General features: G+C 65.7%; 101 protein-coding genes (1 of these 101 cut by a window edge). 37 read left to right on the top strand and 64 right to left on the bottom strand.

Features of this window, described 5'->3' with window-relative positions:
• From J2Y55_RS19925 to J2Y55_RS19915, 3 genes are all read right to left on the bottom strand, one after another.
• Positions 1-751, bottom strand: the 5' end (the start) of a protein-coding gene (locus J2Y55_RS19925; RefSeq protein ID WP_310157134.1) for a DUF2339 domain-containing protein. 2,678 nt of this gene lie to the left of the window's left edge; only the first 751 of its 3,429 coding nucleotides appear in the window; it begins with the start codon at positions 749-751; its stop codon lies beyond the left edge, outside the window.
• Between the two features lie 817 nt (positions 752-1,568).
• Positions 1,569-2,531 carry a Bug family tripartite tricarboxylate transporter substrate binding protein gene (locus J2Y55_RS19920; RefSeq protein ID WP_310157131.1) on the bottom strand — a complete coding sequence of 321 codons (963 nt, stop codon included), beginning with the start codon at positions 2,529-2,531 and terminating at the stop codon, positions 1,569-1,571.
• A gap of 249 nt (positions 2,532-2,780) precedes the next feature.
• Positions 2,781-3,263: a MarR family winged helix-turn-helix transcriptional regulator gene (locus tag J2Y55_RS19915; protein ID WP_310157129.1), complete on the bottom strand. Its 483-nt coding sequence runs from the start codon at positions 3,261-3,263 to the stop codon at positions 2,781-2,783.
• Positions 3,264-4,081: 818 nt separating this feature from the next.
• Between J2Y55_RS19915 and J2Y55_RS19910 the strand changes: the two genes are divergently transcribed.
• The 8 genes from J2Y55_RS19910 (at position 4,082) to J2Y55_RS19875 (ending at position 13,385) form a co-directional block, all read left to right on the top strand.
• Positions 4,082-4,864 carry a class II aldolase/adducin family protein gene (locus J2Y55_RS19910; RefSeq protein ID WP_310157125.1) on the top strand — a complete coding sequence of 261 codons (783 nt, stop codon included), beginning with the start codon at positions 4,082-4,084 and terminating at the stop codon, positions 4,862-4,864.
• A 57-nt stretch (positions 4,865-4,921) separates the two neighbouring features.
• Positions 4,922-6,874 (top strand): FAD-binding monooxygenase, encoded by a 1,953-nt coding sequence (locus tag J2Y55_RS19905; RefSeq protein ID WP_310157123.1) that lies wholly within the window; start codon positions 4,922-4,924, stop codon positions 6,872-6,874.
• 294 nt (positions 6,875-7,168) lie between these two features.
• Positions 7,169-7,867 (top strand): GntR family transcriptional regulator, encoded by a 699-nt coding sequence (locus J2Y55_RS19900; protein ID WP_310157120.1) that lies wholly within the window; start codon positions 7,169-7,171, stop codon positions 7,865-7,867.
• Between the two features lie 268 nt (positions 7,868-8,135).
• Positions 8,136-9,332 carry an extracellular solute-binding protein gene (locus J2Y55_RS19895; RefSeq protein ID WP_310157118.1) on the top strand — a complete coding sequence of 399 codons (1,197 nt, stop codon included), beginning with the start codon at positions 8,136-8,138 and terminating at the stop codon, positions 9,330-9,332.
• A 240-nt stretch (positions 9,333-9,572) separates the two neighbouring features.
• Positions 9,573-10,778, top strand: a complete 1,206-nt coding sequence (locus tag J2Y55_RS19890; RefSeq protein ID WP_310157115.1) for a mandelate racemase/muconate lactonizing enzyme family protein — start codon at positions 9,573-9,575, stop codon at positions 10,776-10,778.
• The gene (locus J2Y55_RS19885; RefSeq protein WP_310157112.1) at positions 10,775-11,635 is read left to right on the top strand and encodes an SMP-30/gluconolactonase/LRE family protein; all 861 of its coding nucleotides are present in this window, start codon (positions 10,775-10,777) and stop codon (positions 11,633-11,635) included. The genes J2Y55_RS19890 and J2Y55_RS19885 overlap by 4 nt, the downstream gene beginning before the upstream one ends.
• Positions 11,636-11,637: 2 nt before the next feature.
• Positions 11,638-12,462: an NAD-dependent epimerase/dehydratase family protein gene (locus J2Y55_RS19880; protein ID WP_310157110.1), complete on the top strand. Its 825-nt coding sequence runs from the start codon at positions 11,638-11,640 to the stop codon at positions 12,460-12,462.
• Positions 12,463-12,470: 8 nt separating this feature from the next.
• Positions 12,471-13,385, top strand: coding sequence for an aldose epimerase family protein (locus tag J2Y55_RS19875; RefSeq protein ID WP_310157108.1), 915 nt, complete (start codon positions 12,471-12,473; stop codon positions 13,383-13,385).
• Positions 13,386-13,597: 212 nt separating this feature from the next.
• Here the strand turns inward: J2Y55_RS19875 and J2Y55_RS19870 are convergent, their stop codons facing one another.
• The 3 genes from J2Y55_RS19870 to J2Y55_RS19860 form a co-directional block, all read right to left on the bottom strand.
• Complete coding sequence (locus tag J2Y55_RS19870) at positions 13,598-14,503, bottom strand: S1C family serine protease (protein ID WP_310157107.1); 906 nt, start codon at positions 14,501-14,503, stop codon at positions 13,598-13,600.
• A gap of 244 nt (positions 14,504-14,747) precedes the next feature.
• Positions 14,748-16,247 carry an ABC transporter substrate-binding protein gene (locus tag J2Y55_RS19865; RefSeq protein WP_310157105.1) on the bottom strand — a complete coding sequence of 500 codons (1,500 nt, stop codon included), beginning with the start codon at positions 16,245-16,247 and terminating at the stop codon, positions 14,748-14,750.
• Positions 16,248-16,757: 510 nt separating this feature from the next.
• Entirely contained in the window at positions 16,758-17,021 is a 264-nt protein-coding gene (locus J2Y55_RS19860; protein ID WP_069690505.1) for a hypothetical protein, read from the bottom strand.
• A gap of 343 nt (positions 17,022-17,364) precedes the next feature.
• Here J2Y55_RS19860 and J2Y55_RS19855 point away from each other — a divergent pair, with 343 nt between their 5' ends.
• On the top strand, positions 17,365-18,177 hold the full coding sequence (locus tag J2Y55_RS19855) for a class I SAM-dependent methyltransferase (RefSeq protein ID WP_310157502.1): 813 nt from the start codon (positions 17,365-17,367) through the stop codon (positions 18,175-18,177).
• An 83-nt stretch (positions 18,178-18,260) separates the two neighbouring features.
• On the opposite strand, the gene J2Y55_RS19850 is transcribed toward J2Y55_RS19855, so the two are convergent.
• Positions 18,261-19,211, bottom strand: a complete 951-nt coding sequence (locus tag J2Y55_RS19850; protein ID WP_310157101.1) for a LysR family transcriptional regulator — start codon at positions 19,209-19,211, stop codon at positions 18,261-18,263.
• 33 nt (positions 19,212-19,244) lie between these two features.
• Between J2Y55_RS19850 and J2Y55_RS19845 the strand changes: the two genes are divergently transcribed.
• Entirely contained in the window at positions 19,245-20,411 is a 1,167-nt protein-coding gene (locus J2Y55_RS19845) for a serine hydrolase domain-containing protein (RefSeq protein WP_310157100.1), read from the top strand.
• A gap of 137 nt (positions 20,412-20,548) precedes the next feature.
• On the opposite strand, the gene J2Y55_RS19840 is transcribed toward J2Y55_RS19845, so the two are convergent.
• The 4 genes from J2Y55_RS19840 to J2Y55_RS19825 all read right to left on the bottom strand — a co-directional run bounded on the left by J2Y55_RS19840 (position 20,549) and on the right by J2Y55_RS19825 (position 25,075).
• A complete protein-coding gene (locus J2Y55_RS19840; protein WP_310157097.1) occupies positions 20,549-21,427 on the bottom strand; it encodes a metallophosphoesterase family protein in 879 nt (292 codons plus the stop codon).
• 147 nt (positions 21,428-21,574) lie between these two features.
• Positions 21,575-23,143: an ABC transporter substrate-binding protein gene (locus J2Y55_RS19835; protein WP_310157095.1), complete on the bottom strand. Its 1,569-nt coding sequence runs from the start codon at positions 23,141-23,143 to the stop codon at positions 21,575-21,577.
• Positions 23,144-23,209: 66 nt separating this feature from the next.
• Positions 23,210-24,145 (bottom strand): ABC transporter permease, encoded by a 936-nt coding sequence (locus tag J2Y55_RS19830; protein WP_310157091.1) that lies wholly within the window; start codon positions 24,143-24,145, stop codon positions 23,210-23,212.
• Positions 24,146-24,151: 6 nt separating this feature from the next.
• A complete protein-coding gene (locus J2Y55_RS19825; RefSeq protein WP_310157087.1) occupies positions 24,152-25,075 on the bottom strand; it encodes an ABC transporter permease in 924 nt (307 codons plus the stop codon).
• Between the two features lie 200 nt (positions 25,076-25,275).
• Here J2Y55_RS19825 and J2Y55_RS19820 point away from each other — a divergent pair, with 200 nt between their 5' ends.
• The gene (locus tag J2Y55_RS19820; protein WP_310157085.1) at positions 25,276-26,034 is read left to right on the top strand and encodes an HAD-IIA family hydrolase; all 759 of its coding nucleotides are present in this window, start codon (positions 25,276-25,278) and stop codon (positions 26,032-26,034) included.
• A complete protein-coding gene (locus J2Y55_RS19815; protein ID WP_310157083.1) occupies positions 26,031-26,936 on the top strand; it encodes a MurR/RpiR family transcriptional regulator in 906 nt (301 codons plus the stop codon). The genes J2Y55_RS19820 and J2Y55_RS19815 overlap by 4 nt, the downstream gene beginning before the upstream one ends.
• A gap of 504 nt (positions 26,937-27,440) precedes the next feature.
• Here J2Y55_RS19815 and J2Y55_RS19810 read toward each other — a convergent pair.
• The 17 genes from J2Y55_RS19810 to J2Y55_RS19730 form a co-directional block, all read right to left on the bottom strand.
• Positions 27,441-27,773 carry a hypothetical protein gene (locus J2Y55_RS19810; RefSeq protein ID WP_310157080.1) on the bottom strand — a complete coding sequence of 111 codons (333 nt, stop codon included), beginning with the start codon at positions 27,771-27,773 and terminating at the stop codon, positions 27,441-27,443.
• A 210-nt stretch (positions 27,774-27,983) separates the two neighbouring features.
• A complete protein-coding gene (locus tag J2Y55_RS19805; RefSeq protein WP_310157078.1) occupies positions 27,984-28,964 on the bottom strand; it encodes a PAS domain-containing protein in 981 nt (326 codons plus the stop codon).
• A 616-nt stretch (positions 28,965-29,580) separates the two neighbouring features.
• Positions 29,581-31,164, bottom strand: coding sequence for a sulfite reductase subunit alpha (locus J2Y55_RS19800; protein ID WP_310157076.1), 1,584 nt, complete (start codon positions 31,162-31,164; stop codon positions 29,581-29,583).
• Positions 31,161-32,957 carry a NirA family protein gene (locus tag J2Y55_RS19795; protein WP_310157074.1) on the bottom strand — a complete coding sequence of 599 codons (1,797 nt, stop codon included), beginning with the start codon at positions 32,955-32,957 and terminating at the stop codon, positions 31,161-31,163. The genes J2Y55_RS19800 and J2Y55_RS19795 overlap by 4 nt, the downstream gene beginning before the upstream one ends.
• A gap of 181 nt (positions 32,958-33,138) precedes the next feature.
• The gene (locus J2Y55_RS19790) at positions 33,139-33,930 is read right to left on the bottom strand and encodes an ABC transporter ATP-binding protein (RefSeq protein WP_310157071.1); all 792 of its coding nucleotides are present in this window, start codon (positions 33,928-33,930) and stop codon (positions 33,139-33,141) included.
• 10 nt (positions 33,931-33,940) lie between these two features.
• Positions 33,941-34,849 (bottom strand): nitrate ABC transporter permease, encoded by a 909-nt coding sequence (gene ntrB / locus J2Y55_RS19785; protein WP_310157068.1) that lies wholly within the window; start codon positions 34,847-34,849, stop codon positions 33,941-33,943.
• Positions 34,850-34,887: 38 nt separating this feature from the next.
• Complete coding sequence (locus J2Y55_RS19780) at positions 34,888-37,596, bottom strand: molybdopterin-dependent oxidoreductase (RefSeq protein ID WP_310157066.1); 2,709 nt, start codon at positions 37,594-37,596, stop codon at positions 34,888-34,890.
• Position 37,597: 1 nt separating this feature from the next.
• Positions 37,598-38,839 carry an NAD(P)/FAD-dependent oxidoreductase gene (locus J2Y55_RS19775; protein ID WP_310157063.1) on the bottom strand — a complete coding sequence of 414 codons (1,242 nt, stop codon included), beginning with the start codon at positions 38,837-38,839 and terminating at the stop codon, positions 37,598-37,600.
• Positions 38,840-38,843: 4 nt separating this feature from the next.
• Complete coding sequence (locus tag J2Y55_RS19770; protein WP_310157060.1) at positions 38,844-40,163, bottom strand: CmpA/NrtA family ABC transporter substrate-binding protein; 1,320 nt, start codon at positions 40,161-40,163, stop codon at positions 38,844-38,846.
• 320 nt (positions 40,164-40,483) lie between these two features.
• Entirely contained in the window at positions 40,484-41,536 is a 1,053-nt protein-coding gene (locus J2Y55_RS19765) for a CmpA/NrtA family ABC transporter substrate-binding protein (RefSeq protein WP_310157058.1), read from the bottom strand.
• Positions 41,533-42,117, bottom strand: a complete 585-nt coding sequence (locus tag J2Y55_RS19760) for an ANTAR domain-containing response regulator (protein WP_069690482.1) — start codon at positions 42,115-42,117, stop codon at positions 41,533-41,535. Before J2Y55_RS19760 ends, J2Y55_RS19765 begins: the two co-directional genes overlap by 4 nt.
• Before the next feature lie 96 nt (positions 42,118-42,213).
• Entirely contained in the window at positions 42,214-42,846 is a 633-nt protein-coding gene (ureG, locus tag J2Y55_RS19755; RefSeq protein ID WP_310157053.1) for an urease accessory protein UreG, read from the bottom strand.
• Positions 42,847-42,849: 3 nt separating this feature from the next.
• A complete protein-coding gene (locus J2Y55_RS19750) occupies positions 42,850-43,281 on the bottom strand; it encodes a DUF3995 domain-containing protein (RefSeq protein WP_310157501.1) in 432 nt (143 codons plus the stop codon).
• Between the two features lie 2 nt (positions 43,282-43,283).
• The gene (locus J2Y55_RS19745) at positions 43,284-43,961 is read right to left on the bottom strand and encodes an urease accessory protein UreF (protein WP_310157052.1); all 678 of its coding nucleotides are present in this window, start codon (positions 43,959-43,961) and stop codon (positions 43,284-43,286) included.
• Between the two features lie 9 nt (positions 43,962-43,970).
• Positions 43,971-44,690: an urease accessory protein UreE gene (locus tag J2Y55_RS19740; RefSeq protein WP_310157051.1), complete on the bottom strand. Its 720-nt coding sequence runs from the start codon at positions 44,688-44,690 to the stop codon at positions 43,971-43,973.
• Positions 44,691-44,716: 26 nt separating this feature from the next.
• Positions 44,717-45,025 carry a putative quinol monooxygenase gene (locus J2Y55_RS19735; protein WP_310157049.1) on the bottom strand — a complete coding sequence of 103 codons (309 nt, stop codon included), beginning with the start codon at positions 45,023-45,025 and terminating at the stop codon, positions 44,717-44,719.
• A gap of 205 nt (positions 45,026-45,230) precedes the next feature.
• Positions 45,231-45,650 (bottom strand): winged helix-turn-helix transcriptional regulator, encoded by a 420-nt coding sequence (locus J2Y55_RS19730; protein WP_404978980.1) that lies wholly within the window; start codon positions 45,648-45,650, stop codon positions 45,231-45,233.
• A gap of 76 nt (positions 45,651-45,726) precedes the next feature.
• Between J2Y55_RS19730 and J2Y55_RS19725 the strand changes: the two genes are divergently transcribed.
• On the top strand, positions 45,727-46,350 hold the full coding sequence (locus J2Y55_RS19725; RefSeq protein ID WP_310157044.1) for an FMN-dependent NADH-azoreductase: 624 nt from the start codon (positions 45,727-45,729) through the stop codon (positions 46,348-46,350).
• A gap of 236 nt (positions 46,351-46,586) precedes the next feature.
• On the opposite strand, the gene ureC is transcribed toward J2Y55_RS19725, so the two are convergent.
• The 9 genes from ureC to J2Y55_RS19680 form a co-directional block, all read right to left on the bottom strand.
• The gene (gene ureC / locus J2Y55_RS19720) at positions 46,587-48,323 is read right to left on the bottom strand and encodes an urease subunit alpha (protein WP_310157042.1); all 1,737 of its coding nucleotides are present in this window, start codon (positions 48,321-48,323) and stop codon (positions 46,587-46,589) included.
• A gap of 45 nt (positions 48,324-48,368) precedes the next feature.
• The gene (locus tag J2Y55_RS19715; RefSeq protein WP_404978979.1) at positions 48,369-49,211 is read right to left on the bottom strand and encodes a DUF1003 domain-containing protein; all 843 of its coding nucleotides are present in this window, start codon (positions 49,209-49,211) and stop codon (positions 48,369-48,371) included.
• A 9-nt stretch (positions 49,212-49,220) separates the two neighbouring features.
• Positions 49,221-49,841, bottom strand: a complete 621-nt coding sequence (locus J2Y55_RS19710) for an urease subunit gamma (RefSeq protein ID WP_083269318.1) — start codon at positions 49,839-49,841, stop codon at positions 49,221-49,223.
• Positions 49,838-50,179, bottom strand: coding sequence for a hypothetical protein (locus J2Y55_RS19705; RefSeq protein WP_310157036.1), 342 nt, complete (start codon positions 50,177-50,179; stop codon positions 49,838-49,840). Before J2Y55_RS19705 ends, J2Y55_RS19710 begins: the two co-directional genes overlap by 4 nt.
• Before the next feature lie 10 nt (positions 50,180-50,189).
• Positions 50,190-51,041, bottom strand: a complete 852-nt coding sequence (locus J2Y55_RS19700) for an urease accessory protein UreD (protein ID WP_310157034.1) — start codon at positions 51,039-51,041, stop codon at positions 50,190-50,192.
• Positions 51,042-51,157: 116 nt separating this feature from the next.
• A complete protein-coding gene (locus tag J2Y55_RS19695) occupies positions 51,158-52,051 on the bottom strand; it encodes a PfkB family carbohydrate kinase (RefSeq protein WP_310157032.1) in 894 nt (297 codons plus the stop codon).
• Positions 52,048-52,476, bottom strand: coding sequence for a type II toxin-antitoxin system VapC family toxin (locus tag J2Y55_RS19690; protein WP_310157030.1), 429 nt, complete (start codon positions 52,474-52,476; stop codon positions 52,048-52,050). The genes J2Y55_RS19695 and J2Y55_RS19690 overlap by 4 nt, the downstream gene beginning before the upstream one ends.
• Entirely contained in the window at positions 52,476-52,721 is a 246-nt protein-coding gene (locus J2Y55_RS19685; RefSeq protein ID WP_310157028.1) for a type II toxin-antitoxin system VapB family antitoxin, read from the bottom strand. The genes J2Y55_RS19690 and J2Y55_RS19685 overlap by 1 nt, the downstream gene beginning before the upstream one ends.
• Before the next feature lie 62 nt (positions 52,722-52,783).
• The gene (locus J2Y55_RS19680; RefSeq protein WP_310157026.1) at positions 52,784-53,233 is read right to left on the bottom strand and encodes a VOC family protein; all 450 of its coding nucleotides are present in this window, start codon (positions 53,231-53,233) and stop codon (positions 52,784-52,786) included.
• Between the two features lie 177 nt (positions 53,234-53,410).
• Between J2Y55_RS19680 and J2Y55_RS19675 the strand changes: the two genes are divergently transcribed.
• The 7 genes from J2Y55_RS19675 (at position 53,411) to J2Y55_RS19645 (ending at position 64,731) form a co-directional block, all read left to right on the top strand.
• Positions 53,411-54,868 carry a cation-efflux pump gene (locus J2Y55_RS19675; RefSeq protein WP_310157024.1) on the top strand — a complete coding sequence of 486 codons (1,458 nt, stop codon included), beginning with the start codon at positions 53,411-53,413 and terminating at the stop codon, positions 54,866-54,868.
• A gap of 105 nt (positions 54,869-54,973) precedes the next feature.
• Complete coding sequence (locus J2Y55_RS19670) at positions 54,974-55,240, top strand: hypothetical protein (protein ID WP_310157023.1); 267 nt, start codon at positions 54,974-54,976, stop codon at positions 55,238-55,240.
• A 340-nt stretch (positions 55,241-55,580) separates the two neighbouring features.
• Complete coding sequence (gene mddA, locus J2Y55_RS19665) at positions 55,581-56,363, top strand: methanethiol S-methyltransferase (protein ID WP_310157021.1); 783 nt, start codon at positions 55,581-55,583, stop codon at positions 56,361-56,363.
• Positions 56,364-56,372: 9 nt separating this feature from the next.
• Positions 56,373-57,041 (top strand): TetR/AcrR family transcriptional regulator, encoded by a 669-nt coding sequence (locus J2Y55_RS19660; protein WP_310157019.1) that lies wholly within the window; start codon positions 56,373-56,375, stop codon positions 57,039-57,041.
• 4 nt (positions 57,042-57,045) lie between these two features.
• Positions 57,046-59,151, top strand: coding sequence for an alpha/beta hydrolase (locus tag J2Y55_RS19655; RefSeq protein ID WP_310157017.1), 2,106 nt, complete (start codon positions 57,046-57,048; stop codon positions 59,149-59,151).
• 146 nt (positions 59,152-59,297) lie between these two features.
• Positions 59,298-61,943 (top strand): aminopeptidase N, encoded by a 2,646-nt coding sequence (gene pepN / locus J2Y55_RS19650; RefSeq protein WP_310157015.1) that lies wholly within the window; start codon positions 59,298-59,300, stop codon positions 61,941-61,943.
• Positions 61,944-62,430: 487 nt separating this feature from the next.
• Complete coding sequence (locus J2Y55_RS19645; RefSeq protein ID WP_310157012.1) at positions 62,431-64,731, top strand: PAS domain-containing sensor histidine kinase; 2,301 nt, start codon at positions 62,431-62,433, stop codon at positions 64,729-64,731.
• Between the two features lie 4 nt (positions 64,732-64,735).
• Here the strand turns inward: J2Y55_RS19645 and J2Y55_RS19640 are convergent, their stop codons facing one another.
• The 4 genes from J2Y55_RS19640 to J2Y55_RS19625 all read right to left on the bottom strand — a co-directional run bounded on the left by J2Y55_RS19640 (position 64,736) and on the right by J2Y55_RS19625 (position 71,384).
• Positions 64,736-67,690, bottom strand: coding sequence for a bifunctional [glutamine synthetase] adenylyltransferase/[glutamine synthetase]-adenylyl-L-tyrosine phosphorylase (locus tag J2Y55_RS19640; protein WP_310157010.1), 2,955 nt, complete (start codon positions 67,688-67,690; stop codon positions 64,736-64,738).
• Positions 67,691-67,873: 183 nt separating this feature from the next.
• Entirely contained in the window at positions 67,874-69,358 is a 1,485-nt protein-coding gene (locus J2Y55_RS19635; protein ID WP_310157499.1) for a HAMP domain-containing sensor histidine kinase, read from the bottom strand.
• 31 nt (positions 69,359-69,389) lie between these two features.
• The gene (locus J2Y55_RS19630; RefSeq protein WP_069690458.1) at positions 69,390-70,073 is read right to left on the bottom strand and encodes a response regulator transcription factor; all 684 of its coding nucleotides are present in this window, start codon (positions 70,071-70,073) and stop codon (positions 69,390-69,392) included.
• A gap of 123 nt (positions 70,074-70,196) precedes the next feature.
• Positions 70,197-71,384 carry a trypsin-like peptidase domain-containing protein gene (locus J2Y55_RS19625; RefSeq protein ID WP_404978977.1) on the bottom strand — a complete coding sequence of 396 codons (1,188 nt, stop codon included), beginning with the start codon at positions 71,382-71,384 and terminating at the stop codon, positions 70,197-70,199.
• A gap of 226 nt (positions 71,385-71,610) precedes the next feature.
• On the opposite strand from J2Y55_RS19625, the gene J2Y55_RS19620 reads away from it, so the two are divergent.
• The gene (locus J2Y55_RS19620) at positions 71,611-72,108 is read left to right on the top strand and encodes a hypothetical protein (RefSeq protein WP_310157007.1); all 498 of its coding nucleotides are present in this window, start codon (positions 71,611-71,613) and stop codon (positions 72,106-72,108) included.
• Positions 72,109-72,245: 137 nt separating this feature from the next.
• Here the strand turns inward: J2Y55_RS19620 and J2Y55_RS19615 are convergent, their stop codons facing one another.
• The 7 genes from J2Y55_RS19615 to J2Y55_RS19585 all read right to left on the bottom strand — a co-directional run bounded on the left by J2Y55_RS19615 (position 72,246) and on the right by J2Y55_RS19585 (position 78,968).
• On the bottom strand, positions 72,246-72,722 hold the full coding sequence (locus J2Y55_RS19615; protein WP_310157005.1) for a cytochrome c-type biogenesis protein: 477 nt from the start codon (positions 72,720-72,722) through the stop codon (positions 72,246-72,248).
• Positions 72,719-74,746, bottom strand: coding sequence for a heme lyase CcmF/NrfE family subunit (locus tag J2Y55_RS19610; protein WP_310157004.1), 2,028 nt, complete (start codon positions 74,744-74,746; stop codon positions 72,719-72,721). The genes J2Y55_RS19615 and J2Y55_RS19610 overlap by 4 nt, the downstream gene beginning before the upstream one ends.
• A 7-nt stretch (positions 74,747-74,753) precedes the next feature.
• Complete coding sequence (gene ccmE, locus J2Y55_RS19605) at positions 74,754-75,278, bottom strand: cytochrome c maturation protein CcmE (protein WP_310157001.1); 525 nt, start codon at positions 75,276-75,278, stop codon at positions 74,754-74,756.
• The gene (gene ccmI / locus J2Y55_RS19600; RefSeq protein WP_310156999.1) at positions 75,275-76,393 is read right to left on the bottom strand and encodes a c-type cytochrome biogenesis protein CcmI; all 1,119 of its coding nucleotides are present in this window, start codon (positions 76,391-76,393) and stop codon (positions 75,275-75,277) included. Before ccmI ends, ccmE begins: the two co-directional genes overlap by 4 nt.
• A gap of 92 nt (positions 76,394-76,485) precedes the next feature.
• Positions 76,486-77,862 (bottom strand): sensor histidine kinase, encoded by a 1,377-nt coding sequence (locus J2Y55_RS19595; RefSeq protein WP_310156997.1) that lies wholly within the window; start codon positions 77,860-77,862, stop codon positions 76,486-76,488.
• A 9-nt stretch (positions 77,863-77,871) separates the two neighbouring features.
• Positions 77,872-78,540: a response regulator transcription factor gene (locus tag J2Y55_RS19590; protein WP_310156996.1), complete on the bottom strand. Its 669-nt coding sequence runs from the start codon at positions 78,538-78,540 to the stop codon at positions 77,872-77,874.
• Positions 78,541-78,647: 107 nt separating this feature from the next.
• Entirely contained in the window at positions 78,648-78,968 is a 321-nt protein-coding gene (locus tag J2Y55_RS19585; protein WP_310156994.1) for a PepSY domain-containing protein, read from the bottom strand.
• Between the two features lie 384 nt (positions 78,969-79,352).
• Here J2Y55_RS19585 and J2Y55_RS19580 point away from each other — a divergent pair, with 384 nt between their 5' ends.
• From J2Y55_RS19580 to J2Y55_RS19570, 3 genes are all read left to right on the top strand, one after another.
• Complete coding sequence (locus J2Y55_RS19580) at positions 79,353-80,135, top strand: S1 family peptidase (RefSeq protein WP_310156992.1); 783 nt, start codon at positions 79,353-79,355, stop codon at positions 80,133-80,135.
• 76 nt (positions 80,136-80,211) lie between these two features.
• Positions 80,212-81,048, top strand: coding sequence for a S1 family peptidase (locus J2Y55_RS19575; RefSeq protein WP_310156990.1), 837 nt, complete (start codon positions 80,212-80,214; stop codon positions 81,046-81,048).
• A 694-nt stretch (positions 81,049-81,742) separates the two neighbouring features.
• Entirely contained in the window at positions 81,743-82,561 is an 819-nt protein-coding gene (locus tag J2Y55_RS19570) for a hypothetical protein (protein ID WP_310156988.1), read from the top strand.
• A 70-nt stretch (positions 82,562-82,631) separates the two neighbouring features.
• On the opposite strand, the gene J2Y55_RS19565 is transcribed toward J2Y55_RS19570, so the two are convergent.
• The 4 genes from J2Y55_RS19565 to J2Y55_RS19550 all read right to left on the bottom strand — a co-directional run bounded on the left by J2Y55_RS19565 (position 82,632) and on the right by J2Y55_RS19550 (position 87,522).
• Positions 82,632-83,627, bottom strand: coding sequence for a DUF3829 domain-containing protein (locus J2Y55_RS19565; RefSeq protein ID WP_310156986.1), 996 nt, complete (start codon positions 83,625-83,627; stop codon positions 82,632-82,634).
• Between the two features lie 67 nt (positions 83,628-83,694).
• Positions 83,695-84,276 carry an LOG family protein gene (locus J2Y55_RS19560; RefSeq protein ID WP_310156985.1) on the bottom strand — a complete coding sequence of 194 codons (582 nt, stop codon included), beginning with the start codon at positions 84,274-84,276 and terminating at the stop codon, positions 83,695-83,697.
• Positions 84,273-85,655 (bottom strand): dipeptidase, encoded by a 1,383-nt coding sequence (locus J2Y55_RS19555; RefSeq protein ID WP_310156984.1) that lies wholly within the window; start codon positions 85,653-85,655, stop codon positions 84,273-84,275. The genes J2Y55_RS19560 and J2Y55_RS19555 overlap by 4 nt, the downstream gene beginning before the upstream one ends.
• 307 nt (positions 85,656-85,962) lie before the next feature.
• Entirely contained in the window at positions 85,963-87,522 is a 1,560-nt protein-coding gene (locus J2Y55_RS19550; RefSeq protein ID WP_310156983.1) for a helicase HerA-like domain-containing protein, read from the bottom strand.
• A 349-nt stretch (positions 87,523-87,871) separates the two neighbouring features.
• Between J2Y55_RS19550 and J2Y55_RS19545 the strand changes: the two genes are divergently transcribed.
• The 3 genes from J2Y55_RS19545 to J2Y55_RS19535 all read left to right on the top strand — a co-directional run bounded on the left by J2Y55_RS19545 (position 87,872) and on the right by J2Y55_RS19535 (position 91,374).
• Complete coding sequence (locus J2Y55_RS19545) at positions 87,872-88,258, top strand: DUF2267 domain-containing protein (RefSeq protein ID WP_310156981.1); 387 nt, start codon at positions 87,872-87,874, stop codon at positions 88,256-88,258.
• 434 nt (positions 88,259-88,692) lie between these two features.
• Positions 88,693-89,910, top strand: coding sequence for a putative DNA modification/repair radical SAM protein (locus J2Y55_RS19540; RefSeq protein ID WP_310157496.1), 1,218 nt, complete (start codon positions 88,693-88,695; stop codon positions 89,908-89,910).
• A complete protein-coding gene (locus tag J2Y55_RS19535; RefSeq protein WP_310156979.1) occupies positions 89,911-91,374 on the top strand; it encodes a UdgX family uracil-DNA binding protein in 1,464 nt (487 codons plus the stop codon).
• Between the two features lie 351 nt (positions 91,375-91,725).
• Here J2Y55_RS19535 and J2Y55_RS19530 read toward each other — a convergent pair whose 3' ends face one another.
• From J2Y55_RS19530 to J2Y55_RS19510, 5 genes are all read right to left on the bottom strand, one after another.
• Positions 91,726-92,937, bottom strand: coding sequence for a beta-ketoacyl-[acyl-carrier-protein] synthase family protein (locus J2Y55_RS19530; RefSeq protein WP_310156977.1), 1,212 nt, complete (start codon positions 92,935-92,937; stop codon positions 91,726-91,728).
• The gene (locus tag J2Y55_RS19525) at positions 92,934-93,233 is read right to left on the bottom strand and encodes an acyl carrier protein (RefSeq protein WP_310156975.1); all 300 of its coding nucleotides are present in this window, start codon (positions 93,231-93,233) and stop codon (positions 92,934-92,936) included. Before J2Y55_RS19525 ends, J2Y55_RS19530 begins: the two co-directional genes overlap by 4 nt.
• Positions 93,234-93,690: 457 nt before the next feature.
• Complete coding sequence (locus tag J2Y55_RS19520; RefSeq protein WP_310156973.1) at positions 93,691-94,539, bottom strand: lysophospholipid acyltransferase family protein; 849 nt, start codon at positions 94,537-94,539, stop codon at positions 93,691-93,693.
• A gap of 333 nt (positions 94,540-94,872) precedes the next feature.
• Positions 94,873-95,964, bottom strand: a complete 1,092-nt coding sequence (locus J2Y55_RS19515; RefSeq protein WP_310156971.1) for a formylglycine-generating enzyme family protein — start codon at positions 95,962-95,964, stop codon at positions 94,873-94,875.
• A gap of 143 nt (positions 95,965-96,107) precedes the next feature.
• On the bottom strand, positions 96,108-97,127 hold the full coding sequence (locus tag J2Y55_RS19510) for a DUF4399 domain-containing protein (protein WP_310156969.1): 1,020 nt from the start codon (positions 97,125-97,127) through the stop codon (positions 96,108-96,110).
• A gap of 180 nt (positions 97,128-97,307) precedes the next feature.
• Here J2Y55_RS19510 and J2Y55_RS19505 point away from each other — a divergent pair, with 180 nt between their 5' ends.
• The 6 genes from J2Y55_RS19505 to scpA all read left to right on the top strand — a co-directional run bounded on the left by J2Y55_RS19505 (position 97,308) and on the right by scpA (position 103,762).
• Positions 97,308-97,934 (top strand): hypothetical protein, encoded by a 627-nt coding sequence (locus J2Y55_RS19505; RefSeq protein ID WP_310156967.1) that lies wholly within the window; start codon positions 97,308-97,310, stop codon positions 97,932-97,934.
• 242 nt (positions 97,935-98,176) lie between these two features.
• Positions 98,177-100,144, top strand: coding sequence for a methylmalonyl-CoA mutase family protein (locus J2Y55_RS19500; protein ID WP_310156965.1), 1,968 nt, complete (start codon positions 98,177-98,179; stop codon positions 100,142-100,144).
• A 54-nt stretch (positions 100,145-100,198) separates the two neighbouring features.
• A complete protein-coding gene (locus J2Y55_RS19495) occupies positions 100,199-100,492 on the top strand; it encodes a type II toxin-antitoxin system RelE/ParE family toxin (protein WP_310156963.1) in 294 nt (97 codons plus the stop codon).
• Positions 100,489-100,770, top strand: a complete 282-nt coding sequence (locus J2Y55_RS19490; RefSeq protein ID WP_310156960.1) for a helix-turn-helix domain-containing protein — start codon at positions 100,489-100,491, stop codon at positions 100,768-100,770. Before J2Y55_RS19495 ends, J2Y55_RS19490 begins: the two co-directional genes overlap by 4 nt.
• Positions 100,767-101,600, top strand: coding sequence for a bifunctional hydroxymethylpyrimidine kinase/phosphomethylpyrimidine kinase (thiD, locus tag J2Y55_RS19485; protein ID WP_310156958.1), 834 nt, complete (start codon positions 100,767-100,769; stop codon positions 101,598-101,600). The genes J2Y55_RS19490 and thiD overlap by 4 nt, the downstream gene beginning before the upstream one ends.
• Positions 101,597-103,762 (top strand): methylmalonyl-CoA mutase, encoded by a 2,166-nt coding sequence (gene scpA, locus J2Y55_RS19480; protein WP_310156957.1) that lies wholly within the window; start codon positions 101,597-101,599, stop codon positions 103,760-103,762. The genes thiD and scpA overlap by 4 nt, the downstream gene beginning before the upstream one ends.
• A 40-nt stretch (positions 103,763-103,802) precedes the next feature.
• Here scpA and J2Y55_RS19475 read toward each other — a convergent pair whose 3' ends face one another.
• The 6 genes from J2Y55_RS19475 to J2Y55_RS19450 form a co-directional block, all read right to left on the bottom strand.
• Entirely contained in the window at positions 103,803-104,165 is a 363-nt protein-coding gene (locus J2Y55_RS19475; RefSeq protein WP_310156955.1) for a hypothetical protein, read from the bottom strand.
• Positions 104,166-104,303: 138 nt separating this feature from the next.
• Complete coding sequence (locus J2Y55_RS19470) at positions 104,304-104,561, bottom strand: hypothetical protein (RefSeq protein WP_310156953.1); 258 nt, start codon at positions 104,559-104,561, stop codon at positions 104,304-104,306.
• A gap of 117 nt (positions 104,562-104,678) precedes the next feature.
• Positions 104,679-105,467, bottom strand: a complete 789-nt coding sequence (locus J2Y55_RS19465; RefSeq protein WP_310156951.1) for an ABC transporter permease — start codon at positions 105,465-105,467, stop codon at positions 104,679-104,681.
• On the bottom strand, positions 105,464-106,363 hold the full coding sequence (locus J2Y55_RS19460) for an ABC transporter permease (protein WP_310156949.1): 900 nt from the start codon (positions 106,361-106,363) through the stop codon (positions 105,464-105,466). Before J2Y55_RS19460 ends, J2Y55_RS19465 begins: the two co-directional genes overlap by 4 nt.
• Before the next feature lie 243 nt (positions 106,364-106,606).
• Complete coding sequence (locus J2Y55_RS19455) at positions 106,607-107,761, bottom strand: ABC transporter ATP-binding protein (RefSeq protein WP_310156947.1); 1,155 nt, start codon at positions 107,759-107,761, stop codon at positions 106,607-106,609.
• A 57-nt stretch (positions 107,762-107,818) separates the two neighbouring features.
• Positions 107,819-108,931, bottom strand: coding sequence for a polyamine ABC transporter substrate-binding protein (locus J2Y55_RS19450; protein WP_310156945.1), 1,113 nt, complete (start codon positions 108,929-108,931; stop codon positions 107,819-107,821).
• Between the two features lie 143 nt (positions 108,932-109,074).
• On the opposite strand from J2Y55_RS19450, the gene J2Y55_RS19445 reads away from it, so the two are divergent.
• The 3 genes from J2Y55_RS19445 to J2Y55_RS19435 all read left to right on the top strand — a co-directional run bounded on the left by J2Y55_RS19445 (position 109,075) and on the right by J2Y55_RS19435 (position 111,896).
• Positions 109,075-109,812, top strand: coding sequence for a DUF3750 domain-containing protein (locus tag J2Y55_RS19445; protein WP_310156943.1), 738 nt, complete (start codon positions 109,075-109,077; stop codon positions 109,810-109,812).
• A 274-nt stretch (positions 109,813-110,086) separates the two neighbouring features.
• Positions 110,087-111,184, top strand: a complete 1,098-nt coding sequence (locus tag J2Y55_RS19440; RefSeq protein WP_310156941.1) for a hypothetical protein — start codon at positions 110,087-110,089, stop codon at positions 111,182-111,184.
• A gap of 25 nt (positions 111,185-111,209) precedes the next feature.
• Positions 111,210-111,896: an SH3 domain-containing protein gene (locus tag J2Y55_RS19435; protein WP_310156939.1), complete on the top strand. Its 687-nt coding sequence runs from the start codon at positions 111,210-111,212 to the stop codon at positions 111,894-111,896.
• A 145-nt stretch (positions 111,897-112,041) separates the two neighbouring features.
• Here the strand turns inward: J2Y55_RS19435 and J2Y55_RS19430 are convergent, their stop codons facing one another.
• The gene (locus tag J2Y55_RS19430; protein ID WP_310156937.1) at positions 112,042-113,325 is read right to left on the bottom strand and encodes a cystathionine gamma-synthase family protein; all 1,284 of its coding nucleotides are present in this window, start codon (positions 113,323-113,325) and stop codon (positions 112,042-112,044) included.
• A gap of 149 nt (positions 113,326-113,474) precedes the next feature.
• Between J2Y55_RS19430 and J2Y55_RS19425 the strand changes: the two genes are divergently transcribed.
• Entirely contained in the window at positions 113,475-113,933 is a 459-nt protein-coding gene (locus J2Y55_RS19425; protein WP_069690413.1) for an Lrp/AsnC family transcriptional regulator, read from the top strand.
• Positions 113,934-114,025: the final 92 nt, after the last annotated feature.

The following is a 114,025-nucleotide window of genomic DNA, read 5'->3' as shown; positions in this document are numbered from 1 at the left end:
GACCCGCCAGTGCGATCAGCAGGGTCCAGATGCCATGTCCGGCAACGGCGCCCAGCGTGACCACCCGGCTCGGCCGCCGCGCATGCAGAAGGAAGGCGATCGTCGTGACGAAGGCGATGAAGATGGCCAGCGACGCGTAGCTCGGCGCGGTGCTGGCGACCAGCATGGGCGTGGCATAGGAGCCGACGAGGCCGAACAATCCAAGGACTGGGCCATGGACGAGAGATGCCGCAAGCGCGGCCAGGCCGATCAGCCCCATCAACGCGAAGGCGACACCAGGCCCGATGAAGCCATAGATCGCATGCGCCGCAAAGACGACGCCGAAGCCGCTGAGCACGCTGACGCCGGCGAGAACGCCGGGGATGTTGGCGCCGCCCAAACGTCCGAATGCCGCGGAAACTGGGCCGAGATCGTGGACCCGATCGGAGCGCCTCAGATATTCACTGGCGGCTGCGGCGAGAAGCGAAAAACCCGCGCCCATCAACAGGCGCACGCCAGGGCCAAAGACTCCGGCCTCGATTGAGTATCGAACCAGGAAGAGCCCGCCAAAGGCGAGTGCGATACCGCCCACCCAAACCGCCCAACGCGAGCCGATCGCCTCTTCGAAATCGCGGCGTGGAGCAACTGGCGCAGGCACCGGCACTTCCGCGATTACAGCCGCAGGCGGTGATGCCGAGGGTTCGACCTGTGCCTCGAAGGTCTGGGGCGAGAGCTCCGGCTCGAGCTCGGCATCGCGGGCCGCCTCGGCCAACGGCGCGATCTCGTCCACAGGGGGCGACGGCGCCTCAAATGCGTCGAGCGGCGGCGGGGGAGCGGTGACGGGTTCCGGTGGACTATCCGGCGTCGCTGGCAGGGTGGTCTCAGCCTGAACGACAGCATCCGCGGGCGAAGCGGCATCGTGAGCGGACCACTGTGTGGCAGCGCGTTCGCTGTCGGCTTCCGGCTGGCTATGTTCCACAAGGGCTCTGCGAAGCGCCGCTACCGCCGATCGCAGATCGTCGATTTCAGCCTGCTGCCTGGCAATAAGTGCGAGGGCGTTGTTGGCTCGCCCGCTTGCAGAGAAGGCCGCCCACGGGACGGCGATGAGGAAGCCAATGATTACGAAGCCGAGGAGGGTCAGAGCTTCCAAAACATATCCTCAACCGCAGCCAGACCACGGTTGATGGCATAACGTATCGTCACAGGCTGTGTCCAATGGAGCGGGTCTCATGATCTCTTAGAGGCCATTTGGAAACTCCAGCCCTCATCCTGAGGAGCCGCGGCACGCGGCGTCTCGAAGGATGCTCCAGATGGTTCCGGAGCCTCCTGGAGCACCCTTCGAGACGCCATTCCTACCGGAATGCCTCCTCAGGATGAGGGCTCGCGGAGTTTCCAAACGAGCTCTTAGCCCCGCCGAGTGCTGGGCTGGCGAGGAGTGGATAGTCCGAGAGGCAACAAAGGCCACTTGTGCCCGCTGGCCGGAGCGCAAGAAGCCGGTCGTCGAGACCGTTGCCGCGAAACCGCAACGGCGCAGCTTAGAGGCAGTTGTGAACCATGAGGTCGACCGAACCGCTGCGACCGCAGCTCTGTCAGCCGCCCGCCTTGATCCCCGCCTCTTCGACGACGCGGTTGGCACGCAGGGTCTCGGCTTCGATGAAGCGCGCGAAGCTCGCCGCGTCCTCCGTCACGGCTTCGGCACCGAGTGCGGTCAGCTTGTCGACGATCTCGCGATCCTTTGACGCCGCCTGCACCGTTGCGTTGACGCGCTGCACCGTCGCGGCCGGCAGGCCCTTCGGCCCCCATAGGCCGTACCAGAGCGTGAAGTCGAAATCCGCCAGCCCGAGCTCGCCAGCGGTCGGCACGTTCGGCAGGAGCTTGCTGCGTTGCGCACCCATGATCGCGAAGGCGCGCACCTTGCCATCGCTGATGAACGGCAGGGCCGAGCCGAGCGGAGCGACCATCAGCTGCACCTGGGCGGCGACCACATCGGTGATCGCCGGAGCCGTGCCGCGATAATTGACCAGCTCCGCGCTGGTGCCGGTGCGGCGCTTGAAGCTCTCGGTGGCGAGGTGGCCCATGCTGCCCAGCGCCGAATTGGCGAAGGAGTACTCGGTGGGCCTGGCCTTCATATCGGCGATCAGCGCCGGCATGGTCTGCGGCGTCTTGCTCGAGCCGATCAGCACCATCGGCGAGGTCGCGAAGCGCGAGATCGGCGTGAAATCCGTCAGTGGATCATAGGACACGTTGCGCATCACGTGTTTCGCCATGATGTGGATATCGGCATTGGTCAGATAGGTCGCGCCGTCGGGCGCCGACCGCGCAACGTCGGCCGCACCGAGCGTATTGCTGGCGCCGGCCTTGTTCTCGACCACCCAGGATTCGTCGAGCGCAGGCGCGATGCGCTGGGCGTAGAGCCGCCCGATGACGTCGATGGCGCCGCCCGCGGCGGCGGGCACGACGAGCCGTACGATCTTGCGTTGAGCAAAGCTGGTCCGGGGCGCGAGCGCGCTGCCGGCGAGCCCCATCAGGGCCGCACGTCGTGTGATGATCACCAGGGCTTCCTCCAGATACGGCCGCCTTGCTGGCGGTTCTCGCTTCAGGTCGAAAAGGCGGTCTGCGATCAGGATCCCGTCGTGAAGCGGGCCCGGCAGCGCCAGGGACTGCGGGCTCAGGTCACCTCGCGATATAAGAACGCATACTCATTATCAGTATGCACCGCATCTTGGCTCTGTCAAACCGCAAGCTCACGAACGCAGATTCGTGAAACCGCCTCGACCGCAATCTCGGGAAAGGCCGGGCCGTCAGGCCGCGTCGGGAGGACGCACCGCAGCAAGCCGCAGCGGCACGCGCGAAGCGTCATTGTTGAGCTCGACGAGCTGCGCCAGCATCCGCATGAAGACCTCGCGATCCTCGGCCACGAGCGGCGCGAGGATGCGCTCCTGGGCACGTTGCGCCAGCGGCTCGGCATCCCTCAGGACGCGCTCGCCCTTTGGCGAGAGATGCAGCACCTTGATGCGCTTGTCGTCCTTGCTGCCCGAGCGGAGGATAAGCTCCTTCGCCTCCATCCGCTCCAGCACATTGCCGAGCGTCGAACGGTCGAAGGCGACGAGCGCCGACAGGCGGGTCGCGTCGATGCCGGGGTTCTCGCGCACCGTGACCAAAGCTGCGTACTGGACGGGCGTCAGATCGACCGGCGCGCATTCCTCAAGAAAGATCGAGACGGCAATCTGCTGCGCACGCCGAATGAGATGGCCAGGCTTGAGATAGATATCATCCATCGACATCGTCGCTTTGCCCTAGTGAGACAGCAGCAGGTCTCGCCGCTCGAATGTCCGCGATCTCAGCCCGTACAAGCGAATATTGCCCGGCCGGATCGCCCGTTTCCGCTATAGATCGTATGCTTTCATTCCGTAAGCGGTCAAACTGCTCTCAGAGCCCTGTTTGGAACCTCCAGCCCTCATCCTGAGGAGCCGCGAAGCGGCGTCTCGAAGGATGCTCCAGCTCGCAGAGGAGCCTCCTGGAGCATGCCGTTTGCCCTCAGAACCACGCCGTCATCCCGGACAAGCGGCGAAGCCGCGCCGATCTGGGATGACGCGGCGTGGGTGGCCAGGACAGAGCCATCACCGAAGCCTGCTGGAGCATCCTTCGAGACGCCATTCCCAAGGGAATGGCTCCTCAGGATGAGGGCTCGCGGAGCTGCCAAATTGACGTCGGCGCTCCCGCCGCTTCGCCTCCGCAGGCACTGCCAAGGCGACGTCCGACATCGATGCGCGCGCGACAGTCTGAAGCGACGCCGTATCCCGATCATCCAATCGCGTCCCCCTGCCCTGCCCGGACCGAACGGCGCTATGCCGGTGCCGCCGGCCGATTGACAGCGGAAAATCCGCGCGTATCCTGTTAATCAGTATACGGACGATCCGTCAGAGATCGAGCAGATGGGGAGGATGGCGCTGCGATTTCCGGCTTCGGGAATCCGCGGTGCCGCATGCAGCTTCGCATCCTCATCGATCCCTTCCGATCGTCTGTGCTGGCACGGCGGAGCGACCGCTATCCAATGGCTGGCCTGTAGAACGCTGCGATCAAGGCGAGGAGAGACCGACCTATGTGCACCTCGGACCATGGCAACCACCCCATCGCCGTCGATCTGGCCGATACGGCCACAGCCTCGGTCGCGCCCTCCCCGGAGATCGTCGAGGACCTCGTCGCAGCCAACCACATCCTGTTCGATCAGGGCGTCGTCGATGCGTTCGGCCATATCAGCGTGCGCCATGATGGCCGGCCCGATCGCTTCCTGCTCGCCCGCAACATGGCGCCGAGCCGGGTCGCGGCCGAAGACATCGTCGAATTCACGCTCGATGGCGAGGCGGTGAACGCGGCTGGCCGCAAGGTCTATCTCGAACGCTTCATCCACGCCGAGATCTTCCGCAGGCGTCCCGACGTGATGGCCGTGGTTCACAGCCACTCGCATTCGATCGTGCCGCTCAGCGTCGTCAAGGGCACGAGGCTCAAGGCGATGTTCCATATGGCCGGCTTCGTCGGCCAGGGCGCGCCCGTCTTCGAGATCCGCGAGGCCGGGGGCGACGCGACCGATCTGCTGATCAGCAGCAATCATCTCGGCCGCGCCCTCGCCGAGCATTTCGACGGCCACGACATCGTCTTGATGCGCGGCCATGGTTCGACCGTGGTCGGCGGCTCGATCAAGCAGGCGGTCTACCGGGCCGTCTATGCCGAGCTCAACGCACGCTATCAGCTCCAGGCGATGCAGCTCGGCGAGGTCACCTATCTCACCGAAGGCGAAAGCCGCGCCTGCGTCGCGAGCATCGAGGCACAGGTCCATCGCCCCTGGGAGATGTGGCTCGAACAGGCCCGCGCCCGCCGGCGCTGACAGCGCCCGGCCTGACGCAGCGCCTCAATCATCCCGCCTCGTTTGAAGGGGGCCTCCATGCAATTTCATCTCAACGGTTTTCGAACCGGTGATCCCACCATCTGCGAGCCCGCCGCCGATCTTGCGGCTTCCTCGACCAGCGCGTCCTTGCCGGGTGAGGTCGACGTCCTCATCGTCGGCTGCGGCCCGGCAGGCTTGACGCTGGCTGCGCAATTGGCGGCCTTTCCCGAGATCACGACGCGCATCGTCGAGCAGAAGCCCGGACCGCTGGAACTGGGCCAGGCCGACGGCATCGCCTGCCGCACGATCGAGATGTTCGACGCCTTCGGCTTCTCCGAGCGTGTCCTCAAGGAGAGCTACTGGGTCAACGAAACGGTGTTCTGGAAACCCGACGCGACGCGGCCGGAGCGCATCATCCGCAGCGGCAGGATCCAGGATGTCGAGGATGGGCTCTCCGAATTCCCGCATGTGATCCTGAACCAGGCGCGGGTGCATGATTTCTTCCTCGACGTCATCAGGCGCTCGCCTGGCCGGCTGGAGCCGGATTATTCCAGGCGCCTGCTCGATCTGCAGATCGACTCAAGTCCCACGGCCGATGGCGGCGTTCCATCGCACCGCGTGACCGTGCAGCTGGAGCGGCTCGATCCCGCCCATGAGGGCGAGATCGAGACGGTCAAGGCGCGCTATGTCGTCGGCTGCGACGGCGCGCGCAGCGCCGTGCGCAAGTCGATCGGGCGCAGGCTGGATGGCGATTCCGCCCAGCAGGCCTGGGGCGTCATGGACGTGCTCGCGGTCACCGATTTCCCGGATGTCCGGCTGAAGGCGCTGATTCAGTCCGCCAGTGAAGGCACGATCCTGATCATCCCCCGCGAGGGCGGCTATCTGATCCGGATCTATGTCGAGCTCGACAAGCTCAGCGAGAACGAGCGGGTCGCGAGCCGCAATATCGGGGTGGAGCATCTCATCGCCGCGGCACAGCGGATCCTGCGGCCCTACACATTCGAGGTGAAAGAGGTCGCCTGGTGGTCGGTCTACGAGATCGGCCAGCGTCTTTGCGACAAGTTCGACGATGTGCCGGAGGGTGAGGTGGAGCAGCGCCTGCCCGCCGTCTTCATCGCCGGCGATGCCTGCCATACCCACAGCCCGAAAGCCGGCCAGGGCATGAACGTCTCGATGCAGGACAGCTTCAACCTGGGCTGGAAGCTGGCCGCGGTCCTGCGCGGGCAATGCGCGCCGGAACTCCTGCACAGCTACTCGGCTGAACGCCAGGCGATCGCCAGGGAGCTGATCGATTTCGACCGCGAATGGGCGAAGATGCTGAGCGCGCCGCTGAAAACCTCGCAAACCGGGGACGGCGTCGATCCCAAGGCGGTCGAAGCGTATTTCGTCCGGCATGGCCGCTACACGGCAGGAACCGCGACCCGCTACGCTGCCTCGGTGCTGACTGGTAAGCCGAGCCATGCCGGGCTGGCGACAGGGTTTCCGATCGGCGCGCGCTTCCATTCCGCGCCGGTGCTGCGCCTTGCCGACGCCAAGCCGGTCCAGCTCGGCCATGTCGCTGAGGCCGATGGTCGCTGGCGCCTCTATGCCTTCGCCGACAGGGCCGATCCGGCCTCGGCAACCTCACGGCTCCGGGCGCTTTGCGATGTCCTGGCGACCTCGCCTTCATCGCCCATCCGCCGGCATAGGCGGCCAGGCGACGATATCGACGCGGTCATCGACCTTCGCGCGATCCTCCAGCAGGCGCATCGCGACGTCTCGATGGAGACGCTGCCTGGCCTGCTCCTGCCCCGCAAGGGCCGCCTCGGCCTGGTCGACTACGAGAAGGTGTTCTGCCCCGATTTTCGCGGCGGTCACGACATCTTCGACTTGCGCGGCATCGATCGCGAGCAGGGTTGCCTGGTGGTTGTCAGGCCGGACCAATATGTCGCGCATGTCATCCCGCTGGACGGTTTCCGAGCGCTCGAGGATTTCTTCGCCGGCGTCCTGCTCGGCCAGCCGGATTCTTAGAGCCCGTTTGAGCCCACCTCAGCCCTCATCCTGAGGAGCCATTCCCTTGGGAATGGCGTCTCGAAGGATGCTCCAAGGGGCTGCCGAACCATCTGGAGCATCCTTCGAGACGCTGCTTCGCAGCTCCTCAGGATGAGGGCTCAATTTTCAAACGATGCCTCAGAGTAAAACCGCGATCGGCGAATACAGGCTTTCCCAGCTATCGCGAGCAGGAAGCGGCTTGTCTTTGGCTGTTGCTGAAATATCAGATATCTCATATTAGGAACCATCGGCGGCACGATCGCGGAGGCCAGCATGGATCACGGCGAGCGCGTCACCCCGGTCCAGCCGATCTTCCTGATCAATCTGCGCGACCATGTTCACGAGAATCTGCGCAAGGCGATCATTGCCGGCCGGCTCGTCGATGAGGAGCGCTTGAACGAGCGCGATCTTGCGCGCGATCTCGGTGTCAGCACCACGCCGCTGAAGGAGGCCTTGCGGCAGCTCGAGACTGAGGGCCTGGTGCGGACAGAACCGCGGCGCGGCGTTTTCGTGACCTATGGCCCACAGCAGGCCGAGGAGATGTCGCTCGCCCGCGCCGCGCTTGAAAGCATGATCGCGCGCATGGCGGCCAAACGCGCCTCGCCGGCGGATATCGACGTCTTGCGGGCCCAGGTCGCCGATATGGAGACCGCGACGCGAAAAGGCGATGTCGAAAGGCTGATCGAGCTCAACGAGCTCTTCCATGGCCAGATCCATGAGGCCTCGGGCTGCGAATATTTGCGCCGTCTCCAGAGCCGGCAGCAGATCTACGATCATACGACGCGCGTCGGCCTGCTCCAGGACGCCGATGAGCGCGGTCGCGCCTTCGCCGAGCACCGGGCCATTCTCGAGGCGATCGCGCTGGCAGACCCCGATTCCGCCGAACGGATCATGCGGGACCACATCGTCCGATCCGGACAGCGCCATATCGAGACGGTTTTCGGTCGTGCCCGGCTGGACGACAGACAATGAACCTGGGCCGGGTCGGAAGAACGCTTGCCGGAACTTCGGCCTCATCGGCACCCGGCGACGGCGTCAGCCGGCACGGACGGAAAAGCCATTCGCCGCGAACGGAAAGGCAGACGGCATAGAGACGTGAGAGCAGGATCAATGCGAAAAACCGGTTCCCACTTTTTCGCATCCTGCTCTGGCAACGAAAACGAGAAGCCCATCACGGGCCCCCGACGGACGAGCCAACGCCCGCGGACCAATCTTCCAATGTTCCAGAAAGGGTGGAAACATGACGCATGACATTTCCAGACGGCATCTGATCGGCGGCGCGCTTGGCGTATCAGGGCTTGGCGTGGCCGGGCTCGGCGGGCTCGCTATACATCCCGCTGCAGCTCAGGTGGCCAAGCCCAAATCCCCGCTGCTGCTGAACGTGGTCGATGCTGCCGGCAACCTTGCCCTCACGCAGCCGGCCTTCGACAATTACCGCAAGGCCAATCCGGAGCTCGTCTCGCGCATCGCCTTCACCAAGGCTCCCGCGCCCGAGCTCCCGAGCAAGATCAAGGCCCAGCAGGGCGCAAACCGCGTCGACATCGATCTTGTGATCATCGGCCCAGACGCGCTCTCCGCCGGCCTCGCCGACGACATCTACTACGATCTTATCGGCGAGCAGGCGAAGAACCTGCCCGATCTCCAATCGATCTATCTCGACCCCGCCTGGCGCATGCAGGCCCTGGCCAAGGGCCGCGGCGTCGTCATCAGCTACTATCCGTCCGGTCCGCTGCTGGAATATGCGCCGGCACGCGTTAAGACGCCGCCGACCACGGCCGAGGAACTGCTCGACTGGGCCAAGCAGAACCCCAAGAAGTTCATCTATGCGCGCCCCGCCAATTCCGGGCCCGGGCGCACCTTCCTGATGGGGCTGCCCTATCTGCTTGGAGACACCGACCCGAAGGATCCGGTCAAAGGCTGGGACAAGACCTGGACCTATCTGAAGGAGCTGCACAAGCAGATCGAGTATTACCCGACCGGGACCGGGGCCGTGATGAAGGAGTTCGGCGACGGCACGCGCGACATGATGGTCACCACGACAGGATGGGACATCAATCCGCGTGCGCTCGGCATCGTGCCGAAGGACGCCAAGATCCAGACCCTGAAGGGGTTCCGCTGGGTGGTGGACGCCCATTATCTCAGCATCCCGAAGGGTCTCCCGGCGGAGCGCATTCCCATCCTGGTCGACCTGATCTCGCACATGCTCAGGAAAGATCAGCAGGCCTATGCCTATGACGAAGGCTATTTCTATCCCGGCCCGGCGGTGAAGGACGTGCCGCTCTCGATGGCGCCCAAGGCAAGCCAGGACACGCTCGCCGAATACGGCCGGCCGGAATACGAGAAGCTGATCGCCGATAATCCCAAGGAACTGCCACTCGAGCCCGTGCAACTCGTCCAGGCCTTCCGGCGCTGGGACGAAGAAATCGGCTCCAAATAACGGCTGCCCCCCGCATGATGGCCATGTCTTGCTTGACCCATCTTGCCTGGCCGCCTTGCCTCGCCATGGAGCGTCCGCCGTCGCGGCGGGCGCCTCTCCGCCATCGCATCCCGCGCGTGCGATCATGCCCGTCACGGCTGCCGGTCATCCTGAACGGCGCCTTGGGAGGCACGCGCCCCGGCACCATCGCGAGGTCTGCCTCCGCGCCGACCTCGCCCGCATTCTCACGGATACCGGCCCATGAAAATCACCGCGCTCGAAACCATTCAGCTCCCCTACCTCAAGAATATCCTGTGGCTGCAGATCCATACCGATGAGGGGTTGATCGGCCTCGGCGAGACCTTCCGCGGCGCGGATGCGGTCGCCCGCTATCTGCACTCGGACGTCGCGCCGCTCCTCATCGGCCGCGATCCGCTGGAAATCGACGCGATCTCGAAGCTGCTGATCGAGACCTATGTCGGGTTCCGCTCCTCGGGTGTCGAGATGCGCGCGGCATCCGCCGTCGACATCGCGCTCTGGGATCTCTTCGGCAAGGCGACGAACCAGCCGATCCACCAGTTGCTCGGCGGTCTCTCGCGGCAGCGCATCCGCACCTACAACACCTGCGCCGGATACACCTACAACAAGAGCGGAGCGCGCCGTTACATCGGTGCCGGCGACCAGGGGGCGGAAGGTCCCTATGAGGACCAGATCGCCTTCCATCGCGATGCCGGCGCATTGGCGCAAAGCCTGCTGGAGGAAGGCATCACGGCGATGAAGATCTGGCCCTTCGACCCTTACGCGGTCGAAAGCGGCGGCAACTTCATCCACCGGGCCGATCTCGACAAGGCGCTTCTGCCCTTCCGCCAGATCCGCGACGCCGTCGGCGACAGGATGGAGGTGATGGTCGAGCTGCATTCGATGTGGGACCTGCCATCGGCGCTGGCGATCGCTCGCGGCCTGCAGGAATTCCGGCCGTTCTGGGCCGAGGATCCGATCAAGATGCAGGACCCGGACGCGCTTGCCATCTATGCGCAGCGTTCCGGCCTGCCGGTCTGCGCCAGCGAAACCGTCGCAACCCGGTCGCAGTTTCTCGAACTGCTGCGCAAGGGGGCAGCCGACTACGTCATGCTGGATGTGTCATGGTGCGGCGGCTTGAGCGAGGCGAAGAAGATCGGCACGATGGCCGAAGCCTTCCAGCGCCCAGTCGCGCCCCATGACTGCACCGGCCCGGTCGTCTTCGCCGCCTCGATCCATCTCGCGATGAACCTGCCCAATGCCATCTTCCAGGAATCCGTCAGGGCCTATTACACCTCCTGGTATCGTGACCTCGTTACGGTGATGCCGCGCATCGAGGACGGGCATGTCTACCCCTTCGCAGGCGCCGGGCTAGGCCTCGAGCTCAGCCCCTATGTGCTCGAACATCCCGACGCGATCATCCAGAAGACGAGGCGGGCCGATTTGTGATCGCCTTCCGCACGCTTTCCGTCCTCGGCTGCCGCGTCGGCGAATGTCCGCTTTGGGACGAGCGGCGCGACATCCTCTTCATCTGCGACGTGCTGGCGCCAGCAATCCATGGCATCGCGCTCGACGGCACCCGCAAGGCGAGCTGGAGCTTCGCGCAACCGGTCGGCTCCTTCGGCCTCACCGAGAGCGGCCGATTGATCCTGGCTCTTGGGCGCGAGATCGCGCTGTTCGACCCCGATAGCGGCAGCCTCAGCCCCTTTGCCGGGACGCCCGAGTCCGAGACCAACCGCCTCAATGACGGCAAGGTCGGGCCTGACGGCCGCTTCTATCTCGGCAGCATGGACGACCGCCCGGAGAAGGAGCCGCTCGGCGCCCTCTACCAGATCTCGGCCGATGGCGCGGTCAAGGCGCTTTTCGGAGGGATCACGGTCTCGAACGGCCTCGCCTGGTCGCCGGATGGCCGCGTCCTCTATCACAGCGATTCACGCGGGCCCACCATCGACGCCTATGATTTCGACCCGCAGACCGGAGAATTATCCGGCAAACGCCGCTTCGCGACGCTGGACGACGCAACCGGGAGGCCCGATGGCGGCGCCTGCGATGTGCAGGCGCATTACTGGAGCGCCGGGGTCTCGGCCGGCATGCTCAACCGCTTCGCCCCGGATGGCACGCTGGTCTCGCGCCACCGCGTGCCCTGCAAGGCGCCGACCATGCCGGGCTTCTGTGGACCGGGATTGCGGCAGTTGGCGGTGACATCGCTCAGCATCGGCCCCCTGCCCGGCCCCGGCGATGGCGACCTGTTCATCGCGGAGGCTCCTGTCGCTGGCGTGCCGATCGCGCGCATGAAAGGGCTTTGACGATGGCCCCAGCAACACAACATCGCCCGGCGGAGGCCAGCCATGTGCTGCTGACGGGGGCGTCGGGCACGCTCGGGCGCGTGCTCGCGCCGGGCCTCGCTGCCGCCGGTCATCGCTTACGCCTCAACGACCTCCTGCCCTTTCCCGATCCGATGCCTGATGGAGCGCGTTTTGCGGCCGCCGACATCACCGACAGGGCAGCTCTTGCGGCCGCCTGCCCCGACGACGTGACCGACATCGTGCATTTCGGCGGCATCAACACGGAAAAGGACCCCGAGGCGATCCTGCGGATCAACATCTGGGGCACGCTGAATATCTTCGAACTGGCGCGCGAGCGCCGTGCGCGCGTGATCTTCGCCAGTTCAAACCATGCAATCGGCTTTTATCCGCGCACGCAGCAACCGCTGACCATCGCCGACCCCTACCGGCCGGATGGGCATTACGGGGTCTCCAAGGTCTATGCCGAGGCGCTGGGCCGGCTCTACCATGACAAGCACGCCGTCGAGAGCGTCCAGCTGCGCATCGGCTCCTGCCTGCCCAAGCCGCTGGAAACGCGAAACCTCGCAACCTGGCTGTCCTATCCCGATCTCGTCCGCCTCGTGCTTGCCGCGCTGGCCGCGCCGGATGTCGGCTACGCCGTCGTATGGGGCATCTCGGCCAATACGCGCCGCTGGTGGACAGGCGACGACGCGCATCGGATCGGTTTCGTGCCGCAGGACAATGCCGAGGATTTTGTCGACCAGGTCGCGCCGGAGGAAGGCGACGAGGTCACCCGCCGCTTCCAGGGCGGCTCTCATTGCGGCATCGGCTATAGCCGGCGCGGCTGAGGGGCGACATGTCGCGGATCACGCTTTCGGCCCATGGCTATGAACTCGCCGTCAATCCGGATTACGGCGCCAACCTCACGGCTCTGAGCTGGCGGCATCCCGACGGCCGGCTGATCGATATTCTGCGCGGCTGCGACGACACGGCGCTCATCCCAAGCGAACCCTCGCCCGTCGGCTGCTTTCCGATGGCGCCCTTCGCCAATCGCATCGATGGCGGCAGCTTCAGCCATGCCGGCCGCGACTACGCGCTGCCGATCAATCGGCCGCAGGACAGATGTGCGATCCACGGGTTCTCGCGCTTCGCAGCCTTTGAAATCCTGTCCCAGGGGGAAGGTGCGATCAGCCTGTTGCATCGCCATCGCGGCGATGTTTTCGCCTATGATCTGGTGCAGGACGTCATCATCGACGCCGCGGGCCTGGCGCTGCGGCTTGCCGTAACCAATCGCGGCGCGACGATGCCCTTCGGCATCGGCCTGCATCCCTATTTTCGGCTGGAGGCTGGCGCGAGGCTGCGTTTCAACGCCGCCCAACGCTCGCAATCCGACGAGCGATACCTGCCCTTGCGCTTCGTGCCCGCGCAAACCGCGCCTGATCTCGGCGGCGGCATCGCGCTCGCCGATGTCGCCGGCTTCGATGCTCACTATTCCGGTTGGGAGCCGCGGCTGGTCGAGCTGGACCGGCCGGGCGCGGGCCTCTCGATCAAGGTCCGTGGCGAGGAGGCCTTTTCAAACCTGCATCTCTATGTCGGGCCGGATCGCGATTTCGTCTGCATCGAGCCGGTCAGCCATATGCCGGACGCCCATAATCGCTGCGAGCTCGCGCAACACGGCAAACTCGCCATGCTTGGACATGGCGAGGTCCTTGCCGGGACAATGCGGATCTCCGCGTCCGAGATGAAGGGTCTGAATGCCAACGGCTTTTGACACCGACTTATGGTCGAGGCTCCGCCGTCATTCCGGGGCGATCCGAGGGATCGAGCCCGGAACCCAGAACCAATGCGTGGAAACCTTGCCGTCATTGCGAGCGCAGCGAAGCAATCCAGGAGGGCTCGCTCTACGTCCCCTGGATTGCTTCGCTGCGCTCGCAATGACGATGGAGCCGTGCTGAGGCCATAGCCACAGCGCCACCCTGCAGGCTACTGAAGATGCGGCTTTCTCAGAAAGCTGCCGCGGTCGGCCGATTTCACGCGAAGCCAGGTTTCGCGGCCATTGCGGACGATCCTGATGGGAACCTCCGATCCTGCCGGCCCGCTCGCCCATAGCTTCCGGTAGAAATCGGCCAGACCATCGATCTCGCCATCGCGAACGTCCGAGATGATGTCGCCAGGACGCATGCCGGCCTCGGCCGCTGGGCCTCCCTCAGTCACGCTCATCACCACGACCTCGCCGTTGCTCTCCGCCGAGAACGCACCGAGCCAGGGGCGCGGCGGCTTGTCGACGCCGCCCCGGGCGAGCAGATCGTTCAGGATCGGCGGAAGCAGATCGATCGGCACGATCATGTTGACCTCGGATATCTCCTCGCCCCGGCCCATTTGCAGGTGCAGCGAGCCGATGCCCAGAAGCTTGCCGTCCTCTCCGATCAGCGCGGCGCCGCCCCATGACGGGTGCGCAGGGGCGGTAAAGATCGCCTCATCCAGCAGATACTCCCAGTAGCCGGCGAATTCCTGCTTGGCCACGATGTTCGCCCGCACCACCTGGCCGATTCCATCGGCAAGGACGACGGGGTCGCCGATTTCGGCCTGGGTTGCGGCGCCGAACTCCATGGCGGGCAGGTCGAGCCGATCAAGCGCCTGCACCAGGCCGAATCCGGTTTCCTGGTCATAGGCAAGCGCATGGGCGGGAACCACGCGGCCGGTCTGGGTCGTCAGCCAGACGTCCTCAGCCTCGGTGATCAGGTAGCCGATGGTGAGCACCAGCCCGTTGTCCCGAATGACCACGCCACTGCCCTCCCTCCGGGTGCCCAGGGTGGCAGCCGTGAAGGCGTCTTCCGGGATCGAGGTGCGAACGCCCACGATCGATTGCAAAGCCGGGCCGAAACTCATCATTCCATCCTGAAAGGACGCAGTGCCATGCGCAAGCCGGGCGCGGCTGCAGAAGCAGGATACGTCTGTTGAAAGGTATGAAGCGGCCCGATCATCGCAAGGGCTTTGGGGGAAACAAGAGCCCGTTTGGGAGTTCCCCCAGCCCTCATCCTTCGAGACGCCGCTACGCGGCTCCTCAGGATGAGGGCTGGAGTTTCCAAACGGGCTCTCAGAGGAGAAGACCCGGTCGAACTCGAAGCCTCGCTCAGTCCGCCCAGCGCATGCGGTTGAGGAACAGGCTTTCGTTCGGCGTCGGGGTGAACTGCAGCGGCTTGGCGGCGCCATAACCCGCGACGGTCTGGTAGAGCGGGACGACCGGCAGCGTTGCGGCAACCGTTTCGTGAATTGTCCGGTAGTCGGCGAGCCGCGCCGCCGGATCGAGCGTCGCACGGGCGCGGTCGAGCAACCCGTCGACTTGCCTGTTCTCGACGATCGTCCAGCCATTGCCGGAATGGAACAGCTGATAGAGCGCGCCGTCGGCATCCTGGCAGGCACAGGACGAACGGCTGATCGCCAGCACGGGCGAGTCGACGGGGCCACGCTGGGTACGCTGCAGGAAGCTCGGCGTGTCCACCATCTCGATCGTCACGTCGAGCCCGACATCCCGCAATTGCTGCTGGATCGCCTGGACGACACGCTGATCGAAGAACGGCGCGGTGGTGAGCGGAATCGAGACCTTGGCGCCGGCCCCGGCCTCGGCGACAAGCGCCTTGGCGCGCGCCGTGTCGTAGGCGGGGCCGGTGATGCCCTCGGCCCAGCCGAAATGCGCCGGCGTCAGCATCTGGGCGATCGGCTTCTCCTGCCCGCTGAGAATGCCGTCGATGATGCCCTGCTTGTCGACAGCGCGCGCCACGGCTTCGCGGAGCTTCGGATTGTCGAAGGGCGGCCGGTTCGGGTTGAGGCGCAGATAGGCGAGGCGCTCGGTCAACGCCGTCAGAGGCTTGACCCGCTGCGAGGCAGAAAATTGGGCAAGCTGGTCGCTGTCGAGCCCCACGGCAAGGTCGGAGCTGCCGGCCTGGAGGTTGGCGACGCGTGTCGCACCATCCGGCACGGCCCGGAAGAGCACGGTCGGAAACGGCCCCTTTCTGCCCCAATAGCCATCATTGCGCTTCACCGTGACCGCGACGCCGCGTTGCCAGCTCTCAAAACGATAGGGACCGCTACCGACCGGCTTCAGATTGAAGGCGTCGTTGCCGATCTGCTCGACGACTTTCTTCGGCACGATCGAGAGCTTCACGAGCTGGGCAAGCAGAGCGGGATAGGGACCGTCGGTGACGAGCTTGACCTCAGTCACTGAGAGCGGAACCGCCTCGATGATCTTGTCGAATTGCCCGCGCTGCGGGCTGGCAAAGGCCTTGTCGGTGATGCGCTTGATGCTGAAGGCGACATCCTCGGCGGTGAGTTTCGAACCGTCATGGAAGGTCACATCCCCACGCAGCGTGAACAGAATCTCCGTGTCGGACAGGTTGCGCCAGGCGGTCGCGATCTCCGGCACAATCTGCCCCGCATCGTCGCGCGTGACGAGATTGTCGAAGATGTTGCGGTAGACGTAGTAGCTGTCGGGATTCCACTGAACCTGTGGATCAAGCGTCGAAGGTTCGGCTGCGAGGTCCACCACGAAGCGGTCTGCCCCCGCAAGCGCGGGCATCGCGGTCGCGGCGAGCGCCAGGCCGGCTGCGACGAGCCATTTGCAAACCTTCGTCATCGATCGGTCCTTTTCGAAGCCGGAGCCTGCCGGGGCGTGCAAGTCGAGCATGCCGCTATTGTGGCGCTGGACCCAAGTGATCACAATTCCATTGTGAGATGCCATCATGGGATGATGTCCCGGCCACGTCGTCTCTCCGAGATGGTTCACCTCCGCCCGGATCCGATCGTGATGCGGCGGTTGTGATCTCGATCACGATCAATGCGGCCGCCATCGACCGTCTTCCGCTGACTTGACGCTGCAATCGCGCGCTTCCGCAGGAGCGCGCGCCTCGCTCCATGCTGGGCGCACAACGAAAACGGCCCCGCATCACTGCGGAGCCGCCTTCCATCGGGAGCTAAGGGTAGCTCAACCTAGGATGCCGCAAGTCTGGCCAGAGCAGGCCAGCAGCGAGCGACATGACTGCCTTACGGCATTGAGATGGCCTGGGCCACTGTCAATCACGCGGCAGATGGTTGCACGGGGCAAATGGTTCGCCCTCATGCAATGAGGCGGCCAGCAAAGCGACAATCAGTCGATCATCGCCACCAAGGTGCACGACACATAGCCGCTCAGAACCTTGTTCATCTTGGCGTCCGTGACGCCGCCGCCGCGCTTGATGCACATCAGGCGCGCAATCAAGGTGTCCGACATACCTGTCGACTGGCCAATCTTCGTGCCGCCTTTCAGGAAGCGGACCGACGTAAATTTTGCCCCAGCTGGAATTCCTGCCTCGACGAGGACGGCTTTTGTCCATGTCGCGATGTCGGGCAGCGTGATCGTTATCTCGGCCATTGTGTCTCCGTTTCAGGACTGCCTATGACACAACAGGCTCAGAGCACCAACGAAATATGCCTTGCCGTCGCCTCTCCCGGCTCTGACGCTGCCCGGTTCCGGACGATGAGACACACCCGTTTGGGAGCTTGAATCACCCGCCTGGGCGCTGTTGGCAATCTGCCACGGCTGTTATGATCACTTTCGACAGCCCGACCTTACCTCCGCTGTCGCAAAGCTAGAGCCGACATAAGCCCGCATGCTGTTGGGTGCCTTCCGGTCGAAAGCCACCAGCACGCATGATCATATGCCGGTCTCGCACAGGCTGATCTCGCGAGGCTTCAAACCGATGGCGGGGATCGCAATGTTGGAAACGGACAAGGTCTTCGCCGGCTCGCTTCCGGAAAACTACGACCGCTATATGGTGCCGCTGATTTTCGAGCCGTTCGCCGCAGACCTTGCCCGGCGCGCAGCCTCCTTGTCGCCAAGCGCCGTCCTGGAAATCGCCGCGGGCACCGGGGTCGTCACCCGCGCATTGGCGCCAAAACTGCCCCCTAATGCGAGCTATGTCGTCACCGACCTGAACCAGCCGATGCTCGACTACGCCGCCTCGCGGCAGGCTCCCGACGGGCGCATCACCTGGCGCCAGGCGGATGCTTTGGCGCTGCCATTTGAAAAAGCGGCCTTCGACCTGGTTTGCTGCCAGTTCGGCGCGATGTTCTTTCCCGACCGCATATCTGCCTATCGCGAAGCCAGGCGTGTCCTGAAGCCCGGAGGACATTTCCTGTTCAACGTCTGGGACCGCATCGAGGAGAACGTCTTTGCCGATGAAGTGACGCATGCCCTCGCAAGGCTTTTTCCGAACGATCCGCCACGCTTTATGGCGCGCACGCCCCATGGCTACCACGACACAGCCCTGATCCGCAGCGAACTGGAGGAGGCGGGTTTCTCCGATGTGGCGATCGAGACGAGAGCCGAGCAGAGCCGCGCAGCCTCGCCGCGGCTTGCGGCCGTTGCCTATTGCCAGGGAACGCCCCTTCGCAACGAGATCGAGGCCAGAGGCGCGGGGCAACTCGACGCCGCAACCGACTACGCCACATCCGCAATCACAGACAGACATGGCAGCGGCGAAGTTGCCGCCAAAATTCAGGCCCACGTCATCCTGGCTGTGTTCTAGGCGTTGATCGTTCTCTGTTGAACCGGTCGGCGAGAGGGTTTTCGACGACGCTGTACTTCCTCGTTTGGCCGTGGGTACCGGAACTAACCGCAAAACCACTCGATAAACGCCCGCAGTTTCGGTGGCTGATTCCGCGTGGGATAATACAGCCGGAACTGGAGGGGATGCGGCTCGAACTGCGTCAGAATCTCGACTGGCTCGTGCGTCTCAGTGGCAGGGTTTTCCGCCGCCCTGAAGAGCTGAGCGATACCCAGGCCCGCGCGAACGGCAAAGTCGAAATGCTGATTGTCGTCGAACACCAGCCGCGGTGGCGGATCGAGGCGCAATACCTGACCGTCGACATTGAAGGTCAACGGCTCCAATCGCTGGCTCCCCGGGAACCTGTAGCGGATAAGCTGGTGATGTCCGAGATCGTTGGGATGCTGGGGGATGCCCGCAGCTTCCAGGTAGGAGCGCGAGGCCAACACCGGGCGGCGCAGAGGTGGACCGATAGCGCGAGCGATCATGTCCATCTCCAGGGTATCTGCGAAACGGATGCCCGCGTCGAAACCGCCAGCAACGATATCGGTCAATCGATCGTCCGTTGCCAGCTCAACCGCGATGTCGGGGTAGTGCCGTATGAAGGCAGCCAGTCGCGGCAAGATGCAGAGCTGGGCCGCCAGCCGCGACAGGTTGATCCGCAGATTGCCTGCCGGCCGTTTCCCAACGGTTCGAACCCGGTCGAGCGCATCGGCGATGTCGCCGAAAGCGCGGTCCGTATCTTGTAGGAGGAGGCGGCCCGCCTCGGTCAACCGGACGCTGCGGCTGGTGCGCTCGAAAAGCCGGGCTCCGACGAGAGCTTCGATCTGCCGGATCTTCTGCGATACCGCAGACGGGGTCATGCCCAATCGACCAGAGGCAGCGGTGAAGCCACCGGTCGTTGCGACCAGTCGGAAGGCAGGCAGCAGCGAGAAAAGGTCGGGCCCCATCATTAAACCTGACTTCAAGACCCATGAAGCATGGCCTAGCTCAACTTCACGATCAAGATGGCGCATCTGGGACAGCATCCTTCCGAACAGGAGTTCCCAATGACCCAAGATTCAAAGACGCAAGATTTAAGGACCCCGAGCCTGTCGAACGCGCTTGATGCTGCAATCGATGACGCTCTCTCCGAGGGCCGCATCGCTGGAGGCGTCGTGCTCGTCGCCGAGAATGGCGAGATCGTCTACGAGCGGGCAGCCGGCCACGCCGACCGCGAGACCGGCAGGCAGATGCAGATCGAGACGCCCTTCCGTTTCGCTTCTGTGACGAAGGCCTTCACGACGATGGCCATCCTGAAGTTGATCGAAGCCGGCCGCCTGTCGCCCGAAGACAGGGTGACGACCTATCTACCGGGGTTTGCGCCTCGTCTCGGCGATGGCTCGATCGCCGACATCAGGATCGGTCATCTGATGGCGCATACGGCCGGCCTGGACTACCGCTCCCAGCAACCTGCGGATGGACCCTATGCCCGTGCTGGTGTGTCGGATGGTCTTGATGAGAGCCGGGGCTTGCTTGAAGCCAATCTCGCCCGCATCGCGAGCGTGCCGCTGGAGCGCATTCCCGGCGAAGGCTGGCGCTATTCCGTTGCGACCGACGTTCTGGGCGGCGTGATCGAGGCTGTCACCGGCATGGGCCTTGACGAAGCCATCCGCACGCTAGTTTCCAAGCCGCTGCGACTGAGTGCGGCGTTTCATTGGCCGGACGAGGATCTTGCCGTCCCCTATCGCGACGGCAAACCGGCGCCGGTGCGGATGACCGTCGGCGTCGAGGTGCCGCAGCCTTACAGCGAGGGGCCGGGCGTTCGCTTCGATCCGGAGCGCATTCGAGACGCGACCGCCTGGCCCTCGGGCGGCGCCGGGATGGCCGGACGCGCCCGCGACGTGCTGGCGTTGCTCGAGGCCTATCGCACGGGCGCCTTCCTGGGCGACGATCTGCGTGAGGCGGCGAGAATGCCCAGAGTTGGTGCGGAGGCTCAGGCGATGGGGCCGGGATGGGGGTTTTCCTGGATGGGCGCCGTCGTGATCGACCCCGCATCGACCGGCAGCCAATGGAGCAATGGCTCGGTTTCCTGGGGTGGAACCTACGGCAATTGGTGGGGTATCGACTTCGCCAGGAAGCGAAGCGTCATCTCGATGACCAACACCGCCTATGAGGGAATGTCCGGCAGGTTCGCCCAGAGCATCGCGGCGGCCGCCTCGATGCCGCTCTCGTAAATCCGTGTCGTCGGCGGTCAGGGGCATGTGGTCGCCCCGATCCGGCGCCACATAGTCAAGACGCCGGAGGCGAGCGAGCGGGACCTTGGGGCTCGACTCGCTCGCTTCCCCTGGGCGGATTCTCGCCGATAGCCCAGCTACTCCGCCGCGAGCGCCAGACGGCGCAGGCGCAGTTCGGGATGCTCGTGGAAGGGCTGCAGCGGCGTCATCCAGCGGCGCAGGGTTTCCGCCGCCTCGATCCGCACCGAGAACGGGTCCTTGCCGTGGACGGTCCAGGTGATCGCGTCATCGAGTTCGAGCAGGCCCCAGGAGCCGGCCGGCTCCGGCAAGGTGGTGAAGCTCTCGGTCAGCGATTGCAGCGTCAGATGCGGAATGCCGTCGACCGTCGTCAGCGTGTTCCAATGGACATGGCCGGAGAGGCAGACGACCGGGACATTCGCCTGCCGCAGCACGGCACGCGCCCGTTCCGCGCCGGGATAGGTCGAGAATTCGGGATTGCGCTCGAAATAATAGTTTCCGGTCTGGCCATGGCCCGAGATCGGGACATGGCTCATGATCGCCAGCGGGCGGTCGGCGGCGCTCACGGTCGCGGCGAGCCAGAGCAAATCGGCCTCCTGCAGCACGAAGCCCCCGGGGCGGTGGATCTTCGAATCCGCGGCCCAGAGCACGAGCCGCCAATCGCCGAGATCGACGATGCGATGGCCGAGCTTCTGGCCCAGGATCGCCTCGTTCTCGGCGACGCTGAGATGGTCGCGGTCATGATTGCCGCAGAGATGGAAGCGCGGCGCGGCGACGGCCGAGAACGCCTCGGCGACCTCCTGCTCCAGCCGCAGATCGGTCGCATGGTCGCAATCGGAGATGCGGTCGCCGAGATCGATCACGGCGTCGGGCCTGGCCTGCGCGACGAAGCGGCGGAACTCGGCCATTAGCGGCAGGGCGTGGGCGCCCATCTTGGTGAAACTGTTCTCGCCGTGATGGATATCGGCGACGAAGGCGAGGCGAAGGGCTTTGGCCATGGCGGGGCTCACGGATGAAGGAGGGGTGGGTGTGGAAGCGGACACCGCTCACCGTCATTGCGAGCGTAGCGAAGCAATCCAGGAGGGCTCGCTCGGCGGTCCCTGGATTGCTTCGTCGGCTGCGCCTCCTCGCAATGACGGTTGGCGTCAGCGGGCAGCCAGCGTGACGCGGCCGGCGCGGAAATCGAGCACATAGGGGATGTGCCCCGGTAGCGGCCGCCAGGCGAGCGAGCGCTTCATGCCGTAGGATTCATAGGGCTGGTAGAGCGGCAGCACCGGCGGATCGTTCTTGATCATCTGCATCAGCCCGGCATAGGCCTGCTTACGCTCTGCGAGATCCGTCGAGTAGCGGAACTTCTCCCACAGCGCGATATAGGCTTCATCGGCCTTGAAGCGGCCTTCCGAGGCGGAGTTGCCGGTCGGCGCCCACATGATGCCGAAGGAACCGGCGGGATCGGGGAAATACATCGGGTTCGACCAGTTGCGCGCCATCATCGCGGGCTCGGAGCCGGTCCATTGCTCGGTGACGTTGAGCTGGGTCTTGACGCCGACAGCGCCCCACATCTCCTGGATCGCCTGCGCGGCGAGCAGGCCATTGGTGTAGTAGGCGGCCTGGGTGTCGAAGCGGATCGGGAAACCGTCATAGCCCGCCTCCTTCAGCAGGGCCTTGGCCTTGGCGGGATCGTATTCGAAGGTGTCGAGCTCGGGCATGTAGAGCGGGCCGAACTGCGCGAATGTATGGGAGGTCGGAACCTTCGCCTTGCCGAACCAGAGCGCCTCGTTCAGCGTCTTGCGGTCGATGGCGTAGGAGAGCGCCTGGCGCAGCTTCGGATTGGCCATCTTCGGGTTCTGGGTGTTGAAGATGACGACGTGGAAGAGCGGCGTCTGCATGCCCTCGACCTTGAGCTTGGCATCGGACGCGATCGTGTCGAGCTGGTCGGGCGGGATATTGGTGATGAGGTCGACCTCGGCGTTCTTCAGCGCGGTCAGACGGCCCGAGAGCTCCGGAATGCGCTGGACCGTGACCTTCTGGAACGGCGCCTTCTCGCCCCAGAAGCCATCATAGCGCTCATAGACCAGCTTCTGGTTGGGCACGAATTCGGTGATCTTGTAGGGGCCGGTGCCGACGGGCTTGAGCGCAAAGGCCTCGAAATCGCTGGGCTCGGCGACATTGGGATCACCGGTCAGTGCCATGACGTATTTCTTCGGCACGATCATGCCCTGCTGCACATTGAGCAGGGTCTCGAACAGCGGCTCGGGCTTGGTGGCGGTGATCCGCACCGTCTCGCCGTCCACCGCCTCGACCTTGGCCATATTGGGCAACGTGTCGCGCTTGCGCACGGTATAGGGCGGGAAGGTCGAGTTGATGATGCGGTCGAAGGAGAAGACCACGTCCTCCACCGTCATCGGGTCGCCATTGTGGAAGGTCACGCCCTGGCGGATCTTCAATTCGATCTGCGTCGGCGAAACCTGCTTCCAGCTCGTGGCGATGCCGGGCTGCCAGACGCTCTCGGCGCGGTTGGCGTCCTTGCCGATCAGCGGGTCGAAGGCGTTGAAGTAGAATTGCGAGCCGACATTGGAGAAATCGCGGCCGGGATCGAGCCAGGGCGCCATGTTCTGAACGCCGACCTTGAGCTCCTGCGCGGCAGCGAGCCCGGTCAGCGCTGTGGTGGCGAGCGCTGCAGCGAGCGCGGTCTTCAGCAAGGTCTTGAGCATGGTTTCAGCCCTTTCGAGACGGGAGAGGAACAGGCGTGGCAAGCAGGCGTGAAAGGCAGGTGGCCGTCAGCGTTCGCGCAGGCGCACGTCGAGATGGTCGCGCAGGAAATCGCCGAGCAGCATGGCGGCCAGGCTGACGAGCACGATCAGCAGCGCCGGCACCGCCACGATCCAGGAGGCGGAGGCCATGTAATCGCGCCCCTGCCCGACCATGGAGCCGAGCGTCGCTGTCGGCGGCTGGACGCCCAGCCCCAGGAAGGAGAGCGCGGATTCGAGCAGGATCAGGTTGGAGAAGTTCAGGCTCGCCATCACCACGATGGGCGAGACGATGTTGGGGATCATGTGCACGGTGGCGATGTGCCAGCGCGTCGCGCCGGCCGCCCGCGCCGCCTCGACAAAGGGCAATTCCCGGAGGCCGAGCACCTGGGCCCGCACCAGCCGGGCGAAATGCGCCCAATAGGCGATGCCTAGCACGCAGATCAGCACCGCGACATCGGTCCCGGCCAGCGCGATGACGAGGAGCGCGACCAGCGTGAAGGGCAGCGACAGCATGATGTCGACGAAGCCCATGATCAGCGCATCGGCCCAGCCGCCGAACAGGCCGGCGACGAGCCCGAGCGAAACCCCGAGCGCAAGCCCGATCAACGTGCCGAACAGGGCAAGCGCCAGCGTCAGCCTGAGGCCATGGAGGCAGCGCGAGAGCAGGTCGCGGCCGAGCTGGTCGGTGCCGAACCAATGCGCCGGATTGGCGCGCTCGAAGCCGATCGGCGGGCGTAAGCGGGCCAGCAGCTTCTGCTGGTCGGGCTCGAAGGGCGCGAGCGCCGGTGCGAACAGCGCGAGCAGGACGAGGATGAGCGCCAGCAGCGCCGCGCCTGCGACGAGGATGCTGACGCCCTTCGGCCAGGCGAAGCGCCTGCGCGACTGGGGCTGCGCACGCGGCTTGGGCTGCGGCGGAAAAGCAATATTGGCGTCCAGAACCTTGGCATCGAGGATATCGGTCATGACCGGTCAGGCTCCAGCCAGGCGCACGCGCGGATCGACCAGCGCATAGGTGAGATCGACCAGGAGATTGACGAGGATCACCGCGCTCGCGACGACGAGGACACCGAATTGCAGCACCGGGTAGTCGCGCCTGATCGTCGCGCCGACCAGGAGATCGCCGACCCCGTTCCAGGCGAAGACGGTCTCGACCACCACCGCGCCCGAGACCAGCGTGGTGATCTGCAGGCCGAGCACGGTGATGACCGGGATCAGCGCATTGCGCAGGCCGTGCTCGAGGATGATCGCGCGCTCGGACAAGCCCTTGGCGCGGGCGGTGCGCATATAGTCCTCGGAGAGGACATCGAGCATGGCGTTGCGGGTGTAGCGCACCAGCGCCGCGATGAAATAGGCCGACAGCGCGATCGTCGGCATGATGTAATGCAGCAGCGTGCCGGAGCCGGCGCTGGGCAGCCAGTGCAGCGTGTAGGAGAAGACCAGCAGCAGCAGGATGGCGAGGACGAAATTCGGGATGGCGTAACCAAGGAAAGCCGCGAAGAGCACGCCGCTTCCGCCCGGCCTTCCACGCCAGATCGCCGCCAGGATGCCGGCGGGCACACCGACGCCGATCGTCAGCGCCAGCGTCGCAACCAGGAGCGAGGCGCTCTGCCAGAGCCGCTCGGTGAAGATCGTCGCGACTGGCCGCCGCTCCATCAGGCCGAGGCCGAAATCGCCGTAAAGCAGCGAGCGCCAGAACAGCCAGTATTGCTCGATCACCGTGCGATCGAGCCCCCAATAGGCGATCATCTCGCGCCGCGAGGCGGCATCGAGCCCCTCAGGCATCAGGAAGTCGATCGGGTTGCCGGTCAGACGGGTGGCGAGGAAGACGACGGAGACGATCGCCCAGAGCGTGATCGCCATCCGCAGCACGCGGCTCGTGAGGAATTCGAGCATGTCTTCCCCCTGCCTGGGTTGCCACGGCACATCGCATTCGCTGCCCGGCTTCCGCGTTGGACCCTTGCTGCGATGGCGATGTGGTGGCAGTGCTTCATGACAGGAAGATGAACTTAGCTCAGTAAATATCAGATTTGACACTGAGCTAATCTCAGTTCATGGCTGCGGGCCTCTCGCCGACAGATTTTGAGATTCGCACGATGGTCTCGCTTCAGGATGTTCGCGGTTGTCTCGTCGATCTCGACGGAACCCTGGTGCGCGGCCAGCAGGCCCTGCCGGGCGCGAGCGCCTTTCTCGAGGCGCTGGAGGGCCGTTTCGTCATCGTCTCCAACGACGCCGAACATACGCCGCTGGAGCTGTCGCGCGGCCTGAAGCGGCTTGGCCTGGCGGTCGGCCAGCGCCGGATCGTGCTTGCGGGAACGACAGCGCTCGACGAGATCGCACTGCGCCTGCCGCGCGCCCGCATCTATATGATGGCGAGCAAGAGCCTGATGACCCATGCCCGCGACCAGGGGCTCGTGCCTGTGCAGGAACGACCCGACATCGTCTTCCTCGGACGCGACCGGCAGTTCTCCTATGAGCGCCTGACGATCGCGGCCAATGCAGTGCGCGACGGCGCCGAGCTCGTCGCCGCCAATCCCGACCTCGTCCATCCCGGCCCCAATGGTGCAATCGTGCCGGAGACAGGCGCGCTGCTGGCGGCTCTGCTCGCCTGCACCGGCCCGGTACCGCACCGCGTCATCGGCAAGCCCGAGCCCGCCTTGTTCGAGGCCGGGCTTGCCCTGCTCAAACTGCCCAAGCGCGCCGTCATGATGGTCGGCGACAATCCGGCGACCGACGGCGAAGGTGCGCGGCGCTTCGGCCTGCGCTATTTCGAGATCCGCGACGGGGTGTTTCCGCTCCTTGGAAGCGCCCCGCCCCAGCATGAAAGCACCGGCGCATTGGCCTTGAGCGCATGACAGCCGCGAAGCCCGTCTCCAAGCCTGCAGAGATCCGCAAGAGCCCGTCATCCCAAGGGTTGGAGGGTGCGCTCGATCGCCTACAGGCGCTGCGCACCAATCTGCCGCCGACCGCCGCCCGCATCGCCGATTTCTTCATCAGTCACGCCAGCGAGGTGGTGCACATGTCGGTCACCGAAGTGGCCGAGCGCACCGGCGCCAGCGAAGGCAGCGTCATCTCCCTGTGCCAGCAGCTCGGCGCGCGCGGCTTCCAGCAGGTCAAGATCGCGCTGGCGCGCGATCTGGTGCAGCCGGTCCAGTTCATCCATGAGGATCTCGCTCGCAGCGACGACACCGGCACGGTGATCGAAAAGATCTTCCGCAGCGATCTCCAGGCGCTGCACGACACCATGAAGGTGCTCGACACCGGCGCGATGGAGGCGGCCGTCGCCGCGATCCTGAAAGCGCGCCGCGTCGAGCTCTACGGCATCGGCAGCGCCGCCCCGATCGCGGAGGACGCGAATTACCGCCTGCTGCGCATCGGCGTCGAAGCCAAGGTGGTGGTCGATTCCCATGTCCAGGCGATCAGCGCCTCGCTGACCGGGCCGGATGTGGCCGTCATCACCATCTCCCATTCCGGCAGCACGCATGAGACCGTGACGGCGACCAAGCTCGCCAAGGAGGCCGGCGCGACGACGATCTGCATCACCAATTTCGGCAAATCGCCGCTGCTCGCCTATGCCGATATCGTGCTGCACACCATGGCGCGCGAAACCCAGTTCCGTACGGAGGCGATGACCAGCCGCATCGCCCAGCTCGCCATCATCGACGCACTGATCGCCTGCCTGTCGCTGGCCGATTACGACAAGGCCCTGGCGACCATCGGCAAGACCTTCGACGTGCTCTCGACCAAGCGGTATTGAGGGTTCGTGGAGCGGAGCTCCCGTCATTCCGGGGCGCCAATTCAAATCGACTGGCTTCTCAAAGCCCGCTTGGAATCTCCAACCCTAATCCTGAGGAGCCGCGAAGCGGCGTCTCGAAGGATGCTCCAGGAGGTTCCGGAAACAACTGGAGCATCCTTCGAGACGCGCCTGCGGCGCTCCTCAGGATGAGGGCTCAAGAGGTCTGCGCAATGCTCTAACGGCGTTCCCGCTGGCGGATCAGCCTGCGGTGGCCGCGCCAGTGCCGGGAGCGGCCGAGCAGGCTCAGGCCCGCCCGCAGGATCAGCCGGGATTTGAACGGCCGCGCTCCAGCGCGTGCCTGGCGGTTGATGCCATCAATAGAGTTCTTGCCGTCGATAGAGCCGAGCCAGTGGCGGGGCCGGGGCTGGAGCCAAGGGAGTCCCCCAGACACCGAGCCCGCTTTTCCGGGTTTGAGCTCTACTATGCCCATCGAGCGCAACGCCCGCCTCCGCCCCGCGAGCCTTGCTAAACCATCTGCGCGCGAGGCGGCTCCTCACGCACCTCATCGACGATCGCAAAGCCCGTTCTGGCCATCACTCCGGCCTCATGGGCGACGATGGTCAGCACATCCGCGAGCGAGCGCAGGCCGTTCTTGCGGGTCATGCTCGCCAGGGACTGCGCCAGTTCGGCGACATAATCCGCCGTTTCGCATTGCGCCTGCGACAGCGTCGCCAGCCCGTGCAGTTCGTTGCGCGCCGTCATCGCATGCGCCGACAGCCAGGCGGAAACGCCGGCCTCGTCACCGCGCGACTGCGCTTTCGTTGCGCCAGGGTGCTTCTCCAAGGATTTTGTCGCCATGTCAGTCCCCCGTGTGGCTGCTTTGTTGAAGGCGTCAGCAGCCGACAGGACCAAGCTAGGCTCAGGACATTGACGGGCTATTTACCATCTTTGCAGCCCGCCCCTGCCATTTGGGGCAGGTACGAGCAATTTTTGCGTTAACTCCTGGCTAATAATACACGCCAAACGCGAAATTTGCTCTATCTGCGGTCCAAAACGGCTGTGCCGGCCTCAGGCCGGGCGCACTGCCGGTTTGCCGTTCGGCGGAGTGACGAAATCTGCTCCCGCACGCACGAGAGCGTGATGGATTTTTTCGACTGCGCTCGCATGCGAGCCGACGAAGCCGTCAAACTCCTCGATCCTGCGGATGGTCGAGACGGGCACGCACGTGGCTTCCGAAAGCTGCTTCACCGACCAGTTGACGATGCCGCGCCCACCGCGGATCTGGGCGCCGGTGAGCCCCCCTGTCGCGCAGCTTGGCACGGGCCATTCCTTGCTGGCATGGATGTCAACGCTGCCGCCGACCCATTCGGTGATCTCGCCGGCGTCGTCACGGACCGGGACGCTGCGCGAGCGCACCCAGCGATAGCCTCCGTCACGCAGGCGAACGCGCATCTCGATCTCGCACACGCCACCGGCTTCAAGCGCCGTCTTGCGCTCGGCGACGACACGTTCGGCATCGTCGGGATGAAGCATCGCGACCCAGCCCCAATCACGGCTCTGCTCGGGGGCCTGTCCCGTCAGCTCCTCCCAGCCCTCGAGCCATTCAATCCGCCCATCCGGCCCGGCGCTCCACCAGACCGGGGCACAGGCCGCAGCCATAGCATCGAAGCGGCGCTGGCTCGCCTTGATCAGCTGCCGCGCCTCGTATTCGGCGGATACGTCAAGGAAGGATCCGACCAGACGACGTGGCCTGCCGCGATCGTCCAGCAGAAACTCGGCATTGACCCTCACCCAGCGCAATTGCCCCTTCGGGTTGAGGATCCGAATATCGCGGTGGAGCGGCATGGCGTTGCGCAAGCTCAACTCGATCTCGGCACGCGGGCCGAGATCAGCCGGGTGGATCAGCGCATGGAACATCTCTTCGGACGGTTGATGCGTTGCCGGATCGAGGCCCAGCAAGCGGAACATGCCGGCCGACCAGCGCACCTTTCGCGACGGCAGCGCCATCGAGAAAATACCAAGCGGAATCCGCTCCTCGATGAAGCGCAAGGTTTCACCGAAGCCCTCGTCTTCGTTGAAGATTGTCAGCATTGGACCCCCCGATCCAGTGTCGACGCGCTTCGCGGCATCTGCGCCGCAGATACTCTGTCTCGAATCAATCACGACAACACCACTTTAGAACAATGCTAAAATTGGCGGTCAAAGATAGATAGACCCCGATTGAGCGGTCCTTGACTATCGTAACATAAGAAGAGCCGGTCTGTTCCATTTTGGATCGTCAGGAGCATTTTCCGGTTTCCGTAACGAATCGGAGATTTCGGTCGGCCGACGCCAGGGCGATTACTCGCTGGTCAAGCGCGAACGACGTTCCGATTGCAACAATGTTACAATTTCTCTCGCAGCCTGCTTATTGGCCGCGCTCGGATGCTGGAACGCTGTTTGTACCAGGAAAACGCATTGCTTAATTGATCTAGATCACAGTTTGACCGCGTTCTCTTCACGCGTACCGGAATCCACGTCGCTCGAAAATGCTCGAGAGCCGGATGATTTCAGATGGGCTCACGAAGTGATCCCATCTGAAATCTGAATCCGTCTCTCATCTAAAAGTGAGAGCAGGATCAATGCGAAAAACCGGTGCCCGCTCCTTCGCATCCCGCTGTTGCTCTCAGTAGACATCGGCCTGATAGCGCCCGGCCTTCTTCAGCGACGCGACATAGGCCACGGCCTCGTCCACCGAGCGGCCGCCATGCTCGACGACGACATCGACCATGGCCCGCTCGACATCCTTGGCCATGCGCTTGGCGTCGCCGCAGACATAGAAATGCGCGCCCTGCTCCAGCCATGCGAAGAGCTCGGCGCCGCGCTCGCGCATGCGGTCCTGAACGTAGATCTTCTCCTTGCCGTCGCGCGACCAGGCCAAGGTGAGGCCGGTGAGGACGCCCTCCTGCTTCATCGCGTTCAATTCGTCCTCGTAGAAGAAATCCGAGGCGCGGCGCTGATGGCCGAAGAAGAGCCAGTTCCGACCCGGCGCTTTTGTGGCCTTGCGGTCATGCAGGAAGGCGCGGAACGGGGCGATACCGGTGCCGGGGCCGCACATGATGACCGGCGTCGCGGGGTTCTCCGGCAGGCCGAAGCCATGCGCCCGCTGGACATAGACCGGCACCTTGTCGCCCGGCTGCACGCGCTCGGCGAGATAGGTCGAGGCCACGCCCCAGCGCGGGCGCGTGCCGATCTTGTAGCGCACCGTGTCGACCGTCAGCGTGATGCGGCCGGGCGTCGCGACATGCGAGGACGAGATCGAATAGAGCCGCGGCTGCAACGGGTCGAGCGCCTCGACGAAGGCCTCGGCCGAGAGCTTGGCCTGGCCGAATTTGTGCAAGGTGCCGAGCACGTCGAGCCGGTCGAGATCGCCATCGGGATCCTCGCCCGCCGCCAGGCGCTTGGCCTTGGCGCGGGTCTCGCCGCCCGTGACATAGGAGATCAACTGGAACAGCGCATCGGGCGCCGGTCCGAGTGCGCAGTCGCTGATGAGCGCCTCACGCAGCGTCTTGCCGTTGACGGGCGCGTCCGGCCGCGCGCCAAGCAGCGCTATCACCGCATCGGCCAGGCGCGGATCGTTCTGGGCGACGATGCCGAAAGCGTCGCCGACGATGTAGTCGAGCCCGCATTCCGAGAGATCGAACTCGACATGCCAGGTCTCCTTCTCCGAGCCCTCGCCATTGAGCTTGCGGCGGGAGAGGAAGGTCGCCATGGCCGGGTTCCCGCGCGAACGGCCGACCGGGCCGGCAGGTGCGACTGGCGCGGCTTCCGCCATCGGCGCGGCAGGAGCGGCGCCGCCCTCCTCCACCAGCGTCTTCAGCATGCGCAGCGTATCCTTGCCGCCGGGCGCGCAGAGGTTCAGGCGCGGCTCCTGCCCGGAGGCGATCGCGGCTGAATAGGTCTCGCAGACATAGCCGCACTGGCCGCAATCCTGCTGTGCCATGGCGGCGAAGAGCTTGCGCGGCAAAGGCTTGCCCTCGGCGAGCGTCATGCGCTCCGCAATCTCCATTGCCGGATCGTGCCAGGGCGCGCCGTCATCGGCCGCGCCCATCACGGCGGCATTCTCGGCGGGCGAGAGCGCGGTGACGCCGGCGTTGTCGAGCGAAAGCAGGCCGGCGAAAAAGCCGTTCAACCAGGAGCGCTGCTCCTCGGAGAACGGCGCGGTCTCGGGCAGGACCTGGACGATGGGGGACGGGGACTGGACGGTCATGCCGCGTCTCCGGTTTGCGCGACCAGCGCCTGCAACGCCTCGATCTCGTGGCGGCGGGCGAAGGCGACGAAGCTTTCATCGGGCGCGGCGCGATGAATCTGCCAGGTACGCAGGACCGCTTCGACCAGCGCCGGAGCATCCTGCGCCTTGACCTTCTCGCGGAAGGGCCGCGCCATGCCGCCATCGACGCCATAGCCGCCGCCCACGAGCAGGTCGTAGCCGGGCACGGTGTCGCCCTCCTCATTGACCGGCACCTTGGCGCCGATCAGGCCGATATCGCCGATATAATGCTGGGCGCAGGAGTGGTGGCAGCCGGTCAGGTGGATGTTGACCGGCGTCTCCAGCGTGATGCGCGGCTCGCAATGGGCGGCAATGGCGAGCGCATCCTCCTTGGTGTGGGCGGCGGCGAATTTGCAGCCCGTCGCGCCCGTGCAGGCGATCAGACCGGCGCGCAGGATCGAGGTTTCGGCGGAGAGGCCGATCGCCTGGAGATTGGCGACGACGTCCTCGACCTTCGCGTCCGGTACGCCGGAGATCAGCAGGTTCTGCCAGACGGTCAGGCGAATATCGCCATCGCCGCAACTCTTGGCGATCGAAGCGATGACGCGCATCTGCGCCACGGTGAGCTTGCCGACCGGCAGCGCCACGCCGACCCAATTCAAGCCGGCCTGGACCTGCTTGTGCACGCCGATATGGGCGAGGCGGTCGTAAACCGGGCGCGGCTTCACCAGGCTCGCATCGACCCGGACCAGCTTGCGCCCGAGCTTGTCCTCGACCGCAGCGAGGAATTTCTCGAAGCCCCAGGCATCGAGCACATATTTCAAGCGCGACTTGTTGCGGTCGGTGCGGTTTCCATTGGCGATGAAGACGCGCACGATCGCGTCGGCGACCGCGACGGCGTCAGATGGCGCGACGATGACGCCGGTGTCGCGGGCGAGGTCGTGATGGCCGGTGATGCCGCCCAGCGCCAGGCGATACCAGATGCCGGGCTCGATGGGATGGCCTTCGAAAGCGGCGCCCTCGCCCAGCTCTATCGCCTGGAAGCCGATGTCGTTGGTGTCCTCCAGCGTCGCGATCGACCCCGCGCCGTCAAAGGCGACGTTGAACTTGCGCGGCAGGCCGTAGAGCGCGCGGTCGTTCAGGATGTGGTGGTGCCAGGCGCGGGCATGGGGCCGCGTATCCAGCAGTTCAAGCGGGTCGATGCCTGCGGTGGCCGAGCCGGTAACGTTGCGGATGTTGTCGGCGCCCGAGCCCTTGGCGGTGAGGCCGAGATCGGCAAGCCCTTCGAGCAGCAGCGGCGCATTCTCGGCGCTGATCTCGCGGACCTGCAGATTGGCGCGGGTGGTGACATGGGCGTAGGGGCCGCAGAGCTTTTCCGCGAGATCGGCAACGCCTTCGAATTGCCAGGCCTTGAGGATGCCGTTGGGAATGCGCAGGCGGCACATATAGCTGTTCTGCGCCGGAGCCACGTAGAACAGCCCGTGATAGCGCCAGCGGAAATTATCCTCGGGCTTGGGGTAGGTGCCGGCCTCGGCCTGCGCCTTGAAGCGGGCATAGGCGTCGAAGGGGTGCTCGGCCGCCTTCCACTTCTCCTGATCAACGAGTTTGCCGCCGCCGGCGACGATGCGCGCCTGCGCCTCCTGATGCTCCTTGTCGGGACCGGCCTGCGCAGCAGCGCCAGCGCCCGCAGCCCCGCCGAGCGGGCCAAGCCCGCGCGCCGCGCGCGCGGACTGCATGCCGCTCATGAAGCCTTCGAGGTAGCGCTTCTGGTCCGGGCTGAAATCGTCGCTCATGGCTGCCGCCCTCCCTTCTCCCCTCGGGGGAGAAGGTGGCCCGGCGAAGCCGGGTCGGATGAGGGAAGACCGGTTGAGCGAGCTGCCATCCTACCCTCATCCGTCAACGCTTCGCGCTGCCACCTTCTCCCCCCAGGGGAGAAGGAAGCGCGGAGCGCAGCGCTCTTCATCACACCCATCATCACGCCGCCTCGACGAAGCGGTGGCGCTCGTAGAGGAATTTCAGGACCGCCTCGCGGGCGGCGATATAGGTGCGGTCGGCAACCAGATCGAGCCGCTTGCGCGGGCGTTCGAGCCGGACGTCGAGCACCTCGCCGATGCGGGCCGAGGGGCCGTTGGTCATCATCACGATGCGGTCCGAGAGCAGCACGGCTTCATCAACGTCATGGGTGATCATGATCATGGTGTTTCCCAGCGCGGCATGGATCTGCATGATCGAATCCTGCAGGTGGGCGCGCGTCAGCGCGTCGAGCGCGCCGAAGGGTTCGTCGAGCAGCAGGATCTTGGGTTCCATCGCTAGCCCGCGGGCAATGCCGACGCGCTGCTTCATGCCGCCCGAGATCTCGGCCGGGCGCTTGTCCCTGGCGTGGCCCATCTGGACGAGGTCGAGATTGTGCATGATCCAGTCATGCCGCTCGGCCTTGCTCTTCTGGCGGCCGAAGACCTTGTTCACGGCGAGCGCGACATTGTCGTAGACGGTGAGCCAGGGCAGCAGCGAATGGTTCTGGAAGACGACGGCGCGCTCGGGCCCGGGCGAATTGACCTCCTTGCCCTCCAGCAGCACGGCGCCGGCGCTGACCGGGGTCAAACCCGCGATGATGTTGAGCAGGGTCGACTTGCCGCAGCCGGAATGGCCGATCACCGAGACATATTCGCCCTTGTCGATGACGAGGTTGATGTCCTTGAGCACCTCGGTCGTGGCGGCGCCGCGCTGGAAGCGTTTGTCGACATGGTCGATCTTGAGATAGCTCATCGCATCCTCCTCAATTGGTCAGGGTGCCACGGGTGACGATGGTGCCGATGAAGGCGACGAGGCGGTCGAGCACGAAGCCGACGACGCCGATGTAGATAAGCGCCACGATGATGTCGGACAGGCGCGAGGAGTTCCACGCATCCCAGATGAAGAAGCCGATGCCGACGCCGCCGGTCAGCATCTCGGCCGCGACGATGGCGAGCCAGGACAGGCCGACGCCGATGCGAAGCCCGGTGAAGATGTAGGGTGCGGCGGAGGGCACCATGATCTTGAAGAAGAACTCGATCTGGTTCAGCCGCAGCACCTGCGCGACATTGCGGTAGTCCTGCGGGATGTTGCGGATGCCGACCGCCGTATTGATGATCACCGGCCAGATCGCTGTGATGAAGATCACGAAGATCGCCGAGGGCTGGCTGTCGCGGAAGGCCGCCAGCGAAAGCGGCAGCCAGGCGAGCGGCGGCACGGTGCGCAGCACCTGGAAGACCGGATCGAGCCCGCGCATCGCCCAGACCGACTGGCCGACGAGCGCCCCCAGCAGCACGCCGACGACCGCCGCCAGGCTGAAGCCGATGGCGACGCGCTGGAGCGAGACCAGGATGCGCCAGCCCAGACCGATATCCTGCGAGCCGTTCCAGAAGAACGGTTCGGTGATCAGGTCCTTCGCTTCCGCCCAGATCTTGGTCGGCGGCGGCAGCGAGGATTGCGGGCCATGCGCGGTGAGCTGCCAGACCAGCAGGATCAGCGTGACCGTGATCAGCGGCGGCAGGAGATTGACGAGAACCGCCTTGAGCCAGAGGCCTAGCCGCTCGCGCAGCGGCTTGCCCGCAACCGCCGGCAGGGTCACCACCTCGGCTTGCACGGCCGACAATGCGACGACCTTCGCGCCCGCTGTCGCATTCTTCAAGACAGTCTGACCCATCCCGATACTCCTCTGATTGAATTGGTCCGTCGCGTCCTTCATGCCGCCACCGTCTCGCGCGATTGCGCGCCGATGCGCCGGATTTCCGGCAGGCAGGAGCCGCAATTCGTGCCGGCCTTGAGCTGCCGGCCGATATCCTCGGGCGTCATCGCGCCACCATTGGCGAAGGCCGCGCGGATCGCATTGAGGCCGACGCCGAAACAGGCGCAGACCGTGGGGCCGGGATCGGCCGCGCCATCGAGCCGGCGGCCGGCGAGCAGGGCGAGCCGGTTTTCCAGCGCAAGGCCGGCATCGGCGAAGGCGAGCTTGACCGTGTCCCAGAGCGGTGCGCGCCCGGAGGGGCCGACGAAGAGTGCAGCGATCAGCCTGCCTTCACGCGTCACGGCGCAACGATAGGCGCCGCCCTGACGGTCGATCATCTCGGTGAGACCATCCTCACCGAAGGCTGAGCGCACGGCCGCCATCAGATCATCGACCGAGGCGTCGGTCGCAAACAGGCGGCCCTGCCCGCCTTCGACCGCAACACTCGCCCACCAGCTTCCCGCCGGCAAAGCGAAGGCCTCACGCGACAGCACGAAGCCTTGTGCGGCATAGCTTACGGGCGCGACGGATGAGGGCGTCGCCTTCATCTCCGGCTGGCCGGAATAGGGATCGCAGAAGGGCTGCACGGCCGCGCCGATACGCGCATCGGACGCCGTCTCGGCCGACCAGTGGATCGGCGCGAAGAGCGAGCCGGCCGGCACGCCCTCGTCGCCCAGGACCTTGAGCACGACCGCGCCATGGGCGTTCGCGATGCGGGCGAAACCGCCCTCTTCCAGGCCGAAACGGGCGGCATCGGCCGGATTCACATGGACGCTGGGCTCGCTGACATGGGCTGAGAGGCGCGGGCTCAGGCCGGTGCGCGTCATGCTATGCCAGTGATCGCGGACGCGGCCGGTGTTGAGCAGCAGCGGAAACGCCTCGCTCGGCTCAGCCGCCAGCGCCGGCATGGCGAGCGGCTTCATCTGGGCGCAGCCATCGGGCGTGAAGAAGCCGCCATTGGCGAAGAGGCGCGCCGTGCCCTGCGACTGACCGGCGGGCACAGGCCATTGCACCGGCCTGAGCGCATCATAGCCGCGCTTGCGCAAATCGGCATGGGCGCCGATGTCGAAATCGCGGCTGCCGTCATTCTCGAAGGCGGACAGCGCGGCGTGCTCGGCATAGATTTCGGAAGCATCGGCGAAGCCGAAGCCGGCCGCGAAGCCCAGCCGCCTGGCGATCTCGCAGATGATCCACCAATCAGGCCTGACCTCGCCCGGCAAAGGCAGGAAGGCGCGCTGGCGCGAGATGCGGCGCTCGGAATTGGTGACCGTGCCGTCCTTTTCACCCCAGGCCGCCGCCGGCAGGATGAAATGCGGCCTGGCGGCAAGCGTGTCGTTGGAGAGCACATTCTCGGAGACGACGAAGAGATCGAGCCCCGACAGCGCCGCCTTGACCTTGTCGGCGTCGGGCAGGGAGACGGCTGGATTGGTCGCCATGACCCAGAGCGCCTTGATGCGCTTCTCCGCCACCGCATCGAGCATGGCAACGGCCTTCAAGCCTTCATGCTGCGCCATGTTGGGCGCATTCCAGAAGCGGCGGACGCGGTCGATCTCGACGGCCGAGTAGCCCATATGGGCGGCGAGCATATTGGCGAGCCCGCCGACCTCGCGCCCGCCCATGGCGTTGGGCTGCCCGGTCAGCGAAAACGGCCCGCCGCCGGGCCGGCCGATGCGGCCGGTGGCGAGGTGGCAATGCAGGATGGAGGCGACCTTGTCGGTGCCTTGTGCCGACTGGTTGACGCCCTGGCTCCAGGCCGTGACCACGGCAGGCGTGCCGGCCCAGAGCGCGTAGAAGGCGGCGATGTCGGCCGTGCTCAGGCCGGTGCGCGCGGAGACGGCGGCGATGTCGGGCGCGATGCCGCGCGCATTCTCCAGCACGGCCTCGAAACCGCTGACGTGGCGCGCGAGATAAGTCGCATCGATCAGGCTGTGCTCGGCGAGATGAACGAGCAGCCCTGCGAACAGGACGCTGTCGAAGCCCGGCTTGATTTGCAGGACGAGGTCGCAATCCTCGGCGGTGGCCGTCACGCGCGGATCGATGACGACGACCTTGGCGCCGCGCTCGCTGCGGTTTTGCTGGATGCGACGGAACAGCACCGGGTGGCACCAGGCGGTATTCGAGCCGACCAGCACGATCAGATCGGCACTGTCGAGGTCCTCGTAATTGCCCGGCACCGTGTCGGAGCCGAAGACGCGCTTGTGGCCGGCGACCGTGGAGGACATGCACAGCCGCGAATTGGTGTCGACATGGGGAGAGCCGATGAACCCCTTCATCAGCTTGTTGGCGACGTAATAATCCTCGGTGAGGAGCTGGCCGGAGAGGTAGAAGGCGACAGCCTCGGGGCCCTCGCGCCGGATGATCGAGCGGAAGCCCTCGGCAACCGCATCGAGCGCGAGTTCCCAGGTGACGCGGTCATAGCCGCCCGCCGCATTGCGCTTCAGCGGGTGCAGCACGCGGCTACCCAGGCCGAGCGTCTCACCGAGTGCCGAGCCCTTCGAGCAGAGCCGCCCGAGATTGGCGGGGTGGGCAGGATCGCCCGCGATCACGGCTCCGCCCTTGCCATCGCGCGTCGCCAGAACGCCGCAGCCAACCCCGCAATAAGGGCAAGTGGTGCGGATAGCGGGATCGGGAATGCCGGGGCCGAGCGCGGCGTCGTCGATGCGCATGTCAGGCCGCCTCCCCGATGCGCCCATTGGCGCAATAGGGCTCGCCGAAGGGCAGATCGGCGCGGATCGCCGAGATCTCCTGCCCTGAGCGGATCAGGCCGAGATAGAACAGCGCGCCTTGGGTATCGCCGACGAGGACGCAGCCCGCGAGCCTGCCCTCGCGCAGCACGAATTTGCGGTAGATGCCGGCGGTGGGATCGCGCAGCACGAGGATCTCGGCGCCCTCGCCCGCCTCGAACTCGCCGGCCGAGAAGACGCCGACGCCGCTGACCTTGAGATTGGTCGCCAGCAGCGAGCCGGCATAAGCCGCCTCCACCCCTGCGGATTTCTGGCCCGCAAGCCGCATCGCCAGCACGCGCGCCTGCTCATAGGCCGGCTCGACGAGGCCATAGACCTGGCCGCGGTGCTCGGCGCATTCGCCGATCGCGAAGATATTGGCGTCCTCGCTTGCCATCGCATCGTCGACGACGATGCCGCGATTGACGGCGAGGCCCGCCGCCTTGGCGAGATCGGTATTGGGCCGCACGCCGATGGCGATGACGACGAGATCAGCCGGGATGATCGTGCCGTCCTGAAGCTCGACGCCTTCGACCTTGTCCGTGCCGACAAAACCCTTGGTCGCGCTGCTCAACCGGACATCGATGCCGCGCGCCGTGATCGCGGCCGCGAGCAGGCCCGCGCCCTCGGCATCGAGCTGGCGCTCCATCAGGCGCTCGACCAGATGCAGCAGCGTGACCTTCCCGCCGGCTTTTGACAGACCATAGGCGGCCTCGAGCCCGAGCAGGCCGCCGCCGATGACGACGATGCGCGCCCCACGCTGCGCATAGGCCCGCATCATCCCGACATCGGCAGTGTCGCGGAAGGTCGCAACGCCCGGCAGATCGCCGCCCGGGAAAGGCGGCTTCAGCGGCTTGGAGCCGGTGGCGAGGACGAGCTTGCCGTAGGGCAGGGCCAGCCCATCCTCCAGCGTGACCGTCCTGGCCGCACGGTCGATGCCGGCAACGGCGCGGCCATAAATCATCGAGACGCCGCGCGCGCGCCACCAGGCGGCAGGCTTCAACTCGATGTCGGGTTCGGCGATCTCGCCCGCCAGCAGTGGCGAGAGCAGCACCCGGTTATAGGCAAGCCGGCCTTCCGCGCCGATCACCGCGATGGAATAGCGACCGAGCGCGCGCTGGCTGAGCTCGTCAACCAGCCGCGTCGCGGCCATGCCCTTCCCCACGATGATCAGCGGCTCGGCCATGCGATCAGGCCACCCGCTTGATCTTGAGCGCCTTGAGATAGTCCAGCGGCGCGGCGGGATCGAACTTCATGCCGTCGAAGAAGGTCTCGACGCCGCGTGAATCCGCGGTCGGAGCCCCTGCCACGCCGAGCGTCTTGGCGGCCTCGCGCCAGAGATCGGCGCGGTTGGTCTTGTCGACCAGGGCCTTGATGTCGATCGTCGGCTCGAATTTGCCCCAGCGGATGTTCTCGGTGACGAACCAGCTGTCATGGCTCTTGAAGGGATGGGAGACCTCGCCGCCCTGCCCCCAGAACTTCATGTAGAGATTGGTGCCCTTCACCTCGCGGCCATTGCCGTAGTTGATGTCACCCTGGAGGCGCTTGTTGATGTCGGTGACGGGGACGTTGAACCATTGCCGACGGCCGACGATCTCGGCGAGTTCCTGGCGGTTCTCCATCTTGTCGGCCCAGATCTGGGCTTCCATCACGGCCATCAGGATGGCCTGCGTCGCCTTGGGATTGGCGTCGACGAAATCGGCGCGCATGCCCAGGATCTTCTCGGGATGCTTGAACCAGAGCTCGCCGGTGGTGAGCGCGGTGTAGCCGATGTTCTGGTTGACCAGCTGCTCGTTCCAGGGCTCGCCGACGCAGAAGCAGTCCATCGTGCCGACCTTCATATTCGCCACCATCTGCGGCGGCGGCACGGTGATGACCTTGATGTCGGTGTCGGGGTCGATGCCGCCGGCGGCGAGCCAGTAGCGGATCCAGAGATCATGCGTCCCGCCCGGGAAGGTCATCGCGGCGGTGAGCTCCTTGCCGGCCGCCTTCTTGCGCTCGAAGGCCAGCTTCAGCGGCGAGGAATCCTTCTGGACGTTGAGGTCCTTGTATTCGTTCGAGACCGAGATCGCCTGCCCGTCCTGGTTGAGGTTCAGCAGCGTGTACATCGGCAAAGGCTGGCCGTTCTGCATCACCTTGCCGGTCGAGTAGAGATGCGTCTTCGGGCGCAGGATATGGCCGCCATCGATGCCGTTGTTCTTGAAGCCGAGCGCCATGTTGTCGCGCGTCGCGCCCCAGGAGGCCTGCTTGGCGATGTCCATGTCGGGCAGGCCGTATTTGGCGAAGAGGCCTTTCTCCTTGGCGAGAATGAGGGGCGCCGCGTCCGTCAAGGCGATGTAGCCGAGGCGCGTGCCCTTGAGCTCGGGTCCAGCTGATTGCGCAAAGGCTCCCGACGGCAGCGCGACCCTGGCAGCGGCGAGCAAGGCGGCCGCGCCGGAGAGTTGAAGGAGCTGGCGGCGGCTGGCGGCGGTCTTCACCGGCTTCACCCTGGTCTCGACTGTCTCGGTCATCGATCGCCTCTCTGCTGGACTTAAAGCTGGGGTCTGGGTCGAACTCGTCTGCGCCGCCAGAACGAAAAACGCCGCGCGAAAGCACCCGGGTGAGGCACGTTCGACAGCGGCGTTGCTGTGCGTTTCGATCTGAAATTGGGCGCGGGCAGCCTTGGCCGCGTTAGGTCAACGCTAACAAGGATCGTGCCAACCGGCCCAGGTCAGAACAATTCTTATAATTTCAACAACTTAGAGGTAGCCGGCCTCTGCCGGTAGTGACCGCGGCGCGCCTTATTGCGCCGCACAATTCAACCGCACTCGCACAAAAAATGCGCAAACCCTCACGTGTGATGGCCACTGCCCGCAAAGAGAGCAGGCCGGAAGACGGCCCTGGCCTGCTCCGTCATTTCGGGGCTGCGGATGATCTGGCCGGCCTGTTCCATGCCGGCGAGAATCCAGTCGGCATGCTCAGGATCGGGCCGCAGCGCCTCGCGGTCGAAGCGGATGAAGCGCTCGACATTGCGGGGCGGCCGTCCCGCTCCCTGCAGCAACTCCCAATGCAGCACCGGCTCCAGGATATCGGCGGGCAATGCGAGCCGATCGGGCTTCGACAGATGCATGGCGAGGCGGCCGAAATTGGCGGGCTGGCAGGCCCAGTCGCTCGCCAGCAGGATCGCGGCATTGAGCTTGGAGACCGCGGCCGCCCGCCGGTCCGCATCGTCGGCGCGCCAGGCTAGCACCTTGTCGGGGCAGTTGCGGCGCAGATCGACGCTGCAATGGACCATGGCGCCGATGCCGGCGGCGACAGCGGCCGTGTTCCAGGGCGCACCCGCGCAGAACCCGTCGACCCGCCCGCTGGTCAGCGCCTCCACCGTCTGCGGGGGCGGCACGACCTCGAAGCGGATGTCCTTGCCGAGGACGAGCCCACCCTTGGCCAGCCATTCGCACAGCAGATAGGTGTGGCTGGAGAAGCCGAAGACGGCGGCAAGCGTCAATGGTGGCAGGCCGGAGGCCTTGCGGCGCTCGACCATGGCGGCCAGCGCCCGGGCGGAAACCGTAGTGTCGGCCATGTCGCCCTCAGTGAGCCGCGCCAGCTCCTCGTAGCGGCGTACCGAGAGGGTGATCGCCGCACCGTCGAGATTGAGCGCCAGCGGCACCGCCATCGGCGCCTTGACGCCGCCGACGCCCAATGTCGCGGCAATGGCGGCCGGCCCCAGCATATGGGCGGCGTCGAACAGCCTGACATTGAGCTTGTCGCGCAGGTTCGACCAGGAAACCTCGCGCACGAGTTCGAGGTTGAGACCCTCGGCCTCGGCAAAACCCTCGTCCTTCGCCAGGATGACGAGAGCGCAATCGACCAGCGGCATGAAACCGACGCGTAAGTGCAGGGTCATTTCAGCACCTCGGCGGCTGTGATGATGGAGCGCGCGATGTCGACGAGCTTGCGCTTTTCGTTCATCGCCGTGCGCCGCAGGAGCGCATAGGCCTCTTCCTCGGGCAGGCCCTTCATGCGCATGACGATGGCCTTGGCGCGGTCGATCGTCTTGCGGTCCTCGAGCTGCGAGCGGGCCTCGTCGAGTTCCTCGCGCAATTTGCGGAAGGCGTTGAAGCGACTAATGCAGGTCTGCAGGATCGGCTGCATACGCTCCTTCTTCAGCCCGTCGACGATATAAGCGGAGACGCCAGCCTCGACCGCAGCCTCGATCGAGGCCGAATCCGACTGATCGACGAACATGGTGATCGGCCGCCGGACATGGCGGCTGACCAGGAACATGTCGGCGAGCGCGTCACGGCTGGGATCCTCGAGGTCGATGACGACCACGTCGGGGTCATGCAATTCGATGGCCGCAACCAGCCCGTTGGTCGCGCCGATGCGGACGAGATCGGTGAAGCCGGCCTCGCGCAGGCCCTCATCGATGATGGCCGCGCGCACCGGATTGGCATCGACGATCAGGATTTTCAGGTCTGGTCTCATGGTCCGCAAGGGGGCGCCGGCATTCCACCCACAGGTGTTACGCCGGTGTCGACAGGCTGGAAAGCCAGCAAGAGTCAGGCCAGCGCCCGCTAGGCCTCAGGCGGCCGGGGCAGCCCGGAGCCCGCCTGCGGTCTCGATGAACTCGACCACGGCGTCGACGCCCTCGCCCTCCTTGGTATTGGTGAAGACGAAGGGGCGTTTTCCCCGCATCAGCCGCGAATCCCGGTCCATGACGGCAAGATCCGCGCCGACATGGGGGGCGAGATCCGTCTTGTTGATGACGAGCAGGTCCGAGCGCGTGATGCCCGGCCCACCCTTGCGCGGGATCTTCTCGCCGGCCGCGACATCGATGACGTAGATCGTCAGGTCGGCGAGCTCGGGCGAGAAAGTCGCGGCGAGATTGTCGCCGCCGGACTCGATCAGGATGATGTCGAGATTGGGGAACTTAGCCCGCATCTCCTCGACCGCGGCGAGATTGATCGAACAGTCCTCGCGGATCGCGGTATGGGGGCAGCCGCCGGTCTCGACGCCCATGATGCGCTCCTGCGGCAGCGCACCCGCCACCGTCAGCAGGCGCGCATCCTCCTTGGTGTAGATGTCGTTGGTGATGGCGCAGAGATCATAAGTGTCGCGCATGCGCTTGCAGAGCACCTCCATCAGCGCGGTCTTGCCGGAGCCGACCGGGCCGCCGATGCCGACGCGCAGGGGGCCGTGGGGAGAGCGTGTCACCGATCACAATCCTTCGAAGAGCAGAGCCGCGTAGCCTGCGGCGATCGCGAGGCATAGAGGCGCGTAGCAACACCTGTCGAGCGTGGCGAAAGGTTCGAGCGCATGCTTTCGCCGCCAGGCCGGCACATAGCCTGCGACCCCTCGTAGCAAGAACACGGCCATGATCGCGACGCCCGCGGCCATGATGAGCAGGCGGGGCGCCGCGCCCGCGAAAGCCCCGGCGAGCAGCAACGGCCAGAGCGCCGTGAGCGCAATCGCAGCAGCGACAATGATGGACAGGAGCGGCGACGGCATGCGCTTCAGCCTCGCATCGCCGACGACGGCGCTGACGAGGCCCTGCTGGGTCGAGGCCGGCCAGAGGCCGCCCAGCCCCCAATAGAGATGCAAGCCTGCAATCGCGGCCAGAACGAGCGCCAGAGCCGTCGCGACCGCCATGCTCACGAGCGGAACAGCCGCGAATACTGGGTTTCATGTCGCAAAGATGCGAGATCGGAGCGCAGGGCGCAGCCGCCGAGATCGTCGAGCGTCGCTATCTCGGCTGCCGCCGCAGCCTCATGCAAGGCCGGCACGAGACCGGCCGTGATGCGCTGCCCATCGGTCTGGCCGACGATGCCGAGCCGCACCGAGGCCGAGACGAGATTGGCGACGAAGCCGAGCCCATAGGCCTCCAGCGAGGGCCGCAGCGGCAGGCCGTGACCGGCAGAAGCCACGCCGACGGCGATGGGATAGGCAATATCGCCCAGCCAGATGCTGCGCAGATGCTCGATCGCGCTGCAGGGCCAGGCGGCGCGCACCGCTGCGATGAAGGCGTTGCCCTGCGTCACCGTTTCCAGCCGGCGCTCGGCCGAATTGGCCAGCGCCAGGGCCAGTTCCGCAGTCTCGATGAGGCCTGCATCGTCGCCGGCAGCCACCATGCGGCAGGCACTGGCGAACAGGATCAGGTCGTTGCGCAGCGAGCCATGGACGACGAGCACCTCGAGCCAGTCCCGCAGCGTCGCGGCGTCGTGAAGGTCGCCCGCCTCGAAAGCCCATTCCAGCCCATGCGAATAGGCGAAGGCGCCGACCGGGAAGGACGGCGACAGCCAGACCATGAGCGGGAGATGGGCCGACGACATGAGCAGCGCTCAATGGTCGTGGCTGTGGCCCTTGTGACCATGCTCAGTGCCATGCTTGTGGCCGTGATCATGCCCACAGCCGCAGTCATCACCGTGAGCATGCGCGGCGTGGTCATGAGCCTTGTGGTCATGAGCCTTGTGATCATGGCCCGCATGGCCGTGCCCGTGATCATGGTGGGCGTGGTCGTCATGGGCATGATCGTGACCGTGGCCGGCATGGTGGTCGTGCCCGCAGCCGCAAGCATCCGCCGCATGGGCGTGGCCATGGTCATGCCCGTGGTCGTGATGGTCGTGGCCGTGGTCATAGGCGCCGCGCTCGGGCTGGAAGGGGCGCGTCACGGCGCTCATGGCGCAGCCCTGGCCACGGATCATCTCCGCCAGGACATGGTCGTTCTCGATATAGATCGCGTCGCCGCTGATCTCAGCCGGAGTGTGGCGGTTGCCGATATGCCAGGCCAGCCGCATCAGGCGCAGCGGGTTCTCGGCGCGAATCTCGAGCAGGCTTTGGGCGGCGGCCTTGATCACGACCAATCGGCCGTCTTCGAGCCTGACCGCGTCGCCGTCTCCGAGCGCGGTCGGCTTGTCCAAGTCGAGCAGGATGTCGAGCCCGCCATCGCCCTTGAGCGCAAGACGGCGACGATTGCGATCCTCATGGTCGAGCGTCAGCGTCTCGACGATCTTGTCTGCTTTGACTGCAGCCTTGCGAACGACGGAGGTGGCACGCAGCATGATGTTAAACCCGTGACGATGGTGGATCAGAGGCGATCGATGGATCGCGGTTCGATCACTTCGATCACCGGAGGGGCGCTGACGCAAGCCCCTGCGACATTGAGGAAGGCGACGAGATGTGGCGCGGCCATGTGCCGATCGATGTCGGCCCGCGTCTCCCAATGCTCGACAGTCAGGAAACGACCAGGCTCGGTGAGGCTCTCATGCATGTCATAGGCGAGGCAGCCCTGCTCGCGGCGGGTGGTGGTGATGCAGTCGCGCGCAGCGGCAGTGAATGTGGCGCGCGCCTCGGCCAGCACCTGCGCCCGGGCGATGACGATAATCGGATCGGACATACGGCCTGAAACTCCGGAACGATCGAGGGTTGCCTGATTCATCGACTACATCTCGACGTTGTATTCGGATGCAACAGCACAAGCTGCATGGTTGACCAAAGATTAACAAAAAAGACGCGTCAGAGCGTTGCGCAAAAAAGTGGCTACCGGTTTTTCGCAGGAGCGATGCCCGCATTCGGACGTTTCCGTCCGAATGCGGCGTGATCTAGCGTCCGGCCATGCCCACTGCTGCGATCTTGCGCGGCTGCTCCTCGCCGATGCCGGCGCGCTTGTCGAAGGCCTTCTGCGCCAGGCTGATCTCGCCATGATGCTCATAGGCCCACAGGCCGAGCGCCTGGACCGGCAGCCAAAGCGAGCGGCCGAGATCGGTCAGCTCATAATCGACGCGCGGCGGGATCGTCGGGAAGACCGTGCGGTTGACCAGCCCGTCGCGCTCGAGCCCGCGCAGGGTCAGGGTCAGCATGCGCTGCGAAACGCCATCGACCATGCGCTTGATCTCGTTGAAGCGCCTGGGACCATCGCCAAGCAGACGGACGACCTGGACGGTCCATTTGTCGCCGATGCGGTTCAGGATCGGTGCCACAACGCGGCAGCTATCGGTCACATCCGTGTGCCCCTGTTCCAAAAATGTGCCTCCTTGTCGTGGTTTAGGCAGGCTCGTACATAGCCTCAGTATCAAACATATACCAGAGAGGCTTCCCATGAAACTGCTTCATCTCGACTCCAGCATCCTCGGCGACAACTCGGCCAGCCGCGAGGTTTCGGCAGCCATCGTCGCCCGTCTGCGCCAGGCCGATCCGAGCCTTGAGGTCACCTATCGCGACCTTGCCGCCAATCCGGTTCCGCATCTCTCGGGCGCCTATCTCGCCGCCGCAGCCGGCGCGCCCGGCATGGAGGACTTTCAAGGCGAGGTCGCAACCAGCACGGCGATCATGGACGAGTTCCTTGCCGCCGATACCGTCGTGATCGGCGCGCCGATGTACAATTTCACCATCTCGACCCAGCTCAAGGCCTGGATCGATCGCATCGCCGTCCGCGGCAAGACCTTCAGCTATTCGGAGAACGGTCCCCAGGGCCTGGCCGGTGGCAAGCGCGTCATCATCGCTATCGCACGCGGCAATCTCTACGGGCCCGGCGCGCCGGCTGCAGCGTTCGATTTCCAGGAGCCCTATCTGCGCGCCGTGTTCGGCTTCATCGGCATCAGCGATGTCGAGTTCGTCCGCGCCGAGGGCATCAACTTCAGCCCCGAGCACCGCAAGGCGGCGCTGGCGAGCGCGCAGGAGGCCGCCGCCGCGCTCAAGCCGACCCTGCCCAAGGCGGCGTGACCACAGACTGCTTTGATATCATTGCGCTTTCGTGAGGCTTAGTAGCACAGATCGACGTTTGTGCTGCTAAGATCGAGGTTGCACCTAGTGGCCATCCTCGCCGTCATTCCGGACAAGCGGCGCAAGCCGCGCCGATCCGGAATCCATCGTAAAGCTCTGCCCTCTACGACGGATTCCGGGTCTTCGCTTCGCTACGCCCGGAATGACGGCGAGGTTAGGCAGAAAACTCGCGGCTCTCAGAACAGGAAATAGCGCTGCGCCAGCGGCAGTTCCTTGGCGGGTTCGCAGACCAGCAATTCGCCATCTGCCACCACGGCATAGGTCTCCGGATCGATCTGGATGTCGGGCGTGGCGTCGTTGTGGATCATGCTCTTCTTCGAGATGCCGCCGCGCGTGTTCTCGACCGCGACCATCTCCTTGTCGGTACCCAATCGCTGCTTCAAGCCGTTGGCGATCGCGGCCTGCGAGACGAAGACCAGCGAGGTCGAGGTCACGGCCTTGCCGAAGGCGCCGAACATCGGGCGGTAATGCACCGGCTGGGGCGTCGGGATCGAGGCGTTGGGGTCGCCCATCGGGGCTGCCGCGATCATGCCGCCCTTGATGATCATGTCCGGCTTGGCGCCGAAGAAGGCCGGCGACCAGATCACGAGATCGGCGAGCTTGCCCACGGCGATGGAGCCGATATGGCGCGAGATGCCATGCGAGATCGCCGGGTTGATGGTGTATTTCGCGACATAGCGCTTGGCGCGGAAATTATCCGCCCCCGTGCCGGCATCCTCCGGCAGCGGCCCGCGCTGCAGCTTCATCTTATGGGCGGTCTGCCAGGTGCGGGTGATGACCTCGCCGACGCGGCCCATGGCCTGGCTGTCGGACGACATCATCGAGAGCGCACCGAGATCGTGCAGGATGTCCTCGGCGGCGATCGTCTCCTTGCGGATGCGGCTCTCGGCGAAGGCGAGATCCTCCGGGATCGAGGGCGAGAGGTGGTGGCAGACCATGAGCATGTCGAGATGCTCATCCAGCGTATTGACCGTGAAGGGCCGCGTCGGATTGGTCGAGGAGGGCAGCACATTGGGCAGCCCCGCCACCTTCATGATGTCGGGCGCATGGCCTCCGCCCGCCCCCTCGGTATGGAAAGCGTGGATGGTGCGGCCCTTGAAGGCCTTGATCGTGTCCTCGACGAAGCCAGACTCGTTCAGCGTGTCGGTGTGGATCATCACCTGGACGTCATAGTCGTCGGCGACCGAGAGGCAGTTGTCGATCGCGGCCGGCGTCGTGCCCCAATCCTCATGGAGCTTGAGCGCACAGGCCCCAGCCTCGACCATCTCGATCAGCGCGCCGGGCAGCGCCGCATTGCCCTTGCCGGCGAAGGCGAGGTTCATCGGGAAGGCGTCGGCCGCCTTGATCATCTGGCCGAGATGCCAGGGGCCGGGCGTGCAGGTCGTCGCCAGCGTGCCATGGGCCGGGCCGGTGCCGCCGCCGAGCATGGTGGTCAGCCCGCTCATCAGCGCGTCCTCGATCTGTTGCGGGCAGATATAGTGGATATGGCTGTCAAAGCCGCCGGCCGTGATGATCTTGCCTTCGCCGGCGATCGCCTCGGTTCCGGGCCCGACGATGATGGTCTCGGACGGGTTGAAATTACCGAAGCCGCTCTGGATGTCGGGATTGCCGGCCTTGCCGATGGCGCAGATGCGGCCTGCCCTGATGCCGATATCGGCCTTGACGATGCCCCAATGGTCGAGGATCAGCGCATTGGTGATGACGGTATCGACCGCACCGTCGGCATTGCGGACCTGGCTCTGGCCCATGCCGTCGCGAATGACCTTGCCGCCACCGAACTTCACCTCCTCGCCATAGGTGGTGAAATCGCTCTCGACCTTGATGACGAGTTCGGTATCGCCCAGGCGCACCGTGTCGCCGGTGGTGGGGCCGAACATCGCGGCGTAGGCGTTGCGTGGGAAGGGAAAGGGCATGGGGGTTCTCGGATCCCTGTTTTCTTAAAAACCTGCCAGCAAGACTCAGGCCGGTTCGGGCGTGGCCGGTGACAATGGCGAGCCCTCCGCTTTCGCTTTCGGCTTCTTCTTCGCAGCCGGCTTACGCCGCTTCGGCTTCGGCCGCGCCTGATCCTGCAGCAATTCGAGCTGGACCTGCTGGATCTCGGCCAGGCGCTGCCATTGCCTGGTGATGAGATGGTCCATCTTCTCGTGGAGATGGCGGATTTCGAGCTCGGCCTTGAGGTTGACCTGGTAGTCGTTGGAGGAACGCAGGCGGTCTTTCTCCTCCTGCCGCTTCTGGCTCATCATGATGATCGGCGCCTGGATCGCGGCAATGCAGGACAGCACGAGATTGAGCAGGATGAAGGGATAGGGATCGAAGGCCTTGCCCTCGCCGATGATCGCATTGATCGCCATCCAGACGACCAGGACAAGGCCGAAGCTGATCAGGAAGGACCAGGAACCGCCGAACTTGGCGAGACCGTCGGAGAGGCGCTCGCCCAGCGTCCGATGCTCTTCGAAATCATCCTCGATGTTCTCGGCGATCGTCTCCTGCCGGGCGATGCTCTCGGCGACCTCGCGATCGAGATCGGAATATTCGCCGTGCTCCTCGCGCAGGATCTCCTCGACATACCGCGTGCGATAGCGCGCCAGCTCCTTGATGCTGATCAGGCTGTGGTCTTCGAGCTCGGGAAAATCGCGCCTGATATGCTCGGCCAGCGTCGGCCGCAGGCTGTCGAGGACGACGAGGTTCTTGCGCGCCATCTCGACGCCGGTGAGCGCGCAGACGCCCTTTTTCTTGCTGAGCTGCGCCACCGCCTCGGCAGGCGGCAGATCGGCCTCGTTCAGGATATCACTCATTACCAACCAGTCCGTTCAAAGCTTGCCCATCACATCCTGGCGGAAACCATAGACCTCGCGCTTGCCGGCGAGCGCCACCAACCTCACCTCGCGGGTCTGGCCAGGCTCGAAGCGCACCGCCGTGCCGGCCGGGATGTCGAGCCGGAAACCGCGCGCCTTGTCGCGCTCGAAGCGCAGCGCCGGGTTGGCCTCGTAGAAATGATAATGCGAGCCGATCTGGATCGGCCTGTCGCCGCTATTGGCGACGGTCAGCGTCAGGCTCTCGCGGCCCTCATTCATGATCAGGTCGCCCGGCAGCGTCGTGACCTCGCCGGGCTTGAGCCTGCCGGCCGAGCCGCGGATCGGCTCATGCACGGTGACGAGCTTGGTGCCGTCGGGAAAGGTCGCCTCGACCTGGACGTCGTGGATCAGCTCAGCGATGCCGTCCATGACCTGGTCGGCCGTGATGACATGGGCACCGGCCTCCATCAGATCGGCGACCGATCTGCCGTCGCGCGCACCTTCGACGACATAGTCGGTGATGAGCGCGACGGCTTCGGGATAGTTCAGCTTGACGCCGCGCTCGAGCCGTCGCCGCGCCACCATGGCAGCCATGGCAACGAGCAGCTTGTCCTTTTCGCGCGGCGTCAGATTCATGCCTTCACCTTTTCGTCTCTATCCTCGGAGGTCTCGTCTTCGGCGACCTCCTCGTCGTCTTCTTCGTCTTCGTCGCCGTCTTCCTCGGACTCGTCGTCCTCGTCCTCATCGCCGTCAAGCTCGGCGTACTCATAAGCGAAGACGATCTCGCCGGTGGCGGGGTCGAAGGTGCTGGAGGTGGATTCGTCGAAGGCTTCGATCAGCATCTCCGCGTCATCGGGACCGTCGACATCGAAGCGGCGCACCGCCTCCTCGCCCTCGCCGCTCAAAGCGAGCTCGACCGCCCACCCGCGAGCGCCGGTGTCATAGATGCATTTCAGACCGTGGATCGCCAGCATGATGCTCTCCTCAAATTGACCAGGTGCGCGGCAGCGCACGACCGGTCAAATGCCCGAGCAGCGTGACGAGGGCGCGACGGAGCGCCTGTGCATCCGGTGAGAGCAGACGGACCACCAGGATATCGGAGACGATGCCGGCGCCCGCCTCGACATCGGGAAGGGCGTCGGCGAGCAGCCCGCGCACATCATCGAGCCCCAGGAGGTGCTCAGGCCCCACTGCGACCAGCGTGGCGGAGGCGCGCGCGCCAGCGGCGATCGCAGGGCGCGCAAGGCTCCCCGCCACAGCCCCTTCGAGCCGCAGATCATCGGCGAAGACCAGCCTGCCCTCACGCCGGATGCGCCAGCGATCACGCAGCGAGCCTCGCAGCATCGCCTCGCCCATGGCGCTGCGGCCGAAGAAGACCGACTCGCAGGCGACGAGCCTGGCATCCGCCGCGAGATCGATCGTCAGGTTGCGCGCGAGCCTGGCGCCCGAGAACAGGATGCTTTCCTGCGGCAGCCAGGCCAGGCTCGCGCCCGCCTTGAGCGTGAGCGCCGTGTCGATGCGCGTCTCAGTGCCCTGGCTGCGATAGATCTTCTCGGCGGCCTGGCTGGTGATGACCGCGTCACTGCCGGCCTCCAGCACGGCTGCGACCCGCATCGCGTCGCCGCCGGCCATGCCGCCGCCGGTGTTGATCAGCACAGCCTCGCAGCTTGCGTCGAAGGTCGTGGGAAAACGGGCGCGGTAGCCGCCCGATTCCGCCAGTTCGAGACGATGCGTCCGCGCCCCGACCCGGCCGAAGCGCAACCGCACGCCACCATCGGCCCGCACATAGGCCGGCAACAACGGATCATGGGCTGCCGGAACGGGCGGCGCGAACATGGCAAACCTTGAAACAAATGAGCGCAGCCAATCTTCCGTGCGGCTCTTGTCCGAGCAAGGGCTTGCGCGAGCCCGTCTGCCTAAATTTTTGGCAGCGACTCGCCACAGAGCGACGCTCAGCCGGCCTGCGCCAGAAAGCGCTCGACCTCTTCGCGCCGCGGCGCGCCGGCGCGGCCGCCGAAGCGCGTGCATTTGATCGCGGCCGTCGCCGAGGCGAAACGGATCGCCGCGCGCTCGCCTTGCCCCTCCGCCAGCGCCAGCGCGAAGGCGCCGTGCCAGACATCGCCTGCGCCCAGCGTATCGACCGCCGCGACGGGAAAAGCGGGGATATGTGCGATCTCGCCATTCTCGACGAAGAGCACCCCCTCCTTGCCGAGCGTCACCGCCAGCCAAGTCTCGGCATCGCGGGCGACCTTGGCGAGGCCGAGGCGCGGATCCTCCTCCTCCGACAACTCCCGCAGCGCCTGCGCGCTGAAGGCGACATGGCTCGCGGTCGCGACGAGATCGGGATGGGGCGGCTTGCGGTCGGCATCAAGTACGCCGGGGAGGCCGGCCTTGCGTGCCAGGACCAGGGCGGCGAGTGCGCCCTCGCCCCAGCGCGTATCGGCCAGCACCGCGCCCGCCCCCTCCGGCAAGCTATCGGGCAGCCAATCGGGCGTCACCGGCATGGCGGGATCGGAATAGGAGATCACCATGCGCTCGCCTTCGGCATCGACCAGGATGGCGGAGACCGGCGAGCGCAGGCCGGGAGCACGGAGGGAGAAGCCGGTGTCGACGCCCTCGCCTCTGAGTTCAGCGACGATCTGGTCCCCGGTCAGATCGTCGGCGAGCCGTGTCGCCAGCCATGAACGGCCGCCGAGCCGCGCGATCGCGACCGAGGCGTTGCCGGCACAGCCGCCGCCGACTACGGCGAGATCGCGCGAGCGATATTTTTCGCCGCGCGTCGGCATGGTCTCGACGCTGTAGACATAATCGAGCGTGGCGATGCCGAGGGAGAAGACGCCGGTCATGAGCGAGCCGACGGGGTCTCCGGCCCGAAACGCAGCCCGTCAATATCGGTGTGGATGAAGTCGTTGCCTTTGTAGGCAAGCTTAAGCCCCGCCGTCCGGGCAGCGGCATAGGCGAAGCAATCGCCCATATTGAGACGGGCGGCATGACCGGTGAGGTGATGGTAGCGGGCAGCGCAGGCATGGGCGGCCCTCATGGCCGGTTCGCCGATATCCACGATCTCGCCCTTCACGTCGCCGATGAAGTCCATAACGGTGGCAAAAGCCTCATCGAACGTCGCCCCGTGCCTCGCCAGCCGGGACGAAGCCTCAAATACCGCCAAAGCGGAGGATCTGATCCGCGCGGATACGACAATCGCTTCGAGAGCAGCGTCGCCCTCCTGCTCCTGGAGCAGAACAGCCAAAATCACCGAGGCATCAAGAAACATCAGGCATCGCCATATTCTCGGTCGAAGAACTGCTTGTGAGACAGTCCGTCGCCCTTGAGGTCGAACTTCGCCAGACGGGCGCGCGCTTTCTCGGCGGCGGCGAAGACGAGCTTGCGCCTTTCGGCACGCCGTTCCAGCTCAAGGCGCACGGCCAAGCCGATCGCGCCCTGAAGCGTCGAGCCATCCTGTTCGGCGAGTTCGCGGACATCGCGATCGATCTGCGCGTCTCTGATGAGAATTCCCATAATCAGATCCCCTGATATCAGCTGATGATATCAGGGCCTGATATCAGAGACAACCGCGCGCCTTACCAGGCTCCGGTGTTCGGCATGCTCGTCCAAGGCTCGGCCGGCGGCTTGGGATCGCCCTTCTGCAGGATCTCGATCGAGATATTGTCGGGCGAGCGGATGAAGGCCATGTTGCCGTCGCGCGGCGGGCGGTTGATCGTGACGCCGGCCTTCATGAGCTTGTCGCAGGTGGCGTAGATATCGTCGACCTCATAGGCGAGGTGGCCGAAATTGCGGCCGCCGGTATAGACCTCCGGATCCCAGTTATAGGTCAGTTCCAGCGTCGGGCGGCCGCGGCTGCCCTGCTCCCTGACGGTCTCGACCTCGTCGGGCGCGGCCAGGAAGACCAGGGTGAAGCGGCCTTTGTCGTTCTCGATGCGGCGGGTTTCGACCAGCCCGAACTTGGTCACGTAGAAATCGAGCGCTGCGTCGAGATCGGTGACGCGGACCATGGTGTGGAGATAGCGCATCGTGGACTGCCTCTTGTTTCGATCATGGGCGGGTTGATCTCGATCCCGGATCGGGCCAAACCCTGCGCATTCCTAGAGCATGATACCAAAGAGTGGGAGCCGGTTTTCGGACCAAGCCCTGTTTTGACCCCAAATCCTGCTCTGACCCATTGATGACAGCCCGATACGGGATTTGCCATGACGAGAACGGACAACGCAGACGAGCGGCCGGCGCCGACCGCCCTGCAGATCAGCGCGATCAAGCGCCGTGCGGCGATGTTGTCCGTGATGGCCACCATCCTGCTCACGGCCGCGAAGGTCGTGGCGGCGATGATCTCGGGCTCGCTGGCCCTGTTGACCGACGCCCTCCAGGGCCTGGTCGATATCGGCTCGACCCTGTTCACCTGGTTTGCCGTCCATGCCGCCGACAAGCCGGCGGATGAGGAGCACCATTACGGCCATGGCAAGCTCGAGGCGCTGGCCGCGCTGGTCGAAACCGCGATCCTGTTCACGCTCGCCGGCGCGATCCTCTGGGAGGCCGGCTCGCGACTGTGGCTCGGCATCGCCGAATATGTCGCCGTCACGCCCGTGGTCATCGGCGTGATGCTGCTCTCGATGACCGTCGATGCGCTGCGCTGGCGCTCGCTCAGCCGCGTCGCCAAGGAGACCGGCAGCGAGGCGCTGGCCGGCGAGGCGACGCATTTCTCGACCGATTTCGTCGGCTCCGCGCTGGTGCTGGCCGGTCTCATCGGCGTCTGGGCCGGCGCGCCGCGCGCCGACACGATCGCCGCCTTCGCGATCGCGGCCTTCACCGCCTTTTCCGCCTTCAGGCTCGCCCGGCGAACCATCAACACCTTGATGGATGCCGCCCCGGAAGGCGTCAGCGAGCGCTTGAACAAGATCGCGGCGGCCGTGCCGGGCATCGTGGCGATCGACTGGATCAGGGTCCGTCCGGCCGGCGGGCGAACCTATGGCGAGATCGGCATCCGCGTCTCGCGCACCTTGCCGCTCGACCGGGTCGTGGCGATCAAGCAGGCGCTGCTCGACGCCGTGGAGAAGGAGGAGCCCGGCGCCGAGATCACCATCGCCGCCAACCCGATCCAGGTCGATGACGAGACGGCGCTGGAGAAGGTCCTGCTGATCGCGCTCAAGCTCAAGATCCCGGCGCATCACGTCACCGTCCACACCATTGGCGGACGGCTCTCGGTGAGCCTCGACATGGAGGTCGACGCCAAACTACCCCTGGGCGAAGCGCATGACATCGCGACCCGGCTGGAAGCGGCGATCCGGGAGGAATTCGGCGGCGAGACCGAGGTCGAGACCCATATCGAGCCGATGGAGACTGGTGCGCCGGCCGGCCACAACGCCGCCTGGGAGACGGTCGAGGACATCGGCAAGGCCCTTGCGGGCGAAGCCTCGAAACTCGGCGGGCCGATCCACGACATTCACAGCGTCCGCGTGCGCCAGACCGAGAACGGGCTGGTGGTGAACTATCATTGCCGCGTCGATCCCGCGCTCAATGTCGCGGCCGTTCATGCCGCCGTCGATGCGATCGAGCGGGCGGTTCGGATCGCCCGCCCGCAGGTCTGCCGGCTCGTCAGCCATGCGGAGCCGGCGCGCATGGTGACGACGCCCGATCCGCTGCCCGGATTGTGACCGCCATTCACAGCTGATGCATTCCAGGTCCACGTCCCGGTGAGAGGTTGCGGCCGCCAAACGCTGTCGCTTCCGAACAGCGAGGCATGACGAGGGACATCACTGATGAAGCCTGCCATTCTCGCGACCGCCGCCATCGCAATCGCCTTGTTTACCGGCCAAGCCGCCATGGCCCAGAGCGCCGATGACGCCAAATGGGTCGGCCAATGCCTGATCGACAATGCCGGCGGCGCGGCCGAGCCGATCGTGCGCAAATATTGCGTCTGCATGAACAACAAGATGAGCGACAACGAGACCCGCTCGATCACGCAATGGGAGAAGAGCAACCCGGCGGCGCGCGCCGCCTGCGATAAGGAAGCCGGCTGGCGTTGAGTTCCTAAGGCTCTGACGGCGCATTGAGCCCGCGCCTACCGCATCAGGCCGAATATCGTATTCGGTCTGATGCGGTAGGGTTTTGATCGGCTTGTCCCGAAAACCGGCTCCCACTTTTGGGGCCGATGCCTTTGATCCCGCATTGGCTTGCTCCGAAAACCGGTTCCCGCTTTTCGGGCCGATGCCAGAGCCGTTCGGATTGATCCGTGGAACGACAGGATCGATCCGACAGTTGACTCGGTCGGTCGACCGATATTACGCTCAGGCAACATCGGTCGTTCGACCGAACGAAGGCGCGACATCGCGGCCTTCGGCAGCTCCACGGCAAGGAGGCATCGCCATGGGTGGCATCGCTTCAGTTCTGTACGGTGTGCTGGCCTATCTGCTGTTCCTGGGCACGTTCCTTTACGCCATCGCCTTCGTCGGCAACCTGCCGGTGCCCAAGACGATCGACAGCGGCGCAGCCGGGCCGCTCGCTCCGGCGTTGCTGATCAACATGGTCTTGCTCGGGCTCTTCGCCATTCAGCACAGCGTCATGGCTCGGCCCGGGTTCAAGCGCTGGTGGACGCGTTTCGTACCGCAGTCGGTCGAGCGGACGACCTATGTGCTGCTCGCGAGCCTGGCGCTGGTACTGCTCTATTGGCAGTGGCGGCCGATGCCCGAACTGGTCTGGTCGGTGACCGCTCCGGTCGGCGCCGGGGCCTTGCAGGTCATTTTCTGGGTCGGCTGGGCCGTCGTGCTGATCAGCACCTTCCTGATCAATCATTTCGAGCTGTTCGGCCTGCGCCAGGTCCATGCCCGGCTACGCGGCCGAACATTGCCCGAGCCGGTGTTCAAGACGCCGTTCTTCTACAGGAAGGTCCGGCATCCGATCTATCTCGGCTTCCTGCTGGCCTTCTGGGCAACGCCCGCCATGACGGCCGGGCATTTGCTGTTTGCGATCGCGACCACCGGCTACATCCTGATCGGAATCTATCTTGAGGAACGCGATCTGATCGGGTTGTTCGGCGATCAGTATCGCCGCTATCGCGAGCAGGTATCGATGCTCATTCCGCTTCCCAGGCGTAAGGCTGCCGCAGATGCCTCCCCTGAAACGCCGCCCGCAGGGTTGAAGCGCCCATAGCGGCGGCGGATGATCCCAGGCGCTTCTCGGATGAGGTGCCGGCGGGGAGTTGGAAGGATTGGCATGGCGGACGCGTTGTCGAAGAAACCGGAGACCAGCGTCACGCTGCTCGAGGCGGCCAAGCAGGTGCTGCGCCAGAACGGCTATGCCGGATTGTCGACCCGCGAGGTGGCTGCTGCCGCAGGCGTGCCGCTGAGCCAGATTCACTATCACTTCGGCTCCAAGCAAGGGCTCGTGCTCGCGCTCTTCGAGTATCTGAACGCGCAGTTGCTCAATCGCCAGAACGCCATGTTCGGCGACGCGACACTCACGCTATCGGAGCGATGGGACCGCGCCTGCCAATATCTCGACGACGATATCGGCTCGGGCTATGTGCGCGTTCTGCAGGAGCTCATCGCCGCCAGTTGGCATGACCAAGCCGTCGCCGAGGTCATTCGCGCCGGGATCATGGGCTGGGTGGATCTCATCGTGGATGCCGTGCGCAGGAGCGAGCCTGAAATAGGCAGCCTGGGCCTATTCTCGCCCGAGGAGGTCGGCGCCCTCGTCGCCAACGCCTTCATCGGGGCGGAGAGCCTTTATCTCCTCGGCCTGGAAAAGCAGGGTTCGCCCCTGCGCCAATCCTTGCGGCGCGTGGGCGATCTCATTCGCATGGCGGAAGGAGCTTCGCCGAAGAGGTGACATCATGCGCGCAAAGCTGCCCGGCGAGCAGGGCTTCGTCGATCGCGACGGCGTGAAGCTGCATTACGAGATTTATGGCGACGGCCCGGAGACAATTGTTTTCCTGCCGCCCTGGAGCATCGTGCACTCCCGCGTCTACAAGGCGCAGTTGCCCTATTTCAGCGAACGCTTCCGCTGCATTGCCTATGACGGCCGTGGCAACGGCAAGTCCGACAGGCCCGCCGCTGTGGCTGCGTACGCGCTGGACAACTACCTCGCCGACGCGCTTGCCGTCATGGATGCCGCCGAGGCGGGTGAGGCCATCCTCGTGGGTCTTTCCTTTGGCGGCATGCTGGCCTGCGCGCTCGCCGCGCATCACCCCGAACGGGTGAAAGCGGCGATTCTGGGCGGGACATCGGCGAGCATAGGCCCCGGATACGCTTACGCGACACCGCAGCATTTTCTCGCCAGGCATGAACGGTTCGAGGGATGGAACAAGTACAACCGCACGTACTGGCTTCGGAACTATCCCGATTTCGCAGATTATTTCGTCCGCAACATCTTCTCTGATCCTCACTCGACCAAGCAGATCGAGGATGCAATCGGCTGGGCCAGCGACACCACGGGTTCCGTTCTGGCCAAGACCGTGGAAGCGCGCTCACTTCCGCCAGCCTTCGATGTGAGCGAGGCGATGTATCGCAGCATTCGCTGCCCGATGCTGATGATCCACGGCGAAGACGATCAGATTCAGCCCCTTTCGCGCGCGCAAGCGGTGGCGGAGGTGACCGGCGCCGAGCTCATCACGATTCCAGGTGGCGGCCATAATCCGTTCGGGCGCTATCCCGCGAAGTGCAACACGTTGATCGTCGATTTTCTCGGCCTAAAGCTCGGCATTCCCGCCCGGGAAGGCGCTGTGCGGCGGAGCGCGAAGACAGGGAAGGCGCTCTATCTGTCCTCGCCTATCGGTCTTGGACATGGTCGCCGCGACATCGCCATTGCCCGCGAGCTGCGCAAACTGCACCCGGAGCTGCGGGTCGATTGGCTGGCGCAAGATCCGGTGACGCGCCTGCTGGAGGCGCATGGCGAGCGCATCCATCCGCTCAGTCCTCGGCTCGCCAGCGAGACGCGGCACATCGAACTGGAGTCGGGCGAGCACGAACTCAATGCCTTCCAGGCCATCCGCCGGATGGATGAGGTGCTGATCGCCAATTTCATGATCTTCCAGGATGCCGTCGACGAGGGCGGCTACGATCTCGTGATCGCCGATGAGGCCTGGGACATCGACCATTATTGGCACGAGCATCCGGAGCTGAAGAGAGCCAAGCTCGCCTGGCTCACCGATTTCGTCGGCTACGTGCCCATGCCATCGGGAGGAGATCACGAAGCCTTTCTGACCACCGACTACAACGCCGAGATGATCGGGCACATTGAACGCCACCCGGCTGTTCGGGATCGTGCCATCTTCGTCGGCAATCCCGAGGATATTGCTCCGTTGTCGTTCGGCCGGGACCTGCCGGCGATGCGCGATTGGGTGCCCAGGCACTTCGATTTCGCCGGCTACGTCATCGGCGCGCACCCCGAGAGCTTTGGCGGACGGGCCGAGTTGCGCGAGAGACTCGGCTACAATCGCGGCGAGCGCGTGTGCATCGTGACGGTCGGCGGCTCGGGGATCGGCGGGCATCTGATCAGGCGCATCCTGCAAAGCCATGCGCTGGCCAGCGCGCGGCTCCCGGGCCTGCGCATGATCGTCGTCGCCGGTCCGCGCATCGATCCCGCCTCGCTCCAGGCGCCAGCAGGCGTCGAAGTGCATGCCTTCGTGCCGAACCTCGACCATCATCTTGCGGCGTGCGATCTCGCGCTGGTGCAGGGCGGGCTGACCACCTGCATGGAGCTGACGGCGGCGGGCACGCCGTTTCTCTACTTTCCGCTCCGCAATCACTTCGAGCAGAATTTTCACGTCGCCCATCGCCTCGACCGTTACGGCGCCGGGCAGCGCATGGACTACGCCACCGCGACGCCGGACATGATCGCGCAGGCCATGGTAGCAGCGCTGCAAGCACCGCCGCGATTCAGGCCGGTCGAGGCAGACGGCGCTCAACGGGCGGCCCGGATGCTTGCCGATCTCCTCTGACCCGAAGCCGGGCCATGGCGAAGCCAATGGGAGAGACCATGGGCCCGGCCCCGAAACGCCCCAGGCCTGCGGCGCGCGCGGACTTTCGAGCGGAGGAGGCTCGGGCTACACACAAGGCTTAAGAGTCGCTTCTGTCAGGTCAGTCCATGCGCGCCGAAGACACCCCCTTGATCCGCCTCGAGGACTATCGCCCGTCCGACTGGCTGATCGATACGGTCGATCTCGACATCAGCCTCGCCCCGCAGCAGACCCGCGTGCGCGCCCTGCTCGGCCTGCGGCCCAACCCGGCCGGCCAGCCAGGCGCACCCTTGATCCTCGACGGCGACGAGTTGGCGCTGAGCGAGATCAAGCTGGACGGCGCGAGCCTCGACGCGAGCGCCTTCACTGCGGGCCCGCAGTCGCTGACCGTTCATGCGCCGCCGCGGCGCGGCTTCACCCTGACGATCGAGACCGTGCTCGACCCGTCCGCCAACACCAAGCTGATGGGCCTCTACCGCTCGTCCAAGGTCTATTGCACGCAATGCGAGGCGGACGGCTTCCGCCGCATCACCTATTTCCTCGATCGGCCCGATGTGATGTCGGTCTATACGGTCAGGCTGGAGGCGGCGAAGGCCGAGGCGCCGGTGCTGCTCTCCAACGGCAACCGCGTCGCGACCGGCGAAGTGCCCGGCAGCGACCGGCATTTCGCCGTCTGGCACGACCCCCACCCCAAGCCCGCCTATCTCTTCGCCCTGGTTGGCGGTGCGCTCGACCATGTTCGCGAGGACTACGTCACCGCCGACGGCCAGCAGGTCGAGTTGGCGGTCTATGTCGAGCCCGGCAAGGCCGGGCGCGCCGGCTGGGCGCTGGATTCGCTGGTGCGCTGCATGCGCTGGGACGAGCGGGTCTTCGGCCGCAATTACGATCTCGACGTGTTCAACGTCGTCGCCGTGTCGGATTTCAACATGGGCGCGATGGAGAACAAGGGCCTCAACATCTTCAACGACAAATATGTGCTGGCCGACCCGCAGACCGCCACCGATGGCGACTACGCCTCGATCGAGGCGATCATCGCGCATGAGTATTTCCACAACTGGACCGGCAACCGCATCACCTGCCGCGACTGGTTCCAGCTCTGCCTGAAGGAGGGCCTCACCGTCTTCCGCGACCAGGAGTTCTCCTCCGATGAGCGCTCGCGCCCGGTGAAGCGGATCAGTGACGTGCGCACGCTGCGCGCGACGCAGTTCTCCGAGGACGCAGGCCCCCTCGCCCACCCGGTCAGGCCGCGTGCCTACAAGGAAATCAACAACTTCTACACGCCGACGGTCTACGAGAAGGGCGCGGAGGTGATCCGCATGCTCAAGGTCCTGATCGGCGCGGACGCCTTCAAGCGCGGCATGGACCTCTATTTCATCCGCTGCGACGGCACGGCGGCGACGATCGAGGAATTCCTTAACTGCTTCGCCGAGACCTCGGGCCGGGATCTTTCCCATTTCGCCCGCTGGTACGAGCAGGCCGGCACGCCCACCGTCGTCGCCTCGGGCCGCTATGACGCGCGGGCGAAGAGCTACACGCTCGACCTTGCCCAGACGACACCGCCGACGCCTGGCCAGACGACGAAGCAGCCGGTGGTGTTGCCCGTCGCGCTCGGTCTCGTTGGGCGGGATGGCGACCTGCCCCTGACGACCGGATCGAGCGCCTATGCCGGCGACGGGTTGATCGTGCTCGACCAGCCCTCGCTTTCGGTGGTCTTCAGCGATGTCGCGGAAGCGCCGATCCCCTCGCTGCTGCGCGGATTCTCGGCGCCGGTGCGGCTCGAACTCGATCTCGCCGATGCCGATTTGCTGCGTCTGTTCTCGGCCGACAGCGATTCCTTCAACCGCTGGCAGGCGCTGCAGAGCGTGGCGACGCGGGCCCTGGTCGCGGCCGGGCGCCCCGGCACCGACCGCACCACCCTGCTGGCGAAGGCCACCGAGATCGCAGGCGCGCTCGACCGCTTCCTGCGCGAACAGGGGCTTGCCGACCCGGCCTTCGCTGCCCAGGTGCTGCGCCTGCCGGCCCCGGCGGACATCGCCCGCGAGATCGGCGGCGATGTCGATCCCGACGCGATCTATGGCGCCCATCGCAGTCTGTCGGGCGCGATCGGGCAGGCTTTGGAAGCAACACTGGTCGGTCTGCGCGACACACTCGCCACCAAGGCCGTCTACGCTCCCGATGCGGCCTCCGCCGGTCGCCGCGCCCTACGCAACGAGGCGCTCGGGCTGATCGCCATCGCCGCCCCCGAGGCGGGAGCCCGGCTGGTGGAGCAGCAGTTTTCGAGCGCCGACAACCTGACCGACCGGCTGGCCGCGCTCGCGGCCATGACGCTGATCCCCGGAGATGCGCGCGAGAACTTGATCGGGCGCTTCGCCGAGATCTATGCCAGCGAACCGCTGGTGCTCGACAAATGGCTGATGGCGCAGGCGCTGATCGCCGAACCGGGCACGCTCGACCGCGTCAAGCGATTGATGCAGCACAAGGCCTTCTCGCTCGGCAACCCCAACCGCGTGCGCGCCCTGATCGGCGGCTTCGCGGCGAACCTGACCCAGTTCAACCGGGCCGACGGCGCGGGCTATGAATTCGTCGCCGACATGGTCGTCGCGCTCGACCGCACCAACCCCCAGGTCGCCTCGCGCCTGCTCGGCTCGTTCAAGAGCTGGAAGATGCTCGAACCCGCCCGCAAGGACCTCGCTCAGGCGTCTCTGGCGATGGTCGCGCGGACGCCTGGATTGTCGCGGGACGTCGCCGATATCGCCGAGCGCGCACTCGCCTAAAGCGTTTTCGAGCGAAGTGGACGCCGGTTCGCGTGAAGAAAGCGCGTCAAACCACAAGCCGAGAACAGGATGCGAAAAAGCGGGAACCGGTTGCTCGCATCCTGTTCTGAACGGCGCCGGGGGCCGTTCGAAACTCCGTGAGCCCTCATCCTGAGGAGCGGGCGCAGCCCGCGTCTCGAAGGATGCTCCAGGAGGCTCTGGAACTCATCTGGAGCATCCTTCGAGACGCCGTTTCGCGGCTCCTCAGGATGAGGGCTCACATGTCCAGACGGGCACCGAGGGGCCGCTTGCCCGAAACGTTAACGTTTCATTACCCGTACAGGATTCATTGATTCGATCGCCGCAACCTGGAGGCGAATTCTTACGTTCCGATTCAACTCAAGGCTAGACAAACCGGCCCGCGCGGATTCAACTCAAAGTGATTCGAGGGGATGCGGCACGTCTCCCGATCTTACTGACGGTACCGAATATCCGAAGGGGGACGGGCATGACGCGTGCCAACGCGAGCTGCGCATCTATGCGCGCAGACACGATTCTGGGGGTCGCCAGATCGCTGACGCACCCGCTTTATCGGCGTTTCGAGAGCCTCGAACCGATCTTTCGTAAAGTCTTGCCGGCGCTCGTCGCCGTGTTCATGCTCATCCTGGGCGCTGGCGCCCTGGTTCAAACCTCGGCCATGCGAGATGACGCCCTGCTCGATGCTGCAGGCGACATCGATCTCGTCTCGGCGCTGATCGTACGAGAACTTGAGATCGCGGCCCAGACCGGCGCCTCGCCTGCGTCTCTTCTTGCAACGCTGGCCTCCAGGCACCTCGCCCCGCATGGCCGCATCGTCCATGTCAGCACGGCCGACGGGCAGGTCATCGCCAGCGAGCCTGTCATCGGCCAGACCCAGCGCACGCTGGTCGACCTCCTCGGCCAGACCCAGCCGCTGACCGTGTTCGGCGACCGCGCCGGCGTGATGCGCATCACCCTGCCGGGCGCGACCGAGGTGTTCGCGACCGTCCGCAATCTTCCCGCTCCGCTCGGCCAGGTCGCCGTGATGCAGCCCGTGTCCCGGGCGCTCGCAACCTGGCAGCAGCGCCGCAGCGCGCTCCTGGCGCTGATCGGCTCTGCCGCGCTCGTGCTCGTTGCCCTCACCCTCGCCTTCATCCTGCAATCGCGGCGGGCCTCGGCCGCCGACGAGGATTGCGACCGCGTCCGCCAACGCATCGACTCCGCCTTGAACCGCGGCCATTGCGGCCTGTGGGACTGGGATCTGGCGCGTGGCCGGATCTACTGGTCGGATTCGATGTACGCCATGCTCGGCTATGACCGCTCCGGCGACTACATGTCCTTCGGCGAGGTCAGCGCTTTCATCCATCCCGACGATGTCGATCTCTACGCGCTCGCCGATGCTATCAGCCGCGGCGAGGCCGAGCATCTCGACCAGGAGTTCCGCGTGCGCGGAGCCACCGGCGAATGGGTCTGGCTCAAGGCCCGTGCCGAACTCGTGATCGACCGCCGGACCCATTCGCAGCACCTCGTCGGCATCGCCGTCGACATCTCCGAGCAGCGCAACATGGCCGAGCGCACGGCGACAGCCGATGCCCGCCTGCGCGACGCCGTCGAGGCGATCTCCGAAGCCTTCGTGCTCTGGGATGGCGACAACCGCCTCGTCCTGTGCAACGCCAAATACCAGCAGCTCCACCAGCTCCCCTCGGAACTGCTCCAGGTCGGCATCGGCCATGATCAATTGATGGCGCTGAGCGCCCAGCCCAATATCGACCGCGAGCCGGTGCGCACCATGCGCGGCACGGTCGGCGCCTCATCCTATGAGGCGCGCCTGTCTGACGGCCGCTGGCTGCAGATCAACGGCCGCCGCACCAAGGATGGCGGTTCGGTCTCGGTCGGCACCGACATCACCAAGCTGAAGCAACAGGAGGAGCGCCTGACCCAGTCGGAGCACCAGCTCCTGATGCATGTCACCGACCTCAAGGCCTCGCGCCAGAAGCTGGAAGCGCAGGCGCAGCAGCTCGCCGACATGGCCGAGCGCTATCTGGAGCAGAAGGCCGCGGCCGAGAGCGCCAACCGGGCCAAGTCGGAATTCCTGGCCAATATGAGCCATGAACTGCGTACGCCGCTCAACGCCATCATCGGCTTCTCCGAGATCATGGAGAACGGCCTGTTCGGCAGCCTCGGCTGCGACCGCTATCTCGACTATGTCCGCGATATCCGCTCAAGCGGCGGCTATCTGCTCGGCGTCATCAACGACGTCCTCGACATGGCCCGCATCGAGGCCGGCCGGATGCGGCTCGAGAAATCCGACGTCGCGGTGGGCCTGGTCATCGACGAAGCCGTCCTCAAGGCGCGCGCCGAAATCGACCGCAAGCACCTCGCTCTCCGCATCGAGGGGCCGCGCGACCTGCGCCTGGAGGCCGATCCGCATGCACTCTACCAGATCCTCGGCAATCTCATCGACAACGCGGTCAAGTTCACGCCCGAAGGCGGGCAGGTCGCGGTGCGGCTGCGCCAGGTGCCGGGTGCGCTCAACATCTACATCGAGGATACCGGCATCGGCATTCCCAAGGAGAAGATCGACCGTATCGGGCGGCCCTTCGAGCAGGTCGAGGGCGACCTCACCCGCAGCTATCAAGGCTCGGGGCTCGGCCTCGCCATCGCCCGCTCGCTGGCCGAACTGCATGGCGGCTCGCTGCGCCTGCGCTCATCGATCGGCGCCGGCACCATCGTGATGGTGCATCTGCCGCTGGATGGCGGCACTGGGCGCATCACCGCCCAGGCGGCCTGAACACTCAGCCGGCGCGGGCCGCGCCGAGCAGCTTCTGGAACAGGGCGCGGACGCCGGCGCGCATCTCGTCCAGCTCCGCCCGCAACACCTTGGCGTCCGGCCGGCCCACAGCCGTCGCGATCCGCTTGAGCACGCGCAGCGGCACGGCGGCGGGATCGATCCCCTCCTCGACGGTGAAACGCTGCCAGAGCTGAACATCGCCGATCAGCCTGTGCGCCTCGATCAGGAAGGCGGCGTCAGCCGCCGATAGCAATCCAGCCTCCCGCGCCGCGGCAAAGACCGAGGCGGTATCGGGCGCGACCAGGCCAGGGTGGCGCGCGGCATGGGCCAGCACGAGGAACTGCGCCAGGAAATCCAGATCGGTCAGGCCCCCAGTCACGAGCTTCAGGTCCCAGGGGTCGCTCTCGCCCTTCTCCTTGGCGATCAGGGTGCGCATCTCCAGCACCGCAGTTGCGACCTTCGCCGGCTTGCGCTCGCGCCGCAGGATCTGGCCGATCGCCTCCCGCGCGCGGCCCGCCAGCCCGGCATCGCCGGCGACGACGCGGGCGCGCGTCAGCGCCATCTCCTCCCAGATCTCGGCCTCGCCCGTGTGATAGGCCTCGAAACCGGAGAACTGGGTCGCCGCCGGGCTTTTGTTGCCGGTCGGCCGCAGGCGCATATCGACCTGGTAGAGCCCGCCGCGCCGTGTCGGCACCGTCAGCGCCGCCACCAGCCGCTGGGTGAAGCGGACATGCCAGGTCACGGGGTCGAGGCTTTTGGCGCCGTCGCTCGGGCCGGCGTCCTCCGGCCGGTCATAGAGCAGGATCAGGTCGAGATCGGAGGATGGCGTGAGTTCGCCCGCGCCGAGCCGGCCCAGCCCCAGCACCACCGTCTCCGCCCCGGCAATGATGCCATGATCGGCGGCGAAGGCGGCCCGCGTATCGTCGAAGGCGACGCGCAGGCAGCCTTCGGCCACGCCGCAATAGGCCTGGCCCGCCTGCTGGGCGCGGTAGACGCCCGAAATCAGGCGCGCGCCGACCAGGAAATTCTCCTGCCGCGCCGCATCCCGCAAACGGTCGAGCCCGTCCTCGACGCTGGGCGGGGGATTGCCGACGACGGCCCTGATGCGACCGGTCAAGGCATCGGTGTCGAGATTGGCCGAGGTGAAGGCCGGGTCGATGATGCCGTCGAGGACATGGGGATAGAGCGCCGCGACCTTGGCGAGCCTGGGCGCGCTGCCGAGGATATCGGCGAAGATCGTCAGCAGCGAGGCATGCGAGCGCAGCAGCGTCAGCAATTCGACCGCAGCCGGCATGCGCACGAAGGCGTTGTCGAGATGGGCGAGCGCGCCATCGGGGTCGACGGTACGGCCGAGCGCCACCAGGAGCGCCGGCGTGAGCTCGGTCAGGACCTCGCGGGCGCGGGCGCTGGTCACGGCGGCGCGGCGGCCGAAATGCCAGCCGCGCACCGTCTCGGCGGCGGTGTTGGGATCGCGAAAGCCGAGCTTGCGCAGGGTCGCCAATGTGTCCGGGTCGAGCTCGGTGCCGGTGAAGCTCAGCGTACCCGCTTCGCTGGCCAGGCTTGGCCCTTCCTCGAAGAGCAAGGCGTAATGCCCCTCGACGCGCCTGGCATGAGCCGTCAGCGCCTTGCCGAAGGCCGCAGTCGAGGGATAGCCGCAAAAGCGCGCGAAGGCTTCCAGATCGCCCTTCGCCTTGGGCAGGGTCTGCGTCTGCTCGTCATGGCGCATCTGCAGGCGATGTTCGATCACGCGCAGATAGCGATAGGATTCGGCCAGCTCGTCGCGCGCCCTGGGCGTGATCCAACCCTCATGCGTCAGTTCGCCGAGCATCTCCAGCGTGCGCGGGCCGCGCAGGGCCGGGCGCCGGCCGCCGAAGACGAGCTGCTGTGTCTGCACGAAGAACTCGATCTCGCGGATGCCGCCGCGACCGAGCTTCACATTATGGCCCTCGACGGCGATCGTCTCATGGCCCTTCACCGTCTGGATCTGGCGCTTCATCGCATGGATGTCGGCAATCGCGGCGAAGTCGAAATATTTGCGCCAGATGAAGGGCGCGAGATCGGCAAGGAAGCGCCTGCCCAGCGCGAGGTCGCCCGCGACCGGCCGGGCCTTGATCATCGCGGCGCGTTCCCAGTTCTGGCCGACGGTCTCGTAATAGGAATAGGCACTGGGCAGCGCGACCGCGACATGGGTCGAGGCCGGGTCCGGCCGCAGGCGCAGATCGACGCGGAAGACATAGCCGTCGGGCGTACGCTCCTGGATGATGCGGGCGATGGCTTGCGTCAGCTTGACGAAGAAGCTCGACGGCTCGGCGACGCCTGCGGCCTCGGCGGTTTCAGGATCGAAGAAGACGACGATGTCGATGTCGGAGGAGTAGTTCAGCTCGCCCGCGCCATGCTTGCCGAGCGCAAGCACGACGAGGCCGCAGCCCGCGCCAGGATCGGTCGGATCGCTCAAGCGGATGCGGCCGAGATCGGCCGCCTGGCGCAGGACATGCTCGGTCGCAAGACGCACGGCGGCATCGGCCATCGCCGTCAGCGCCGCTGTGACCGTCTCGACATCCCAGACGCCGCCGATATCGGCGAGCGCGATCAGGAGCGCCATCGCCTGCCGGAAGCGGCGTAGCGCGCGCATGAGCTCGGCCGTCTCGACGCCCGATGCGGCGGTCGCCGCGATCTCGGCCAGCAAGGCATCGCGTCGTGCTTCCGGCGCTGTCGTCAGCGCCGAGACAAGAGCTGCGGGGTCAAGCCGCATGATCTGCGTCAGGAAGGGCGAATGCGCCAGGATGCCGGCGACGAGATCGACTGATGCCGGATTGGCGGCGAAGTGCTGCGTCAGAGCCTCGGCGGCCTCATCGTCGCGCAGGCGCTCGATCAGCTCGCGCGTCAGCAGCGCCTCGCGGCGGGCTTTGGCCGGCAGCACGGGCGCGGCCTTCAGTCGATCACAAAGCCGCCCGTCCATCGTCTCAGTCCCGCTGCTCCCGGAGCCTCCCCCTGGACACTCGCTCAGCCCTCGTCCTGAGGAGCGCTCCACAGGAGCGCGTCTCGAATGATGCTCCAGGAGGCTCCGGAGATATCTGGAGCATCCTTCGAGACGCCGCGTGCCGCGGCTCCTCAGGATGAGGGCTGGAGGTTCCAAACGGACTCAAGCCGACTGCAAGCCAGCAGGGTTCGGTTGCGCTGTCGAGGCCGGGAGCGCGCCGCCCTCATGCATGTCCACAGGCTTCGGCTGCGCTTGCGGCAGCGAGATCACCACGCGCAGGCCCGGCGCATTGTCCTCCAGCCTGAGCTGGCCGCCATGCAGCCTGACGACGCCGGCCGCCAGCGCCAGGCCGAGCCCGAAGCCGGGCTTGCTGCGGCTCTGGTCGAGCCTGACGAAGCGCTCCAGCACGCGGCCGCGATCGGCCTCCGGGACGCCCGGCCCATGATCGGCGACGACGAGCTCGATCTCGGAGCCGACAGGAGCCGCCGAGACGACGACCGTCGCCGCGCCCGCCTCGACCGGCTGGCCGTATTTCAGAGCGTTGTCGATCAGATTGGCGAGCGCCTGGCCGAGCAATTCGCGATTGCCCGAGACATGCAGTTCCGGCGCGACTTCGGTGACCAGCGAGAGGCCGACCTCCTCCGCCAGCGGCTCATAGAGCTCGGCCATGCCGGAGACGATCTCGGAGAGGTCCAACGCATCCATGCTGTCCTGGATGCGGCCGGTCTCGAGGCGCGCGATCATCAAGAGCGCGTTGAAGACGCGGATCAGGTTGTCGGCCTCGTCGATCGAGCCGTCGAGCGCGGCGCGCAATTCGTCGGGGGATTTCGCCGTGCGCAGCGCCTCTTCGGCGCGGTTGCGCAGCCGGGTCAAGGGTGTCTTCAGGTCATGGGCGATGTTGTCGGAGACCTGCTGCATGCCGGCCATCAATTCACCGATACGGTCGAGCATGGCATTGAGGTTCAGCGCGAGACGGTCGAGCTCGTCGCCCGTGCCCGAGATCGACAATCGGCCCTTCAGATCGCCGGCCATGATCGACTGGGCCGTGTCGGTCATGCCGTCGACGCGCTTCAGCACGCGGCGCGCCACGAACCAGCTCGCGAAGCAGCCGAGCACGAAGACCAGCAGCAGCGACCAGCCGGCCGCGCGCCGGATCACGACGCCGAGACGCTCGCGCTCCTCGACATCGCGCCCGACCAGCAGCCTGAAACCCGCAGGCAGCACGAAGACGCGCACGATTGCGCGGCTCGGCGTCTCGACCGTGTCGACGGAGCGCGCATATTCGATCTCGCTTTCACCCGGCCGGTCGAGCGCGCCGGGCGGGACGGCCTCGACATTGCCGGCGAGGCGCTCGCCCACCGGCGTGGTGACGAGATAGAGCGAGGCGCCGGGCCCACGCGAGCGCCGCTCGATGACGTTGACGAGCCGCCTGATGCCGCCCTGGCGCTGCTGCTCCGCAAGTCCCTGGATCTCGGCGTCGATGGTCGAGCGGATCTGGTCGTCGAGCAGGCGCCTGGCGTTCCAGGCGACATAGCCCAGCACGAAGCCGGCGAAGAGCGCGAAGATGACGAGATAGACCGCCGTCAGCTTGAAGGCGGTGGTGCGGAACAGGTTTGGCAGCAGATGCGTGGTCGTCTTGCGCGGAATGCTCTGCGCAGCCGCGCCCTGCCCGCCGGGATCAGCGCGCCGTGTCACGGACCATATATCCCGCGCCGCGAATGGTGTGGATCATCGGGTGTTCGAAGCCCTTGTCGACCTTGGCGCGCAGGCGGCTGACATGCACGTCGATGACATTGGTCTGGGGGTCGAAATGATAGTCCCAGACGTTTTCCAGCAGCATGGTGCGCGTCACCACCTGCCCGGCATGCTTCATCAGATATTCGAGCAGGCGGAATTCGCGCGGCTGCAGCGGAATCTCCTCCTCGCCGCGCGCGACGCGATGGGCGAGCCGGTCGAGCGCGAGATCGCCGACGCGATAGGTCGTGGGCTCGGACGCCGGCGCGGCGCGGCGGCGCGACAGCACCTCGACCCGCGCGAGCAGTTCGGAGAAGGCATAAGGTTTCGGCAGATAGTCATCGCCGCCGGCGCGCAGGCCTTTCACCCGGTCATCGACCTGCGCCAGCGCCGAGAGGATCAGCGCCGGGGTCACATCGTTCTGCTCGCGCAACGAGCGGATCAATGACAGCCCGTCGAGACGCGGCAGCATGCGGTCGACCACCAGCACGTCATAGCCGCCGCCCTCCGCCATGGCGTAGCCTTCTAGCCCGTCGGCGGCATGGTCGGCGACATGGCCGGCCTCGCGGAAAGCCTTGGTCAGATAGGCCGCTGCCTCGGCATCATCTTCAACGATCAAGAGTCGCATGGGATAAGCCTATCCTACAAAACGCAAAAACGGCAGGCCGGACGATACGCATCCGGCCTGCCGCGGTGAAGGCTGGTCTCCCGGTGGGGGCGACAGGAACCGTGAGACTCTAGCCTGCCCTCGTTAGGCCGCCGGCTGGCGGCCAACCTCGAAGCTGAGCTGGCGCTCCTTGCCGTCACGCCAGACCGTGAGACTGGTCTTGGTGCCCGGCGCGAACTTGGCGATCCGGCGCGAGAGGTCGCGCGCATCCTTCACCTGCTCGCCATTGACGGCGATGATGGTGTCTCCGCGCTTGACGCCGGCCTTGGCGGCCGGGCCGTTCTGCTCGGCGCTCGCGACCAGGGCGCCATGCGCCTCCTTGAGGCCGATCGCGTCGGCGACCTCGCTCGTCACCGGCTGGATCTGCACGCCGATGAAGCCGCGCGCGACCGAGCCGTCCTTCTTCAGCGCATCGACGACCTGCTCGACGGTGGCGGAGGGAATGGCGAAGGCGATGCCGACGCTGCCGCCCGAGGGCGAGAAGATCGCGGTGTTGACGCCGACGACCTGGCCTTGCTGGTTGAAGGTCGGCCCACCCGAATTGCCCTTGTTCACCGGCGCATCGATCTGCAGGTAATCGTCATAGGGACCCGAGCCGATATCGCGGCCCTGGGCCGAGACGATGCCGGCGGTCACGGTGCCGCCGAGCCCGAAGGGGTTGCCGACGGCCAACACCCAGTCGCCGATGCGCGGCTTGGCCGAGGCGAGCTGGACGTACTGGAAGTTGCCGCCATCCTTGACCTTCAGCAGCGCGAGATCGGTGCGCGGATCGGTGCCGACGACCTTGGCCTCGAGCGTCTTGCCGTCATCGGTGACGAGCTGGACCTCGACCGCGTTCTCGACGACGTGGTTGTTGGTCACGACATAGCCGTCCTGGCTGACGAAGAAGCCGGAGCCCTGGGCCATGCCCTGGCGCGGCTGCGGCCGGCCCTGGCGCGGGCCATCTTGGCCGCCTTGGCCGTCCTGGCGGAAGAAGCGACGCAGCCCGGGGGGCAGATCGTCCAGGCTGCCCTGGCCGTCCTCATCGGCGGCGGCGACGGTCTGGGTCTTGACGCGGACGGAGACGACGGCTGGCTTCACCTTCTCGACGATGTCGGCGAAGGAGGGCAGCTGCGTCTGGACGCCCGAGAGCTGAATCGGCTGGGCGAAGGCCCTGTGATCAAGCTTCAGCGCGCCATCGGCGAGACCGGCGGCAAGGCCGATGCCGAGCGTGGCGGCGCCGGCGATCAGGACGCCGCGCTTCAGAATGGATTTTGAGGTGGTGGTCGTCATGGCGAAACCCTCGGTCAGATCGGCAGGGCCTTCCCTGTCTGTGCTAGGGACCATGACGGGCGCAGCCTTACCCGGATTTGGCGCGAAGATGACGATTTCGTAAGGTTGGGGCTGCCACGCATGCCTGCACGCTTGACGGGCACTTACGCTACGGGAACACTCCGCCCGCGAACCGATAATCGCGGGGGGAGTGGCGATGAGCGTTCTCAAACATGCGGTCGCCGCCATGCTGCTGCTCGGCAGCGATGCGGCGCTGGCGCAGACTGTCACGGCCTATCAATCCGGGCTGCGGATAGCCCAGGGGCGAGGATATGCCAACGCCAACTGCTATGCGCAGGTCTTCGCCAGACACGCCGTCGTCGTCGAGAAGGCCAATGGGCGGCGCAACTGGCACGCGGCCTCGACACCCGCCTATAATGCCGAGCAACGCAGCCGATGCGGGATCGACCGGCTCGCCGATATCGCTGTTCGGCGGCAGGCGCGCGTTTCTGGCGGGAACCATTATGCCGGACCGCGATCGCAAGGCGGGGCCTATGTAATGGGCGTCAGGATCGCCGCACAGCGCGGCTATTCCGGAGAAAGAGCCCATTGCTTTGCCCGCGTTTTCACGAGCCATGCGGTCTTTCGGCCGTCGCCGCTGCGCTCAGGCGTCGTGGATTGGAACGCTCCGATCGGCCCGGCCATGCGAGGAGAAATGCAAAGCCAATGCGGCATCTCCATGTGACTTGAACCGTCATTGCGAGAAGCGTGAGCGACAAAGCAATCCAGGGGGATGTAGAGCACGCCCGCCCCTGGATTGCTTCGCTTCGCTCGCAATGACGGTTCAAACCAGATGGCAAGGCCGTTGGTATGAGAGGCGGCCTACTCGCCGTCCCGCTTCATCAGCGCCGCGATGCGCGCCTGCTCGTCCGGCGACAATGGCGCTGCCGCCTCCCCTACCGGTTTCATGCGCCGGCCGCTGCGCCAGATGAAGGCGAGGCCGAAGAGCAGGATCAGGAAGGGCCCGGCCCAGAGCGCCAACGTCCGGATCGTGAAGGGCGGGCGCAGCAGCACGAAATCGCCATAGCGCGCGACGACGAAGTCCTGCACCGCCGCGTCGCTGTCGCCCGCGACGAGCCGCTCCCGCACCAAGATGCGCAGATCGCGCGCCAGGGGCGCATCGGAATCGTCGATCGACTGGTTCTGGCAGACGAGGCAGCGCAAACCGCCGGAAATCGCCCGGGCGCGGTGTTCGAGCGCGGCGTTCGGCAAAACCTCGTCAGGCTGGACGGCGCGACCGGGAGCAGCCCAGGCCAGGCAGAGCGCAAGGATGACGAGGGCGCGCAGCATCGGCCTCATTCCGCCGGTTGCGGCGCAGCTGGGACGGGCTTGGCGCGGGCAGGCTTGGTGTCGGTGGGCTTGGTGTTGGTGGGCTTGGCGCGCTGCGGCGCCGCCAGCCGGAAGCGCCGGTCGGTCAATGAAAGCGCGCCGCCGAAGGCCATCACGATCGCGCCGATCCAGATCAGCAGGATCAATGGCTTGTCGTAGAGCCTGACGGCGATGCCACCATCGCTCTCCATCTCGCCGACATTGACATAGGCCTGGCTCAGGCCGTCGGTGCGGATGCCGGCTTCGCTCGTCGGCATGGCGCGGGCCGTGTAGACGCGCTTCATCGCCTCGACGGGCTTGAGCGGCCTGTCGCCCGACAGGATACGGAAACGCACCACATCCTCGCGGAAATTGGGGCCGGCGCGCGGGATGATGCTTTCCAGCACCACGGTATAACGGCCGCTGGTCAGGCTTTCGCCCGGTTTCAGGATGCCCATCGCCTCCGTGCTCCAGGCGGCGGCGGCGATGCCGATCACGCTCAAGCCGACGCCGGCATGGGCGAAGGCCGTGCCCCAGGCGGAGCGCGGCAGGCCCTTCGCCCGCGACAGAACGGCCCGCAGGCCGCTGGCGCGCGCGACGATGCGCTCGCCGAGGTCGAAGATCGCGCCAGTGACCAGGAAGACGCCGAGCCCGATGCCGAGCGGCGCCAGGACCGGGCCGCCGCGCATATAGGCGAGCACGCCGACGGCCACGAGGATGCCGAGCCCGAAGGCGGCGGCTGTGCGCTGCGCCGCGCCGAGCAGATTGCCGCGCTTCCAGGCCAGCGACTGGCCGAGCGGCAGGACCAGCAGCAACGGCACCAACAGCGGCACGAAGGTCGCGTTGAAGAAGGGCGGGCCGACCGAGATCTTGTCCCCGGTCAGCATCTCCAGCACCAGCGGATAGAGCGTGCCGATGAAGACCGTGGCGCAGGAGGTCGCGATGAAGACGTTGTTGACGACGAGCGCGCCCTCGCGGGAGACGGGTGCGAACAGGCCGCCCTGCCTCAGCAAGGGCGCGCGCCAGGCGAAGAGCGCCAGCGAGCCGCCGACGAAGAAGATCAGGATCGCCAGAATGAAGAGCCCGCGCGCCGGGTCGCTGGCGAAGGAATGCACCGAGGTCAGCACGCCGGAGCGGACGATGAAGGTGCCGAGCAACGAGAGCGAGAAGGTCAGGATCGCGAGCAGGATCGTCCAGACCTTGAGCGCGTCGCGCTTCTCCATCACCACGGTGGAATGGATCAGCGCCGTGCCGGCGAGCCAGGGCATCAGCGAGGCGTTCTCGACCGGATCCCAGAACCACCAGCCGCCCCAGCCGAGCTCGTAATAGGCCCAATAGGAGCCCATCGCGATGCCGAGCGTCAGGAACACCCAGGCGAGCAGCGTCCAGGGCCGGACCGCGCGCGCCCAGACCGCGTCGATGCGCCCGTCGATCAGCGCCGCGACCGCGAAGGCATAGGTGATGGAGAAGCCGACATAGCCGACATAGAGCAGCGGCGGATGGATCGCGAGACCGAGATCCTGGAGGATCGGGTTGAGGTCCTGGCCCTCACCCGGCACCGGGTCGAGCCGCCGGAAGGGGTTCGAGGTCAAAAGCGTGAAGGCGAGGAAAGCGACCGTGACCGTGCCTTGCGCGGCGAGCGTGCCGGCCCGCAGCCGCGCCGGCAACGAATGGCGCGACAGCGCCACCAGCGCCCCGAACAGCGTCAGGATCAAGACCCAGAGCAGCATCGAGCCTTCGTGATTGCCCCAGGCCGAGGTCAGTTTGTAGATCAGCGGCTGGGCCGAATGCGAGTTCGAAGCGACGTTCTCGACCGAGAAATCGGAGCGGACATAGGACGCGACCAGGGCCGCGAAAGCCAACGCGACCAGCAGGAAGCAGGTGATCGCCGCAGCGGTGCCGACCGAGGCCAGCGCCCGGTCATGGCGCGCCACGCCCCAGAGCGGCACCAGGGCCTGCACGACGGCGACGCCAAGCGCCAAGGCAAGCGCGAAATGGCCGATCTCGACGATCATGCGCGCCTCATTTGGTGACAGGGGATGGTGTGACGGGGGATGGGTTCGGGCTCGCCGCGCCAGGCTGCCAATGGCCCTGCTTCTTCAGCGTGTCGGCGACTTCGCGCGGCATATAGGTCTCGTCATGCTTGGCCAGCACCGAGTCGGCGCGGAAGCGGCCCGCGCCCTCGAAGACGCCTTCGGTGACGACGCCCTGCCCTTCGCGGAAGAGATCGGGCAAGAGCCCCTGATAGGTCACGTTGAGTGTGGTCTTGCTGTCGGTGACCGCGAAGACGACGCGCTGGCCTGGGCCACGCAGGACCGAACCTGTCTCCACCAGCCCGCCGAGCCGCATGCGCGTGCCGGGCGCGAGCCCCTTCTCGACGATCTCGGTCGGTCCGTAGAAGAAGACGATGGTGTCGCGCATGGCGACGAGCACCAGCCCGGCGGCGAGGCAGAGCACGACGCCGGCGGCGGCGATCAGGGCCAGGCGGCGCTGCTTGCGGGTCCAGCGGCGCTTGGCAGCGGGTCGTAACGGCTCGGCAGCGGTCATGGCGCCGGCTCCTTCAGCCCGAGTTCGCCCGCGAGCTGCTCGAGCTGCACGAGCGCGGCGCTGTCCTGCGACAGGCGCGAGCGCGCCATCGCGACAGCCTCGCGCGCAGCGGCCTTCTCGCCGAGTACGTTCTGCGAGCGGACCAATCTTTCCCATTCGGCCAGCGTGCCGCCGCCCGCCTTCAGGCGCTCGGCCAGCCCCTCGACCATGCCACGGATCGCCGCCTGCTGATCCGCCGCCGGCAGCTTGGCGATCGCGGCCCGCGCCGTGTCTCCGTCAAGCAGTTGGCTATCGAGTGCTTGCAGCCTCTGGCGCACGGCCGAGACCCAGGCCGCGCCGGGCGGCGCATCCTTGAGCAGGCTTTCGAACGCGGCGACCGCGCCCTGGCTGTCGCCGTCCTGCTCCTTGGCGATGGCGAGAAAGTAGCGGGCGCGCGGATTGCCTGGCTCGCGCTTGAGCGCCTCGGCGAGGGTTTCGCGCGCTTCCGCCGTCACGACGCCGCCGGCCGTGAGGATCTGAGCCTCGCCGAGACCGGCGCGCATCTCCGCCCCGTCCTCGCCATTGCGGATCGCGGCGGCAAAAGCGCGTGCCGCGTCATCGGGCCGGCCCTGCCGCAGATAGACCGGCGCGAGCACGGCCCAGCCGCGCCCATCCGCCGGATTAGCGGCCAGATGCGCCTCGATGCGGGCCAGCGACACTGCGAAATCCTGCTGCGACGGATCGCCCCGCAACCGCGCCGACAGCGGCTGGTCGGGGCGCGTCGGCGAGCCATAGGCGCCATAGACCAAGAGCGCGAGCAGCGGCACGCAGGACAAGGCCAGCGCCGAGCTGGCGCGGCGGCGGCGCAGCGACGATTCCGTCTCGCCGGCCGGATCGCCCTCCTTGTCGGCGGCGCGCAGCAGACGCCGCGCGGCCTCGACACGCGCGGCTTCAGCCTCGGCCGGGCCGATCAGCGCGCGGCCGAGGTCGCGGTCGATCTCATTGATCTGGGCGCGATAGAGGCTCGCCGCATCCGAGCCGTCGGCGAAAGCCGCGCCCTGGCCACGGCCGAGCGGCCAGAGCAGCGCGAAAACCGCCGCCCCCGTCATGACCGCGAAGATGATCCAGATCAGCATCAGGAACTCTTAGACAATCGCGGGCGACGCTTCACGCGCGAAGGTGGCGACAAAGGGTCACGCAGGCGCCTCATCTCGGAGAGCCGCTCGTCTCAAACGGAAGGCAGGACGAGGCGCGCCCGCAAGCCGCCCAGCGGCGATTTCTGCAGCGAGAGACCGCCGCCATAGAGCTTCGCCAGATCGGCGACGATCGACAGGCCCAGCCCCGAGCCCGGAATCGTCTCGTCGAGCCGCCGGCCGCGCTTCAGCACATCCGCCATCGCCTCGTTCGGCAAGCCCGGCCCGTCATCGTCGATCAGGAGCGCGATCCGCTCGAGACCGGCATCGGACGCCGGCGCAAGGCTGACCTCGACGGTCGCATCCGCCCATTTGAAGGCGTTGTCGAGCAGATTGCCCAGCATCTCCTCGAAATCCTGCTTCTCGCCGCGAAACCGGATTCCGGCCGGCACGCTGTGCGAGCCGGTGATGCCGCGCCCCTGCGAGATCTTCGAGAAGGTTCGGATCAAGGCGTCGAGCGAGGGCGCGGTCTCGGTCACCCCGCCAAGCGCGCCCGACAGCGCGGCTGCCCGGGCACGATCGAGATAATACTGAACCTGGTCGCGCATGATCGCAGCCTGCGCCTTGACCATGTCGGGCAGCGCGCCCTCCCCGGCTTCCGCCTCGTTCAGCATGATGCTGAGCGGTGTCTTCAGCGCATGGGCGAGATTGCCGACCTGGGTGCGCGCCCGCTCCAGGATTTCGCGATTGGCGTCGATGAGCTGGTTCAGTTCTCCCGCCAAGGGCGCGAGATCGGGCGGATATTGGCCTGCGATACGCGGCGCCTCGCCGGTCCGGACGGCCCCGACAGCGGTTCCCAGCCGCACCAGCGGCCGCAGGCCGAAGCGCACCTGGATGAGCGTCGAGGCGACGAGCGCAAGGCCGAGCAGGACGAAGGTCAGCGTCAGGGCGAAGCGGAAATCGCGGATATCGCCGTCGATCTCGTCGGCGGGAGCTCCGACCGCCACGGTGAAGCGGCCATCCTCGCCGACATCGATCTCACGTTCAAGGACGCGCAAGGCGCGGTCGTCCGGCCCCGAAACATAGGTTTCGCGCAGGCCCCGCGCATTGGGCGTCAATTGCTGGTCGAGCAATTTCGGCAGCTGGCTACCAACGAGCGAGCGCGAGGCGCGAATTGTCGGCTTCTCCCCGTCGAGCCGGATGATCTGCCAATACCAACCCGACAGCGGCAGGTCGAAGCGCGGCTCGCCGAGATCGCCGATCGCCTGTCGCTCCGCTTCGGGCGGCGCGGCAAGATCGGCCACGAGCTCCTTGATGTAGACGCTGAGACGCTCGTCGAAGCCGCGCTCGGCGGAGCGGCGGTAGAAGGTCGTCAGGCCGATGCCCGCCAGCATCAGCACCAGCGCGCAGCAGATCGCCGCCGAAAGGAAGAGCCGCGCGCCGAGCGAATAGCGGTGCGACTTCAACGGCATCGCGCGGGATCAGACCTTCTCGGGCGCGGCGGCGATGTAGCCGAGGCCCCGCACGGTCTCGATGACCTCGACGCCGAGCTTCTTGCGCAAGCGGCCGACGAAGACCTCGATCGTATTCGAATCCCGGTCGAAATCCTGGTCGTAGAGATGCTCGACCAATTCCGTGCGCGAGACGACGCGGCCCTGGTGATGCATCAGATAGGCGAGCAGGCGATATTCATGCGAGGTCAGCTTGACCGGGTTGCCGTCGACGACGACGCGGCTGGCACGCGTGTCGAGCCGCACCGGCCCGCAGATCAATTCGGAGGTCGCATGTCCGGCGGCGCGGCGCAGCAGGGCGCGGACGCGCGCCAAGAGTTCCTCGACATGGAAGGGCTTGACCACATAATCGTCGGCGCCGGCATCGAAGCCCGCGACCTTGTCGCTCCAGCGGTCGCGCGCCGTCAGGATCAGCACGGGCATCGTCTTGCCGACGCGGCGCCAGCCTTGCAGCACGGCGACGCCATCGACCTTCGGCAGGCCGAGGTCGAGAATGACGGCGTCATAGGGCTCGGTCTCGCCGAGATAGAGCCCTTCCTCACCGTCAAAAGCCTTGTCGACCGCATAGCCGGCATTCTCCAGCGCGGTGACGATCTGGCGGTTGAGGTCCTTGTCGTCCTCGACGACGAGCAGTCTCACGGTCGCGTACTCCTGGTTGGCAAGGATATCTGCCTCGTTAGCAAAAATATCTGCCTGATTGGCGATGATATGTGGCCCGGCCGGGCTCGAATCGCGAGGCCTCGCGCTCAACGTATGGTCGCGACCTTGCCAGATTGGCCCTCGAGCGTCACGCGGGCGACGCGCCCGTCGCGCTTCAGCGTCGTGATTACATAGACATATTCATCGCCCTGGCGGCAGAGCCGAATGCGCAAGACCTCGCCGGGCGCCGCATTGCGAGCATGGCGCGAGGCCTGCGCAGGCTGGATGACGCGCCCATCGGCGATGGCGTCGCGCATCTCCTCGGCGGAGAGGCATGAGATCGGCGTCGGGTCGTCGACCCGGACGATCGGCAGCGGGGCTGCAAGTAGCGCAAGCGCGAAGATGGGTTCAACGGGCATCATCGACATGCGCTAATCCCGGCCGACTGAACACACCATGAATACCATGGCGTGCATCGGCGCAGAGTACGTCACGCAATCGCCACCCGTCCACGTCATTCATGGCCGCGCCCGCTCACGGCGCTGATCCCCGCGATCACGAGCGCGACATCGGCCTGCGGCGATCCGAAATCGGCAAGCTCCTCCGCCGCACAATACATTCGGGGCGGGCGTCTCGAAGGATGCTCCAGGAGCACGCTGCTTAGGATCAGAACCGAGCCGCCTTCCCTTACCGGGACAGGTGCGGGGCGAGAAGCGTCACGGCGGCTGCGATTATGGGTTCAAATTGGATTGCGGGTTCAAATTGACCGGCCGCCGGGCTATCCAGCCCTCCCGACGAGTAAGGAGCGCGCCATGGGCCTCGGACGATTGATCGCAGCCTTGGGGCTGGTGCTGGGTTCGATGGCGGCTCCGCAAATGGCGGGCGCGGTGGTCGGCGGTCGCGATGGCGGCCCGGCCGCCGCATCGACCCTGATGGTGCTGAATGCGCGCGGCGGCGTCTGCTCGGGCATCGTCCTGTCGTCGCGCACCATCCTGACCGCGGCGCATTGCGCCGCTGGCGGCACGGATCTGCGCATTCACTGGAAGGAGGGCGGCAGCGACGAGCCCGTGCTGATCGCCCCGGCCAGCGTCGCCATCCACCCCGAATTCAATGGCGACGCCGTCGCCAATCGCCGGCGCTCGATCGATCTCGTGCTGCTGCGCGTCCAGGTCGCGCTGCCGGCCCGCTTCGTTCCGGCGACGCTAGTCGATGGCGACCTGCCGCGCTCCGGCTCCGCCGTGACGCTCGCCGGCTATGGCGTGACCCGCGAAGGCGAGGCCCGCACGACCGGAACCTACCGCTCGGCCGGGCTCGTCACCGTCGAGCCCTATGGCCCCGGCCGCATCCTGATCTGGGCGGCCGATTCGGCCGGCCTCGGCAAGAAGGCGGGCGCCGGCGCCTGCCAGGGCGATTCGGGCGGACCGATGACATCAGCCGATGGCGGCGTCGTCGCCGTCGCGAGCTGGTCGACCGGCCCGTCGGGCAAGAGTTGCGGCCTGTTGAGCCAGGGCGTTCTCGTCGCCCCGCAACGCGGCTGGATCGACCGGACCTTGTCGAATTGGGGTGAGAGCGCCAGCTGGACAACACGCCGCTGACGAGAGTCCCTAACAGCCTCTAGACTGGCGAGCAGCAACCCATACATTGAAGCCAGTTCCAAGCTTGGTCGCCATCATGACATTGCGCGCAATTGCACTAGCCACTGCACTCGTGGCCGCCGCCTCCCCTGCGCTCGCCGTCGTGGGTGGCACGACATCGCGGGACGCCGGCGGCATGCGAGCCTCGACCTTGCGGGTCGAGACCAGCCGCGGCGAACTCTGCTCCGGCGCGGCGATCGCGCCCGAGCTGGTCCTGACCGCCGCGCACTGCCTGATGGGCGGCGGCTCCGTCCGTATCGTCAGCCTCGACCCCCATTTTCGCGCGCGCCGACACGCCGTGATCGCCGTGCTGCCGCATCCGAGCTTCGTGCCGGGCACGACGCCGCGCACACAGCCCGGTGCCGATCTCGCGGTGCTGCGGCTGGCATCGCCGCTGCCGCCCGATATCGAGCCGCTCTCGCTCGGCGGCGGCCTCTGGCAGGGCGAGGCCGTCACCATGGCGGGCTACGGGCTTGCGATCGAGGACAACAAGGGCACGGCACGGCGCCTGCGCGAGACCCCCCTGGTCAATGCCGGCAATTACACCACGGCCAACACCGTGAAGGTCGCGGTCGACACGCAGACCAAGGGCGAAAGCCCGGGCGCCGGAGCCTGCCGCGGCGATTCCGGCGGCCCCGTGCTGCGAGGTTCGCCTGCTTCGCGCGATCTCGTCGGCATCGTCAGCTGGTCGAGCGGTCCGCTCAACTCGCGGGCCAGGCGCATCTGCGGCGGCTTCACCGCGATCACGCCGATCAACGAGCATCGCGCCTGGATCACGGAAGCCAGCGCGCGCCTGCTCGCACTCGGCGCCGGCGGACGGCAGGAAGAAGCGCCCCAGCCACCCGCCAGCTATAGCTGGTGGTTCTCGCGCTAAGCCCGTTCAGGGGCTGAGGGGCAGGCTGAATGGACATCGCGGCCTCATTCGGATTGCGGAGATAGGGCAGGATCGCGTCAGGCATGGGCGGCAATCGCCCTCGCCGGAACCCTCTGCTATGCCCGGGCGGTCGCAAATGATTTTGCTGCGAGCCTCGCATGAAACGGCGCCGGTCCGTTGCACCGCTCGGCGGCGCTGCGCTGGCGCCACTCGCGGCCTTGCGCGCCTTCCAGCTATAGTCCAGCGTTTTCAGGCACGTCCTGCGGACGATTTCGCCTCCGGGCTGAACTGGAAGCGCCGTCGTTTCGCCGCGATGCAGAATTTAGTCCGCTATGAGGCTTAGCGGAATTGACAGATCACCCATCTGGTCGATTTGTAGTGGCTGGAGCAGCTTAAAGTAAGCGCCCCGAAGCCCATACAACACGCATTCCCTTTCGGCATTTCGGCGTCTTACCATTTTCTATCGTAACCCGTTGAGCTTCCGAATTGAGGCTGCGTCCGACTGTCACTTCGTCCATGACGCGATGGGACGCCGATGCCACTCAGATCAAAAGAATTCTCCGGCGATCCGCGGTTGGAGGCCTGCGCGGTCTCTGATCCCAGCCATGTGATGCCAGGCGCCGTCGGCGATTTCGTCGGCAAGATTCAGCAGGCGCTGATCCGGCTCGGCGCTGGGGACATCGCCGCAGACGAATTGTCCAAGATGCGTTACGGACCGTCGACGACCGCCAGCGTGCGGCGTTTCAAGACAGAACGCCGCATCTTGAATTACGCCGGCCGGATCGACGATATCGTCGGCAAGAAGACAATCGCGGCGCTCGACCAGGAGCTGGCATCGATTGGCCCGACGCCCCCGCCTCCAGTTCCACCTCCGCCATCCGGGCCGCCAAGGGTATTCGTCGTCCATGACGTGCGCCTGTTCGGCTGGAAGCCGCTTGGCGATGTGCTTGAGGTCAACGGCGACACGCCGCTGCAATGGATGATCGACAACGTCATCAAGCGAGGCGATGAGGCCGGCGGCAATCTTGCGCTGAAAATCATGTCGCACGGCCTGCCCGGCTTCGTGCAATGCTGCAAGGGGGCGTTTCAACATCCGACATTGCCGGCGCGGATTGTCGATCCTGCAAAGGGCAATCTCTATATCGGCCCTGGGAAAGGCGGGATCTGCCGAACCGATCTGGCGCAGCTCGAACAATTGCGTGGCAAGGTCAGGCGCATCGAATTCCATAGCTGCCTGGTGGCGCGCATAGGAGCGTGTTCTGAGGCCAATGGCCACGTCAGCTATGACGGCAACGAATTCTGCTACCAACTTGCGCAGCGCACCGGCGCCGAAGTCGTCGCCTCCATCCATCTGCAATTTTATTGGACGGGAACACAGCCCGCCGGCATGCATTTCGGCAGCTGGAACGGCCTCAGGTTCACCTGGGGACCTGCCGGCAACATCATTGAGACAAAGCAGTTTCCATATAAGGAACTGACCGGCCCGCCGCCGCCTGGAACGCCAGCCACCTGAGCGGTGATTGTGCGAGGCCCCAAAAAGCCATCACCATTGGCCTCGCCCCCTGACACGCTTACCTCGCGGCCTATCCCGGATTGCGCAGATAGCTCAGGATCTCGTCGGGCAGCGCGTAGTCGATCTCGCGGCGAACGCTCCAGAACTCCGAGCGGGGCCGGTCCTGCGCCACCTCCTTGAAGGCCTTGGGCGTCTTTGCCTCGCGCAGCAGGCGGCGCATCTTGGCGGCGATGTCATCCTGCAGGATCGTTTCGTAGAAGCGTTTGACCGTTGCTTGCGACGCTTGCTTCAGCGGCTCGAAATTCGCCTTGCGCTCATCCGACAAAGCCGAGAGATCGCGGACGAGCCCTTCCAGCGTGGCGCGGTCGGCGGTCTCGAAACGCCCGAGCTCGCGCGACAGCGCGCTCGCCTTCTGCCAGTCGGCGGTCATCGCCGCGACGATCTCGGGACGGGCTGCGCCCGCCTTGCGGCGCTCGATCACCAGCGCGGCGAATTCGCGATAAATATCCATGAGTTCGGCGTCGAGCTGGTGGCAGCGCTTGCCGGCGGCCAAGAGCTTTGCATTGAGCTCGTCGCCCTTCCTGAACTTGTCGTCCTCGTAGTCCTTGGCGTTGATATAGGTCGAGAGCTCCTTGAAGACATCGCCGCTGGCGGCCAGCGTCTCATTCGCGCTCTTGATAGCGGGCTGCGCCTTCAGCTTCAGGGCCTCGGGCAGCGAGGCCGGGAGCGGCGGCAGGCTCTCATAAGAGCGCACGGAATACTGCATCGAGAGCACGCGCGCCCTGCGATTGCGCCAATCATCGTAGGAATTGCTGCGCCAGAGCGTCCAGGCCGCGTTGCCGCAGGCATTGCCGAGTTCGCGTAGGATCTCGAAGAGCTGATCCTCCTGCCGTTGCTCCACGCTCGGGACAGTTGGGACATTCGGGCGCGCAACAGTGCCCGGCGCGGCCTGGGCGTAGCGCATGCCGGGCGCGGATTCCGCTGCGGCCGGCCCGGCACTGAGCGCCATGCCGGCGAGCAGCAGCCAGCAGATCCGGCCGATGGGCCACATCACTCTGATCGACATCGACCGGGTCTCCGCATATTTGAACAGACAGGCTTGCGCGCATCATCCGATGCGACGTGCAGGCGGCTCAAGCCTGCTCCTTCTCCACCCATTTGATCGTCGCGGCCGGCACATATTGCTCCATCCGGTCGAGCAGGGTCGCGGGCTCGGTATCGGTCATCGCCATCGCGCGGTGGGTCTGCTTCAGGAAGCCGGCCTCGACCGTGCCGTCGAGGAAGGCCGCCAGCGGATCGTAGAAGCTAGCGATATTGAGCAGGCCCAGCGGCTTGGAGTGGATGCCGAGTTGACCCCAGGTCCAGATCTCGAACAGCTCCTCAAAGGTGCCGATACCGCCGGGCATGGCGATGAAGCCGTCCGAGAGCTCGGCCATCCGCGCCTTACGGATATGCATGGTCTCGACGACCTCGAGCCGCGTCAGGCCGTGATGGCCGACCTCCTTTTCGCGCAATGCACGCGGAATGACGCCATGAACCTCGCCGCCAGCTTCGAGCGCGGCATTGGCGACGATGCCCATCAATCCCACCGCGCCGCCGCCATAGACCAGGACGAGGCCGCGCCGGGCGATCTCGGCGCCCATGGCGCGGGCGCCCTCCGCATAGACGGGCTCATTGCCGGGATTGGACCCGCAGAAGACGCAAACCGATTTCATGAACCCAATGCCTGCAAGATGCGCGCCCAGGAGCGCTGTCCCTTATGGAAGGATGAGAGGTCGTATTTCTCGTTGGGCGAATGCACCCGGTCGTCATCGAGGCCGAAGCCGACGAGCAGCGTATCCATGCCGAGCAAGCGCTTGAAATCGCCGACCACCGGCACCGAGCCGCCCGAGCCGATCGTCACCGCCTTGCGGCCCCATTCCTCGGTCAGGGCCGCCCGCGCCTTGGTCAGCGCCGGTGAATCGGCCGGTACCGCGATTGCGGGCGAAGCGCTGTAGACGATGAACTCGGCCGAGACGTCTGCGGGCAATTGCGCGCGCACATAAGCCTGGAAGGCGGCGGCGATCTTGTCGGGGTCCTGCTTGCCGACGAGGCGGAAGGAGACCTTGGCCGAGGCCTTGGCGGCGATCACCGTCTTGGTGCCCTCGCCGGTATAACCGCCCCAGATGCCGTTGACGTCGCAGGTCGGGCGCGACTGGATCTGCTCGATCAGCATGCGGCCCTTCTCGCCGATGGAATGCTTCAGCCCGATCTGGCCGAGGAATTCCTCTTCCGTCAGTCCGAGATCGGCCCAATCGGCCTTCTGCGAATTGGACGGCTCCTCGACGCCTTCATAGAAGCCGGGAACCGTGATGCGCCCGGTCTCGTCATGCAGGCTGGCTATGATGCGCGAGAGCACATGCACCGGATTGGCGGCAGCCCCTCCGAACAGGCCCGAATGCAGGTCGCGATCGGCGCAGGAGATCGTGACCTCCTGATAGACCATGCCGCGCAGCGAGGCCGTGATCGCCGGCGTGTCGCGGTCCCACATGCCGGTGTCGCAGACCAGTGCGATATCGGCCTTGAGCTGTTCGGCGTTCTCACGGACGAAGGCCGGCAGGTTGACCGAGCCGGATTCCTCCTCGCCTTCGACCAGGATGGTGACCCCAACCGGCAGATCGCCTGTCTCGGCAATGGTGGCGCGCATCGCCTCGACGAAGGTCATGACCTGGCCCTTGTCGTCGCAGGCGCCGCGCGCAACGATGACCTTGCGGCCGGGCGCGATCTCCTTGACCACCGGCTTGAACGGCTCGGTATCCCAGAGATTCAAGGGATCGACCGGCTGCACGTCGTAATGCCCGTAGAACAGCACATGCGGCGCACCTGGCTTGGGCCGGTGCGCCAGCACGACCGGCTGGCCGGGCGTCTCGCCGAGCGAAGCCTTGAAGCCGAGCGATTCCAGATCCGCCCGCAGCCACTCCGCCGCGCGCCGGCTATCGGGCCAATAGGCCGAATCCGTCGAGATCGAGGGGATTTCGAGCCAGGACGACAGCCGCGCGAGCGAGGCGTCGAGATCGGCATCGAGACGGGAGAGAACGGCAGGAAGCTTGGACATGGCGCTCAACTGGTCTGGGGCCCTCGTCATCCGAGAGCCGATTCAGGTTGCGCCATCATGACAAGGCTTGAGGGCTGCGTCAGCCACCTAGTGAACATGACGCCCCTGCTCCGCAACCGCTGGTAACTGCCGCAGCCCTCATCCCGGGGAGCCACTCCTGAACCTCTACAGGCAGCGCGCAGGGAACCCTTCTCCCGCGAGGGGAGAAGGGAAGTTGGCGCGTCATTCTCGGGCGGAGCGCAGCGAAGACCCGAGAATCTGTCGTCCAGAGATGCTCGGGTCTAGCCCGAGCATGACGTACACACCCCTATCGCCGCCCGCCCATCATCGAGCCCAGAACCCCGCGCAGGATCGCGGTGCCGACCTGCCGGCCGATCGAGGTTGCGGCCGAGCGCGCCGCCGAGGTGATGATCTTCTCGGTCATGCTCTGCGGCAGGGCGCCGCCGCGGCTGCCCGGGCCGGTTTTCGGGCGCGGCGCGTTCGAGCCGCCGCCGAGCCAGCCGCCGATCGTGTCCAAGATGCCGCCGCCGCCCGTGGTCGAGGCTTCGACCGGAGAGCCGTCGGGCTGCAGGTTCTTGCGCTTCATCAGCTCCTCGTAAGCCGAGTCGGCGTCGATCATCGTGTCGTATTTGCCCTTGAAGCCCGAGGCGTTCATCGCCTGCTGGCGCTCCTGCACGCTGCAGGGACCGACCTGCGCCATCGGCGGGGCGATCAGCGTGCGCTCGACCATAGTCGGCGTGCCCTTGCCCTCCAGCGTCGAGGTCAGTGCCTCGCCGACGGCAAGCTGCGTGATCGCCTCCTCGGTCTTGAATTTCGGGTTCTGGCGGAAGGTTTCGGCTGCGGCGCGCACCGCCTTCTGGTCGCGCGGAGTGAAGGCGCGCAAGGCGTGCTGGACGCGGTTGCCGAGCTGGGCCAGCACCGTGTCGGGAATATCGAGCGGGTTCTGCGTGACGAAATAGACGCCGACGCCCTTCGAGCGGATCAGCCTGACCACCTGCTCGACCGCCGTCAGCAAGGCTTTCGGCGCGCCGTTGAACAGGAGATGCGCCTCGTCGAAGAAGAAGACGAGCTTGGGCTTGTCGAGATCGCCGACCTCGGGAAGCTGCTCGAACAGTTCCGAGAGCAGCCAGAGCAGGAAGGTGGCGTAGAGCCTGGGATTGGCCATCAGCTTGTCGGCCGCCATGATGTTGACGATGCCGCGGCCATCGCGGTCGGTCTTCATCAGGTCGTTGATGTCGAGCGCCGGCTCGCCGAAGAACAGATCGCCCTTCTGGTTCTCCAACACCAGCAATTGGCGCTGGATGGTGCCGACCGACTGGGCGGTGACATTGCCGTATTTCGTCGTCAGATCCGAGGCGTTCTCGGCGATGAAGGAGAGGATCGCGCGCAGATCCTTGAGATCGAGCAACAGCAGCTTCTGCTCGTCGGCGATGCGGAAGGCGATGTTGAGCACGCCCTCCTGAGTGTCGTTGAGGTCGAGCAGGCGGGCAAGCAGGAGCGGGCCCATCTCGGAAATGGTGGCGCGGACGGGGTGGCCCTGCTCGCCGAAGACGTCCCAGAACACGGTGGTGAACTGGTCGGGCTCGTACTTCACGCCGATTTCCGCGGCGCGCTTGACGAAGGCCGGCTGGGAGCTGCCGGGCGCCGCGATCCCTGACAGATCGCCCTTGATGTCGGCGGCGAAGACCGGCACGCCATTGCGGGCAAAGCCTTCCGCCATCACCTGCAGCGTCACGGTCTTGCCCGTGCCGGTCGCGCCCGTCACCAGCCCGTGGCGGTTGGCGAGCTTGAGCAGGAGGTTCTCGGCCTTCCAGCTCTTGCCGATCAGGATAGCGCCATCTTCCACCACGAGATCTGCTTTCGCCATGCCGTCCGCCTGTTGTGTTATCGAAAAGTCAGGGCAAGGGTGTAGCGAAACGCGCCAGCCGGCGGAAGCCTCAGGGGAATCGCATTTGGTTTTTTGAGCCCTCATCCTGAGGAGCAGCCGAAGGCTGCGTCTCGAAGGATGCTCCAGTTTGCTCCGGAAACGCCTTCTGGAGCATCCTTCGAGACGCACTTCCTGTGGAAGCGCTCCTCAGGATGAGGGCTGTGGGGGCACATGCGATAGCTCTGACGGAAGCCCCTGCCCGCTTGATTAGATTGTTAATATGTGAACTATCGCGCAACCGCATCGTGCCATCAAGAATGCCGCACCACCAAAGACAGGGACAAGACCCATGGACGAACTGATCTCCCGCATCATCGCGGCCTCCGGCCTCAATGAAGAGCTCGCCCGCAAGGCGATCGGCATCATTCTCGCCTTCCTGCAGAAGGAAGGCCCGCCGGCCGAGATCGGCCAGTTGATGACCTCCCTGCCCGGCGCGCAGGAGCTCGCCGATGCCGAGGGCGGCGCCAAGGGCGGGCTGATGGGCATGGTCGGCGGCCTGATGGGCGGTGGCGGCGGCGTCATGGCGCTCGGCGGCCAGTTGATGGGCGCCGGCCTCTCGATGGGCCAGATCCAGTCGGTCTCGAAGGAGATGTTCGCGGTCGGCCGCGAGAAGGCGGGCGAGGACACGATGGGCGCGATCGTCGGCGCCATTCCCGGGCTCGGCCAGTTCGTCTGAGCGATACCCTCGTGACCATCAAGCGAAGCCGCCCGGAATGGGCGGCTTTTTTGTTGGGCGGTGGGGAGTGTGCTGGCCGGCGTGGCGAGAGCCTCGGTTGGTGGAATCCGGGCATCGAGAATTGCAGGACGCACTCCCTCGTATCCGAGGGATGCAGCAAGGCCCCTCGATCGAGGTCCGAACACCGCAAGGCGCGCAAGGCTGCCGACGTTCGGCATTTCGTCCGGGGTGCCGGGCACAAAACGCGAGCTGGCGGCCTTGATTACCGCGTTACAGACGTGGTCAGGCGGGCGGAATCCGGAGGTTCGACTCCAGCCTCTGCCTGAACAGCCCTGCGACAATTGGTCTTGGCGGGAACCGCCAGCGCGATCGGGAATTCAAGCTATAGAACAAATCATGAACATAGGGAGCTTTCCTTGGCCCAGCTGTCGGTCATGCAGAAACTGGAAATACTGAGCGACGCCGCGAAATACGATGCGTCCTGCGCGTCCAGCAACACGACGAAGCGCAACTCTGTCGGGGGCAAGGGCATCGGATCGACGACCGGTTCGGGCATTTGTCACTCCTATGCGCCCGACGGTCGCTGCATCTCGCTGCTGAAGATCCTGCTGACCAATTTCTGCAGTTACGATTGCATCTTCTGCATCAACCGCTCGTCCAGCAATGTCGCGCGCGCACGTTTCTCGGTCGAGGAGGTGGTCGACCTCACCTTGAATTTCTACAGGCGCAACTACATCGAAGGACTGTTTCTGTCGTCGGGCATCATCCGCTCGCCCGACTACACCATGGCGGAGATGGTGCGGGTCGCGCAGATGCTGCGCGACCATCATGATTTCCGCGGCTACATTCATCTCAAGCTGATCCCGAGCGCGAGCCCGGACCTCGTCGCGCAGGCCGGGCTCTACGCCGACCGGGTTTCGGTCAATGTCGAGTTGCCGAGCGAAACCTCGCTCAAGCGTTTCGCTCCGGAGAAGCAGTCGCGGGACATCAGCGCGGCGATGGGCTCGCTGAAACTGCGTATCGACGAGAGCAAGGCGGAGCGCGCTGTCTCGCGCAAGGCGCCCAGCTTCTCGCCGGCGGGCCAGAGCACGCAGTTGATCGTCGGCGCCGATGGCGCGAGCGATGTCGTCATCCTGCAACGCAGCGCCCAGCTCTATGGCAGCTTCGGGCTGAGGCGGGTCTATTATTCGGCGTTCAGCCCGATCCCGGATTCGTCGGCGCAGCTACCGCTCAGCGACCCGCCGCTGATGCGTGAGCACCGGCTTTATCAAGCCGACTGGCTGACGCGTTTCTATGGCTTCGAGGTCGGCGAGATTCTCGACGACGCTTCCGGAGAGATGCTCGACCTGACGGTCGACCCAAAGCTGGCCTGGGCCTTGCGCCACCGCTCGCGCTTTCCGGTGGACGTCAACCGGGCCGATCGCGAGGCGCTGCTGCGCGTGCCGGGGCTGGGAACGCGCAGCGTCAAAGGTATCCTGGACATGCGACGGTTCCGCAGGCTGCGGCTCGAGGATGTCGCGCGGCTGGCTCGCTCGCTGCGTGTGCTGCGCAACTTCATCGTGACCGAGGACTGGCGGCCTGGTGCCTTGCTCGACAGCGAGCGACTGAAGCTGCATCTCGCACCGCAGCCTCGACAATTGGCGCTGCTTTGAATGTTCGTCGCGCGTCTCGCCGAGCCCGCGGATTTCGAAGGCTGGCGGCGGCAGGCCCGCGTGCTGGCGCAGTGGGAGATTCCGGCGGGTGACATCGTCTGGCATGTCGGCGATGAGCCGCTGGACCTGTTCGATGGCCAGGCCGTCGACGACCTTGCGCACGATCAGCATGTGCGGTTCACCGTGCCGCGCGAATTTCCCGATCTCGCCGAGCAGGTCGTCTGCCATCGCGATCCCGAGCGGTTCGGTCTGCTCTATCGGCTGTTGCTGCGCCTGAGGCAGGAGCCCGATCTGCTGAAGGTCGTGACAGATCCCGACGTCCACCGCCTCAACGCGATGGCGCGCACGGTCAGGCGCGACCTGCACAAGATGACCGCATTCGTCCGGTTCAGGGAGGTTCGCGACGCCGTGGGCGGGACGATGTTCGTCGCCTGGTTCGAGCCCGAGCATTTCATTGTCCGGCGTGTCTCAGCGTTTTTCGTGAACCGATTTTCATCGATGCGGTGGGCAATCCTGACGCCACTGGCCTCGCTGCATTGGGACGGCACGACGCTGCAGGTCGCCGAAGGCGCTGCCAGGCCCGATGCTCCCCATGAAGACGCCATGGAGGAGTATTGGCGGACCTATTACGCCAATATCTTCAATCCAGCGCGACTGAAGATCAAAGCCATGAAGGCCGAGATGCCGGAGAAGTACTGGCGGAACCTGCCGGAAGCCGCGTTGATCGCGCCACTGATTGCCGGCGCCTCACAGCGCATGTCCGCCATGGTGAAGGCCGAACCGACGCATCCCTCCGTGCGACATGCACGCTGGCAGTCGCGGCAGGAAGCGCCGGCGTACGGGACCGCCTCGGCGCCGTCGGACTGGCACCAGGCCGCAACGGCGGCGCGAAGTTGCGCCCGTTGCGACCTATGCCGGGATGCGACGCAAACCGTGTTCGGAAGCGGGCCGCTCGATGCGCCCGTAATGTTCGTCGGGGAGCAGCCAGGGGATCAGGAAGATCTGGCTGGCAAGCCTTTCGTCGGGCCCGCCGGGCAGGCTTTCGACAAAGCGATGGCGCAAGTGGGTTTCGATCGCAGGCGCGCCTATGTCACCAATGCCGTGAAGCACTTCAAGTTCACGGTGCGCGGCAAGCGGCGCATTCATGAGAGCCCGAATGCGGGTGAGATCAAGGCTTGTCGCTTCTGGCTTGGTCTCGAACGGGAATTCGTCAGGCCAAGGCTGATCGTGGCCATGGGCGCGACTGCTTTGATGTCGATATTGGGCAAGGCGACAACGATTTCGTCGGTCCGAGACCTGACAACGACCCTTGAGGACGGCACGCCGATGATCGCGACCGTGCATCCGTCCTATCTGCTGCGGCTTCCAGACGAAGCGCAAAGAGAAAAGGAAACGGCGCGTTTCGTCGCCGACCTCAACAGGGCAAAGGCAATGCTGCCCGCGCTGCTGGATCCGATTCGCTAGGGGACTGCATCAGACGCCTGGTCCCCGCCCCCGGGGCTGGGCGGCTCTTCTATTGGGCATGCCCCGTCAGGTCACCCGCCCTCATCCTGAGGAGCCGGCCTGGAATGCTGCCAATGATTTGACGGGCTTTGTCTTGCCCACCTCCGCACCGTCATCCCGCGTGGAGCAAAGCTTAGGCCCCGGATCCATCGTAGAGATCCGCCGCCCTGCGATGGACTCCGGATCGGCGCCGCTAACGCGGCTTGTCCTGGATGACACGCGCTGTGACGCAATCTGATTGCAGCCTGCCCTCATACTGACCGCCGTCAGTGCCGAGCGACGGCGTTGTGTCGCGAGCAATTCATCACGCTCTCAAGACCCAAGCGACCTGAAGATCAGCGCGGCATTGATCCCGCCGAAGGCGAAGGAGTTCGACATCGCGGACGGGATCGGCATCGCCCGGCCCTGATTGGGCAGGCAGTCGAAGTCGCATTCAGGGTCGGGAGCATCGAAATTGGCGGTCGGCGGGGCCATGCCGTTCTCGATGGCCATGATCGTCGCAATCGCCTCGAAAGCGCCGGCAGCGCCCAAAGCATGGCCGGTCACGCCCTTGGTCGAGGAGACCGGCGGCAGCGGCTGATGGCCGAAGAGGCGCTTCAAGGCCAGCGTCTCGCTCCGGTCGTTGGCGCGGGTGCCGGTGCCATGGGCGTTGACATAAGCGAGATCGCCCGCGCTCAGCCCGGCGTCAGACAGGGCCAGGCTCATCGCGCTCACCATGCCGTCAACCTTGGGCGCGACGATGTCGCCCGCATCGGCGCTGAAACCGAAGCCCGCCGCCTCGACCGCGGGGGTCAGGCCGCGGCTGCGCGCATGCGCCTCGGTCTCCAGCACGATGACGCCGGCGCCCTCGGACAGCACCAGTCCATCGCGCCCCGCAGCAAAAGGCCGGCAGAGGCTGCGCGACATGATCTTCATGGCGTCCCACGCGATCAGGGTTCCAGCTGAAAGCGGGGCCTCCGTACCGCCGGCAATGACGATGTCGGCGAGCCCGGCGCGCAGGAACTGCATCGCGATGCCGATGGCGTGGCTCGCGGAGGCGCAGGCGCTCGATGTCACGAAGCAAGGGCCGGTCGCGCCCGACATGATCGAAACCCAGCTTGCCGACGAGCTGACCATGACCTTGGGCACCGTCATCGGATGGGGACGCTTGTTCAGGTGGTAGAGCCGGGAATACTGGTCATCGACGCTGCATTGCCCGCCGGCGGAGTTGCCGAGGATGACGCCGACGCGCTCGGGGCGTGGCAGGCCGGTTCCGAGTCCCGCGGCAACAAGCGCCTGGCGCGCCGCCGCAACGGCAAACAGGGCGTTGCGGTCGCAGGCCGAGCGCGACAGCTCCAGCCCCGCCATGAAGTCTTCGCCCAGGACTTCCGCCACGCGGATGCCCTTGCCCGGCAAGGCGGAGGCTTCGCCCACGCTCGTGCGCCCCGTCAGCAGAGCTTGCCAGAAGCTGCCGGTGTCGCAACCGATGGGGGAGACGATGCCGAGGCCGGAGACGACGATCCGCGTCATATCGCCTGCTTTCATGCAGCCTGCTTTTTGGCCACGAGCTTGCCGACCTCGTCGCAGAGCTCGCCGATCGTCTTCACATCGTTGATGTTGTTGTTGGCGTTGTAGTCGATCTCGATGTTGAAATGGTCTTCGATCTTGAAGATGATCTCGACGAAATCATAGGAGTTGAAGCCGGTATCCTCGAGCAAGGTCTCGGGCCCCCAGGCAACGGGCGCGAGCTTGCCCCGGCCGCGCGATGCGTTTTCCGCGATGACCTGCTTGAGCATCTCGATGAGGACATCGATCGTGACCAGCGGCACCTCACTTGTCATGGTCTTAGTGCTTTCCTCATTCGACATCGCCCACCCGCACATTTGCTTGAGTCCGCCGGGGCCGTAAACCGTTTATCGGCTCAGCGCGCAACCGGTGCGGGCATGTGAGTGAATCCTCGGGACACTCCAGCCCTCATCCTGAGGAGCCGCGAAGTGGCGTCTCGAAGGATGAGGGCTGAAAGAATCGAGCGATATCAATTACGTCCGATCGCTTACCATCACCCGCATCGTCATTCCGGGCGTAGCGAAGCTAAGACCCGGAATCCATCGTAGGGTTCAGAGCCCTCCGATGGATTCCGGATCTGCGCCGCTGACGCGGCTTGTCCGGAATGACGGCGCGGGTGATGCCAAGTGACCGGAAGCCCTTGATAGCCCCGATTTGTTTCAGGCCGGCTCCTCAAAATGAAGGCTGGAGGTTCCAAATGCGCGCCAGGCGGCCCACCGCAAGGCGGGCCGGCTACGCGATCGGCCCGATCGGATCATCGAGATAATACCATTGCGCGAGGTGCCGCAGGATGATCGGCTCGATCCGGCTGTTGATGAAGGCGACATCGGCGAGCGCGTCGTCGCTGTCGGGATCCATGAAAAACGGTTCCTCGAAGTGAAGCTGGAACTGGACCTTCTCCAGGCGCTCGCAATAGACCACGACGAGCTGCGCGCCGGTGCGCCTGGCGAGCTTGGCGGCGAGCGCCAGATTGCCATTGAGGTGAGGCGGACGCCCGAACAGCGGCGCCATCATCGTGCCGCCGCGCTTTTCATCCGGGAACAGGGCGAGGACGCCGTTGCCCTTCAGGATGGACAAGGCGCGCAGAGCGCTCATCCGGTCGGGCGGGAGCACCTCGACGTCGAAGCCGCTGCGCGTCGCATCGGCGATGTCGCGATGGGCCGCATTCTCCGGCACCTCGGAGATCGAGGCGATGGAAACACCGATCTTCTGCATCGCCGCGGCCATCACCTCCCAATTGCCGAGATGCAGGCAGAGCGCGATGGTCGGGATCTTGCCGAGATTGGCGCGGGGGGCCTCGATGCCGACGAGTTCCATCCGCTTGGAGGAGGTCAGGCGATGGACGATGGAGAACTCGGCCATCAAGCGCCCGACATTGTCGACGAAACGCCAGACCAGCGTCTCGACTTCCGTCTCCGCCATCGCCGGAAAATGCTGCCGGATATTGGCGCGGGCCTTGCGGGCGACGTCCGGGTCGATGAAGCGGATCTTGAGCCAGGCCAAGCGGGCGCCGAGATTCGAGACGAACGCAATCGGCAAGCGCCGCATGGCGTGATGCAGCACTCGCTCCAGGGCCTGCATGGGGTATCGGTCCGTATCAAAGGGGCAGTCGAGCAGAACGCCCGACCGCGCGGAAAGCCCTCCTCCGGGCGCAATGTCGGGCGGCAGGCCGGTTCGACCCTATAGCCTCATCGGGGCGACGCTTCAAAAGCGCTGGACGCATATCGGCAGGGACAGTGGCGCTTTGTTCAGGCTGGAACTCAAGGCTGAGTGTCACATCGCTGCGGCCAGGGCGGATCGGGCACCCATGGCGCAGCGCAAATCCAGCTTGTTGGGGTTACAGCGGGGTCAAACTTGGTGAAGATCGACGCTCTCGTCATCTGAATGAAGCCGGCCGCACCATTCCAGATAGCCCTACCGCTCCCGCGCAACGCGAAAGCCGTTGGTCTGGAAGCGCACATCGAAATCATATTTGAAGCGCGAGGCCGAACGGACATACTGCGGCTCGCTGCTGAAGGAGCCGCCGCGCAATACGCGTTCCTTGCAGCCCGGCTTCACCCAGGCAGAGCCATTGGCGGGCGCGGATCTGTAGCTGTCGTTCCAGCAATCCTCGACCCATTCAGCCACGTTTCCCGACATGTCATAGAGACCGAAATCATTGGGCGGATAGGTGGCGACGGCAACCGCAGCTGTCGAGCGCGAACCATCGCAGCCCGAACAGTTGGCGCGGGCCTTTTCCATCATCTTGCCCCAGAAATAACTGGTGGCCCGGCCTGCGCGCGCGGCATATTCCCACTCGGCCTCGGTCGGCAGCCTATAGCTCTGGCCGGTCTTTTTCGACAGCCAGGCGACATATTGCTGCGTGTCCTCCCAGCTCAGGTTGCCGACCGGTCGCCTTCCCCGACCGGCGCCCCGATCGTCCGGCGCGAAGGCACAGCCTTTGGCCGCAACACAGGCATCCCATTCGTCGTAGGTCACTTCGGTGCGGCCGATATAAAACGGCTTCCTGATGGTGACGGTGTGGACAGGCGCCTCGAAGCGAAACGGTTCTGCCGACCCCATGGCGAAAGCGCCCGCTGCAATCGGAATCATCGGTGGGCACTCCGCGCAATCCTGCACCGGAGCATTGGCAGGCGCGACCGGCGCAGCGGGGGGCGCAGCAGGGGGCGGCGCCTTGCCGCTCAGACGCTCGATCCGGGCGCGCGCCTCCGCCGCATAGAGCCCGGTTGGCCAGGCATCGAGATAAATCCGAAAATCGCCGAGGTCTGTCTTGTCCTTGATCGAATTCCAGTAGCGGGTTTCGAGGCTGCCTGCGTCAGCGGCGGGCGGGGTGGCGGGCGCCTGCGCCAGAACAATCGTGCCGGGAAGGCGCGGCGCCGATGCCCCCGCGGAAGCCGGATACGGCAACAGCCAGACAATGAGGCCAAATGCGACAGCCTTTAGCCTGGATGCAGGCGTCAGATACGGAAAGCCGGAGCCCAGGATCAAATTCAATTCAGCTGCCATGGACTGCCATCTTCTGCGAAAATACCGGGAGCGGGGCAAGATTCTAAAGATCTTACAATCACCGGATCAGAGTTACCCGCGCCGCGCCGAAGTTTTTCGACATCCACTCCTGTCTCTCCTGCACCTGTCTTGCCCGCACCTGTCTACCAGCGCCGCTGCCTATGCGGCCTCACCACTCTCACTTCGATCCGCTGTGACATGACCGGCGGATCATGCGGGATATGGTCCTGATCGCCCAGCACGAGTTGCAGCGTGTGCCGGCCCGGCGCAAGCGTGATCTTCTTCTCAGTCTCACCGCGGCCGAAATGGAGATGGTTCGGATCGCTGGCAATGGGTTCCCCCAAAGCGGGCGCAGGCCGGTCGATGATGAGATGGTGATGCCCGGTGCCAGCCTTGACGACGCCTGCCGGGGCAACACCCATAGTGCGCAGTCCAAACCGGACCGTCAGGTTTGGCGGGACGACCGAGCCGTTGGGAAGGCCGATAAAATAGACCTCAGAATCCGGCAGCGACGCCGTGCGCCCTGGCGCGGTGGCCTTGTCGGACACCGTCACGTGGATCACCGCGGACATGATCGGAGGATTGTGCGGCACATGATCGTGGTCGCCGAGCAGCAGTTGCAGCGTATGCGGGCCGGGAGCGAGAACAAGCTCGGCTTCCGTCTGGCCGCGCCCGAAGTGCAGATGGCCGGGATCGCTCGGAATCGGCTCGCCTAACGCCGGCACCGGGCTGTCGATGAGAAGATGATGATGGCCGGAATTGGCTTTTGCGACCGCCGCCGGAACAACGTCTAAATTGGATGCGCCGAACTTGAGGGTGAGCTTCGGCGGAATGACCGCGCCATCCTTCAGATCCGTGAAAAAAACCACGGCATCGGGCCGGATTGGGGTGCGCGGTGTCTGCGCCTGAGCGAGCGCGGGCGTCAGGAGCAGGATCGAACAAGCTGCCAGGGCCCGCAAGGCATAACGATCCAGCATCATCCAGCTCCTTCGCAACCAGCTCGTCACAGGAGTAGCAGAACAGGAGTAGCAAAACGGCCCTGGAAAGGCAAAAATCTCCGCGCTGGCGATGATCGCCGGCATAGCCGGGATATGCTGCCGGGTGGTCTGGCGGGCCTTGCGGGCGACGACCGGGTCGATAAAGCGGATCCTGAGCCAGGCCAAGCGGGCGCCTGCCCGCCTTGCGGGATGCTCATCGGCTGGCTGACAAGCCTCAGGCGACGGTCGCTGGACGATCCTGGCTGTCGTGCCGATCTTCTAATTCCGATAGTTTGGCAACGGTGGTTAGTGAGGGACTGAAGAGTAGGAAACCGCCGTTCACCGAGCGTCACAGAGGATGGAATAATGTCGAAGAAGGTGAGCGGATTTCTTCTGGGATGCGTGGTTGCTCTGTCTGCCTGGACGACCGCAAATGCACAGGATCGGCCGGTGACGCTTTTCTCCGCCAAGCCCGGTAACCCTGTGATCGTCCCCAAATGGGCGGAGCTGGCAAAGTTTCATCCCACTGGGTGGCCGGGCAAGTGGAGCGGCACTCCGTGTGGCCAAACTGATTTACAAAGAGAAAGCCCACTTGAATTCCATCGCATACCACAGGGACCGGTCGTCGCGTTGGTGCCCTGCTGGAGTATTGGCGACGAGCTTTGGGAAGTAACCCGACAAGGTTTTGAGGTTGTGCTTCTGCCAATGCCTTCCGACTTCCCCGGTGGAGGTTTCAGCCTTAGACGGAACACTGGTCATCTCGTGTGGAAAGCGGAGGCCGGAATTTTCACAGCGACAACGTCATCCGACGCCGTCCCGCATCTGGCGCAGAGAATGACCTATATGGTCGGGCAGAGTGTCCGCAGCATACGACTGACGAAAGTCGAGAGTGCTCTGCGCACCGGATACAATCACGATAATCTCGACTGGCAGACTGAATGGGAAGCGAAACCATGGCGTGCCCAGCCCAAGGGACCGATGCTAGGTCCCTAACGGCTTGAGCTCCAACAACACCATCGGTTCTCCAGCTTCCCTCCTACCCACACCCAGTTCTTCGCATTCGCGCACGCCCCTTACGACGAACTAGGCATGGCGGTGCGCCCGCACCCATGGCAATCAGCGCTTCGCGATTGCACAATGGTAGGGCAGAGGGAGCACAAGCGCAGATGAACGCGGCCGCATCGCCAGACCTTCCTTCCTTGTCAGATCTGCCTTCATTGTCAGAGCTGCCTTTCATGAATGCCTTTCCCTCGCCCTCCCTGGAGCAATGGCGGGGGGCGGTCGACAAGGTCCTGAAGGGCGCGGATTTCGAGAAGCGGCTGGTCGGCCGCAGCGCCGATGGCATCCGCATCGAGCCGCTCTACGCCGCCGCCAGCCCGACGCGGAGGCCGCTGCGAGCTGAGGCCGGCCGCTGGCATGTCTCGGCCCGCGTCGATCATCCCGAGCCGGCGCAGGCACAAGCGCTCGCCTTGGCCGATCTCGAGGGCGGGGCGGATTCGCTCGTGCTGTCCTTCCTCGGCGCGCGCGCCGCGCGCGGCCATGGGCTCGTCGCAGGAGATGTCGCAGCGCTCAATGCAGCGCTTGACGGCGTCATGCTGGAGCTGATCCGGTTGCGGCTCGACCCGGCCCCGCAAGGCCGCGTCAATGCGCTCATGCTGGCGGCCCTGTTCGAGAAGCGCGGCATCGCGCCCGATAGCGGCGCGGTCGATTTCGGGCTCGACCCAATCGGGCTTCTGGCCAGCGAAGGCGTCTTCGCCGCGTCCTGGCCGGAGATCGGCCGCAGGCTGGCGGAGACGATCCGGGCGCTGAAGCAGCGCGGCTTCAACGGGCCGTTCCTCACCGCCGACGCCCGCCCATATCACGAGGCCGGCGCGAGCGAGGCGCAGGAGCTCGGCGCGGCGCTCGCCACGGCGGTCGCCTATCTGCGCGCGCTCGAGGCACAAGGCATGGCGCTGGATGAGGCCCGCGACGCGATCTCCTTCGTCCTCGTCGCTGATACCGACGAGTTCATCACCATCGCCAAGTTCCGCGCCGCCCGTCTGCTCTGGGAGCGCGTGCAGACAGCCTGCGGGCTCGCACCGAAGCCGATGGTCCTTCATGCCGAGACCGCCTGGCGCTCGCTGACCAGGCGCGACCCTTGGGTCAACATGCTGCGCAGCACGATCGCGACCTTCTCGGCCGGGATCGGCGGCACTGATAGCCTCACCGTCCTGCCCTTCACGGCCGCGCTCGGCCTGCCCGACGCCTTTGCCCGCCGCGTCGCGCGCAACACCCAGCTCGTGCTGCTCGAAGAGGCCAATCTCTGGCGCGTCGCCGACCCCGCCGCCGGGGCCGGCAGTTTCGAGAACCTGACCCAGGCGCTCTGCGAACAGGGCTGGAGCAAGTTCCAGGATCTCGAGCGCGAGGCAGAAGGCGGCCTGCCGGGCATCGTCTCGGCCTTGACGAACGGCCATGTCCAGGCCGGCCTCGCCCGCCAGAGAGAGGCGCGCGCCAAGGCGATCGCCACGCGCCGCGAGCCGATCACCGGCACGAGCGAATTCGCCAATCTGAAGGAGGCCCCCGTCAGCGTGCTCGATGTCGCGCCCGCCGCGCGCCGCGCAGCCCGCCCGCCTGAGACCAAGGCGAGCGCCCAGGACCAAAGCGATCTCATCGCTCAACTGGTGCAGGGCGCGGCGCGCGAGCAGGCCTTGAGCGCGCCGGAAGAGGCGCTGCGAGCCGAGCCCCTGCCCTCGCACCGGCTGGCCGAGGCATTCGAGGCCCTGCGCGACAAGGCCGATGCCTTCCCCGAGCGCCCCTCCGTCTTCCTGGCGACGCTGGGGCCGATCGCCGATTTCGCCGCGCGCGCCGGCTTCGCCCGCAACCTGTTCGAGACCGGGGGACTGGCGGCGCCAAGCCAAGATGGCTTCACCAAAGACGGTTTCAGCAAGGACGGCGCCACCAATCTTGCGGCCCTCATTGCGGCCTATCAGGCATCGGGCGCGGGCTTCGCCTGCCTCTGCGGCTCGGATGAGCGCTATGCGGCGGAGGCAACCGCAGCCGCCACGGCGCTCAGGCAAGCCGGCGCGACGATCTGGCTCGCCGGCCGGCCGGGCGAGAGCGAGGCCGCGCTCAGGGCAGCCGGCGTGACCGGCTTCATCCATGCCGGCTGCGATGTCGTCGCCCTGCTCGAAAGCGCGCTTGCCATCTTGGCATCGCCAAAATAGCGCAATTTGCTATGAACGTTGGACAGCAATGGGTGGTTCAAGCGTTGAACCACATTGTCGAACAGGAGCTCGCGGCTCTACCTTCCCGATATCCGGGCGCGCTTTGCGCGCTTCACTCAGGTGATCCGGGAAGACGGCCTTCATGCCTTGCCGTTCGGATGGGTCAAGCCGCTGGGCGACAAACTTTGGGAGCTGCGGCTGACTGGTCGCGATGGCATTGCGCGAGCAATCTATATCGCCGCCAGCGGGCGGCGCGTCGTTATCGTGCGGGCCTTCATCAAGAAAACCGAGAAGACGCCAAAACGCGAACTCGATCTGGCCCGCGAACGCGCGAAGGACGTGACATGAGAGATATTCGCGAATGGGTCGCCGAACAAATGCAGGACACCGAGTTCAAGCGTGAATATGACGCGCTTGAAGAGGAATTCGCCCTGCTGACCTCCTTGATCCGCGCCCGCACCAACGCCAGGCTGACGCAGGAAGAGCTCGCCCAGCGCATGGGCACGACTCAATCCGTGATCGCGCGGCTCGAAAGCGGCTGGGGCAAGCCCTCGACCCGGACGCTGGAGCGCTACGCCCGAGCCACGGGCACAAAGCTCAGGATCACATTGGAAGCCGCCGAGTGAGCACACCGCCCCCCATCGCCCTGACCATCGCCGGTTCCGATTCCAGCGGCGGCGCCGGCATCCAGGCCGATCTCAAGACCTTCGCGGCGCATCAGGTCTATGGCGCAAGCGTCATCGTCGCGCTGACCGCGCAGAACACGACCGGCGTCCGCGCCATCCACGCCGTGCCGGCCGATTTCGTCGCCCAGCAGCTCGATGCGGTGTTCGAGGATCTCGATGTCGCCGCCGTCAAGATCGGCATGCTGGCGACGGCGGAATTGATCGAAACCGTCGCCAACGGCCTGATCCGCCACAAGGCCCGCAACATCGTGCTCGATCCCGTGATGGTCGCGGCGTCGGGCGCGAAACTGCTGCAGGACGACGCCGTCGACGCGATCCGCCGCCATCTCTTTCCCCTGGCGACGCTGATCACCCCGAACCTGCCCGAGGCCGCCGCGCTGCTGCGCACGGGCATTGCCGAGACCGACGCGGCGATCGACGAGCAGGCCGGCAAGCTTGCCGAGCTTGGAGCCGCGAACGTTCTGATCAAGGGCGGGCACGGCACCGGTGATGTCAGCAGCGACCTGCTGCTGCTTTCCGGCGGAGCCCGCCAGCGTTTCAACGCCCCGCGCCTGGCGACGCGCAACACCCATGGCACGGGCTGCACCTTGTCGTCGGCGATCGCGGCGGGTCTCGCCAAGGGGCTCACGTTGCCCGAGGCCGTCGCCCAGGCGAAGCGCTATATCTCGGCGGCCATCGCCGCCGCCGATCAGGTTCAGGTTGGCCACGGCCACGGACCGGTGCATCATTTCCACCATTGGTGGGACCAATCCGACGGGAGACAGCCATGACCGCGATCCCGGATTTCACGACGCTGGCCTTTGCCGACGGCGCTCCCTTTGCGACGACCGCGCCCGCGACCGGCGCCGACTGGCTGACGCCGGAGGGCATTCCGGTGAAGCCGCTCTACACGGCTGTTGACCGCGACGGCCTGCCCTTCGTCGAGACGCTTCCGGGCATCGCGCCCTATCTACGCGGGCCTTATCCGACGATGTATGTCAACCAGCCCTGGACGATCCGGCAATATGCCGGCTTCTCCACGGCCGAGGATTCCAACGCCTTCTACCGGCGCAATCTTGCCGCCGGGCAGAAGGGCCTCTCGGTCGCCTTCGACCTCGCCACCCATCGCGGCTATGATTCAGACCATCCCCGCGTCGGCGGCGATGTCGGCATGGCCGGCGTCGCGATCGACTCGATCTACGACATGCGCACGCTGTTCTCAGGCATCCCGCTCGACCAGATGAGCGTCTCGATGACGATGAACGGCGCCGTCCTGCCGGTGCTGGCGCTTTATATCGTCGCGGCCGAGGAACAGGGCGTGCCGGCGGCCAAGCTTTCGGGGACCATCCAGAACGACATCCTCAAGGAGTTCATGGTCCGCAACACCTATATCTATCCGCCCACGCCCTCGATGCGGATCATCGGCGACATCTTCTCCTATACCTCGCAGAACATGCCGAAGTTCAACTCGATCTCGATCTCCGGCTATCACATGCAGGAGGCGGGAGCGACGCAGGATCTGGAGCTCGCCTACACGCTCGCCGACGGCGTCGAATATATCCGCGCCGGCCAGCGCGCCGGCCTTGGCGTCGATGTCTTCGCGCCGCGCCTGTCCTTCTTCTGGGCCATCGGCATGAACTTCTTCATGGAGGTGGCAAAGCTGCGCGCCGGCCGCCTGATCTGGGCCAAGCTGGTCAAGGATTTCGGCGCGCAGAGCGAAAAATCCCTGCCGCTGCGTACCCATTGCCAGACCTCGGGCTGGTCGCTGACGGCGCAGGACGTCTTCAATAACGTGCCACGCACCATGATCGAGGCGATGGCGGCAACCCAGGGCCACACCCAGTCGCTGCACACCAATGCGCTCGACGAGGCGCTGGCCCTGCCGACCGACTTCTCCGCCCGCATCGCCCGCAACACCCAGATCCTGCTGCAGCAGGAGAGCGGCACGAGCCGCATCATCGATCCCTGGGGCGGCTCCTATTATGTCGAGCGCCTCACCGCCGAGCTTGCGGCAAAAGCCTGGGCGCATATCCAGGAGGTCGAGGCTCTCGGCGGCATGGCCAAGGCGATCGAGGCCGGCATCCCGAAGCTGCGCATCGAGGAGGCCGCCGCCAAGACGCAGGCGCGCATCGATGGCGGCCAGCAGGCGATCATCGGCGTCAACATGTTCAAGCCTGAGAACGAGGCCATGATCGACGTGCTCAAGGTCGATAATGCCTCGGTGCGCAAGCAGCAGCTCGACAAGCTCCGCCGGCTCAAGGCGGAGCGCAATGAGGCCGATGTCCAGGCTGCGCTCACCGCGCTGACCCATGGCGCGAAGGGCGACGCCAATTTGCTCGACCTCGCGGTCAAGGCTGCGCGCGCCAAAGCCACCGTCGGTGAGATCTCGATGGCGATGGAGCAGGTCTTTGGGCGCCACCGCGCCGAGATCAAGTCGATCTCGGGCGTCTACAAGCGGGAGGTCGGCACCATGAACCCAGCCGTGACACGCGTGCAGATGATGACGGAAGCCTTCGAGGAGGCCGATGGCCGCCGGCCGCGCATCCTCGTCGCCAAGATGGGGCAGGACGGGCATGACCGCGGCCAGAAGGTGATCGCCTCGGCCTTCGCCGATCTCGGCTTCGACGTCGATATCGGGCCGCTCTTCGCGACACCCGACGAGGCGGCGCGCCAGGCAGTCGAGAACGACGTCCATATCGTCGGCGTCTCCTCGCTTGCGGCGGGCCATCTGACATTGGTGCCGGAATTGAAGCGCGCGCTCGCCAAGGCCGGCCGGCCCGACATTATGATCGTCGTCGGCGGCGTGATCCCGTCGCAGGATTTCGAAGCGCTCTACGAGGCCGGCGCAAGCGCGATTTTCCCGCCGGGAACGGTGATCGCCGACGCGGCCGAGAAGCTGCTCGAAAACCTCAATCAGCGGCTGGGCTACGCGCAAAAATCAGCCGCCGAGTAATCCCGGCGGCTGCAAATCGGTCGCGGAGTTCGGCGAGCGGTCAGTTAAACCCGCCCTGCCCCTGCCTGCCCGGCGCGGTCTCATAGGTCTGCCCCCCGGGGAGCTGCCGGCCCGGCGGCGTGTAGAAGGTACGCCCGTTCGGTAGAACCCCGGCGCGGCCCAAGCCACCGGGGCCGGCGGGCACGTTGTAACCTCGCCTATAGGCCGGCCGCTGCGGGCGGTAGGCGCGTTCGCGATAATGGCGGCGCTGGCCGTAATAAGGGCGATCATAGTCGCGCCATTGAGCTTGAGCCGAGCTCGGCGCAGCCACGCCGCCCAGGCCGACGAAGCCTACGCCGAGCACCAGCGTCGTCGCGGCTGCGATTAGGGTCTTGCGGATCATGATCGTGGTCCTCTTTTCCATCACAGAAACCTCCCGCTCGGCTCTTTTGTTCCGCTCAGCGCTGTTGTTCCACTTGGCGCTTTTGTTCCATTTGGGGAAACATGCCGCAACGCTTGCGAAGCGGCAGGCACAAGCGCGCCTGCCGCCGGAAGCTGTACGTCAGCGCCAGCCGTAACCATAGGGAGGCGGCGGCGGCGCGCGGAAGCCATGGCCTTCATATTGATGGCGCCAATAGCGCCGGCCCCAATAGCCGTGGACGACGGGCGGCGCCGGGCGCCAACCATACTCCGCACGCTGATAGCCGGGCTCATAGCGGCCATCGAAGGCGCTCGCGGATGTGATCGGCGCGAAGCTCGCAACAGCCAGCGCCGCAGCGCCGATGGCGAGGGTGGAGAGGCCGGCGAATGTACGGAACATGGTCCCTGTCCTGTCTGACGGCGAAGGACACTCCCTCGCCTGACCCGGACAGTCGCATGCCGGGGCTGAACGGGGCTTGAGGCCGCCATTCACCTGCTATTTATCCGCGCTGGCCACTCAGCCACCGGCCATCCGCTCGCGCTTCAGCAGGAGCGAGGCTGCGATCACGGCAACAGCGACCGCGCCAATCATCAAGGTGCAGGCGGCGTTGATCTCGGGGGAGACGCCGAGCCGCACGGCCGAATAGAGCCGCATCGGCAGGGTCGTCGCGCCCGGCCCGGTGGTGAAACTCGCGATCACGAGGTCGTCGAGCGAGAGCGTGAAGGCGAGCATCCAGGCTGCTGCGACCGCGGGCCAGATCAATGGCAAGGTCACGGTCCAGAAGGTTATCAGCGGCGTCGCGCCGAGATCCTGCGCCGCCTCCTCGAGCGAGCGGTCAAAGCCGACGAGCCGCGCCTGGATGACGATGCAGGCAAAACCCAGGCTGAAGGTCGCGTGGGCGATCGTCACGGTCCAGAAGCCGCGCTCGATATCTGCCGCGACGAAGAGCAGGAGCAGGGACAGGCCGGTGATGACCTCCGGCATGACGAGCGGCGCCAGCACCATGCCGGAGAACAAGGTCCGGCCGCGGAACCGGCCATGGCGCGCCAGCGCCAGGGCCGCGAGCGTGCCGAGCACTGTGGCCAGCGTCGCCGAGACGCAGCCCAGTCGCAGGCTCAGCCAGGCGGCGTCGAGCAGCGGCTCGTTGTGCATGAGCGCACCATACCAATGCGTCGAGAACCCGCCCCAGACGGTCACCAGTCGCGAGGCATTGAAGGAATAGGCGATGAGCGCCAGGATCGGCAGGTAGAGGAAGGCGAAACCGGCGACCAGCGCCAGGATGAGGCCGGGCCCGAGCCGGTTCATGCCGCCCCTCCCCGCGCGAGGCGCGCGCGCTGGAGCAACGCCAGCGGCAGGACCAGCAGGACGAGGAGTACGACCGCCACGGCCGAGGCGAGCGGCCAGTCGCGGTTGGAGAAGAACTCCGTCCACAGCGCCTTGCCGATCATGATGGTGTCGGGCCCACCCAGCAGATCGGGAATGACGAACTCACCGACCGCCGGAATGAAGACGAGCGCGCAGCCGGCGAGCACGCCGGGGATAGAAAGCGGCACCGTCACGCTCAGGAAGGCCGTCCATGGCCTGGCGCCGAGATCGGCGGCGGCCTCGAGCAGGGAGCGGTCGAGCTTTTCGAGCGTTGCGAAGAGCGGCAGCACCATGAAGGGCAGATAGGAATAGACCATGCCGATCAGCACGGCGGCCTCGGTGTTCAAGAGCCTGAGCGGTTCCTGCGTAAGGCCAAGGCCGATGAGGGCCGCATCCAGCAAGCCATCGGGCCGCAGGATGCCAATCCAGGCGTAGACGCGGATCAGGAAGGAGGTCCAGAACGGCAGGATGACGAGGACGAGCAGGGCGCCTCGCCAGCTTTTGGGAGCGGAGGCCATCGCATAGGCAAGCGGATAGCCGATCGCGAGCGCAAGCAAGGTCGTCAGGCCGGCGATGCGCAAGGAATAGAGATAGCTCTGCCAATAGAGTGTGTCGTCGGCGAGCAGGCGAAAATTGTCGAGATCGAGCGCCGCCAAGAACTCTCCGATCGCGGCAAAACCTGCGAAATGCGGCGCATAGGGCGGCAGCGCCGTATCGGCATGCGAGAACGCCATGCGCAGCACGATGGCGAAGGGCACGAGGAAAAAGGCGAGCAGCCAGAGATAGGGGATGGCCACGACGAGGCGGGCGCGCGGCGGGCGGGAGGCGGCGCTCATGACACCACCCCCTCTCTACAGCCCCCATGTGCCGCTTGCCGCGGGACGCGCGGGGAACCCCTCTCCTGTAAGGAGAGGGGCAGGGGTGAGGTGTAGGCCACTGGACCAGTCAAGCGCGGACCTCACAGCGAAGCAGCGGTGAGGTCACGGCTAAGGCATCAAACGGCCTACCCCTCACCCTGCCCTCTCCCTCCGGGAGAGGGTTCCCCGCGCCCATTCCGGTCGAAGGGAGCGTGAAATTCTTCATGGCGCCAGCGCCAACCCGGCTTCGACGTCCCAGGACAGCCAGACCACGTCGTCCCAGGCAAAGGGCCGCTCGATCCGCCTTGTGCGGTTGGCCAGCGCGACCTTCAAAAGCGTGCCGCCTTCGCCTCCGACCATGACCTGGATCATGGTGACGTCGCCGAGATAGCCGATGTCCCAGATCTCGCCCCTGACCTTGTTGAGGCATTGCGCCGGTTCGTCATGGCCGAGCGCGATCTTCTCCGGCCGCAAGCCTATGAGCAGCGCGTCGCCCGGCGCGAAGCTGCCTGCATCCTCATCCAGTTCGAGCAGGCCCGCGACAGAGCTCTCGACCCTGACGAGGTCGCCCTCGACGAGCGAGACGCGCCCCTCGAGGACATTGATGTCGCCGACGAACTCGGCGACGTAACGGTTGACCGGGGCCTCGTAGATCACATCCGGCGGGCCGATCTGGACCAGCCGGCCATGGTCCATCACCGCCATGCGGTCGGCCATCGTCATCGCCTCGTCCTGATCATGAGTGACGACCATGAAGGCCGTGCCGAGCGTGCTCTGCAGATCCATCAATTCGAATTGCGTCGCCTCACGCAGTTTACGGTCGAGCGCCGCCATGGGCTCGTCCAGCAGCAGGAGTTTTGGCCGCTTGGCGAGCGAACGGGCAAGCGCGACGCGCTGACGCTGCCCGCCGGAGAGCTGGTCGGGCCGGCGCGCGCCGAGCCCCTCCAGCTTCACCAGCGCCAGCATCTCCGTGACGCGGCTGGCGATCTCGGCCTTGGCTAAGCCCTCGCGTTTCAGCCCGTAGCCGATATTCTCGGCAACGCTGAGATGCGGAAACAGCGCATAGGACTGGAACATCATGTTGACCGGGCGCAGATGCGGCGGGACAGTGGTGATGTCGATGCCGTCGAGCAGGATCTCACCGGAATCGGGCCGCTCGAACCCCGCCAGCATCCGCATCAGCGTGGTCTTGCCGCAGCCGGAGGGGCCGAGCAGCGCAAAGAATTCGCGCGGATAGAGCGACAGCGACAAACCATCGACCGCCGTCACCGCGCCGAAGCGCTTGGTGACATTGCGGAACTCCACCAGCGGGCGCGCCTGCGGGTCGTTCCAGGGCTGGAAGGCGCGGCGCACGCTGCCCGGCGAGGCCTTGCGCATGAGAGCCGCCCCCCGCCCCATTGCCGTGCTCACTTGGCCGCGCTCACTGGGCCACGCTCACTTGCCCGTCTTGACGCGGGTCCAGAGCCGGTTGACCAGCTTTTGCGCCTTCTGGTCGTAGGGCGTGATCGTATAGAGCCGCGCCATCACGGCCTCCGACGGGTAGATGCCCGGATTGCCGCGCACCGATGCCGACAGCAAGGGCTGCGAGGCGAGGTTGCCATTGGCGTATTGAATGAAGTCCGAGTTCTTCGCCGCCATGGCCGGGCGGTTGACGAAATCGATGAAGGCCAGCGCCGCCTCGGGATTGCCGGCATCCTTGGGAATGACGAAGGAATCGAACCACATCAAGGCGCCCTCCTTCGGGATGGCATAGGCGATCTCGACCTTGTTCTTGGCCTCCTCGGCCCGCTTCTTGGCCTGCAGCACGTCGCCGGAATAACCGACGGCGAGGCAGATATCGCCATTGGCGAGCGCATTGATGTATTCCGAGGAGTGGAATTTCTGAATGTGCGGCCGGATCTTGCGCAGCAATTCGCCGGCCTTGTTGAGGTCGGCCTCGGCCTTGGAATCCGGGTTCAATCCGAGATAGCGCAGGGCTGCGGGAAACATCTCCTCGACGGCATCCAGCACATGCACGCCGCAGTTCGAGAGCTTCTTGAGCTGCTCGGGCTCGAAGATGATCTTCCAGCTGTCGATCACGGCGTCCGGCCCGAGCCGCTCCTTGATCTTGGCGACGTTGTAGCCGATGCCGGTGGTGCCCCACATGTAATCGACGGCGTATTTGTTGCCGGGATCGTATTTGGCGAGCCGCCCTTGAATCTCCGGCCAGGCGTTTTTCAGATTCGGAACCTTGTTGGCGTCGATCGGCGCATAAAGCCCGAGCGGGATGTGGCGCGGCAGGAAGGAGGCGGTGACCACGATCAGGTCATAGCCGGTCTTGCCGGCGAGCAGCTTGGTCTCGACCGTCTCCATCTGGTCGAAGGTGTCGTAGACGACGGTGATCCCGGTTTCCTTCTTGAAGGCGTCGAGCACCTCGGGGTCGACATAGTCGGACCAGTTATAGATCCGCAGCTCCTTGTTCTGCGCGTTTGCAGCGCCCCCAGCGAGAAGCGCGAGCCCCATCGCCGCGCCCGAAAGAGCTCCCCTCAGCCAACCGCACGCCGTCATCGAAACCCGACTCCCCCTTGTCGCAATCGCCGCGCAAGCTAGCAGCTTGCTCGCGCGCCTCAAGTCATTGTGATCGTGGCATGACGCGCAGTCGTCTTACCCGTGGCCTTGCGATGCAACATGGCGGCCACATATCCTGCCGCATGCGTCACCTGCGCCGCTTCGTCACGCTTTTTGCGATCCTGTTCCTGCTGCCGGTTGCGACCCATGCCGCCTGGTGGTCGCTACAGGCCAATGCCGGCGACTGGCGCGGGGCCGACTGGTCGAGCGCCAGGCTCTTGCCGACTGCCGCAAGCGAGCCGGAGGCGGTGGTCCATGTCTTCGCCGCCCGCGTCGGGCGCTGGCGCGGCATCTTCGCGCATCATTCCTGGATCGTGGTGAAGGAGAAGGGCGCGCGCACCTATACCCGCTTCGATGTCGTCGGCTGGGGCACGCCGGTGCGCGTCAACCTGCGCGAGGCCGATGGCCGCTGGTTCGGCAACGCGCCCGAGCCCGTCGCCGAAATCCGAGGCGAGCAAGCCGAACGCATGATCCCGCGCATCCGCGCCGCCGTCGCCGATTACGCCTATCCCGCGCCGGGCAGCTATCTCGCCTGGCCGGGACCGAACTCGAACAGCTTCGTCCAGCATGTGCTGGCCGAGGTGCCCGAGCTCGCCCAAGCCCTGCCGCCGACGGCGATCGGCAAGGATTGGCGCGATGAGGGGCTCTTCGCCGGGCTCACCCCGAGCCGCACCGGCGTGCAGGCCTCGCTTTATGGCCTCGCCGGCGTGACGCTGGGCTGGGTCGAAGGCGTGGAGGTCAACCTACTCGGCCTCGTCGCCGGCCTCGACCTGCGCCACCCCGCCCTCAAGCTGCCGGGCTGGGGACGGGTGGGTTTTTAGGGCCCAAGCTCGGAAACACCGCGTCATTCCAGGCGAAGCGGAGACGCGGGATCCCAAGCGCGTCATGGTCGGGCTTGACCCGCCCATCTCGTAAACCAGAGCGCTCTGGTCAGGAGATTCTCTGGTCATGAGATTCTCGGGGCAAGCCCGAGAATGACGCCCTCCAGGCGCCAGCGCGCTTGCGCAGCCCTATGACGCATGGTTAGTTTCGGCCCGTTGCCAACCGAAGCTGGCCGGCTCCGAGACCGGCAGCCTGCAATGACGGAGCGATTGCATGCCGTGGCCTGATCTGACGATCGGCGGGCGCGATCAGCCCTCCTGGATCATCAAGCCGCGCGCCGATGCGCGGGCGCATCTGGCGGTCGTCTCGGACCAGCCCACAGCCAAAGGCCAGCCCGTGGTCAAGGAGCAGCGCCCACCACCCTGGCTGGAAGAGCGGGCGCTCGATTTCGCGGCTTTCGGCCGGCAATTGAACAAGGCCTTGGCGGGCCACGCTCCGATCGACGCCAAGGCCTGGCTGGCGCTGGTCGAGACCGTGCCTTGGGCGCTTCAGGACTATGTCTGGCGGGCAGCCGACATCCGCCTGGGCAAGGCGGCCAAGGCCGCGCTGCGCAGGCGCGACAACCGGGTGCTATACGAGCAGATCGAGGCGGTGCGGCTGTGCAGGCCCGATGGCGGCAAGCTCTATTTTCAGACGCCGAAACAGGAATTCGACGCATACGCCGCCGTGTTCCGGCGTTTCGCCAGCCCGATGGCGCGCGCCTACTTCAAGGGTGGCATGGTCTCGCTGTTGTCCCTGCGCAATGAAACGAGCACGCTCGCCCATCACGGCGAGGGCTCCTATGACGACAGGCTCGTCGTCCTGCGCAGAATCGGGTCGACAGGGATGTCGACGATCTTTCCGATCTGCACCGAGCCCGGCGCCCAGTATTCGCAACGCGCCGCCGGCAAGCCGGGCGGCGGCCGGCAGGACCAGCGCTATGGCGGCGTGCATTTCAACAAGATCGACGGCGAAGACGGCAACAACGACAAGATCAAGGATCTCGGCCGGCTGATCGAGGGCACCTATCACTATTACGAGAAGCCGAACGGCCACGTCGGCGCCCGCGCCTTCCAGACCAAGATCACCCAGGTCGTCGAGCGCGACACCGATGGCGACGGGCGCTTCACCACTGCCGACCCAAACCGGATCGACGCCAGGAAGGCCGGCACCTCGATGTTTATCCACCAGGGCGGCAAGGACAGCGTGCTCGAGCCCGACACCTGGTCCGCCGGCTGCCAGACCATCCCGACGAACCGCTACAAGGCGTTCCTGGCGACGGTCGGAAAGCCGGCTTCGCTGTTCTACGTGCTCGTCAACGCGGCGCGCTGAGGCCATGCCTGCTGAGGCCATGCCCATGCCGCCGGTCCGAAAGAGCTTTCCGGTGCTGCCCGCGGCCGTCATCGCCTCGGTCTGGTCGGTCGTGGCGGCCGGCGCCCAGGAGCGCCCGATCGAGGCCCCGCCGGGAGAGGCCGCCTGCGCGATCGGCGCCTTCGTCACCGAGACCGATCCCGCTGGCCTCAATGTTCGCTCGGGGCCGGGAACGGGCTTCGGCATCGTCGGGCGGCTGCCACCCGTGACGCTCAGCAAGGAGATTGATGGGCTCTCCGTCATGGTCGAGGTCGAGATCACGGCCAGCGCCAAGGGCTGGTTCCGCATCCGCAACGCCCGCGACAACGCGCAACTGACCGGCGCGGCGGAGCGGGCGATGTATGGCGGGCGGGGCTGGGTCAGCGGCCAGAAGCTGACCGTCAAGACACAAAGCCCGGCCGGGCGGGCTCAACCCAGCGAGAAGGCCGCCATCGTGCTTGGCACCGAAACCGGGCTGACGCTCGACAATGACGGCTTGCGAGCGGTGGGACGGCTGATCGGCTGCCAGGGCAAATGGGCCCTGGTCGAGTTCGGCCCCCTGCCCGCTGGCGACGCGCTGGGGCAGCGGCTCGACATCGCGCCGGCCGCGCAGAGCGGGCTGCCGCAAGGCCGCTTCCGGGCCTGGCTCAACCAGATCTGCGCGATTCAGGAAACCAGCTGCAGCGGGTTCTGAAGCCGCTGCTCGCGAGAGCAGGATGCGAAAAAGTGGGAACCGGTTTTTCGCATTGATCCTGCTCTAACTCTTGGATGAGAGACGGATTCAGATTTCAGATGGGATCACGAAGTGACCCCGTCTGAAATCATCCGGCTCTAGCGCCTCAGACCGCCTCCAGCGCCTGCGCCAGATCCGAGATCAAATCCTCGATGTTCTCGATACCGACCGAGATGCGGATCAGCGCATCGGTCAGACCGATCTCTTCGCGCAATTCCTTCGCCACGCCCGAATGCGTCATCGCGGCGGGATGCGAGACCAGCGTCTCGGTGCCGCCAAGCGAAACCGCGAGCTTCATGATCTGGAGGTTGTCGAGCAGCGCGAAGGCCTCCTTCTCGCCGCCCTTGACGTCGAAGGCGAAGGTCGAGCCGGCGGCGGTGCATTGCCGGTCGAACACCGCCTTGCGCGGGTCGCCGTCCCGGAGATCGCCGAGGTAGTGCACCTTGGCCACCTTCGGGTGGCTGGAGAGATACTCCGCCACCAGCTTGGCGTTCTCATTGGCGCGGCTCATGCGGATATCGAGCGTCTCCAGCGAGCGCATCAGCATCCAGCAGGAGTTCGGGTCGAGCTGGGTGCCGAGCGAACCGCGCCAGCTCTTGACCTGCCGCACCAGCGCGTCCGAGCCGCTGATCGAGCCGCCGACGAGATCGCTGTGACCGCCGACATATTTGGTCAGCGAGAGCAGCGAGAGATCGGCGCCCTGCTTCAAGGGCTTCTGGTATTTCGGGCCGAGCATGGTGTTGTCGACCACGACCGGCGGGCGATGGCCCTGGGATTTCTCCAGCTCATCGGCGATCATGGCGCAGGCGGCGAGATCGACCAGCCCGTTGGTCGGGTTCGCCGGCGTCTCGACCAGAATCATGCCGACGCGGCCCTTGGCAGCGGCCGCCTTGGCGGTTTCGCGCATCTGCGCGATGTCGAGCCCATCAGTGAAGCCGAAGGGGGTGACGCCGAAGGCGCCCATCTGGTTCTTCAGCAGCGTCTCGGTGCCGCCATAGAGCGGGCGCGAATGAATGACGGTGTCGCCGGGGCGCAGGAAGGCGAAGCAGGTCGTGGCGATCGCGGCCATGCCGCTGGCGAAGACGGCGCATTTCTCGGCCTCGTCCCAGATCGCCAGGCGATCCTCGAGGATCTCCATATTGGGGTGGTTGAAGCGCGAATAGACCAGGCCGGGCTTTTCACCGGGCTTGGGCTTGCGCCGGCCGGAGGTGAAGTCGAAGAAATCCTTGCCCTGCTGGGCGTTCTCGAAAACGAAGGTCGAGGTCAGGAAGATCGGCGGCTTGAGCGAGCCTTCCGACATCGCCGGCGAATAGCCGAAGCCCATCATCAGCGTCTCCGGATGGAGCTTGCGGTTGGCGATCCGGTCCTTGTGATAGCTGTCTTCGCTCATCGATTATGTCCTCCGCGGCGGCACGGTTCGCCCATGGCTCGTGAGCGTCAGGTTACGCCTTTCGCGGCGGCATTGCATGACCGATCATCATTGCCGTAAAGGCCCTCGATGCAGCTTTCTGCCAATGTTGAGCCGAACGGGAGCAGACCATGCTCGATTCCATCGATCGCCGTATCCTCGCCGTGCTGCAGGAGGATGGCCGCATCACCAATCAGGAGCTGTCCGAGAAGGTCGGGCTTTCGCCGACGCCCTGCCTGCGCCGATTGAAGCGGCTGGAGGAGACCGGCGTCGTCAAGGGCTATGCCGCGATCGTCGATCCCAAGGCTTATGGCCTGCCCTTCAGCGTCTTCGTCTCGGTGCGCCTGTCGCAGCAGACGCAGGAGAACATCTCCGAATTCGAAAAGGCGGTCGAAAGCTGGAGCGAGGTCACCGAATGCTATCTGATGACCGGCAGCCAGGATTACCATCTGCGCGTCCTGACCGACGGCATCGAGGGTTATGAGCGCTTCCTGAAACAGAAGGTGACGCGCCTGAAATGCATCCAGTCGGTCGAATCCAATTTCGCCCTGGCCACCATCAAGAAGCGCAACGGCCTGCCGCCGCTTTAGGTCACATACTCATAAACGGGATTCCCTGCGGGACTGAGTTCTGATTCATTGATCTCAGCCTTGGAGGTTGAGATGGCTCGCTTTGACCTGAC

This window comes from Allobosea sp. BE125 (assembly GCF_031456075.1).
In the GTDB taxonomy this organism is placed as follows: domain Bacteria; phylum Pseudomonadota; class Alphaproteobacteria; order Rhizobiales; family Beijerinckiaceae; genus Allobosea.
Note: the sequence above shows the minus strand (reverse complement) of the source record. Positions and strands in the feature narration are given on the sequence as shown.

What these genes read in the sequence shown, in the direction of transcription:
- J2Y55_RS19915 (WP_310157129.1), bottom strand. Translation starts at nt 3,263, where the DNA reads ATGTCGATGGATGATATCTATCTCAAGCCTGGCCATCTCATTCGGCGT.
- J2Y55_RS19910 (WP_310157125.1), top strand. Translation starts at nt 4,082, where the DNA reads ATGTGCACCTCGGACCATGGCAACCACCCCATCGCCGTCGATCTGGCC.
- J2Y55_RS19905 (WP_310157123.1), top strand. Translation starts at nt 4,922, where the DNA reads ATGCAATTTCATCTCAACGGTTTTCGAACCGGTGATCCCACCATCTGC.
- J2Y55_RS19900 (WP_310157120.1), top strand. Translation starts at nt 7,169, where the DNA reads ATGGATCACGGCGAGCGCGTCACCCCGGTCCAGCCGATCTTCCTGATC.
- J2Y55_RS19895 (WP_310157118.1), top strand. Translation starts at nt 8,136, where the DNA reads ATGACGCATGACATTTCCAGACGGCATCTGATCGGCGGCGCGCTTGGC.
- J2Y55_RS19890 (WP_310157115.1), top strand. Translation starts at nt 9,573, where the DNA reads ATGAAAATCACCGCGCTCGAAACCATTCAGCTCCCCTACCTCAAGAAT.
- J2Y55_RS19880 (WP_310157110.1), top strand. Translation starts at nt 11,638, where the DNA reads ATGGCCCCAGCAACACAACATCGCCCGGCGGAGGCCAGCCATGTGCTG.
- J2Y55_RS19875 (WP_310157108.1), top strand. Translation starts at nt 12,471, where the DNA reads ATGTCGCGGATCACGCTTTCGGCCCATGGCTATGAACTCGCCGTCAAT.
- J2Y55_RS19870 (WP_310157107.1), bottom strand. Translation starts at nt 14,503, where the DNA reads ATGAGTTTCGGCCCGGCTTTGCAATCGATCGTGGGCGTTCGCACCTCG.
- J2Y55_RS19865 (WP_310157105.1), bottom strand. Translation starts at nt 16,247, where the DNA reads ATGACGAAGGTTTGCAAATGGCTCGTCGCAGCCGGCCTGGCGCTCGCC.
- J2Y55_RS19860 (WP_069690505.1), bottom strand. Translation starts at nt 17,021, where the DNA reads ATGGCCGAGATAACGATCACGCTGCCCGACATCGCGACATGGACAAAA.
- J2Y55_RS19855 (WP_310157502.1), top strand. Translation starts at nt 17,365, where the DNA reads ATGTTGGAAACGGACAAGGTCTTCGCCGGCTCGCTTCCGGAAAACTAC.
- J2Y55_RS19850 (WP_310157101.1), bottom strand. Translation starts at nt 19,211, where the DNA reads ATGCGCCATCTTGATCGTGAAGTTGAGCTAGGCCATGCTTCATGGGTC.
- J2Y55_RS19845 (WP_310157100.1), top strand. Translation starts at nt 19,245, where the DNA reads ATGACCCAAGATTCAAAGACGCAAGATTTAAGGACCCCGAGCCTGTCG.
- J2Y55_RS19840 (WP_310157097.1), bottom strand. Translation starts at nt 21,427, where the DNA reads ATGGCCAAAGCCCTTCGCCTCGCCTTCGTCGCCGATATCCATCACGGC.
- J2Y55_RS19835 (WP_310157095.1), bottom strand. Translation starts at nt 23,143, where the DNA reads ATGCTCAAGACCTTGCTGAAGACCGCGCTCGCTGCAGCGCTCGCCACC.
- J2Y55_RS19830 (WP_310157091.1), bottom strand. Translation starts at nt 24,145, where the DNA reads ATGACCGATATCCTCGATGCCAAGGTTCTGGACGCCAATATTGCTTTT.
- J2Y55_RS19825 (WP_310157087.1), bottom strand. Translation starts at nt 25,075, where the DNA reads ATGCTCGAATTCCTCACGAGCCGCGTGCTGCGGATGGCGATCACGCTC.
- J2Y55_RS19820 (WP_310157085.1), top strand. Translation starts at nt 25,276, where the DNA reads ATGGTCTCGCTTCAGGATGTTCGCGGTTGTCTCGTCGATCTCGACGGA.
- J2Y55_RS19815 (WP_310157083.1), top strand. Translation starts at nt 26,031, where the DNA reads ATGACAGCCGCGAAGCCCGTCTCCAAGCCTGCAGAGATCCGCAAGAGC.
- J2Y55_RS19810 (WP_310157080.1), bottom strand. Translation starts at nt 27,773, where the DNA reads ATGGCGACAAAATCCTTGGAGAAGCACCCTGGCGCAACGAAAGCGCAG.
- J2Y55_RS19800 (WP_310157076.1), bottom strand. Translation starts at nt 31,164, where the DNA reads ATGACCGTCCAGTCCCCGTCCCCCATCGTCCAGGTCCTGCCCGAGACC.
- J2Y55_RS19795 (WP_310157074.1), bottom strand. Translation starts at nt 32,957, where the DNA reads ATGAGCGACGATTTCAGCCCGGACCAGAAGCGCTACCTCGAAGGCTTC.
- J2Y55_RS19790 (WP_310157071.1), bottom strand. Translation starts at nt 33,930, where the DNA reads ATGAGCTATCTCAAGATCGACCATGTCGACAAACGCTTCCAGCGCGGC.
- ntrB (WP_310157068.1), bottom strand. Translation starts at nt 34,849, where the DNA reads ATGGGTCAGACTGTCTTGAAGAATGCGACAGCGGGCGCGAAGGTCGTC.
- J2Y55_RS19780 (WP_310157066.1), bottom strand. Translation starts at nt 37,596, where the DNA reads ATGCGCATCGACGACGCCGCGCTCGGCCCCGGCATTCCCGATCCCGCT.
- J2Y55_RS19775 (WP_310157063.1), bottom strand. Translation starts at nt 38,839, where the DNA reads ATGGCCGAGCCGCTGATCATCGTGGGGAAGGGCATGGCCGCGACGCGG.
- J2Y55_RS19770 (WP_310157060.1), bottom strand. Translation starts at nt 40,163, where the DNA reads ATGACCGAGACAGTCGAGACCAGGGTGAAGCCGGTGAAGACCGCCGCC.
- J2Y55_RS19765 (WP_310157058.1), bottom strand. Translation starts at nt 41,536, where the DNA reads ATGACCCTGCACTTACGCGTCGGTTTCATGCCGCTGGTCGATTGCGCT.
- J2Y55_RS19760 (WP_069690482.1), bottom strand. Translation starts at nt 42,117, where the DNA reads ATGAGACCAGACCTGAAAATCCTGATCGTCGATGCCAATCCGGTGCGC.
- J2Y55_RS19750 (WP_310157501.1), bottom strand. Translation starts at nt 43,281, where the DNA reads ATGGCGGTCGCGACGGCTCTGGCGCTCGTTCTGGCCGCGATTGCAGGC.
- J2Y55_RS19745 (WP_310157052.1), bottom strand. Translation starts at nt 43,961, where the DNA reads ATGTCGTCGGCCCATCTCCCGCTCATGGTCTGGCTGTCGCCGTCCTTC.
- J2Y55_RS19740 (WP_310157051.1), bottom strand. Translation starts at nt 44,690, where the DNA reads ATGCTGCGTGCCACCTCCGTCGTTCGCAAGGCTGCAGTCAAAGCAGAC.
- J2Y55_RS19735 (WP_310157049.1), bottom strand. Translation starts at nt 45,025, where the DNA reads ATGTCCGATCCGATTATCGTCATCGCCCGGGCGCAGGTGCTGGCCGAG.
- J2Y55_RS19725 (WP_310157044.1), top strand. Translation starts at nt 45,727, where the DNA reads ATGAAACTGCTTCATCTCGACTCCAGCATCCTCGGCGACAACTCGGCC.
- ureC (WP_310157042.1), bottom strand. Translation starts at nt 48,323, where the DNA reads ATGCCCTTTCCCTTCCCACGCAACGCCTACGCCGCGATGTTCGGCCCC.
- J2Y55_RS19710 (WP_083269318.1), bottom strand. Translation starts at nt 49,841, where the DNA reads ATGAATCTGACGCCGCGCGAAAAGGACAAGCTGCTCGTTGCCATGGCT.
- J2Y55_RS19705 (WP_310157036.1), bottom strand. Translation starts at nt 50,179, where the DNA reads ATGCTGGCGATCCACGGTCTGAAATGCATCTATGACACCGGCGCTCGC.
- J2Y55_RS19700 (WP_310157034.1), bottom strand. Translation starts at nt 51,041, where the DNA reads ATGTTCGCGCCGCCCGTTCCGGCAGCCCATGATCCGTTGTTGCCGGCC.
- J2Y55_RS19695 (WP_310157032.1), bottom strand. Translation starts at nt 52,051, where the DNA reads ATGACCGGCGTCTTCTCCCTCGGCATCGCCACGCTCGATTATGTCTAC.
- J2Y55_RS19690 (WP_310157030.1), bottom strand. Translation starts at nt 52,476, where the DNA reads ATGTTTCTTGATGCCTCGGTGATTTTGGCTGTTCTGCTCCAGGAGCAG.
- J2Y55_RS19685 (WP_310157028.1), bottom strand. Translation starts at nt 52,721, where the DNA reads ATGGGAATTCTCATCAGAGACGCGCAGATCGATCGCGATGTCCGCGAA.
- J2Y55_RS19680 (WP_310157026.1), bottom strand. Translation starts at nt 53,233, where the DNA reads ATGCGCTATCTCCACACCATGGTCCGCGTCACCGATCTCGACGCAGCG.
- J2Y55_RS19675 (WP_310157024.1), top strand. Translation starts at nt 53,411, where the DNA reads ATGACGAGAACGGACAACGCAGACGAGCGGCCGGCGCCGACCGCCCTG.
- J2Y55_RS19670 (WP_310157023.1), top strand. Translation starts at nt 54,974, where the DNA reads ATGAAGCCTGCCATTCTCGCGACCGCCGCCATCGCAATCGCCTTGTTT.
- mddA (WP_310157021.1), top strand. Translation starts at nt 55,581, where the DNA reads ATGGGTGGCATCGCTTCAGTTCTGTACGGTGTGCTGGCCTATCTGCTG.
- J2Y55_RS19660 (WP_310157019.1), top strand. Translation starts at nt 56,373, where the DNA reads ATGATCCCAGGCGCTTCTCGGATGAGGTGCCGGCGGGGAGTTGGAAGG.
- J2Y55_RS19655 (WP_310157017.1), top strand. Translation starts at nt 57,046, where the DNA reads ATGCGCGCAAAGCTGCCCGGCGAGCAGGGCTTCGTCGATCGCGACGGC.
- pepN (WP_310157015.1), top strand. Translation starts at nt 59,298, where the DNA reads ATGCGCGCCGAAGACACCCCCTTGATCCGCCTCGAGGACTATCGCCCG.
- J2Y55_RS19645 (WP_310157012.1), top strand. Translation starts at nt 62,431, where the DNA reads ATGACGCGTGCCAACGCGAGCTGCGCATCTATGCGCGCAGACACGATT.
- J2Y55_RS19640 (WP_310157010.1), bottom strand. Translation starts at nt 67,690, where the DNA reads ATGGACGGGCGGCTTTGTGATCGACTGAAGGCCGCGCCCGTGCTGCCG.
- J2Y55_RS19630 (WP_069690458.1), bottom strand. Translation starts at nt 70,073, where the DNA reads ATGCGACTCTTGATCGTTGAAGATGATGCCGAGGCAGCGGCCTATCTG.
- J2Y55_RS19625 (WP_404978977.1), bottom strand. Translation starts at nt 71,384, where the DNA reads ATGACGACCACCACCTCAAAATCCATTCTGAAGCGCGGCGTCCTGATC.
- J2Y55_RS19620 (WP_310157007.1), top strand. Translation starts at nt 71,611, where the DNA reads ATGCTGCTGCTCGGCAGCGATGCGGCGCTGGCGCAGACTGTCACGGCC.
- J2Y55_RS19615 (WP_310157005.1), bottom strand. Translation starts at nt 72,722, where the DNA reads ATGAGGCCGATGCTGCGCGCCCTCGTCATCCTTGCGCTCTGCCTGGCC.
- J2Y55_RS19610 (WP_310157004.1), bottom strand. Translation starts at nt 74,746, where the DNA reads ATGATCGTCGAGATCGGCCATTTCGCGCTTGCCTTGGCGCTTGGCGTC.
- ccmE (WP_310157001.1), bottom strand. Translation starts at nt 75,278, where the DNA reads ATGACCGCTGCCGAGCCGTTACGACCCGCTGCCAAGCGCCGCTGGACC.
- ccmI (WP_310156999.1), bottom strand. Translation starts at nt 76,393, where the DNA reads ATGCTGATCTGGATCATCTTCGCGGTCATGACGGGGGCGGCGGTTTTC.
- J2Y55_RS19595 (WP_310156997.1), bottom strand. Translation starts at nt 77,862, where the DNA reads ATGCCGTTGAAGTCGCACCGCTATTCGCTCGGCGCGCGGCTCTTCCTT.
- J2Y55_RS19585 (WP_310156994.1), bottom strand. Translation starts at nt 78,968, where the DNA reads ATGTCGATGATGCCCGTTGAACCCATCTTCGCGCTTGCGCTACTTGCA.
- J2Y55_RS19580 (WP_310156992.1), top strand. Translation starts at nt 79,353, where the DNA reads ATGGGCCTCGGACGATTGATCGCAGCCTTGGGGCTGGTGCTGGGTTCG.
- J2Y55_RS19575 (WP_310156990.1), top strand. Translation starts at nt 80,212, where the DNA reads ATGACATTGCGCGCAATTGCACTAGCCACTGCACTCGTGGCCGCCGCC.
- J2Y55_RS19565 (WP_310156986.1), bottom strand. Translation starts at nt 83,627, where the DNA reads ATGTCGATCAGAGTGATGTGGCCCATCGGCCGGATCTGCTGGCTGCTG.
- J2Y55_RS19560 (WP_310156985.1), bottom strand. Translation starts at nt 84,276, where the DNA reads ATGAAATCGGTTTGCGTCTTCTGCGGGTCCAATCCCGGCAATGAGCCC.
- J2Y55_RS19555 (WP_310156984.1), bottom strand. Translation starts at nt 85,655, where the DNA reads ATGTCCAAGCTTCCTGCCGTTCTCTCCCGTCTCGATGCCGATCTCGAC.
- J2Y55_RS19550 (WP_310156983.1), bottom strand. Translation starts at nt 87,522, where the DNA reads ATGGCGAAAGCAGATCTCGTGGTGGAAGATGGCGCTATCCTGATCGGC.
- J2Y55_RS19545 (WP_310156981.1), top strand. Translation starts at nt 87,872, where the DNA reads ATGGACGAACTGATCTCCCGCATCATCGCGGCCTCCGGCCTCAATGAA.
- J2Y55_RS19540 (WP_310157496.1), top strand. Translation starts at nt 88,693, where the DNA reads ATGCAGAAACTGGAAATACTGAGCGACGCCGCGAAATACGATGCGTCC.
- J2Y55_RS19535 (WP_310156979.1), top strand. Translation starts at nt 89,911, where the DNA reads ATGTTCGTCGCGCGTCTCGCCGAGCCCGCGGATTTCGAAGGCTGGCGG.
- J2Y55_RS19530 (WP_310156977.1), bottom strand. Translation starts at nt 92,937, where the DNA reads ATGAAAGCAGGCGATATGACGCGGATCGTCGTCTCCGGCCTCGGCATC.
- J2Y55_RS19525 (WP_310156975.1), bottom strand. Translation starts at nt 93,233, where the DNA reads ATGACAAGTGAGGTGCCGCTGGTCACGATCGATGTCCTCATCGAGATG.
- J2Y55_RS19520 (WP_310156973.1), bottom strand. Translation starts at nt 94,539, where the DNA reads ATGCAGGCCCTGGAGCGAGTGCTGCATCACGCCATGCGGCGCTTGCCG.
- J2Y55_RS19515 (WP_310156971.1), bottom strand. Translation starts at nt 95,964, where the DNA reads ATGGCAGCTGAATTGAATTTGATCCTGGGCTCCGGCTTTCCGTATCTG.
- J2Y55_RS19505 (WP_310156967.1), top strand. Translation starts at nt 97,308, where the DNA reads ATGTCGAAGAAGGTGAGCGGATTTCTTCTGGGATGCGTGGTTGCTCTG.
- J2Y55_RS19500 (WP_310156965.1), top strand. Translation starts at nt 98,177, where the DNA reads ATGAATGCCTTTCCCTCGCCCTCCCTGGAGCAATGGCGGGGGGCGGTC.
- J2Y55_RS19490 (WP_310156960.1), top strand. Translation starts at nt 100,489, where the DNA reads ATGAGAGATATTCGCGAATGGGTCGCCGAACAAATGCAGGACACCGAG.
- scpA (WP_310156957.1), top strand. Translation starts at nt 101,597, where the DNA reads ATGACCGCGATCCCGGATTTCACGACGCTGGCCTTTGCCGACGGCGCT.
- J2Y55_RS19475 (WP_310156955.1), bottom strand. Translation starts at nt 104,165, where the DNA reads ATGGAAAAGAGGACCACGATCATGATCCGCAAGACCCTAATCGCAGCC.
- J2Y55_RS19470 (WP_310156953.1), bottom strand. Translation starts at nt 104,561, where the DNA reads ATGTTCCGTACATTCGCCGGCCTCTCCACCCTCGCCATCGGCGCTGCG.
- J2Y55_RS19465 (WP_310156951.1), bottom strand. Translation starts at nt 105,467, where the DNA reads ATGAACCGGCTCGGGCCCGGCCTCATCCTGGCGCTGGTCGCCGGTTTC.
- J2Y55_RS19460 (WP_310156949.1), bottom strand. Translation starts at nt 106,363, where the DNA reads ATGAGCGCCGCCTCCCGCCCGCCGCGCGCCCGCCTCGTCGTGGCCATC.
- J2Y55_RS19455 (WP_310156947.1), bottom strand. Translation starts at nt 107,761, where the DNA reads ATGCGCAAGGCCTCGCCGGGCAGCGTGCGCCGCGCCTTCCAGCCCTGG.
- J2Y55_RS19450 (WP_310156945.1), bottom strand. Translation starts at nt 108,931, where the DNA reads ATGACGGCGTGCGGTTGGCTGAGGGGAGCTCTTTCGGGCGCGGCGATG.
- J2Y55_RS19445 (WP_310156943.1), top strand. Translation starts at nt 109,075, where the DNA reads ATGCGTCACCTGCGCCGCTTCGTCACGCTTTTTGCGATCCTGTTCCTG.
- J2Y55_RS19440 (WP_310156941.1), top strand. Translation starts at nt 110,087, where the DNA reads ATGCCGTGGCCTGATCTGACGATCGGCGGGCGCGATCAGCCCTCCTGG.
- J2Y55_RS19435 (WP_310156939.1), top strand. Translation starts at nt 111,210, where the DNA reads ATGCCGCCGGTCCGAAAGAGCTTTCCGGTGCTGCCCGCGGCCGTCATC.
- J2Y55_RS19430 (WP_310156937.1), bottom strand. Translation starts at nt 113,325, where the DNA reads ATGAGCGAAGACAGCTATCACAAGGACCGGATCGCCAACCGCAAGCTC.
- J2Y55_RS19425 (WP_069690413.1), top strand. Translation starts at nt 113,475, where the DNA reads ATGCTCGATTCCATCGATCGCCGTATCCTCGCCGTGCTGCAGGAGGAT.